The following is a 111,550-nucleotide window of genomic DNA, read 5'->3' on the forward strand; positions in this document are numbered from 1 at the left end:
GCCCGCGCCGCCGTCGCCCACCTCGCCGCCTCCGAGGAACGGCTGCGCCTCGCCCGCGACCTGCACGACCTGCTCGGGCACTCGCTCTCCCTGATCACGCTGAAGAGCGAACTGGCCGGGCGGTTCATGGACGCGGGCAAGGACGAGGCGGCGCGGGCACAGGTCGCCGACATCGAACAGGTCGCCCGGCAGTCCCTGATCGACGTCCGCGAAGCCGTCACCGGCTTCCGCCGCCCCACCCTGCCCGTCGAGCTCGCCGCCGCCCGTACGGCCCTGGCCGCCGCCCAGATCCGCCTCGACGCCGCACCCGAACTGGTCGACGCCTGGCCCACCCTCGCCACCGAGGAGGCCGGCGCCCTCGCCTGGGCCCTGCGCGAATCCGTCACCAACATCGTCCGCCACGGCGAGGGCGCCACCGTCTGCACCGTCCGCGCCGACGAGACCTGGGAAGCCGACGGCCGCCGCTACGCCGTCCTCGAGATCACCGACAACGGCCCCGGCCCCGGCAAGTCCCACCCCGGCAACGGCCTCTCCGGCCTCCAGGAACGCCTCACCCTCGTCAACGGCCACCTCACCACCGGCCCCGGCGACCAGGGTCGCGGCTTCCGCCTCCGCGCCGCAGTACCGCTGCGCCCCTCGGCTACCCCGGCGTCGGATGCCCGTCAAGGCGACTCGTTCGGGTGATAGTCGTTGCGTTTGCTTCGAATGCTGCGAATAATTCACTCAACGAGGGAGGTTGCCATGTCGTCTGTCACTGAGGGCCGGAAGATTGCTCCCGGCACTGTCGATGCGGAATCCGCGGCGAGAGCACTGCGCAGAGTCAAGGACTACCTGGCCCACACCGCGCGGCCTGACGAGGACGTGCGGATCCATACCGAGACCAGCGATGAGGTGCTGGTTCTCCCGCGGCAGACGGTCGAGATGTTCGCGGCGATCCTCGCGGCGGTGGCCGGAGGCCAGGGAGTGCAGCTGGTCCCCGTGAACGCTGAGGTGTCGACACAGGTGGCGGCCGAGACACTGAACGTCTCGCGGCCGTATCTGATCGGACTCCTGGAGCGGGGGCAGATCCCGTTCCGGCTGGTCGGCAGGCATCGACGGATCCGGTTCGACGACCTCATCGCCTACCAGCGGGAGGACGACCGACGGCGCAAGGACGCCGCCGATGAGCTCACTCGCCTCGACCAGGAGTTGGGGCTGGACTGACCCATGGCGTTCGTTGTCGTCTACGACGCGTGCGTGTTGTACCCCAACACGCTGCGCGACCTCCTCATTCGCGTGGCACGGGCCGGAATGGTGCAGGCGAAGTGGAGCGAACAGATCCTGGACGAGATGGATCGTGCGCTCGTCACCAAGGTCCCGGACCAGCTCAAACGAGCGCGGTTGCGAGAGCTGATGAATCAGGCGGTACGGGACTGCCTGGTCCGAGGCCACGAGCCGCTCGTCGAGGCGGTGAAACTTCCCGATCCTGGAGACCGGCACGTCCTGGCCGCAGCGATCAAAGCAGGCGCACAAGTGATCGTGACGTTGAACCTGAGGGACTTCCCCGAGAGCTACCTCGAGGAGTGGAACATCGAGGCGAAGTCCCCGGACGACTTCGTGCTGGACCTGATCGGGCTGGATGACCGAGTCGTCTACTCATGCGTCCAGGAGATTGCGGCAGCTCGGCGTAATCCTCCGACGAGCTTCGATGACGTGCTCACCATGCTCGAACGCTCGGGCCTGATCGAGTCGGCGTCGGCCCTGCGCTCAGGGCCGACGCCCATCGCCTGAGGCCAACTGTTCGGCGCGGCGAAGCGAGGAGAGCGGATGACGGCGAACCAGCAGTTCCAGGTGCGGGCGATCGGGTGGGTGGAGTCGCCATTGGCGGACCGGGCGAGTGCGCCCAAGCAGGGCGATGAGGGTGGCCCGGAGGCGTGGCTGGCGTTCGAGCCCTCGGTCGGGCGGGGGCTGCGCGATCTGGCCGTCGGGCAGGAGGTGCTGCTGCTGACCTGGCTCGACCGGGCCGACCGGGAGGTGCTCGCCGTCCACCCGCGGGGGGACCTCTCCCGGCCCGAGACCGGCGTCTTCGCCACCCGATCCCCGGACCGCCCCAACCCCATCGGCCTGCACCGGGTCACCATCCTGGAGGCGGACGGCCTACGGATTCGCGTCAGCGACCTGGAAGCCATCGACGGCACCCCGATCCTGGACGTGAAGCCCGTCCTGCCCCGCAGCGCCGAGCGGTAGTGGGCCGGAGTGGGAAGTCGGCCCGGCCGACTTCCTACTCCGTAGGCTCCGGGGGCGTGCTGTAGCGGGTAGCGGATGCGGCGTTCGTGGACTTGTCGAGGAGGCGGAGCTCCCAGGGGCCGGTGTTCACCTCGAACTCCTTGCCGAAGCCGACCCACTTGCCGCTCATGCGGCGGCCGGTCGGGTCGACCAGGAGTTGTAGGGCGCCCTGGTAGTAGCCGTCCGGTGCGGACTGCTCGGTCCAGGTGCCGGTGACGACGTTGCGGTCGACCGTGAGGTCGAGGGAGAGCGGCGAATCAGGGTTGGACGAGGCGCCCGGGAGTGACCACGCGATGATGCGGTTCCCGTGCTGCGTGAGCAGGACGTGGTGCAGCCCGGTGAAGGTGTACCAATCGGACCGGCGTCCTCATGGACATCATCGGCGGCAGGCTGTACCTCCGGCCGCCCGGCGGCGGCATCGAGTGGACCGTCGATTCCCGGCACATCGCCGTTGTTCTGAGTGCGGTCACGGTCGGTGTGACGTGGGCGTTCAGCCGGAAACACCCAGGTCGCGGCGATAGCGGAGGGCGGGGCGGTCGTTGAGGGTGAAGTGCTCGACCACTGCGAAGGCGTTGTGGGTGAGGACCGCTTGGGAGGCGGGGTTGTCCACCGTCGTCATGGCGGTGAGGGTGGTCAGGGTGTAGGTGGTGGCGGCGAGGTGGCAGATCTGGGTTACGGCGGCCTTCGCCACGCCTCGGCCGGTGGCGGATTCGGCGATGCGGTAGCCGAGTTCGGCGGTTCCGTCGATGGCGTCGATGAGGTTGATGCGGCCGATGAGGGTGCCGTCGGTGTCTCGGATGATGTGGAAGTGGCAGGAGTCGTCGGCGAGCAGGGCGGCGTGGCGGGCCGGGAATTCGGCGAAGTAGGCGTCGCCCCGGTCGGGGATGGAGCGGGCGAACCAGGCGCGGTTGGTGAGTTCGAAGGCGTAGAGGGCTTCGGCGTGGTCGGGGCGGAGGCGTTCGATGGTCAGCACGGGGGGATTGTGGCCCGCAGTGCGGCCGTGAACCACTGGAATACGTCGGCGAGGGACTCGGGGACGGGCCAGCCGTTGATGGTGGCGAGCAGCTGCCAGTAGCGCTCGGCGCGGGGGTCGTCGGCGGTTTCGAGGCGGCCGAGGAGCCAGGTTCGCAGCGCCGTGTCGTCGGGGCGGTGGAAGGTTTCGGCGTAGGCGGCGGTGAGGGTGTCGACGACGGTGGCGGCGGCGGGGGAGGTGGGGGAGACGCCGGCGGCCAGGGCGTCGCCGACGACCGTGCGGACGGTGGTGGTGAGCTCGTGGTGGAGGCCGCCCTGGTCGCCGTCGGCGCGTTCCGCGGCCTGGTGTTCGGCCATCCTGCGGATGGCGGCCCGGAAGTCGGCGTCCTGGACGAGTTCGCCGAGTTCGACCCAGGCCTCGACCTGTTCCGGCCGTGGCTCGTCCGGCAGTTCGGGCATGGCGCCGCGCATCATGGCGACGAACTCGGGGTTGGCGTCGAGGCCGCCGAAGGTGTCGTCGATGAAGTCCTCGATCAGGCGCCGGCGTTCGGCGTCGGAGAGCTTGGCAAGCTTGTGCATGAGTGTCATCTCCTCTGGGGTGGACGAACGTTGGGCTACGGCCAACAGGACGGCCCGGCGCAGCCGCAGGGTGCGGATCTGCACGTCGAGCGCCTCGGCGTGGGCCGCCGCGACCTCGGCGAGCGGTGTCTCGCGGTCCAGGACCCGCCGGACGGCGGGCAGGTCGAGGCCGAGGTCGCGCAGGGTGCGGACGAGGTCGAGGCGGGCGAGGGCGTGGACGTCGTACAGGCGGTACCCGGCCGGGGTGCGGTCGGTGGGCGGGACGAGCCCCGTGTCGGCGTAGAACCGGATGGTCTTGACCGTGAGCCCGGTGCGCCGGGCGAGGTCGCCGATGGAGTACAGGTGGTCGTCCATGGGCTCCACCTTGGCGTCTCCCCCTACGGGAGACGCAAGCCTCTATGGTCGTGGCCATGAGTGAGAACGAGAACGGCCCCTCGATCCGCGTGCTGCTCGCCGAGGACCAGGGGATGGTCCGGGAGGCGCTGGCGGCGCTGCTCGGGCTGGAGGGGGACCTCGATGTGGTGGCCCAGGTCGGGCGCGGGGACGAGGTGGTGGAGGCGGTGCTGGCGCACGGGGTGCAGGTGGCCGTGCTGGACATCGAGATGCCGGGGATGACGGGCATCGAGGCGGCGGCCGAGCTGCGCCGCCGGGCGCCGGGGACGAAGGTGGTGATCGCGACGACCTTCGGGCGGCCGGGGTATCTGCGCCGGGCGATGGAGTCGGGCGCGGACGCGTTCCTGGTGAAGGACGCCCCGGCCTCCGAGTTGGCGGAGGCGATCCGTCGGGTGCTGCGCGGTGAGCGGGTGATCGACCCGGCGCTGGCGGCGGCCGCGCTGGCGGAGGGGGCGAACCCGCTGACCCCGCGCGAGCGGGACGTGCTGGGCGCGGCGGCGGACGGCGCGGTGAACGCGGACATCGCCGGGCGGCTGCACCTGTCGGAGGGGACGGTCCGCAACTACCTGTCGATGGCGATCCAGAAGACCGAGGCCCGCAACCGGACCGAGGCCGTGCGGATCGCCCGCGAAAAGGGTTGGTTGTAGGGCCTTGTGAGGAGCCTCAGTTGAGCCGGTGGCGGGCGGCCCGGGCCTCCTGGCGGACCTTGGCGGCCGTATCGGGGTCGAAGGTGTCCAGGATCTGCGCGTAGTCGTCCATCTCGGCCGAGCCGCCGAGGAAGTCGCCCATCCTCACGAGGAGTTCGGCCCGTTCCAGCCGCAACTGGGCGGGGTGGCGCGGCAGGAGCAGGGCGAGTTCGGTGGCCCAGAGCTGGGTGCGGGCGTGTTCGGGGCGGTCGGCGGCCCAGGCGCGGATATTGCCGAGGACCCGGAGCACGATGTCCAACGGCTGGGCGGGGGTGAGGAGTTCGGGGCCGTACGCGTGTCCGGCGGCGGCCACCAGGTGTTCGACGTCGGCCGGGTCGAGGAGCCGGCCGCCGTGGAAGGGGTCGGCGAGGACGAACTCCCCGCCGCCGCCCGGGCCGCCGACGGCGACGATGAAGTGCCCGGGCAGCGCGATGCCGTGGACGGACAGTCCGGCGCGGCGCCCGACCTCCATCCAGACCAGGGACAGCATGATCGGCAGCCCGCGCCGCCGCCGCAGCACCTCGGGCAGCAGCGAGGACTCCAGGCGCCGGTAGTCGCTCTGCCGCCCGTGGAAGCGTTCCCGCCCGCCGAGGACGGCCGCGAGCAGGGCGGCGGTCTCCTCGGGCCCGGTCGGCAGCCGTTCGGCGACGGCCCGGCGGACGGCGCCCGCGTGCCGGTCGAGCGCGGCCTCGCAGGCGGCGAGCAATTCGTCCGTGCCGACGGACTCGCCGGGCGTCGGTCCGTGCTCGGTGGCGGCGAGCAGGCAGAGCAGCACCGGGTCGGGCTGCTCGGCACGGGCGGCGGTCCGGAAGCGGTCTCTGCTCTGCTCGGTCACGGTGACGGCGACGGCTTTCGTACGGCGGGAACGGCGGGAACGGCGGGAAGAGCTACTGCTGCGGAAGAAGCGCGTAGTGGTAAGTGTGACTGGTCGTGAACCCCAGCCCGTCGTACAGGGCGATCGCCCCCGCGTTCTCCGCCTCGACCTGGAGGTACGCCCCGGTCGCCCCCTCCTCGGCGGCCCGCCCCGCGAGCACCGCCATGACCGCCGTCGCGAGCCCCGCCCGCCGCGCGTACGGCTGGACCTCGATGGCGCCGAAGCACGCCCAGGGCCCGTCGACCACGCAGCGCCCGATGGCCAGCGGCGGCTGCCCGGCGGCGCCGGGGACGCTCGCGAACCACACCGAGGGCCCGCCGTGCAGCACCCGCCGCGCGGCCGCCTCCACGGCCTCGTCGTCGCTGACCCGGTGGTAGACGGACATCCACGCCGTCCCCGCCGTCCGCGACAGCCGTACGCGGTCGTGCCCCGCCCCGATCCGGGTGAGCCCGGCGAGCGGTGCGACCCGCACCAGCGTGGGCGCCAGCGCCGCTCCGAGCCGGTCGAGTTCCGCCCGCAGGTCCCCGGGCGAGCCGGGCTCGATCACCTCGGCGTACGCGGGCAGCCCGCGCGCCGCGTACCACCGCCGGACGGCGTCCAGCGCCTGAGGCAGCGGCAGGCCCGGGTCGCCGAGCGCCTGGACGGAGTTGGCCCGCCGGGTGAACCCGGCGGAGGCCCGCAGCGTCCACTCGCCGAGCCGCTCCTGCTCGACGGCGGGCCACCCGCGCCCGGCGACGCGCTGCAGTTCGACGGGCGTGGTGGCGGGCAGGGGGGCGCGCCGCGCGGGGAACACCGGTACGGTCTTGCCCGCGACCAGCAGCCGCTCGGGGAAGGAGACGGGCTCCCCGGCCCGGGGGGTGACGGTCAGCCCGGCGTCGTCCCACGATGTGAGCACGCCGATCGAATCACGGAACACCGGCCGGTCGCCCACGAACTCCGAGACCCGTCGGACGGACACCCGTCGTCCCACGTCAGAGCGATCTATCCGGACCTCCGGACGGCTCTCCACCGGGCCTTCGGCGATCATCTGGCCACCTCCTGTGCATTTGCGGTCCCCGACCCGCGATACTAGGGGCGGGCATCGACGACGCCGCGCTCACCGCGCACGCGAGTAGAACAGAACGGGCCGCCACACACGGCCCTTCCGAGGAGGAACGACAGCGTGACCTACGTCATCGCGCAGCCTTGTGTCGACGTCAAGGACAAGGCGTGCATCGAAGAGTGCCCGGTTGACTGCATCTACGAGGGCGAGCGATCGCTCTACATCCACCCGGATGAGTGTGTCGACTGTGGCGCGTGCGAGCCGGTCTGCCCGGTCGAGGCGATCTTCTACGAGGACGACACTCCGGAGGAGTGGAAGGACTACTACAAGGCGAACGTCGAGTTCTTCGACGACCTGGGTTCGCCCGGTGGCGCCTCCAAGCTGGGCCTGATCGAGCGGGACCACCCGTTCATCGCCGCCCTGCCGCCGCAGAACGCCGACCACTGACGATCGGTGGATTTCCAGCTGTGACTACCGACAGCACGCATGCGCCGTTCCCGGGCCACCCGGGGGCGGCGCGCCGCGTTTCCGATGCGCTCCCGGTCTTTCCCTGGGACAAGCTGGAGCCGTACAAGGCCACCGCGCTCGCCCACCCGCGCGGCCTGTGCGACTTCTCCGTCGGCACCCCGGTGGACCCGGTCCCCGAGGTGATCCAGAAGGCGCTGGCCGCCAACACCGACACCCCCGGCTACCCCACCGTCTGGGGCCCGCTGGAGCTGCGCCAGGCCATCGCCGGCTGGCTGCACCGCCGGGTCGGGGCCGAGATCGGCCCGCAGGCCGTCCTGCCGACGGTCGGCTCCAAGGAGCTGGTGGCCTGGCTGCCCGCGCAGCTGGGCCTCGGCCCCGGCGACCAGGTGGCCTACCCGCGCCTGGCGTACCCCACCTACGAGGTGGGCGCGCTGCTGTGCGGCGCCGAGCCCGTCGCGTACGACTCGGTGGACGAACTGGACGGCTCCCGGGTGCGCCTGATCTGGGTCAACTCGCCGTCCAACCCGACCGGCCGGGTGCTCGACGCGGACGAGCTGCGCCGCCTCGTGGCCTGGGCCCGGGAGCACCGCGCGCTGCTGGTCAGCGACGAGTGCTACCTGGAGCTGGGCTGGGAGGCCGAGCCGGTCTCCGTCCTGCACCCCGAGGTGTGCGGCGGCGGCCACGAGGGCCTGCTGACCGTCCACTCGCTCTCCAAGCGCTCCAACCTGGCCGGCTACCGCGCCTCCTTCGTGGCGGGCGACGAGGTGGTCGTCAAGGAGCTGCTGGAGGTGCGCAAGCACGGCGGCATGATCGTGCCGGCGCCCGTCCAGGCGGCGACGATCGCCGCCCTCGCGGACGACGCGCACGTGGCCGAGCAGCGCGAGCGCTACGCGGCCCGGCGGGCGGCGCTGCGCACCGCGCTGGAGGCGTACGGCTTCCGGGTCGAGCACTCCGAGGCGAGCCTGTACCTGTGGGCGACCCAGGACCGGCCCTGCTGGGAGACCGTGGCCGAACTGGCCGAGCTGGGCATCCTGGTGGCGCCCGGGGACTTCTACGGGCCCGCGGGGGACCGGTTCGTGCGGGTCGCGTTCACCGCGACCGACGAGCGGGTGGCCTCGGCCGTGGAACGGCTGAACGCCGCGCGCTAGCGACGGTGTGGAGGCGGACGAGTGGGGCCGGTGTCCGAGGACACCGGCCCCACCGTCGTGAGCGCCGATTTGTTTGCGAACGATAACCGGGCGCCCGGCCGCCGGCAGGACCGACGGCCGTCCTGGAGCGGCCGTCCTAGAGGGGCAGGCCGCTGATGCTGCCGCCGTTCACACCGTGCAGCAGGCCCCCGACGGGGCCGAGCGCGCCGGTGAGGCCGGACAGCGGGTTGTTCGGGCCGAGGTCGGCGCCGCCGAGGCGGTTGGCCGAGCCGTGCTGGGCCAGGCCCAGCACGTCGGTGCCGGGCAGGCCCGCGGGCAGGGCGCGCTCCACCGAGCCGAGCGGCAGCGCGTCGGTGACGGCGCTGGTGCTCGGGACGGCGCCGGAGAGCTTGTCGGCCCCGGGCAGGCCCTGGGCGACGGAGCCCGCCTGGGCGAGCCCGCCGACCGGGCTGGAGCCGGCGTTGGCGCTGCGGGTGCCCATGCCCTTGCCGGTGACGGCCTCGCCGAGCTTGCCGGCCAGTGCGGAGGCGACCTTCGGGGTCACGCCCGCGAGCTGGCCGGTGGTGGCGGCGGTCTGGTCGACCGGCGCGGTGACGGAGCCGGCCTTCTCGTTCGCCTCGGGGAGCTGGTGGGCGACGATGTTGCCGGCGGCGTCGGCCGAGGCCGGTACGCCCGCGGCGACGGTGGCCGCGCCGGTGTTGCCCGCGGCCTGGCCGAGCTGGTGGGTGGTGTGCTGCAGGGTGGAACCGGTGTCGGTGTTGGTCAGCTGGCCGAGAGGCGCCGCGAGGTCGCTCTTGGGCAGCAGGGCGTCTCCGCCCACGGCGGACGCGGAGCCGGCCGCGACCAGCGGGGTCGCTCCGGCCGCCACGATGAGCGCGGCCTGGGCGATCCGGCGCGTGAGGGGGTGAGACATGGGGCTCCTCGAAGGGGGTCTGGGTCCGTCCCGTCCGCCGGAGGCGGCCGAATGGACGACCGGGCGGACGACGTTGTTACCGCTTGAGAAGCCAGAAGGTTTCGGCCGGAGCAAGGAAAGTGTCTGACCGATCGTCGGATCGTACGACCGCGCCCCGACCCTCCCGAGGGGCCGCGGGGGCGCCACGGAACGGGCCTGGGTCAGGGAAGTGACGGTTCTCCACCCGGGTCCGCCGGAACGGGTGCCGGGTCCACCGGGGTTGACCGGAATCACCCGACCGGCCGCAACCCGAACGGGAGTGCGTCAACTCTTCCCGTACGGGGCCAGGGTGACCTGAACGAGCTTGGTGGACGTCCCCGAGGACTGGGTGCGCCAGCCGTCCTCCGACTCGTCCTTGCTCCAGATCTTCCCGTCGTAGGCCACCGTCGCGATGCCCAGCTGCTGCGCCTGGGCCACCGCCCAGTGCGCCACCGCCCAGCCGCTCGCCCGCTCCGCGTCCACCCCGGCGCCGGCCGTGCCGTCCGAGGAGGAGGTCAGCGCGGCGTTGGCCGGGTCGGGGGTGAGGGAGACGGCGTTCTCCGCGCCCTTGATCGTCGAGGTGTAGCCGGTGGCCGGGGTGACCGAGCGGCCGAACTCCCGGCGCACCCGGTCGGAGAGCGCCTGCGCGCGGTCCGGCTGCGCGGCCGCGGCCGGGCTCGCGGTGGCGCCGGTGGCGCCCGCCGTGGGGGAGGGGGTGTCCGCCGCGTCCGGCTTGGCGTAGTCGTGCACCACGCAGGAGAACGAGCCGGGCGCCCGGCCGGCCAGCGCCGAGGTCAGCAGCGTCGCCTTGGTCTCGTGCTTGGCGTACGCCTGCGGGTAGCCGCTCTTCTGCACGGCCTGCGCCGCGTCGGTCAGCGGCAGCAGGGTGTAGCCGTTCACCTTCACCAGGCCGTCGAGGAACTTGTTGGTCGCGTACACCGGGTCGGCGATCTGCGCCGGGGTGCCCCAGCCCATCGACGGGCGCTGCTGGAACAGGCCGATCGAGTCCCGGTCGCCGCCCGCGAGGTTGCGCAGCTTGGACTCCTGCATCGCCGTCGCCAGCGAGATCGTCGTCGCCCGGTCCGGCAGGCCCCGCGAGCGCGCCACGGCGGCGATCGTCGCCGCGTTGGCCGCCTGCGGCAGCTCCAGCGTCCCGTTGCCGTTGGCCGTCTTCACCGAGCAGCCCTCGGACTCGCCCTGGCGGAACCCGAACCACCACACCGTGGCCACCGCCAGCCCCGCGACCAGGGCCAGACCCAGCAGCCCGATCAGCACCGACAACAGCGCGCGCAGCGGACCGCGACGGGCGGGCGCCGACTCCTCGTCGCCCAGATCCTCGTCGCGCCTTTTCCTGGCCACCGTCGCCCCTCTCGCGCCTGCTTCCTTGATCCGACACCGTACCCACTCGGACGGATGTGCGGCGCCGCCGGTTGCCGTTCCGTTCCCGACCCGTGTCCCTGCGGCCCGTTCCCGGAGCCCGCTAGGGCGCCGCAGCACGAGAGCTAGGCTGGCGCGCATGAGCAGCCCGAACCCGACGCCCCTGGACCTGACTCTCGACGGCGGCACGCTGACCGCCCGCCTCGTCGACTTCCCCTCGGTGAGCGGTGACGAGCAGGCCCTCGCCGACGCCGTCGAAGCCGCCCTGCGCGCCTACCCGCACCTCACCGTGGACCGCCACGGCAACAACGTGGTCGCCCGCACGAACCTGGGCCGCAAGGAGCGCGTCGTGCTCGCCGGCCACCTGGACACCGTCCCGATCGCCGACAACCTGCCCTCCTACGTCGACGGCGACCTCCTCTACGGCTGCGGCACCTCCGACATGAAGTCCGGCGTCGCCGTCCAGCTGCGCCTGGCCGCCACCCTGACCGAGCCCAACCGCGACCTGACCTACGTCTTCTACGACTGCGAGGAGGTGGAGGCCCACCGCAACGGCCTCGGCCACCTCGTCAAGGACCACCCCGACTGGCTGGCCGCCGACTTCGCGGTCCTGATGGAGCCCAGCGGCGCCATGGTCGAGGGCGGCTGCCAGGGCACCCTGCGGGCGCAGATCCGCCTCACCGGCGTGCGCGCCCACGCCGCCCGCAGCTGGCTCGGCGACAACGCCATCCACCACGCCGCCGAGGTGCTCACCCGGCTCGCGCGCTACGAGGCGCGCAAGGTGGAGATCGACGGCCTCGAGTACCACGAGGGCCTCAACGCCGTACGGATCGACGGCGGCGTGGCCGGCAACGTGATCCCCGACGAGTGCGTCGTCACGGTCAACTTCCGCTACGCGCCCGACCGCAGCGAGGGCGAGGCCGAGAAGCACGTGCGCGAGGTCTTCGACGGCTTCGAGCTCACCGTCACCGACTACGCCCCCGGCGCCCTGCCGGGCCTCGCCCAGCCCGCCGCCCGGGCCTTCCTGGAGGCCACCGGCGGCCGCGCCCGCGCCAAGTTCGGCTGGACGGACGTCGCCCGGTTCAGCGCCCTCGGAGTCCCGGCCGTCAACTACGGCCCCGGCGACCCGGACCTCGCCCACAAGCGCAACGAGCACTGCTCGCTGAGCTCCATCGCCGAGACCGAGGACCGGCTGCGCGCCTGGCTGACCAGCTGATTCGAACGGGCCGTACACGGGCGGGACACAAGCGAGACGAAACCCTCCGGACGCCCAACCGACCTTCCCCCGTTGGCTGAAAACGGGGGAGGGCGGGCGTAGGGTTTCGTCATGACAGGCACAGGAGACGAAAAGCACTACGGACACGGCCCCGAGCAGGTCGGCGTGCCCCGAACCACGAAAGCCTGGCCCGAGAAGCAGAAGGGCCCGGTGCTCGTGCGCCGGGACCAGGTCGGCACCAGCACGACGGACCAGCGCCTGCTGGACACCACCGGCCCCACCGACTGGCTGCACACTGATCCGTGGCGGGTGCTGCGGATCACCTCCGAGTTCGTCGAGGGCTTCGGCGCCCTCGCCGAACTCCCGCCCGCGATCAGCGTGTTCGGCTCCGCCCGGACGCCGGTCGACTCGCCCGAGTACGAGGCCGGCGTGGCCATCGGCCGGGCCCTCGCCGAGGCCGGCTACGCGGTGATCACCGGCGGCGGCCCCGGCGCCATGGAGGCCGCCAACCGCGGCGCCTCCGAGGCCGGGGGCCTGAGCGTGGGCCTCGGCATCGAGCTGCCCTTCGAGCAGGGCCTCAACGAGTTCGTCGACCTCGGGCTGAACTTCCGCTACTTCTTCGTCCGCAAGACGATGTTCGTCAAGTACGCGCAGGGTTTCGTCGTCCTGCCCGGCGGCCTCGGCACCCTGGACGAGCTGTTCGAGGCGCTCACCCTGGTGCAGACGAAGAAGGTCACCCGCTTCCCGGTGATCCTCTACGGCAGCGCCTACTGGGGCGGCCTCTACGAGTGGCTGAAGGACACCCTGGTCGCGCAGGGCAAGGCGGCCCCGCACGACCTGGAGCTGTTCCACATCACCGACGAGATCGACGAGGTCATGAAGATCCTCGCCGAGACCCGTCGGCCGTCGGCGGGCGGGATCTAGCGCGAGCGAGCCGAAGGGGCGCGCCGGTGCCGAAAGGGAGAAGCGAGGGGGCCCCGAGGAACGAGGGGCATTGGAGCGCCGACCGTCGGCACCGGGTCCGAGCGCCCCGGAGGCGAGCCGAGCGCCTAAAGAGGGGCCCTCAGGCCAGCCCCCGGCGGGCGACCGCCGGGGGGCGGGTTCCGCGGATCGAGGCGACCATGTCCAGCACCTGCCGGGTCTCGGCGACCTGGTGCACCCGGTACACCTGCGCGCCCAGCCAGGCGGAGACCGCGGTGGTCGCCAGGGTGCCCAGCAGGCGCTCGTCCACCGGCTTGTCCAGGGTCTCGCCGACGAAGTCCTTGTTGGAGAGCGAGACCAGCACGGGGAAGCCGGTCGCCGTCATCTCCGGCAGCCGCCGGGTGGCCTCCAGGGAGTGCCGGGTGTTCTTGCCGAAGTCGTGCCCGGGGTCGATGATCACCGACTCCCTCGGCACGCCCAGCTCCACGGCCCGCTCGGCCAGGCCCACCGTGACCCGCAGGATGTCCGCCATCACGTCCTCGTACCCGGCCCGGTGCGGCCGGGTGCGCGGCTCGGCGCCGCCCGCGTGGGTGCACACCAGCCCGGCGCCGTACCGGGCGGCCACCTCGGCCAGCCGCGGGTCCACGCCGCCCCAGGCGTCGTTCAGCAGGTCCGCGCCCACCTCGCAGACCGCCTCGCCCACCTCGTGCCGCCAGGTGTCCACGCTGATCACGGCCTCGGGGTGGCGCTTGCGCAGCTCCGCGACGAAGGGCACGGTGCGCCGCAGCTCCTCCTCGACGGTGACCTCGTCGCCCGGTCCGGCCTTGACCCCGCCGATGTCCAGGATCGCCGCGCCCTCGGCCACGGCCCGGTCCGCGGCGGCGAACGCGGCCTCGTCGGCGAAGGTCGCGCCCCGGTCGAAGAACGAGTCGGGCGTCCGGTTGACGATCGCCATGATCACCAGGTCGTCGTCGCCGAATTCACGTGGTCCCAGGCGCAGTGCCACCGATGTCTCCTCCACAGCTGCTGCGGGTGCGATGATGGCCCCCGGCCTCACCGGGAACCATGCTGTCATGATCAGTTTGATCCCGGGCACCGCAGCGGAGGGCCGTCCGGGAGTTCGGGAGGAGAGCTCGTGTTCTGGGTGATCGTGGTCGCCATGGCCGTGGTGGTCGGCGGCGCCGCTCTGGTGGCGCTCGGCGGAGGCGGCTCGATGCCGGAGGCGGTGCCGGACCGCATCGCCGCCCGGCTGCCGCAGGACCGTCCGCTGAGCAAGGCGGACGTGGACGAGCTGCGCATTCCGATGGCCGTGCGCGGCTACCGGATGGACGAGGTGGACGACGTCCTCGACCGCCTCGGCGCCGAACTCGCCTACCGCGACTCGCGGATCGCCGAACTGGAGGCCGCCGCCCACCTGCGCGGCTCCGTCGAGGCCACCGGCCACCCGGACACCGACGCCGAGCCGCTGCCCGGCCTGGAAGCCTTCGCCAAGGTCGTCGAGCCCGCCGGGGCCCCGGCCGAGGCCGCGCCGCCGGTCGAGGACGCCAGGCCGGCGGGCGAGAAGTGACGGACGGCGCCGTCCTCGGCGAGGACGGGCTGCGCCGCTGCGGCTGGGGCGACTCGACGGACGACTACCGGGTCTACCACGACACCGAGTGGGGCCGGCCGGTGCACGGCGACGACGCCCTGTTCGAGCGGATCAGCCTGGAGGCGTTCCAGTCCGGGCTCTCCTGGCTGACGATCCTGCGCCGCCGCGAGGGCTTCCGCGCGGCGTTCGCGGGCTTCGAGATCGCGAAGGTCGCCGAGTTCGGCGACGCGGACCGGGAGCGGCTGCTCGCCGACCCGGGCATCATCCGCAACCGCGCCAAGATCGACGCGACGATCGCCAACGCGGCCGTCGCCCGCGGCCTGGACGGCGGCCTGGACGCGCTGATCTGGGGCTTCGCCGCCGACCCGGGCCGGCCGGCCCCCCGCACGCTGGGCGAGGTCCCGGCCGTCACCCCCGAGTCGACGGCGCTGTCCAAGGCGCTCAAGAAGGCCGGCTTCCGCTTCGTCGGCCCGACCACCGCCTACGCGCTGATGCAGGCGTGCGGCCTGGTCGACGACCACCTGGCGGACTGTCACGTCCGCACCGGCCGAAGGAGTTAGCGGCCCAGGTACTCCGGCTTCTCCTTGGCGATGAAGGCCCGCACCGCGATCCGGTGGTCCTCGCTCTCCCCGGCCAGGGTCTGCAACTCGTCCTCCTTGTCGAGGAGTTCGTCCAGCGAGTGCGAGGCGCCGTAGGCCAGGGACTCCTTGATGGCGCCGTAGGCGACGGTCGGGCCCGCGGCCAGCTCCCGGGCGAAGGCGCGGGCGGTGGCGGCGAGTTCCTCGGCCGGCACCACCCTGGTGGCCAGGCCCAGCTCCAGCGCCTCGGGGGCCTTGACCGTCCGGGGCAGCATCAGCAGCTCGGTCGCCCGGGCGTGCCCGACCAGCCGGGGCAGCGTCCAGGAGGCGCCCGAGTCGGCCGTCAGGGCGATCCCGGCGAAGGCGGTGTTGAAGCCGGCCTTCTCGGAGAGGACGCGGAAGTCGCAGGCGAAGGCCAGCGAGGCGCCCGCCCCGGCCGCCACCCCGCCGACCGCCGCCACGGTCGGCTTGCGCATCCCGGCCAGCGCCCGCACCAGCGGGTTGTAGTGCTCGGCGACGGTGCGCAGCGCGCCCTCGCCCGTCTCCTCGGCGATCTTGAGCTGGCCCAGGTGCTCGTTGAGGTCCTGCCCGACGCAGAAGGCGCGCTCGCCCGAACCGGTCAGCAGCACCGCCCGCACCGCGGTGTCCTCGGCGGCGCGCACCATCGCGTCGCGCAGGGCGACCTTGGTCGCGACGTCCAGGGCGTTCATCGCCTCCGGGCGGTTGATGGTGACGACGGCGAGGCCGCCGTCCAGCTCGTACAGCACGGAATCGGACATGGGCGAGGGTCTCCCTTGGCGTGTGACGGCTCGGTCACCGGTCATTCGGTAGCAGTCAGGATGCCGCAGCGTCCGGGTGGCTGGGGAGTGTGAGCTATCGCACCTTCCGGCGGTGTCCGAACCGCCGCCGCGCCGGGGCTTATGACGGCAAATGCGGCGGTTGGGGACGTTCCGGCCGTGGATGCACCGAGCGTGATGTTGGTCATCAGGCCGTGGCATGCGGGATAATGGCCTCCGATCAATGCGTTCGATACCGGCGGTGGACGGACTGCCGGTGCGTAGCTGAGCGGTTGCAGGAAGGGGAACGAGCATGGCGGCCATGAAGCCGCGGACGGGTGACGGCCCGCTCGAAGTCACCAAAGAGGGGCGGGGCATCATCATGCGCGTTCCGCTCGAGGGCGGCGGGCGCCTGGTGGTGGAGCTCACGCCTGACGAGGCCGCAGCCCTGGGCGACGCCCTGCTGTTGGTCACGGGCTGAGTCAGCGGGCGCTCCCAGCCCCCGATGTGCACCGGCGGGCCCGGGTACGACGTCATGTCGACCCGGGCCCGTCCGGTGTTCCGGGGCCCGGGTCGCTCGGCGTTCCACGGGGCGCTCAGCGCTTGACGGCGCAGAGCAGCCCGTCCGAGACGGGCAGCAGCGCCGGCAGCAGCGCGTCGCTCTCCCGCACGGCCTGCACGAGGTCGCGCACCGCGCCCGTCTGCGGGTCCTGGAGCTCGGGCTCGGCGAGCCTGCCCTCCTGGAAGACCCCCTCGAAGCAGACCATCCCGCCCGGCCGCAGCAGCCGCAGCGCCTCCAGCAGGTACTCCCGGGACTCGGCCGGATCGCCGTCGCAGAACACCAGGTCGTACTGGCCGTCCGCGAGGCGCGGCAGGACCTCCAGGGCCAGGCCCGGTATGAACCGGGAACGGTTCGCCGCGAACCCGGCCGCGTGGTACGCCTCCCGGGCCAGCTGCTGGCGCACGGGCTCGGAGTCCACGGTGGTCAGCACGCCGTCCGGCCGCATGCCGCGCAGCAGGTAGACCCCCGAGACACCCGTCCCGGTGCCGATCTCGGCGACGGCCTTGGCGTCCAGCGCGGCCGCCAGCAGCCGCAGGCAGGCCCCGCCGCTCGGCCCGATCGCCCGTATGCCGGTGCGCGCGGACTGCGCCCGGGCGTAGGTAAGCACCGCGTCCTCGCCCACGTAGGTGTCGGCGAGGGCCGCGCGTGCGGGCCCGAACTCGCTGATGGCTGCCTCTTTCGGAGCCCCGGGTGGCGGCCCGGTGCGGAGGATGTCGATATTTCCTGCCACAGGTTACTGGCCGGGCGGGAACCGCGTACCGCGGCGGGCCGTTGTCAGGGAGGACCGGGTACGCAAGAGGTCCCGGGCACTTTTATCCGGGCTTGACGGGTGAGGTGGATATGGTGGTGGCCCTGCTGGGCAGAAGAGCCGACCGAGGAGGTGTGGCCGAGGGCGACGTCCCTGTGCGGCGGCACCACCGCTGCACCACGTCGGCCCGTACGCCGAAGCCCGTGATGAACCAGCCTGCGCACACCGACATGGACCAGCCCGCCGCCGCCGAGACGCCGGCCGCCGGTACCACCGAGGCCCCCGCCCTCGCGACCTTCGCCGAGGGCCCCGACGCGCAGAGCTGGACTCCTCCCACGTGGGAGGAGATCGTCGAGGCTCACAGCGCCCGCGTCTACCGCCTCGCGTACCGCCTGACGGGCAACCAGCACGACGCCGAGGACCTCACCCAGGAGGTCTTCGTCCGGGTCTTCCGTTCGCTGTCCACCTACACCCCCGGCACGTTCGAGGGGTGGCTGCACCGGATCACCACCAACCTGTTCCTGGACATGGTCCGCCGCCGCCAGCGCATCCGCTTCGACGCGCTCGGCGAGGACGCGGCCGAGCGGCTCGCCTCCCGCGAGCCCAGCCCGGCCCAGCACTTCAGCGACACCCACTTCGACGCCGACGTGCAGCAGGCCCTGGACACCCTCGCCCCCGAGTTCCGCGCCGCCGTGGTGCTCTGCGACATCGAGGGCCTCTCCTACGAGGAGATCGCCGCGACGCTGGGCGTCAAGCTCGGCACCGTCCGCAGCCGCATCCACCGCGGCCGCTCCCACCTGCGTGCCGCCCTCAAGCACCGCGCCCCCGGCCAGGCCCCCGGCCGTGAGCGCCGCGGCGGCTCGGCCGAGCCGGAGCCGGTGGCGGTCGGTGCCGCCCCCGAACCGGCCGCCGCGCCGGGCGGGCGCGGACGGAGGCGATCGTGAGCGGTACCGGCCGGTCCGGGCCGGGCCAGCCGGAGGCGTCCGGCCGGTCCGCCGCCCGACGGGGCTGGGCCCTGTCGGGGCGCCGGGGCGACGGTGACGGCGAACCCGCCCTCCCGCTGCCCGCGGAGACCTCGCTGCGACCGGTGCCCGTCCGCCCGGTCGAGCCCGGCGCCGAGGAGCACCACCTGGGCGAGCGGCTCTCCGCCTTCCTGGACGGCGAGCTCGGCCACGACTCCCGCGAGCGCATCCAGGCCCACCTGGCGACCTGTCCCCAGTGCCTGGCCGAGGCCGACGAGGCCCGCGCCGTCAAGCACCTGCTGACCCGTACCAGCAACCCCGGCCCCTCCTCCGCGCTGATGGCCCGGCTGATGGCCGTCGGCAGCCTCCCCGAGGACGGCCCCGCGGACGGCCCCGCGGGCCGCGAGCGGCACACCGGCCGGGGCCGCCGCGACGATGACGACGACCTGCCCGGCGGCGGGGTCGCCGCCGCCGGCACCCTCGGCGGCAGCCGCCTCACCGGCGGCTCCTTCGGCCGCGGTGCGGGCGCCTCCTTCGGCGGCGGCGCGCTCGGCGCCGACACCCCGCTCCCCGGCGTCGACCCCCGCGCCTTCGGCCGCGGCGGCTCGGTCCTGGGCCCGCTGATCGGCCGGCGCTCCCCGCGCCCCGGGACCGGGCACGAGGACTCCGCCGTGCAGCCGCGCGCGGCCGCCGCCGCGGTCCGCAACCCGGCCGCCCGGGGCCGCAGGCTGGTGTTCGCCGCCGCGGGCGCCTTCTCCGTCGCCGCGGTCACCCTCGGCGGCGTCGGGGGCCTCGGCGCCCAGGGCGAGGAGGCGCCCGGCACCTCCGTCAGCCCGGCCGGCGAGAACGGCCGCAGCGGGTTCGTCCCGATGAACGCCCAGGTCCCCGTGGACTTCCCCGGCCGCCCGGTCGCCGCCACCCGCGCCGCCACCCCCGCACCGACCCCGGACCGGTACGCCGGCGGCCTCGCCGCACTGCGCCAGCAGACCCGCTGACAGGGCCACCGGCCGCCCGGCCACCGGCGGTTCTTCACCACGGCTTCATCACACCGTGGGCTCTCGACCGACCGGTGGCCATTACCCTGTAGGGACGTCTCCCTGCAGGGACGCCGTCCGATTTCGCGAGGGAGCCCAGGTGTTCACCGATGTAGGCGGGCTGAAGCTCCTGACCCTCGCCGTGTTGGCGATCATCGTCTTCGGTCCGGACAAGCTGCCCAAGCTCATCCAGGACACCATGGGCTTCATCCGGAAGATCCGTTCCTTCGCCGACACCGCGAAGGAGGACATCCGCAGCGAGCTGGGCCCGGAGTTCAAGGACTTCGAGTTCGAGGACCTCAACCCCAAGACCTTCGTCCGCAAGCAGCTCATGGGCGGCGAGGAGGACCCGCTGGGCCTCAAGGGGATGAAGGACAGCCTCGACATCCGCTCGGTGCTGGACGACAGGCCCGCGTCCGTGGTGAACGCCGGCACCGTCAGCTTCGAGAAGCCCGCCCCGGCCGCCGCCCCCTCCACCGGGGCGCCGCTGCAGTCCGGAGAGCGCCCCCCGTTCGACCCCGACGCCACCTGAGACCCCCCGGTCACCCCCTCGCCCCGCGAACCGCCCCGCACGGCTGAGCGGGGCGGCGGCGTGTGCGCCGCTATTGTGCTGATTGCGCACCGCGCAGGCACACAGGCGTTGAGGAGGCCCGGGGATGGACGCGACGAGTCAGGCGGGAGGGGCGACGGCCACGGCCGGGGGCCCGGTGGTCGGCGGGCAGGCCGGTCCGGCGGACCCGCTGGTGCCCTACCTGTCCGCCGACTTCCCCTGGTACGGCCTGGACGAGGGCTGGACCGGCCGCCGCTACCTGATGCAGGCCGGAGCCGGCGGCCCCCGCCCCGGTACGGCCCCCGGCGGCGTCGACTACGGCACGCTCGGCCACGGCGAGGAGCCGGCCCGGCAGTACGAGCCGCGCGACATGCGCCGCTTCGCGGTCGTCGTCACCGTGGCCCGCCGCGACAGCCGCCGCAGCGCCGACAACACCGGCACCCTGGAGGCCACCTCGGCCTCCTCCGCGGCCTGGCTGGCCGGCTCCGGCCTGCTCGCCGCCACCTGGCCCGGCCAGCTGGACCGCGCGCTGCGCCAGGACTGGCTGGACCAGCAGAGCGCCCTCGCCTGGGACCTCGCCGACGACCTGGACGGCCCCGGCTGGTCCACGCTGAGCCTGCCCGTCAACGGCCTGCCGCAGCCGTTCCGCTACCGCGAGTCCGAGTACGGCTGGGTGCTGGCCGGAGAGGCCCCCGGCGTGCTGCTCGGCGCGTTCGGGCGCGGCGTCAGCGCCTACGGCGCGGGCTTCGCGACGGTGCCCGACCTGGGCGCCTACACCCGGGCCTAGTACGGCCGCCAGGAACGGCCCTGGGACGGCCGACGGGCCGGGTGCAGGTGCACCCGGCCCGTCGTCACGTCTGCGTACGTCTGCGTACGTCTGCGTGGCGTCAGAACTTGTTCTTCGGGGTCAGCCCCAGCGACAGCCCCGAGAGCCCGCGCTGGCGGCCGCCGAGCTTGCCGGCCACGGCGCGCAGCGCGGCGCCGGCGGGGGAGTCGGGCGCGGCGAGCACGACCGGGCGGCCGTCGTCGCCGCCCTCGCGCAGCCGGACGTCGATCGGGATCGAGCCGAGCACCGGGACGGTCGCGCCGACGGTGCGGGTCAGCGCGTCCGCGACGGTCTGGCCGCCGCCGGTGCCGAAGACGTCGATCATCTCGTCGCAGTGCGGGCACGGCATGCCGGACATGTTCTCGATCACGCCGACGATCTTCTGGTGGGTCTGCACCGCGATGGTGCCCGCCCGCTCGGCCACCTCGGCGGCGGCCATCTGCGGGGTGGTGACGATCAGGATCTCCGCGTTGGGGACGAGCTGCGCCACCGAGATCGCGATGTCGCCGGTGCCGGGCGGCAGGTCCAGCAGCAGCACGTCCAGGTCGCCCCAGTACACGTCGGCGAGGAACTGCTGCAGCGCGCGGTGCAGCATCGGGCCGCGCCAGACCACCGGGGCGTTGCCCGGGGTGAACATGCCGATCGAGATGACCTTCACGCCGTTCGCCTGCGGCGGCATGATCATGTCCTGGACCTGGGTCGGCCGGCCCTCGACGCCCAGCATGCGGGGCACGCTGTGGCCGTAGATGTCGGCGTCCACCACGGCGACCTTCAGGCCGTCGGCGGCCATCGCGGCGGCCAGGTTGACCGTCACCGAGGACTTGCCGACGCCGCCCTTGCCGGAGGCGACCGCGTAGACGCGGGTCAGCGTGCCGGGCTTGGCGAACGGGATCTCCCGCTCCGGGGCGCCGCCGCGCAGCAGCTGGGAGAGCTCCTTGCGCTGCTCGTCGCTCATCACGTCGAGCTCGACCTCGACACCGGTCACGCCGGCGACCCTGCCGACCGCCTCGCGGACCCGGGTGACGATGGTCTCGCGCATCGGACAGCCGGAGACGGTCAGGTAGACCGCGACCCGCACCGCGCCGTCCTCGGCGATCCCGACCGATTTCACCATGCCGATCTCGGTGATCGGGCGGTTGATCTCCGGGTCGTTGACGGTCGCCAGCGCCTGGCGTACGGACTCCTCCGTGACGCCGGCCGCGACCTCTGTCTCGTTGGCCATGCCTTGATGGTACGGCGCGGACGGATCCCCTTAACCCGCCGGTAGCGTGCCGCCGGTCACAGCGTGCTCACCGCGGGGTCACAGCGCCCCGGAGGTGTCCCGGCGCTCGTCCATCTCCTTGAGCAGGGCCTGGAGTTCCGAGCGGACGAAGTCCCGGGTGGCGACCTCGCCCAGGCCCTGCCGCAGGGCGGCGACCTCGCGGGTCAGGTACTCGGTGTCGGCGATGCTGCGGTCGCCGCGGGCCCGGTCGTGCTCCATGTTGACGCGGTCGCGGTTGTCCTGGCGGTTCTGCGCCAGCAGGATCAGCGGGGCCGCGTACGAGGCCTGGAGCGAGAGCACCAGGGTCAGGAAGATGAACGGGTACTCGTCGAAGCGCGCCTCCGCCGGGAGCATCGTGTTCCAGAAGACCCAGATGATGATCACCACCGTCATCCAGACGATGAACCGGCCGGTGCCCAGGAAGCGGGCGATCCGCTCGGAGAGGGCGCCGAAGGCCTCCGGGTCGTAGGAGGGCAGGCTGAGCAGGCCCGGGCGGGCGGTGCGCGGCTGGTCGAGCCGGGTGCGGTTGGAGCCGGTGATGGGGGAGGTCTCCAGGCGGTCCCTGTCCCGGCCGCGGCCGTCACGGCCGTCGCGTCCGCGCAGGTCCCGCAGCTGGCGCAGTTCGCCCTGCAGGCGGCGGCGTACGGAGTCGTCCGGCCGTCCGTTGCGGTCAGTGTCCACCGGCCACCTCGTCCTCCCTCTCGTCGTGCCCGACCGTCTCGTCGTGGGCGTGGTGCGCGGCGTCGCGCCAGTCCTCCGGCAGCAGGTGGTCGAGCACGTCGTCGACGGTGACCGCGCCGAGCAGGTGGTCCGCCTCGTCCACGACGGGGGCGGCGACCAGGTTGTAGGTCGCCAGGTAGCGGGTGACCAGCGTCAGCGGGGTGTCCGGCGGCAGCGGGTCCAGGTCGTCGTCGACCAGCGAGCCGACCAGGACGTACGGGGGCTCGCGCAGCAGCCGCTGGAAGTGCACGGTGCCCAGGTACCGGCCGGTCGGGGTCTCGTTCGGCGGGCGGCACACGAACACCTGGGCGGCCAGCGCCGGCTTGTGGTCGCGCACCCGCACCCGGGCGAGCGCCTCGGCCACCGTCGAGTCCGGCTCCAGCACGATCGGCTCGGTGGTCATCAGACCGCCGGCGGTGTCCTCCTCGTAGCTGAGCAGGCGGCGCACCGGCGCGGCCTCGTCGGGCTCCATCAGCTGGAGCAGCCGCTCGGCCTCCTCGCCCGGCAGCTCGGAGAGCAGGTCGGCGGCGTCGTCCGGGTCCATCGCCTCCAGGACGTCGGCCGCGCGCTCCTCCTGGAGCTTGCCGATGATCTCGACCTGGTCGTCCTCGGGCAGCTCCTCCAGGACGTCCGCGAGCCGCTCGTCGTCCAGCGCGGCGGCGACCTCGCCGCGGCGCTTGGCGGAGAGGTGGTGCATCACGCTCGCGAGGTCCGCCGGGCGCAGCTGCTCGAAGGTGGCGAGCAGGTTGGCGGCGCCCTGGTCCTGCTCGGGCAGCGCGAAGCCGGTGACGTCCTGCCAGTCCAGAGTGAGCCGCTCGCCCTTGGCCTTGCGCAGCCGGCCGGCCCGGCCGACCTGGACGAAGACCTTGCTGATCTCCCACTCGCGCAGCCGGCTCTGCACCATGCCGACGTCCAGCACGGTGACTTCCTCACCGGTCTTCGACCAGGTAACGGTGCGGTCCAGCAGCTCGCCGAGGACGAGGGTCTCGGACGGGCGCTGCTCGAAGCGCCGCAGGTTGATGACGCCGGTGGTGAGCACCTGGCCGGACTCCAGGCTGGTGACCCGGGTCATCGGCAGGAAGATGCGGCGCCGGCCGACCACCTCGACCACCAGGCCCAGCACGCGCGGCGGGCGGCCGCCCAGGCGCAGCGAGACGACCACGTCCCGGACCCGGCCGACCTGGTCGCCGTTGGGGTCGAACACGGCGATCGCGGAGAGGTGGGAGATGAAGACCCTGGTGCCCGGACCCGCCATGAACTCCCTCGACTCGCTCGACGCCGTACGTGCAGGCGCAGCAGCGCACCGCCGCCCAGGCTACCCGTGTGTCAGGAGCCCGGCCCGGCGAGGGACGTTATCGGGCGCAGGAGTCCTCGGCGTGAACCTGGACCGACCGGCGAATGAGGGGCGGCGTCGCGGCCCCCGGACTCTCGCCCGGACGGCTTCTCCTCAGTCGCCGCAGCTCCGCTGCGCCTCCCTCGTCGGCACCGCCCGGACTCGGCCCGGACGCCGCTCCTTCACCCGCCCCTCATTCGCCGGTCGGTCTTAACGTCGCTTGAACAGCAGTTTGGGCAGGCCCGCGGGGATCGGGCGGCGGGTCGTGGCCGGGGTCGGCATCGGCGAGGCCGCCTGTGAGTCGTCCGGCATCGCGCCCGGGCGCTCGTCGAGCTCCCCGGCCGGCTCCAGGCGCAGCACCCGGCACTCGCGGGCCCAGCGCTGCGTGATCGCGTCGGTGTCCGGGGCGTTGAGCCGCTTGCCCTTGAGCTCCTCGACGGCCCCCGACCAGGCCTCGCCGCCCGGCGCCAGCTCCGACACCCAGGCGCGCCAGCCCGTCAGCCGTCCGCCCTTGTCCTTGCTGCGCACGGTGACCTGCGCCCCGGCGCCCGCCGTCAGGCCGTGCAGCGGCTGCTCGGCGCCGTCGCCGACGACCACCACGGCGCCGTCGTGCCAGGCGTGCCAGAGCGGGCGGGGCTGCTCCTGGCCGTCGGCCCGCACCCACAGCAGGCCGGACTTCTTCGCGGCCTCCTCCAGGAGGGCCCGGTCGAGGAAGGCGTCGGCGGTGGCGGCGGGCGTACGGTCCATGGCGCACAGCGTACTGGGGTGCTTTGGATGCCGGGGTCGGACGGGACGGAAGGTCTCAACCCCTGAGAGACAGTTCCATCGGACCGTCACGGGCCTTACGGTATGAGCGCCCGATCCACGTGACCAGCGAAGGAGCGCCGTGCCCGCCGCCCGGCCCGCCACCGCCCCCGCAACCGCCCCCGCAACCGAGAGCGCCGCGCCCGCCGCCCACCGGCCCCCGGCGCACCCGCTGCCCACCGCCGACCTGCTGCTGCTCGCCGTCTCCATCGCCGGCATCTCCATGTCCGGCCCGCTCATCAGCGCCACCGCCGCGCCCGCCCTGGCCATCGCCCTGTGGCGCAACGTCATGTCGGTCGGCGTGCTCGGCCCGTACGCGCTGCTGCGCCACCGCGCCGAACTGCGCGGCATCTCCCGGCGGGCGCTGCTGCTGGCCGTCGCCGCCGGGGCGCTGCTGGCCGTGCACTTCGCGCTGTGGATGCCCAGCCTGAGGATGACCTCGGTCGCCTCCGCCACCGCGCTGGTCACCACCACACCGCTGTGGACGATCCTGCTGATGCGGCTGATGGGCCACCGGGCGCCGCGGATGGTCTGGCTCGGTACGAGCGTGGCCTTCGCCGGGGTGCTGGTGCTCACCGGCGTCGACCTCTCGCTCTCGCCGCGCGCCCTGCTCGGCGACGCCCTCGCCCTCGCCGCGGGCCTGGCCGCCGCCGGGTACATGCTGCTGGGCGCCGAGGTCCGCAAGAGCGTCAGCACCACCGCGTACACCCTGGTCTGCTACGCCACCACGGCGGCGGGCCTGCTGGTCATCTGCCTGGTCACCGGCACCCGCCTGTCGGGCTGGCCGGCCGGCGTCTGGTGGCAGATCGTGCTGCTGATGGTCACCGCCCAGCTGCTCGGCCACTCGCTGAGCAACCGCGTGGTGCGCACCCTCGGCCCGTCGATCACCTCCACCGCGATCCTGCTGGAGACCCCGGGCGCGGCCGCGATCGCCGCCGTCTGGCTCGGCCAGTGGCCCCCGGCGGCCGCCTACCCGGCGGTGGTGCTGATCCTGCTCGGCCTGGTCCTCGTCGCCCGTGGCGGGCGGCGGTAGGACGGCGGCAGGACGGCGGCAGGACGGGGGCGGGACGCGCCGGCGGCTCAGAGCCAGCCGTTGCGGCGGAAGCCCCGGTACATCCCGATGCAGATCAGGACGATCCCGCCCAGCACCGTCGGATAGCCGTACGGGCTCTTCAGCTCGGGCATGTACTCGAAGTTCATGCCGTACACGCCGGTGATCATGGTCGGCACCGCGAAGATCGCCGCCCAGGCGGTGATCTTGCGCATGTCCTCGTTCTGCGCCACCGAGACCTGCGCCAGGTTCGCCTGGAGCAGCGAGTTCAGCAGCTCGTCGAAGCCCTGCACCTGCTCCGTCACCCGGGCCAGGTGGTCGGCGACGTCGCGGAAGTACTTCTGCACCTCCGGGTTCACCAGGCTCTGCTGCGGCTCGGACAGCTGCTGCATCGGGCGCAGCAGCGGCACCACCGCGCGCTTGAACTCCAGGACCTCGCGCTTGAGTTGGTACACCCGGCCGACGTCCGCGCTGCGGCCGCCCTTGGCCGAGAAGACGCCGTACTCGATGTCGTCCACGTCCGTCTGGAGCCGCTCGGCGACGAGCAGGTAGTTGTCCACCACGTGGTCGGCGATCGCGTGCAGCACCGCGGACGGGCCTCTGGCGAGCAGCCCCGAGTCGTCCGCCTCCAGCCGGTGGCGCAGCTCCTGGAGCGAGCCGTGACCGCCGTGCCGGACGGTGATCACGAAGTCGCGCCCGACGAAGGCCATCAGCTCGCCCGTCTCCACCACCTCGCTGGTGGGCGTGAGTTGGTCGTGCTCGACGTAGCGGACGGTCTTGAAGACGGCGAAGAGGACGTCGTCGTAGCGCTCGACCTTGGGGCGCTGGTGGGCGTGCACCGCGTCCTCCACCGCGAGCGGGTGCAGGCCGAAGCGCTGGGCGATCCCCTCGAACTCGGCCTCCGTCGGCTCGTGCAGGCCGATCCAGCTGAACGAGCCGGCCGCTTCCGGGAACTGGTGCGCCGCCTTGACCCGGCGGGCGGCCTCACGGGGGCTGCAGCTGTCGCCGGCCCGCCGGCCGTGCTGGTACACCGCGCAGTCCACGACGGCCGAGCCGGCGCCCTCGGGGAGGGCGTCGTACGAACCGGCCACCGAACGGCGGCGGTTGGGGCGGACGGCGGCGCGCAGGTTGTTGATCATCGACAAGGCAGGCTCCCTGGGCAGGAGCCGTCGCACGGCGGCACGGAACGAGGATCGGACGGCCACAGGACGACGGCGAGGAACACCGGGTGAAGGGACGAAGGTGCTCTCCCGACCGGGTCGTTCGCCGATCAGCCACCCGGGCCTACCGCAGGATCAGCCTGCGAAGCGGGGGGTGCGGGGAAGACGGGGCCGGGCAGAGCTGCCGGTACTGCATGGTCGGCCGGTATCCACCGCAACCACCTCCTTCGCGCCGCCGCCCCGGGGCAGAGACGTCCCGGTGGCCAGTCGCTCACCCTAACACCCGAAGGCACCTCCCCGCTCCGGGGTTTACCCAGGCTTGACGCGGGAAGCCCGGGCCCGCCCCCTTCCCGGAGCCGCGGGTTACGCTCACCGGCATGGCGCACGACTTCCCGCTCTTCGGCGACTTCCACGGCGACTCCCCGGACCTGACCAGGGAGGCGGTGCTGGCCGCCGTCGAAGCCCGGCTGATCGCCACCTTCGGCGAACCGAGCGGCCGGGCCGCCGTCACCTTCCTCGGCGCCGACCGCGTCGAGGTGCTGCGCTTCGGCCCGGACGCCGAGGGCCTCGTCCGGTACTCGACCCTCGGCATGGCCGCCGCGCCGATGGCCGACCCGACCTCGCCCGTCGCCGACCAGGTGCGCGGCCCGCGCGTCGAACTGCTGCTGACCGTGCGCGGCGGCCGCGACGACGTGCTGCGCCCCCTCGCCACCTTCGCCGCGACCCCGCAGGTCGAGGGCCTGGTCGTGGCCCCCGGCGGCTCGCTGGACCTCGGCGCCCCCCTCTGGGAGGGCGCCCCCTTCACCTCGGTGCTCGCCGCCGAGCCCGGCGGCCTGGTCGAGGACCTCGACCTGGCCGAACCCGCCGAGCCCGTACGGTTCCTGCCCCTGCTGCCGATGACGCCCAACGAGGCCGGCTGGAAGCGGGTGCACGGCGCCGCCGCCCTCCAGGAGCGCTGGCTGAACCACGGCACCGACCTGCGCGACCCCCGGCGCCGCGGCGTACCCCTCGACTGAGCGGGTCCTCTACCGCTCGATCGGCTTCGCGCCGCTCGCCTGCGCCAGCAGCGCCTCGTACACCGCCGGGTCGGTGGTGTGCTCGCCCAGGCGGACGGTCTTGCGCTCGCCGTGGTAGTCGCTGGAGCCCGTCACCAGCAGCCCCAGCTCCCCGGCCAGGCCGCGCAGGTGCGCCCTGGTCTCCTCGTCGTGGTCGGTGTGGTCCACCTCCAGGCCGCCGAGCCCGGCCGCCGCGAGGTCGGCGATCACGTGCTCCGGCACCGTACGGCCGCGCTTGACCGCGCCGGGGTGGGCGAAGACCGGCACCCCGCCGGCCGCCCGGACCAGCCGTACGGCCACCAGCGGATCGGTCTCGTGCTTGCGCACGTCCGCCCGGCCGCCGTTGGCCAGCCACTCGGGGGTGAAGGCGTCCGAGACGGTGGCCACCACGCCCGCCTCCATCAGGGCGCTGGCGATGTGCGGCCGCCCGACCGAGCCGGCCCCGGCGATGCGCCGCACCTGCTCCCAGGTGATCCCGGCGCCCAGTTCGCGGCAGCGCTCGACGATCGCCCGCCCGCGCCGGAACCGGTCGGTGCGCACCAGCTCCCGCTCGCGCGCGAACTCCGGCTCCTCGGGGTCGAACAGGTACGCCAGCAGGTGCATGCTGATGCCGTCCACCACGCAGGACAGCTCGGCGCCCGGCACCACGGTCAGCCGGGTGCCGGCCGGCAGCGCGTGCACCGCCTCGGCGGCCTCGGCGTGGCCGGCCACCGTGTCGTGGTCGGTCAGCGCGACGACGTCGAGTCCGGCGGCGGCCGCCGCCGCGACCAGCTCGGCCGGGCTGTCGGTGCCGTCGGAGGCGTTGCTGTGGGCGTGCAGGTCGATGCGCACGGGGCGTCTCCTGGGGCTCGTGGAATGCCGCCCAGGATAGGGGAGCCGGGCCGTCGTTCTCCGGCCTACCCGAGCAGCCGGGGGGAGAGGGCGCCGCAGGGCAGCAGGCCCAGTTCGGCCCCGGCCTCGCGCAGGTCGGTGAGCACCAGTTCGTCGTACATCACCAGCGCCGACTGCTCGGGCCAGGCGATCGCCCAGAGCCAGAGCCCGCGGGCCTCGCCGGCGAACACCGCGCGGTCGGCGGGCGCGTCCGGGACGTGGAACATCGGGGTGGGCCGCCCGGCGGCCATCAGCTTGGCGTCGGCGGGCTTGTACAGGCCGACGGAATCGCCCGGGTCCGGCCCCGGGAGCCCGGCGTAGCGGGCGCCGAGCCCGACCCCGAGCTCCTCGGCGACGAGCACCAGCTCCCCGAACCCGCCCAGCGGCGCGGGCCCGGCGCAGGCGACGGCGGTGGCCCGGGCGCCCGAGACGTCGTCGCCCACGTGCGCGATGCCGGTGTAGAGCCAGCCGACCGGGAGCGGCCAGGGCAGCCAGACGGGGACCTGGGAGCGGGCCACGGCGACGCCGAGGGCCTCCACGCTCGGAGGCAGCACGGGTTGCATCGGGTGCACGGCTCCGTGCCGGTCGCACTGCCAGGTGTCCGAAAACAGACCGGGGGCGCGGACCCGACCGGCGCACCTCGGGCAGCTTGGCTCGCCCCTCATAGCCGACAACGCTCCTCCCTCCGGACCGCCGCGTCAAGGACGATCACCCGTACGGAGGGCTCGGCCGCACCTGTCGGTGGCACAAGCCCGGTCGGCGCGGGGTGGGCGAGGGTCCGGGCGGTTCCCGTTGGGGGATGTCCCGTCGCGGAGGGCGGCAAACGTCGGGGGTGGTGGGGACGGCCGGGGTCCGATCGGGCTTCGAACGAGCCCTGAACGCACTGACGCCCCGTCATCGGCGATCGCGGTGACGGGGCGTCAGTCGGGTATCGGCACGTCCGGGTCGGACGGTCCCTGCTCGTCGGCGGCGGGTGTGACCTCCCGGTCGCAGGCGCCGCGCAGGGTCAGACGGTCGGGCACGGGCGGATGAGCAGGCGTTCGCCGGTGCGGGCGGCGGCCTGGACGACCTCGCGGACGGTCTCGGCGTCGGCGATCTGGCGGCCGGTGGCGGAGCCGTCGGCCTCGTCGAGGCGGACGATCTCGAAGCGCATGGGCTTGGTCATGGGTGTCTCCTTTCCTGTCCCCGTCGGGCGGGGAGATGCGGGCTGAGTCGGGATCAGCCCTTTCGGGGTCCTGCGGGTCCGGCGAAACGGCCGGACCGGACGGCTGGTACGTGCGGCGGTCTGCTGCGGCAAGGGCTCCCCCTGGGCTTGCCTCGTGCGTCTTCTGCCTCGTGAGCCACGATGACGTGGCGGTGCTGCCGGGCCGTTGCCCGTCCGTTACGTCCAGGTTTCGACCGACGGGCGGCCTGGTGCGGACGGCGATGATTCCCGGACAGAATCAAAGATTACCGTAACTAACGACTTTTGTCGCGCGAAAAAGAACGATCGGATCACGAAAGTGGTTCAGACCACTTGGGCGACGGTGGCGCTCAGCCCCAGAATCCGGCCAACGCCCGCGCCGTCTCCACCGGCCGCTCCGCGGCGGGGGAGTGCCCCGACTCCTCCACCACCACCCGGCGCGCGCCCAGCCGCACGGCCATCCCGCTCTGCTGCGGCACCGGCCACGCGTAGTCCCGCACCCCCGACATCACCAGCACCGGCAGCACCCGGGCCCGGACGGCCCCGGCCAGCTCCGCCACCCGGTCCGGCGCGGCCACCAGATGGCCGCCGGTGACGCTCAGCGAGGCCGGCACGTTCGCCACCCAGCGGCGGTGCATGAACTCCGCGATCTCCGGGGCGAGGACCGGCTTCGGCTGCGGGCTCTGCGCGTCCAGCTGCTGGATCACCCGCCAGATCTCCTCCAGGCTCATCACCGGCAGCACGTCCAGCAGCAGCCTGGTGCGGGCCGCCTCGGACGGCTCGATGGCGCCCGGACCGGTGGACATCAGGGTCAGCGAACGCCACGGCACCGGGCCCGGCCCGGCGGCGAGCACCGCCTCGCGCACGACCTGCCCGCCGAAGGAGTGCCCCAGCAGGTGCACCGGGCCGCCGCCCTCGGCCGCCAGCGCGTCGGCCAGCGCCCGCACGTCCTCGCCCAGCGCGGCGACGGTGTACGCGGCGGGATCGTCCGGCCCGCCCGTCTCGTACTGGCCCCGCTGGTCCACGGCCGTCACCCGGTACCCGGCGGCCGCCAGCGGCTCCAGCAGCGCGATGAAGTCCTCCTTGCTGCCCGTGAACCCCGGCACCAGCAACGCCGACCCCCGCACCGCCCCCACCGGCTCCGCCCGCAACGCCGCGAACTCCCCCCGCCCCGTCCCCACCCGCTCCACCCGCGCACACCCGGGCAACACCAGAAACGGCGGCGTACTCATCCCCCGCACCTCCCACCACCTCGACGACCCACCGCGCCCGAGCCTAGGGCCACGCGGCTGCGCCGCCCGCGAGCGGTCGTGCCGCTCGCGCGCTTGGCTCGCCTGGTCGCACACCACCCGGCGCCGCCGTCCGGAAACGCCCGCGCCGCCCGACACCTGGGGTGTCGGGCGGCGCGGGGGTGGGGCCGAGGGGGTGCTCAGCTCTCGGTGGCCGGGGTGGCCTTGCGGGTGCGGGTGCGCTTGCGGGGGGCCGGGACCTCGGTGGGGGTCTCGGTGGCCGGGGCCGCCTCGGGGGCGGTCTCGGCCGTGGCCTTGGGCTTGCGCGTACGCGTCCGGGTGGCGGGCTTCGGCTCGGCGGCCTCGGCGACGGCCTCGGTGGCCGGGGCCTCGACGGTCTCGGCCTTCGGCTTGCGGGTCCGGGTCGCCTTCTTGGCCACCGGGGCCTCGGCGGCCTCGGCGGCCTCGGCGACGGCCTCGACGACCGGGGCCTCGACGGCCTCGACGGCCTCGACCACGGCCTTGCGCGTACGCGTCCGGGTGGCCTTCTTCGCGACCGGAGCCTCGACGGCCTCGACGACCGGCTCGACGACCGCGACCGCGGCCTCCGGGGCCTCGACCGTCACGGCGGCGGCCTCGACGGCCTCCGCCGCGGCCGAACCGGCGCGCGAGCGGCGACGGCGGCGGCGCGGGGCCGCGGCCTCCTCGGTGCCGGCGCCCTCGACGGCCGGAGCCGTCTCCGCGGCGACCGCGACCTCGGCCGCGCCCTCCTCGCCGACCGTCGAACCGCGGCGGGTGCGACGGCGCTCACGGGTGCGGCGCGGCTTCTCCTCCGCCGCCGGGGTCTCGACGGCGGGGCCGCCCGAGCTGTCCCGGCCGCCGCGACCGCGGCCGCCGCCGGTGCGGGCACCGCGACCGCCGGTCTCACCGAGGTCCTCGATGACCTCGGCGCCGAGCCCGGCCCGGGTGCGCTCCGAGCGGGGCAGCACGCCCTTGATGCCCGGCGCGATCTTGAGCAGCTCGTACAGGTGCGGCGAGGTGGAGTAGGTCTCCTCCGGCTCGTTGAACGGCAGGTCCAGCGCCTTGTTGATCAGCTGCCAGCGCGGGATGTCGTCCCAGTCGACCAGGGTGACGGCCGTGCCCGAGGCGCCGGCGCGGCCGGTGCGGCCGATCCGGTGCAGGTAGGTCTTCTCGTCCTCGGGGCACTGGTAGTTGACGACGTGCGTCACGCCCTCGACGTCGATGCCGCGGGCGGCGACGTCGGTGCAGACGAGAACGTCGACCTTGCCGTTGCGGAAGGCCCGCAGGGCCTGCTCGCGGGCGCCCTGGCCGAGGTCGCCGTGAACGGCGCCGGCGGCGAAGCCGCGCTGGGTGAGCTGGTCGGAGACGTCGGCGGCGGTGCGCTTGGTGCGGCAGAAGATCATCGCCAGCCCGCGGCCGTCGGCCTGCAGGATGCGCGAGACCATCTCGACCTTGTCCAGCGAGTGCGCACGGAAGATGTGCTGCTCGATGTTGGCGACGGTCGCGCCGGTGTCGTCCGGGGCGGCGGCCCGGATGTGGGTCGGCTGGCTCATGTACCGGCGGGCGAGGTTGATGACCTGGCCCGGCATGGTGGCGGAGAACAGCAGGGTCTGCCGCTTGGCCGGCAGCATGGTGATGATCTTCTCGACGTCCGGCAGGAAGCCGAGGTCGAGCATCTCGTCGGCCTCGTCGAGGACCAGCGCGCGGACTTTGGACAGGTTCAGCTTCTTCTGCCCGGCGAGGTCGAGCAGACGCCCCGGGGTGCCGACGACGATGTCGACGCCCTTGTTGAGCGCCTCGACCTGCGGCTCGTACGCCCGGCCGCCGTAGACGGCGAGCACGCGGACGTTGCGGACCTTGCCGGCGGTCTGCAGGTCGTTGGTGACCTGGGTGCACAGCTCGCGCGTCGGGACGACGATCAGCGCCTGCGGGAAGTCGGAGAGCTGCTCCTCCGTGGCCCGGCCGGCGTCGACGTCGGCGCGCACGATGGACCGCTCGATCAGGGGGAGGCCGAAACCGAGGGTCTTGCCGGTGCCGGTCTTGGCCTGGCCGATGACGTCGTGGCCGGTCAGGGCCACGGGGAGGGTCATCTCCTGGATCGGGAAGGGGTGGACGATGCCGACGGACTCGAGGGCCTCCGCGGTCTCGGCGAGGATGCCGAGATCTCGGAACGTCGTCTTGTTGGGTTCAGTGGTGGTGGACAGGGTGCTGCCTCTTCCGTGTGGGAGGGGCCGAGAGCGAGCGGCGGGCGGGCGCGCGCGGCTGTGTACGGGCCTGGTCGGCCTGCAGTACAGCTGCGCGGACGCACAACCGCGCCGGTCCCTGCGGCCGGCCGGTGCGCGCGGCCCGGAGTGCGGGGCGCGTCGCCGGCGGCGTCGGGGAGGAATCCCGTGAGGGACCTGCGCGGGACCTCCGCGTGGGGCGGGGTCTCGGCGGCCCTCGCTCGGCCACTGATGCGGTGCCAAGGCTTGAGGTCCAAGCCCTGGTCGGAGCCGATCGGCTCTCCGACCGGGCATCCGCGTACGTGAGTACCCGTGCCTTCGGTGCGGACGCGTCCGAGGAGACGGTGCCGCCACCGGAGGGCCTGCGCGGGGGCACCGAGACGGCGGTGACTCCGTGCGAGCACGACGGGGCTCCGTACCACCATACAGTCAGGCGACGACTCGAACACGTGACGCGTCTGACATGGACCCCCGCGACCGGCCGGGAACGGTGTGATCCCGCCGGTCACCCGGGTGCGGCCGCGGTGGGGAGGGGGCCCGGGCCGGACTAAGGTTCAGGGTCATGGAGACCCATGGTGAGACGCAGGACGACGGCGCGGCCGGCTCGATCGGCGACTGGGCGACGTGCTCGGCCGACCCCGGCTACCGCGCCGCGGTGCTGGATCTGCTCGGCGCGCTCGCGTACGGCGAGCTGAGCGCCTTCGAGCGGCTCGCCGAGGACGCCAAGCTGGCCCCCGACCTCGCCGACAAGGCGGCCCTGGCCCGGATGGCCTCCTCCGAGTTCCAGCACTACCAGCGGTTGCACGACCGCCTCGCCGAGGTCGGCGCCGACCCGCAGGAGGCCATGCGCCCCTTCGTCGAGCCGCTGGAGCTGTTCCACCGGATGACGGCGCCCTCGGACTGGCTGGAGGGCCTGGTCAAGGCGTACGTGGGCGACGCCATCGCCACCGACTTCTACCGCGAGGTGGCCGTCCGCCTCGACGACGACACCCGGGACCTGGTGCTCGGCGTCATGTCCGACACCGGCCACGGCCAGTTCGCCGTCGACAAGGTCCGCCAGGCCATCGAGGCCGACCCGCGCGCCGGCGGCCGGCTCGCCCTGTGGGGCCGGCGGCTGATGGGCGAGGCGCTCAGCCAGGCCCAGCGGGTGGTCGCCGAGCGCGACGCGCTGTCGAACCTGCTGGTCGGCGGCGTGCAGGTGCAGGGCTTCGACCTCGTCGAGGTCGGCAAGATGTTCAACCGGATCACCGAGGCGCACACCAGGCGCATGGCCGCCCTGGGCCTCGCCTCCTGACCCGTGCCGCTCAGGCCGCCCGGTGCCGCCGCTGCGCGCGGTGGGCGCCCGGGCGGTGGCGGTGCGCCGGGGCGCGCCCGGCCGCGAGGTCGGGCCGGGCCAGCAGCGAGGTGAGCACCCCCGAGGTCAGGGCCGCGGCGACCACCGAGCCGACCGGGTAGCGCCCGTCCAGGCAGAAGTGCGCCACCGTCCCGCCCAGCAGGGCCGAGGCCAGGGCCGTCCCCACCGTCAGCGCCCTGGGCGCGCGGAAGTGGGCGGGCAGGCCCAGCAGCGCGAGGGCGCCGGTGGCCAGGCCGACGAGGGCGAAGGCGATCGATTCGACCAGCAAGGCGGCCTCCCCGGGGGACGGGCGTGCGGCGTGCGGCGCCGCACCACCGCCGTACCCCGCCCGAGCGGCCCGTACACGCGACGGTGCCCCGCTCCCGGGTGGGAGCGGGGCACCGTGACGCGATGCTCGTGCGGCCTCTCAGAGGGCGCCGAAACCGACCTTGCGGACGGACGGCTCGCCGATCTCCACGTACGCCAGGCGGTCGGCGGGGACGAGGACCCGACGGCCCTGCTCGTCGGTCAGCGAGAGGAGCTGAGCCTTGCCCCCCAGGGCGTCGGCGACGGCGCTCTCGACCTCATCGGCACTCTGCGAGCTCTCGATCACGATCTCGCGCGGCGCGTTCTGCACGCCGATCTTGACCTCCACGGCTTCCCTCCGGGGTTGCGGCCTCCACGCACGGGCACCGGAGCGCCTGGGACAAGCGTTCGCGGCGACCGCGCCGTACGGGCTTCACCATAGAGCACGAGATCACCGGGTAGGCGAAGGTCTGCCGGATCAGCCCTGCTGGGGGGCACCTTCGGTGGGGTGCATGGGGAAGCCCTTCAGGCCGCGCCAGGACAGGCTGGCGACCAGGCGCACCGCCTCGTCGCGCGGGATCTCCAGACCCTGCGAGAGCCAGTACCGGGCGGTGATCTGGGCCAGGCCGCAGACGCCGGCGGCCAGCAGCTTGGACTCGGCCTCGGGCAGGTCGGTGTCCTCCTGGATCACCTTGCTGACCAGCGTCGCGCTCGCCTCGGAGGCCCGCTCCACCCGCTCGCGCACGGCCGGCTCGTTCGTCAGGTCCGACTCGAAGACCAGCCGGAACGCGCCCGACTCGCTGGAGACGTAGTTGAAGTACGCCTCCATCGTGTTCGCGACCCGCTGCTTGTTGTCCGTCGTCGCCGACAGCGCCTCGCGCGTCGACTCGACCAGGGCGTCGCAGTGCTTGTCCAGCAGGGCCAGGTACAGCTCCAGCTTCCCGGGGAAGTGCTGGTACAGCACCGGCTTGCTGACCCCGGCGCGGTCGGCGATGTCGTCCATGGCGGCCGAGTGGTAACCCTGCGCGACGAACACCTCCTGGGCGGCACCGAGCAGTTGTTCACGGCGGGCGCTTCGCGGCAGGCGGGCACCGCGCGGGCGCTCCTGCGCCTCCTGGATGGCCGTCACGGCGCTCCTCACTTCGGGGTTCTTCGGGGTCGACGAGACGGCCGATTCTACTTTTCGGTAACCGCGCCCGCGTTCGGGCGAGGGCGAGAAATCCGATCGGCAGGCTTGTCAGGAGCCCACAATACGGCGCTGACCTCGGCCCCGGCAGTGCTGTGACGAGGCAGAAGCAGTGCTGTGACGAGGGGGAAGACGATCAGGGCCACCCCGGGCGCCCCCGAACCCCGCTCACTACCATCGTCCACCATGAGCAGCCCTGAGCAGCAGGTCCGTACCGTCGAGGTCCCCGGAGCGGTACTGGCGGTCCACCGGGGCACGGACGGTGACGGCCCGGACGGGCGCGAGCCCGCCCTCTTCGTGCACGGCCTCGGGGGCTCGGCCGCCAACTGGACGGCCCTCATGGACCGCCTCGGCGACCGGCTCGACGGCGAGGCCGTCGACCTGCCCGGCTTCGGCCGCTCCGGCCCGCCCAGCGACGGCGACCTCAGCCTCTCCGGCCACGTGCGCGCCGTCATCGGCCTGCTCGAGGCGGCCGGGCGCGGGCCCGTCCACCTCTTCGGCAACTCGCTCGGCGGCGCCGTCTCCGTCCGCCTCGCCGCGCTGCGCCCCGACCTGGTGCGCAGCCTCACCCTCGTCTCGCCCGCCCTGCCGGAGCTGCCCCCGCAGCGCTCCGCCTGGCCGACCGGGCTGCTCGCCCTGCCGGGGCTGCCCGCGCTGGCCGGACGGCTGGCGGCCGGGCGGCGCGACGCCGAGGCGGCCACCGAGGACCTGCTGCGCCTGGTCTACGGCGACCCGGCGGCCCTGAGCCCGGCCGCCCGGGCCCAGGCGGTGGCCGACTACCGGCGCCGGCTGGAGGTGCCGCACGCCATGGCGGCGCTGATCGGCTCGGCCCGGGGCATCGTCTCCGCGTACACCGAGCGCGGCGAGCAGGCGCTGTGGCGCCAGGCCGAGCGGGTCGAGGCGCCGGTGCTGCTGGTGTACGGGCTGCGCGACAAGCTCGTCGCCTACCGCTCGGCCCGCCGGGCCTGCGCGGCCTTCGCCGACGCCCGGCTGCTGGTGCTGCCCGAGTCCGGGCACGTCGCGATGATGGAGCACCCGGACGCGGTGGCCCGCGCCGTGCGGGAGCTGATCGCGCACACCGCGCGCTGACCCGCACGCCGCTCCCGCCCGTACCGCGCGGTAACGGCGCCGTGGGGCGGGAAGTCACGCCGGTTCACTCGTTCAGGTGGCAACCAGGCAGGTGAGCGATGGTGGGCCGCGGGCCGGTCCTACCTTTCTGCTGCCGGACCGAACAGGTGTGGGGGAGGGCCGCGGACGCCGGAGGAATCGGCAGGCGGCGGCGCGAGGAAGGCTTCCGGCGTACGGCCCCGCGGCTCCCGTGGCCCCGATCCGGGGCGGCTGACTAGGAGGTCTCCCGTGCGCGTTGCCCTGCTCACCGAGGGTGCCCGCCCGCATCCGAGGCGTGGCGCCGGCGCCTGGTGCGACCGGCTCGCCGAGGGCCTGCCGGAGCACGAGTTCGAGCTGTACCTGCTCACCGGCCCGCAGGGGATCGAGGCCGTGGAGCGGCTCTCGCCCGCCTGGCGGGGGGCGCGCGACCTGGCGCTGTGGGGCCGCCGCCCGCGCGGCCGCGCCCCGGGCGCCCTGCGCAGACGCCAGTACGCCCGGGCGTACGAGGAGCTGGTGCGCGCCCTGGTGCTGCCCCGCGAGCGGGCCGGATTCGCCGCCGGGCTCTACCGGCTGGCCGAACTCGCCCGCGAGGACGCCACCCTGCCCGTCTTCCTCGCCTCCGCCCACGCCCGCCGCGTCCTGGAACGGGTCTGGCGCCTGCCCGGGGCGGACACCTCGGCCGGCCACCCGCTGGTGTGCGACGTGCTCGTCGCCGCCGACCTCCTCGAACAGTGCCTGCGCCCGCTGTCCGCGCCCTGGTACGGCACCGGCCCCGGGGGCCTCGGCTCCGCCGACCTGTGCCACGTGGTCGGCGCGGGCCCGGCCGCCCTGCCCGCGCTCGTCGCCCGGCACCTGCACGGCGTGCCCTTCGTCGTCACCGAGCACGGCCTGCACCTGCGCGAGCAGTACCTCGGCTACCGCGAGGCCCCCTACCGCTGGCCCGTCCGCGCCCTGCTGCTCGCCTTCTTCCGGGCGCTCACCGAGGAGACCTACCGGCAGGCGGCGATACTGACCCCCGGCAGCGCCCACGACCAGCAGTGGCAGCGCCGCTGCGGCGCCGACCCGGCCCGCACCCGGGTGGTGTACGAGGGCACGGAGGCCGTCGAGCGCCCGGCCGCCGGGGCCGGGCCGCAGGCGCCGACGCTGGTGTGGGCCGGCGCCCTGGAGCCCGGCCGGGACCTGGAACTGATGCTGCACGCCTTCGCGCAGGTCCGCGACGGCCTGCCCGGGGCCCGGCTGGTGGTGCACGGCGAGGAGGCGAGCCCCGGCTACCGGGCGCACTGCGAGGCCCTCGCCGAGCGGCTCGGGGTCGCGCGGGCGGTGGAGTTCGCCGGCCGGCCCGGCTCGCTCGCCGACGCCTGGGCGGGCGGGACCGTCGCCGTGTTCTCCGCGCTCTCCCAGCGCCGCCCCGGACTCCTCGCCGACGCCATGCTGAGCGGCCGCGCCGTCGTCTCCACCGACGTCGGCGTCGCCCGGGAGGTGGTCGGCCCGACCGGTCTGCTGGTGCCCGCCCGAGACCCCCGCGCCCTGGCCGGGGCCTGCCTGGCCCTGCTGCGCGACGAGGAGCGCCGCGACCGGCTGGGCCTGGCCGGTCGGCTGCGGGCGCAGGAACGCTTCGCCGTCGAGCCCGTCATCGGCGCCTTCCGGGAGATCTACCTGGAACTCGTCTCCCAGTACCCGGCCTTCCCCGGCGGCGCGGCCGACGGGAGCGGCCGCGCCCCGCGCCCCTTCGCCCGGCCCGCCGAGTTCTGGCTCGCCGACGGGCCGCGCACCCCCGGCGCCGAGGAGACCGGGTACGCGGCGGACGCGGCGCACGCGGCGGACGGCGAGGGCTCCGACGAGGCCCCGCGCAGCCCCGCGCTCGCGGAGGCCGTCTGATGCCCGGCGGCGCGGCGGCGGGTGCCAGCGCCGACCCGGTGCGTGAACTCATGGCCGAGCACCGGGAGTTGTGCGAGCGCGCCGTCGATCCGCTGGAGATCGCCGCCGGGCTGGAGGAGGCCGGGCTCGGCCCCGACACCGCCGCCCGCTGCCGCCACGGCGACCTGTTCGCCCTCGCCGAGGAGCTGTACGCCCGCGTCCCGCGCCGCCCGCCCCCGCCCGAGGCGGCCCCGCCCCGGCCCTGCGCGGCCACGAGCCGGGCCACGCTGCTCGCCGCCGCCCTCGCCGCCCTGCCCTGCGCGGCGGTCGCCGCCCTCGGCACCGGCCCGGCGGCGCTGCTGCCCGCCGCCGTCCCCCTCGCCCTGCTGCCCGCCCTCACCGCCGACCCGCCCGCCGCCCCCGGCCCGCCCTGGTACGGGCCCGACGCGCCCGATGCCGGGATCGGCCCGTACGCACCCCCGCGCCCCGAGCCCGCCTCCCGGTGGAGCCCGGCCCTGCTCGGCTACGGGCTGGGGCTGGCCGCCCTGCTGCTGCTCCCGCTGTGCGCGCCCGGCGCCGACCGGCCGCTGAGCGCCGCGCTGGTGCTGGCCGCCGCCGTGTCGGTGGGCGCCGCCGAGCGGGCCGCCCGCTGGTACCGGCAGGTCGGGCGCGGGCACCTCGGCTCGGCCGCCACCCTGGCGGAGTTCCGGGCCAGGATGCGCCCGGTGCTGCCCGTCGCCGTGGCCCTGCACCTGGCGGTGCTCACGGTGCTGACCTTCGCCGCGCTGGCCGTGCTCACCGCCCTCGCGCCGCGCCCCGGGCCCGGCCACGGCGGGGGCCTGCTGCACCTGGCCGCCGAGCGGGCCGGCCCCGGGCCGTGGGCGGCACAGGGCGTGCTCGGCCTGCTGCTGGTGCTGACCGCCCTGCTGGCCCGCTGCGGCCGGGCCCCGGCGGCGGCGCTCGGCGCGCTGGCCGCGGCCGCCGCCACCGGGGCGCTGCTCGCCACCGGCCGGGACGCGCCGACGGCCCTGCTGCTGGGCGGCGGAGCCGTCGCGGCGGCGCTGCTCGCCTACGCCTGGGCCGTGCTCGGCCGGGCCGGGGCCCACCGGTACTGCACCGACCCCCTTCGGCGCCGACTCCCTTGACATTCACGTTCGTTCGCTTGTCAGTCCGCCTGGTCGATCCCGACCTCGCTTCGTGGAAGGACACCCCCGATGAGGGTGCTGCTGCTCGGTGCCGACGGCTTCATCGGCCGCCGGGTCACCGACCGTCTGCTGTTGGACCAGGAGTTGCAGGTGACGGTGCTCGGCCGACGCGACTCGGCCGACATCCGCTTCGACCTGACCACCGGGAGCCCGGGCGCGCTCGCCCGCTTCCTGGACGCGGTCGCGCCGCAGGTGGTGATCAACTGCGCGGGCGCCACCTACGGCAGCTCGCGCACCCTGATCCGCTCGAACACGCTGGCCGTCGCGACGGTCTGCGAGGCGATCCGCCGCAGCCGGGAGCCGGCCCGGCTGGTGCACGTCGGCTCGGCCGCCGAGTACGGGCCGGTGCCCGGCGGGGTGCCGGTCTCCGAGCAGGCGGAGCCGCGCCCGGTGGGCCCGTACGGGGTGTCCAAGCTCGCCGGGACGGAGCTGGTGCTCGCCTCCGGGCTGGACGCGGCGGTGCTGCGGGTCTTCGACGTGGTCGGGCCGGGGGCTCCGACGGCCTCGCTGTTCGGGCGGCTCGCGGAGGGGCTGCGCCGGGCGCTGGAGCGGGACGAGAGCCAGGTGCGGATGCCGGACCTGTCCGGATACCGGGATTTCGTCGACGTGCGGGACGTCGCCCGGGCCATCCAGGCGGCGGCGGTCTCGGCCGCCACCGGGGTGATCAACATCGGCAGCGGGCACGCCGTCCGGGCCCGGGACGCGGCCCAGCTGCTGGTGCGGGCCTCGGGCTTCGAGGGCGCCGTCGTCGAGGAGAACCGGCAGGTCCTGCTGCCCGCGCAGGCCGCCGGGGCGCACGGCGACCACCTCCCCGGCCACCACGCTCCAGGCCATCGGGCGGACGGCCACCGCTCGGAGGCCCACCTGCCGGGCCACCGCCCGGAGGGGCGGCCCGCCCCGGGGGAGCCGGTGCCCTGGCGCCAGGCCGACGTGCGCACCGCCAGGGACCGTCTCGGCTGGCGGACACAGGTGCCGCTGGAGGAGTCGCTCGGGGACGTCTGGCTGGAGACGGCCTGCCGGGTGTGAGCACCGCATGAAGGCGTCGCGAAGGCGCCCCGGGCCCGAAACCGCAGGCCCGGGGCGCCTTCGCGCCGTATCCGGCCGGTCTCGGATTCCGGCGCGGCCCGTCTCGCCCATCGGACGAGCTGTCTCGGAATACCGGAGGCGCGTGACACTGTTGGCCTAGACAGCCACCCGCGTGGCGGAGCAACCACCCGTACGAGGCTGGCCCCGGCCACCTGAACGAGACCCATCGGAGTCCCCGTGTCGTTGCCACCCCTGGTCGAGCCGGCCGACGAGCTCACCGTCGACGAGGTCCGCCGGTACTCCCGCCACCTGATCATCCCGGACGTCGGGATGGCCGGGCAGAAGCGGCTGAAGAACGCCAAGGTGCTGTGCGTCGGCGCCGGCGGCCTCGGCTCGCCGGCGCTGCTGTACCTGGCCGCCGCCGGTGTCGGCACGCTGGGCATCGTCGAGTTCGACGTGGTCGACGAGTCGAACCTCCAGCGCCAGATCATCCACGGCCAGTCGGACGTGGGCCGTTCCAAGGCGGAGTCGGCCCGGGACTCGGTCAAGGAGATCAACCCCTACGTCGACGTGATCCTCCACGAGGAGCGCCTCGACAACTCCAACGTGATGGAGATCTTCTCCGGCTACGACCTGATCGTGGACGGCACCGACAACTTCGCCACCCGCTACCTGGTGAACGACGCCGCGGTGCTGCTCGGCAAGCCGTACGTCTGGGGCTCGATCTACCGCTTCGACGGCCAGGCCAGCGTCTTCTGGGCCGAGCACGGCCCCTGCTACCGCTGCCTCTACCCGGAGGCCCCGCCGCCGGGCATGGTCCCCTCCTGCGCCGAGGGCGGCGTGCTGGGCGTGCTGTGCGCGTCCATCGGCTCGATCCAGGTCAACGAGGCGATCAAGCTGCTCGCCGGCATCGGCGACCCGCTGGTCGGCCGTCTGATGATCTACGACGCCCTGGAGATGAACTACCGCCAGGTGAAGGTCCGCAAGGACCCGGACTGCGCGGTCTGCGGCGAGAACCCGACCGTCACCGAGCTGATCGACTACGAGGCGTTCTGCGGCGTCGTGTCGGAGGAGGCCCAGGCGGCGGCCGCCGGGTCGACGATCACCTCCAAGCAGCTCAAGCAGTGGCAGGACGACGAGGAGGACATCTACCTCATCGACGTCCGCGAGCCGGGCGAGTACGAGATCGTCAACATCCCCGGCGCGGTGCTGATCCCCAAGAACGAGTTCCTCATGGGCGACGCCCTGGAGAAGCTGCCGCAGGACCGCAAGATCGTGCTGCACTGCAAGTCGGGCGTGCGCTCGGCCGAGGTGCTGGCCGTGGTCAAGTCCGCCGGCTTCGCCAACGCCGTCCACCTGGGCGGCGGCGTGCTCGGCTGGGTGAACCAGATCGAGCCGCACAAGCCGGTCTACTAGGACGCCGAACGCACAGCCGTACGCACGGCCGAACGCGCAGGGGCCCGCCGCGAACGCTCGCGGCGGGCCCCTGCGTGTACCGTCAGAGCGCGCTCCGGCGCTGCAGCACGTTGTAGGCGATCCAGCCCGGCAGCACCGGCAGCCAGAAGGTCAGCGCCCGGTAGAGGAAGACCGCCGGGGTGGCGACGGCGGGGGAGACGTCCGCGACGGTCAGGGCGCCGATCAGGGCGACCTCGACGGGGCCGATGCCACCCGGGGTGGGGATCGCCGAGCCGGCCGCGTTGGCCGTCAGGAACACCACCGCGACGGCGGAGAAGCTGACGCTGCCGCCGAACGCCTGCACCGAGAAGTCCAGGCAGGCGGTGAAGGAGAGCGTCAGCAGCAGGATGCCGCCGAAGCCGGTGACCAGCTTGCTGGGCGTCTGCATCAGGTCGAGCATGCGCGGCACCACGCCGAAGAACAGCGAGCGCAGCCGCCCCAGCACGAACCGGCGCAGCGGCGCCACGGCCGCCACCACCAGGGCGAGCACCGCCGCCGAGAGCACGCCGATGATCACCGCCCGGGAGGCGGAGAGGTCCCCGTTGGTCTGGCTCCCGGTGATCAGGCCGAAGCTGAACAGCAGCAGCAGGTGCCCGGCCAGGCCCGCCAGCTGGGAGGCGCCCACCGAGGCGACCGCCTGCCCGGAGCGGATGCCGGCCTTCTGCAGGTAGCGGGTGTTGAGCGCCATGCCGCCGATCGCCGCCGGGGCGACCAGCTTGACGAAGGACCCGGCCACCTGGGCGGCGACGGTGCGCCGGAACGGCAGCTTCTCCGGGACGAAACCGGTCAGGCTCATCGCGGCGGCCACGTAGCTGAACGCCGCCGCGAGCAGGGCCGCCGCCGCCCAGGCCCAGTTCATCTGGGAGAGCTTGAGCTGCGCCGGCTTGATGGTGGTCAGCGCCAGGTACGCGGCGAAGGTGAGCGCGATCACCATGATCAGGCTCTTGGGCTTGAGCCGCTCCAGCTTCGCCGGCGCCATCGGCGCCTCCGGGGCGATCTGGAGGATCTGGCCGCGCAGCCGGCTCAGCAGGTCCTCGCCGGCCACCGCGATGTCCTCCTCCGCCTGCTGCTGGGTGCGCTCGCCGGAGGCGACCTGCTCCAGGGCCCTGGCCCGGGCGGCGGTCTTGCGCTCCTTGGTCAGCCTGGCCAGGTCGACCCTGGTGGAGCGGCTCATCCCCACCGGCTGGAGCAGCGGCAGCGCCTGCGCGACCCGCTCGGCGCCGAGCACCGCGTTGGCCACGGCCACGGCCCGTTCGGGGCCGATCCGCAGCGCGAAGGTGGTCAGCAACTGGGCGACGTCGATGCGCAGCGTCAGGTCGGTGGCGGCGATGTCCCCGCCGGAGAGGTTGACCAGGCAGGCGGCCTCCTCGTCCACGACCAGGAGGGACTCGCCGGTGAGGCGGCGGTGGGCGATGCGGCGCTCGTGGAGGGCGGCCACCGACTGCCACAGCGAGGCCATCGTCCGGTCGCTGACGTCCTCGTCGGCCAGCTCGTCGAGGGTGCGGCCCTCCACGTACTCGTAGACCAGGATCGCGGCGTCCGGGCCCAGCTCGGAGGTGGCGACCAGCTGCGGCGCCCGGGCCCCGGAGGCGGCCGCCGCGTACGCGATCAGCGCCTCCTGCTCCAGCGCCTGCCGCAGCGACTGGGGGCTGCGGCGCACCGCCACCGAGCGCAGCCGCAGCCGGCGCCAGGCGCGGTAGAAGAAGCCGGAGGCCTGTTGCTCGCGGTCGATGATGTGGACGTCCAGCGGCGGGCCGTCCTGCTGGGTGACGTGGTAGCGGCGGGTGCCGCCGGGCGCGTCGGGGGCGCGCAGCGCCGAGTCCGGGGTGAAGCCGACCTTGCGCAGGCCGATCATCAGGTGCTGGCCGGTGGGGCGGATGTTCGGCGAGCCGATCGAGTACAGGGTGCCGTAGGCGACGGACCATCCGATCAGCACGGTCAGCATCAGCGACAGCGGGGTGGTGTAGCCGCCGAGCAGCTCGGTGACGCCGCTGAACAGCACCACCGCCCACAGGGCGACCCGCCAGCGCGGTCTGCTCGACATGCCGACGGCCGTCATGTAGGCGATCACCGGCGCGAGGTACCCGTGGACCGGGTCGGTCAGGGTGCCGCTGTTGTTGGTGGGCATCCGCGTCAGGGCGTCCCTGATGTGGTCGGAGGCGCCCTCCGCCACCCACCAGTCGATGCCCAGCGAGACGCCGTACGCCAGCACCGAGGCGAGCACGCCGTCGGCGACCCGCAGGCCGTCGCGTTTGATCAGCCGCTCCACCGCGAAGGACAGCGGCACGGCCAGCACGGCGACGCTGGACAGCAGGCCCGTGATGGTGGACAGCACCGCGGAGAAGTGCGGCGCGTTGGTGGCGATGTCCTGCTCGATGCCGCTGGTGGTCGAGGTGGCGATGCCCGCCAGCACGAAGACGGCGACGATGCCGAAGACACCGGCCAGGAAGCGGATCAGGTCGGAGGGGCGGTGCGCGCGGGCGGCGAGCAGCGGCTCGTCGACGTCCAGCGGCGGGGCGTCGTCCAGCGGGTCGTGCTCGGGGGCGGGCGCGCGCGGCGGGCGGGCGGTGGGCACCTCGCCCTGGGCGGGGACCTCGGGGGCCCTGCGCCCCGGCCGCTTGACCAGGGAAACCGGCGGCGCGGGCTCCTCCGCGGAGGGGCTCCCGGGCACGCCCACCGGCGTCCCCGGGGGCTCCGCGGGTACGGCGGCGGAGGACTCGTCGGAGTCCTTCTCCACGCCCACGTAAACCGTCCCGGTCATCTGGTCTTGTCCTCGTATCACCACTCACCGCCCCGGAAGATGGTGGCATGCCCCGCGCCCCCGTGCTGGACAGGGGCCGGATCGGGCGCGGCGGATCGTACGGACCGGCCCCGCCGCGCACCCCGGTGAGGAAGAATGCCGCAGGTGACGGACGTGACACGGGAAGGCCCGCCGGGCGCCCTCCCCGCCTTCGCCGAACTGGTGCTCGACCTGGCCGAGCGGATTCCACCCGGCCGGGTGATGACCTACGGGGACGTCGCCGAATACCTCGGACAGGGCGGCCCGCGGCAGGTCGGCCGCGTCATGGCACTCTACGGCGCCTCCGTGCCCTGGTGGCGGGTCATCCGCGCCGACGGCCGCCTCCTGCCAGGCCACGAGCACCGCGCCCTCGCCCACTACGGCGACGAGGGCACCCCGCTGCGCGAACTCTCCGACCCGCCCCGCGTCGACCTGCGCCGCGCCCGCTGGGACGGCCTCGAACCGTCGCTCGAACCGTCGCTCGAACCGTCGCTCGAACCGTCACCGGAAACGGCGAAAGCGCCGCGCGGACGGGATTGACGGGGCAGGATCGTAGGCTCGATGCGGGCGGGCCCCACGCGGGCCCGCCCCACCCGATGCCCGAAACGCCCCAGGACTCGTTGTGACCTCCCCCTACCGGCTCGTGCGCAGCCCGCTCGCCCAGCCCGACCCGCCCGCCCTGGACGAGTACCAGCGCGCCGTCGTCGAGCACCGCGGCGGCCCGCTGCTCGTCCTCGCCGGGCCGGGCACCGGCAAGACCACCACCCTCGTCGAGGCCGTCGCCCGCCGCATCGAGGAGGGCACCGACCCCGAGCGCATCCTGGTCCTCACCTTCAGCCGCAAGGCCGCCATGGAACTGCGCGACCGGATGTCCGGACGCCTGGGCGCCAGCGCCGCCGCCCCCCAGGCCACCACCTTCCACTCCTTCTGTTACGCCCTCCTGCGCGCCCACCAGGCCCCCGGGGACTACGCCGAGCCGCTGCGGCTGCTCTCCGGCCCCGAGCAGGACGTCATGGTCCGCGAACTGCTCGCCGGCGGCGCCGAGGACGCCAAGGCGGGCCGCGGCCGCATCGCCTGGCCGCTGGACCTGCGCGCCTGCCTCACCACCCGCGGCTTCGCCGACGAGGTCCGCGCCGTCCTCGCCCGCAGCCGGGAGCTGGGCCTGGGCGAAGGGGAACTGGAACGCTTCGCCCAGGGCGTCCAGCGCCCCGACTGGGCCGCCGCCGCGCACTTCCTCGCCGACTACCTCGACGTCCTCGACCTGCGCGGCGTCCTCGACTACGCCGAACTCGTCCACCGCGCCGTCCTGCTCGCCGAGCGCGCGGACGTCGAGGAGGACCTGCGCCGGCGCTACGAGGTCGTCTTCGTCGACGAGTACCAGGACACCGACCCCAGCCAGGTCCGGCTGCTGCGCCGCCTCGCCGGGCAGGGCCGCGACCTCGTCGCCGTCGGCGACCCCGACCAGTCGATCTACGCCTTCCGCGGCGCCGACATCAACGGCATCCTCGACTTCCCCCACACCTTCCGCCGCGCCGACGGCGCCCCCGCCGACGTCAAGGTGCTGCGCGTCTCCCGCCGCTCCGGCGCCGTGCTGCTCGCCGCCTCCCGCGAGATCGCCCGCCGCATGCCCATGGGCCGCCTGCCCGCCGACAAGCTCGCCCAGCACCGGGGCCTGCTGCCCTCCCGCGAGGGCGGGCGCGTCGAGGTGTACACCTACCCGACCCCCGGCGCCGAGCTCGACTCCGTCGCCGACCTGCTGCGCCGCGCCCACCTCGAGGACGGGGTGCCCTGGGGCGAGATGGCCGTCCTGGTACGCGCCGGCGCCCGCTCCATACCGGGCGTGCGGCGGGCCCTCGGCGCCGCCGGCGTCCCCCTGGAGATCGACGGCGACGACCTGCCGCTGCGCGAGGAGCCCGCCGTCGCCCAGCTGCTGCTCGCCCTGCGCGTGTGCGCCCAGCAGGCGTCACAGCAGGCCGCCCGCGACAAGGCCGGCGACCCGGACGCCCCCGACCCGCTGACCGAGGACCTGGCCCACGGCCTGCTCACCGGCCCCCTCGGCGGCCTCGACGGCGCCGACCTGCGCCGGCTCGGCCGCGCCCTGCGCGAGGAGGAACGCGCGGCCCTGCGTACCGAGGGCGTCGTCGGCGTGCCCCGCCCCGCCGGGGAGCTGATCCGTGAGGCCCTCGCCGAACCCGAGCGCCTCGTCGCCCTCGACCCCGCCGTCGCCCGGCGCGCCCGCGACCTCGGCACCCTGCTGCGCAAGGTCCGCGAACGCCTCGCCGGCGGCTGCACCGCCGAGGAGGCCCTGTGGGAGCTGTGGGACGGCAGCCGCCGCTGGCGCGAACGCCTGGAGCGCGCCGCTCTGCGCGGCGGCGCCGCCGGCCGCAACGCCGACCGCGACCTCGACGCCCTGTGCGCCCTGTTCGAGACCGCCGCCCGCGCCGAGGAGCAGGTCACCGGCCACCGCAGCGCCCTCGACCTGCTCGCCGAACTCGACGCCCAGGACATCGCCGCCGACACCCTCACCGTGCGCGCCGTCCGCCCCGAGGCCGTCCGCCTGATGACCGCCCACCGCTCCAAGGGCCTCGAATGGCGCCTCGTCGTCGTCGCCGGAGTCCAGGACGGCCTCTGGCCCGACCTGCGCCGCCGCGGTTCCCTCCTCGAAGCCGACCGCATCGGCCGCGACGGCCTCGCCGAACCGCTCTCCCCGGCCGCCCTCCTCGGCGAGGAGCGCCGCCTCTTCTACGTCGCCGCCACCCGGGCCAAGGAGCGGCTGATCGTCACCGCCGTCAAGGCCCCCGCCGACGACGGCGACGAACCCTCCCGCTTCCTGCGCGAGCTCTACCGCGAGGACGTCGACCCTCGAACCGGCAAGGTCGTGCGCCGCACCCCGCCCGTCACCGTCGAGGACGTCACCCACCGCCCGCGCCGCCCGCTCAACGTCGCCGCCCTCGTCGCCGAGCTGCGCGCCGTCACCGTCGACCCCTCCCGCAGCCCCGAACTGCGCCGCGCCGCCGCCGAACGCCTCGCCGTCCTCGCCGCCGCCACCGACGAGGACGGGCTGCCGCTCGTGCCCGCCGCCCGCCCCGACCGCTGGTGGGGCCTGGACGACGCCACCACCGCCCCCGAACCCCTGCGCAGCCCCGACCTGCCCGTACGGCTCTCCGGCAGCGGCCTCGAACAGCTCGAGAACTGCTCACTCCAGTGGTTCCTCGACAAGGAGGTCAAGGCCCGGGCCCCCGGCTCCGCCGCCCAGGGCTTCGGCAACGTCGTCCACGCCCTCGCCGACGAGGTCGGCTCCGGCCGCACCCCCGCCGACCTCGCCGTCCTCATGGAACGCCTCGACACCGTCTGGGACGCCCTCGCCTTCGACGCCCCCTGGAAGTCCCACCAGGAGAAGACCGCCGCCCGCGACGCCCTGGAACGCTTCCTCAACTGGCACGTCCTCGAACGCGGCCGCGACCTCGTCGCCACCGAGCACGGCTTCGACCTCACCCTCGACGTCGGCGGCGTCGCCGTGCGCATCCGCGGCTCCATGGACCGCGTCGAGAAGGACGAGGCCGGGCGCGCCTACGTCGTCGACTTCAAGACCGGCAAGCAGATCCCCAGCGACAAGTCCCTGCCCGAGCACAAGCAGCTCGCCGTCTACCAGCTCGCCGTCCGCGCCGGGGCCCTCAACGAGCTGCCCGGCTTCGACGCCCGGCCCCCGGCCGCCGGCGGCGCCGAACTCGTCCACCTGCGCGAGGCCGCCGCCAAGGCCGACCAGGACAGCCCCAAGGTCCAGCGCCAGGAACCGCCCGAGGGTGAACCCTGGATCGAGAACCTGCTCGCCGAGGCCGCCGGCAAGGTCCTCGCCGAACGCTTCGTCCCCCAGACCGGCGGAGGCTGCGAGCGCTGCTCCTTCCGCCGCAGCTGCTCCGCCCAGCGCGACGGGGCCCAGCTGGTGGAGTGACGGCCGGGCGTCGGTCGAGCGGCGCCCGCCGGGTGAAGCCTGTCCGAAGCTCCGGTTACGGTTGCGGGGTGACCGCCGTGCTCAGCCATCCCGACCAGCTCAAGGAGCTGCTCGGCATCCCGTTCAACCGGGAGCAGATGGCCGCCATCGGCGCCCCCCTCGCACCCGCCGTGATCGTCGCCGGAGCCGGCTCCGGCAAGACCACCGTCATGGCCGCCCGCGTCGTCTGGCTCGTCGGCTCCGGTGCCGTACGCCCCGACGAGGTCCTCGGCCTCACCTTCACCAACAAGGCCGCCGGCGAACTCGCCGAACGCGTGCGCACCGCCCTGCTGCGCGCCGGCGTCACCGACCGCGACGACACCGAGCCCCTCGGCGAACCCGAGATCTCCACCTACCACGCCTTCGCCGGGCGCCTCCTCAAGGAACACGGCCTGCGCATCGGCATCGAACCCGACGTACGCCTCCTCGCCGACGCCACCCGCTTCCAGCTCGCCGCCAAGGTGCTGCGCACCGCCAAGGGCCCCTTCCCCGCCCTCACCGGCACCTTCGCCAACCTCGTCGCCGACCTCACCGCCCTCGACGGCGAACTCGCCGAACACCTCGTCGAACCCGCCGCCCTGCGCGCCTTCGACGAGGAACTCCTCGACACCCTCGCCACCGTCAAGCTCACCAACGACGACCTGCGGGCCGTGCCCGCCGCCGCCCGGGCCCGGCTCGAACTGCTGCGCCTCGTCGAGGACTACCGCCGCCGCAAGCACACCGCGGGCCTCATGGACTTCGGCGACCAGATAGCCGCCGCCGCCCGCCTCGCCCAGCAGCGCCCCGAGGTCGGCGAACTGCTGCGCGGCCAGTCCAAGGTCGTCCTGCTCGACGAGTACCAGGACACCTCCGTCGCCCAACGTCTCATGCTCGCGGGCCTGTTCGGCTCGGGGGCGGGGCACCCCGTCACCGCCGTCGGCGACCCCTGCCAGGCCATCTACGGCTGGCGCGGCGCCTCCGTCGCCAACCTCGACGACTTCCCCCGGCACTTCCCCCACGCCGACGGCAGCCCCGCCGCGCGCTACGCGCTCAGCGAGAACCGCCGCAGCGGCGGTCGGCTGCTCGCCTTCGCCAACGAGCTGGCCGCCCCCCTGCGCGCGATGCACGAGGGCGTGGAGGCGCTGCGCCCCGCCCCCGGCGCCGAGCAGGACGGCTACGTGCGCGCCGCGCTGCTCGACACCCACGCCGAGGAGATCGACTGGCTCGCCGACTCCATCGCCCACCTGGTGCGCACCGGCACCGCGCCCGGGCGCATCGCCGTGCTGTGCCGGGGCGGCGCCGCCTTCCCCGACATCCACGCCGCCCTCGTCGCCCGCGAGGTGCCCGTGGAGGTCGTGGGCCTGGGCGGTCTGCTCCAACTCCCCGAGGTGGCCGACCTGGTGGCCGTCTGCGAGGTGCTCCAGGACCCGACCGCCAACGCCGCCCTCGTACGCCTGCTGATCGGCCCGCGCTGGCGCATCGGCCCGCGCGACCTCGCCCTGCTCGGGCGCCGCGCCGCCGACCTGGTGCACACCGAACGCCCCGGCGGCACGGAGGCGCTGGCCGCCGCCGTCGCCGAGGCCGACCCGACCGAGGTCGTCTCGCTGGCCGACGCCGTCGAGACCTTCCTGGAAGCCCCGTTCGATCAAGAGGGGAAGCCGGACGAGCTGCCCTTCTCCGCCGAGGCCCGGGTGCGCTTCGCCCGCCTCGCCCGCGAACTGCGGGAGCTGCGCCGCTCGCTGGCCGACCCGCTGATGGACGTGCTCCACCGGGTGCTGACCGTCACGGGCCTGGAGGTCGAACTCGCCGCCTCCCCGCAGGCCCTGGCCGCCCGCCGGCGCGAGACCCTGCACGCCTTCCTCGACGTCGCCGCCTCCTTCGCCGACCTCGACGGAGACCCCGGGCTGCCCGCCTTCCTCGGCTTCCTGCGCGCCGCCCAGGAGTACGAGCGCGGCCTCGACTCCAGCCTGCCCGGCGGCGAGGACACCGTGAAGGTGCTCACCGTCCACAAGTCCAAGGGCCTGGAGTGGGACGTGGTGGCCGTCCCCGGCCTGGTCAAGGGGGCGTTCCCCTCCACCGGCACGCGCGAACGCTGGACCAGCACCAAGCGCGTGCTCCCGCACGCCCTGCGCGGCGACGGCGCCACCCTGCCCGACGTGCACGGCGGCTGGACCTCCAAGTCCATGACGGCGTTCCGCAAACAGCTCGCCGAGCACTCCGCCACCGAGGAACTGCGCCTGGGCTACGTGGCGTTCACCCGCCCCCGCTCGCTGCTGCTCGCCTCCGGGCACTGGTGGGGGCCCAGCCAGAAGACCGTCCGGGGCCCGTCCCCCTTCCTGGAGCAACTGCGCGAGCACTGCGAGCAGCCCGGCAACGGGGAGGTCGAGCACTGGGCCGAGCAGCCGGCCAAGGGCGCCGAGAACCCGGCGCTGGCCGCCCCCGTCGAACGCCCCTGGCCGCTGCCGCTCGACCCCGCCGCCCAGCACGCCCGCCGCCGCGTCGCCGAGGTCGTGCACGCCCGCCTCGCCGGGGCGCCGGCGCCCGAACCGGAACCCCTGGCGGTGGAGGACCAGCGCCAGGTCGCCTCCTGGGACCGCGACCTGACCGCCCTGCTCGGCGAACTGGAGCGCTCCCGGCGCACCGCCCGCGACGTGCCGCTGCCCGGGGCGCTGTCCGCCACCCAGTTGCTGCGCCTGGCCGCCGACCCCGACGGCTTCGCCCACGACCTGGCCCGCCCGATGCCCCGCCCGCCGCAGCCCGCCGCCCGGCGCGGCACCCGCTTCCACGCCTGGGTGCAGTCCCGGATCGAGCCGCTGCTGCTGATCGAGCCCGGCGCACTGCCCGGCGCCGACGACGACGGCATCGAGGACGAGCAGGACCTGGAGCGCCTCAAGGAGGCCTTCCTGCGCACCCCGTACGCGCAGCGCAGGCCGTTGCGGGTGGAGGCGCCGTTCCAGCTGGTGCTGGCCGGGCGGGTGGTGCGCGGCCGGATCGACGCGGTCTACCGGGAAGGTGACGCAGTGTCGGAATCCGGTGGTGCGTCACGCTATGAAGTGGTGGACTGGAAGACCCACCGCGAGGAGAGCGCCGACCCGTTGCAGCTCGCGGTCTACCGGCTCGCCTGGGCCGAGCAGGCGGGGGTCGATCCCGAGCAGGTCACGGCCTCGTTCCTGTACGTCCGCAGCGGACGGATCGTGCGCCCGGAAGGACTTCCCGACCGAAAAGAGTTGGAACGGCTCCTGATCGGGAACAGTGAAGAATGAGTCACACAGAGCATCCAACTCATCACGCCGATGTCCGAAACCTGTGCGTCGTGCACGTTTCGCGCCTATTGTGGGGTCGGTAACCGGTCAACCCCCGTGCTCCGGCCACCAGCGAGGACCACACCTCCTAACCCTCAGTCATCACCGCAGGTGCCCACGGGCATCCGCGACTTCCGCTGGAGAGACCGAAGTTGAGCGCGACCGGATGGATCAGAGAGCGGTTCACCGGACCGACCCCGGGCACCGCCGCGGGAACGACCGGCACCTGGCCGAGGACGGCGCTCGCGCTGCCCTTCATCGGCATGGCGCTGATCGTCGCCCTCGACTACCTCAGCGGCACCGAGGTGACCGTCGAACCGGCCCTCACCGCCGTCCCCGCGCTGGCCGCCGTGGTCAGCCGCCGCACCTGGTACCCGCTCGCCATCGGCCTGTGCACCGAGGCCGTGGCCTTCCTGATGGCCTTCCGCAGCGACGCGCTCGGCCAGTCCGTGCACGCCGCCAGCGTCTTCGCGGTCCTGCTCGTCGCCGCGATCGGCTGGGTCAGCGCCACCCTGAGGCTGCGCCAGGAACGGGCGCTCGCCGACGCCCAGCTCGTCGCCTCCATCGCCCGCCGCGTCCTGCTGCGGCCCGTCCCCGAGCGGGTCGGCACCGTGCGGGCCGCCGTCCACTACGAGGCCGCCGCCGCGCACGCCCGCATCGGCGGGGACCTGTACGAGGTCGTCAACACCCGGCACGGGGTGCGGGCCGTGGTCGGTGACGTGCGCGGCAAGGGACTCGGCGCGGTGGAGACCGCCGCCGCCGTCCTCGGCGCCTTCCGCGAGGCCGCCCACCAGGAGGCGGCCCTGGACCGCGTCGCCGGCTGGCTGGCCGTCAGCCTCGACCGGGCCCTGCACGAGAACGACCACCCCGGCGTGGAGGAGGAGTTCGTCACCCTGGTCCTGATCGGCGTCGGCCCCGACGGCACCGCCGAGCTCGTCAACTGCGGCCACCCCTCGCCGCTGCTGCTGCGCGGCGGCGACGTCCAGACCCTCGAACTCGACGAGACCGTACCGCCGTTGGGCGTCCTCGACCCGGCCGACGTGCGCCCGCCGGTGCACCGGGTGGCGCTGCGCGGCGGCGACCGGGTGCTGCTGTTCACCGACGGCGTGATCGAGGCCCGCGACCGCGCCGGCACCTTCTACCCGCTCGCCGAACGCCTCCCGCGTTGCGCGGCCGGCCACCCGGCGGACGTCCTGGAGCGCCTCCACGAGGACGTGGTGCGCCACGTCGGCCGCCAGCTCGGCGACGACGCGGCGATGCTGCTCCTGCAGTACGAGCCCCCGGGCGGCACGGGCCTGCCCCACCAGGTCGGCCTGTCGGCCCACCAGAGCCAGAGCCGGAACCAGAGCCAGAGCCAGAGCCAGAGCCAGAGCCAGAGCCAGAGCCAGAGCCAGAGCCGGAACGAGAGCCGGAACGAGAGCCGGAACGAGAAGCCCGGGGCTAGAGGCTGACCTCCACCAGCAGCGGCCGGTGGTCCGAGACCGCCGCGCGCGGCGCCGCCGCCGGGCCCACCGCCGTGCGCGGCACGCCCACGGCCAGCACGTGGTCGAACTGGACCGCCGGCCGGTGCGAGGGGTAGGTCGGCGTGCGCGCCAGGTCGTACCAGCCCTGCAGCCGGGCGCGCGGCTCGCGCACCCGGCGCCGGCGCGGCCCGGCGGCCACCCGGGCCCGCCGGGCCGTGCGCAGCCGGCGCACCTGCGCCCGGGGGGCGGAGCGCTCCAGCGCCGTCGCCCCGCCCATCACCGTGCGGGGCACGGCGCCGATCAGGTTGAAGTCCCCCAGCACCAGGTACGGCTGCGGCAGGTCGGCGATCCAGCGGCGGATGCCGGCCAGCTGCGCCATGTTCCAGCCGGGGACGAAGGACAGGTGCGCCGCGACCACGGTGAACGGGCCGCGCTCGCCCTCCAGCACCGCCGCCAGGGCCGCCCGGGGCTCGTCCGGCACGGGGGTCAGTCCGCGCCGCCCGGCCACCCGCAGCGGCAGCCCGAAGGGGGCGGGGGCGAAGCGCCGGGCCCGCCAGTGGTGCACCGGGAGCCTGGTCAGCAGCGCGGTGCCGTACGAGGGCGGGGCGCCGTCGCCGGTCTCGCCCGGCCCGTAGACCCGCAGGCCACCGGGCGCGGAGGGCTCGGGCAGCCAGCCGGCCACCGGGGCGGGGCGCCCGTGCAGGGCGGCGGCGAACCGCCAGTCGGCGGCGCCCATCGCCGCGGCGGCCACGGCCGCCTGGTCGGCGCCGCCCGAGCGCGCCTGGTGGCGGTCCACCTCCTGCAGGGCCAGCACGTCGGCGTCCAGCGCGGCGACCGCCTCGGCCAGCGGGGCGCCCGGATCGGCCGGGTAGGGCCGCGGGGCACCGTCCGGGGCGAGGGGCTGACCGTGCAGCAGGTTGAAGGTGGCGATGCGCAGCTGGCTCATCCGGACGACGGTACCCGCTCGCCGGGGGAGGGGGGCGCGGCTTGAGGCGGCAGGGCATACCGGGTATACATACTGAGTATGTCCATCCGCCACGGTCTGCTCGCCCTGCTCGACCAGGGCCCCCGCTACGGCTACCAGCTGCGCGTCGAATTCGAGGCGCGCACCGGCGCCACCTGGCCACTCAACGTCGGGCAGGTCTACACCACCCTCGCCCGGCTGGAGCGCGACGGCCTCGTCGAACCCGCGGGGGAGGACGAGGAGGGGCACCAGTTCTACGCCGTCACCGACGCCGGCCGCGCCGAACTGCGGGCCTGGTTCGACACCCCGGTGCCCCGCACCAGCCCGCCGCGCGACGAACTGGCGATCAAGCTCGCCATGGCCGTCACCGTCCCCGGCGTCGACGTCTCCGCCGTCGTCCAGGGCCAGCGCCGCCACAGCATCAAGGCCCTGCAGGACTACACCCGGCTCAAGGGCCGGGCCCTGGCCACCGAACCCGCGGACGGGCCCACCGCCGGCAACGACCTCGCCTGGCTGCTCGTCCTCGACCAGCTGATCTTCCAGACCGAGGCCGAGATCCGCTGGCTCGACCACTGCGAGACCCGGCTCGCCAAGCAGGCGGAACTGCGCCAGGCCCGCGCCGCCCAGGCCGCCCGCGACGGAGTCGCCGCCGCCCCGCCCGCCAAGGGCCTGCGCCGCACCCGCCGCTAGGGCCTCTCCATCGGCTCTTGCCGAAAGAGAGGGCCCAGGGCCCTTGAGGCCCGCCCCGGAACCACCGGGCTCGGCCCGACCCGAGCCCACACCCAGCAACGAGGGGGGAATCGTGTCCCACGATCCACACGGCCGGCCCGAGCCGGTGCTGCACCTGGAGAACGTCACCCGCGTCCACGGTCAGGGCGCCGCCCAGGTCCACGCCCTGCGCGGAGTCGACCTCAAGGTCCACCCCGGCGAGTTCGTCGCCGTCATGGGCCCGTCCGGCTCCGGCAAGTCCACCCTGCTCACCCTCGCCGGAGGACTCGACAGCCCCAGCGAGGGGCAGGTCCTCGTCGAGGGCGTCGCCCTCGGCGGCCTCAACCGCAAGCGGCTCGCCCAGGTCCGCCGCCGCTCCATCGGCTACGTCTTCCAGGACTACAACCTCATCCCGGCGCTGACCGCCGCCGAGAACATCTCCCTGCCCCTCGAACTCGACGGCGTCTCCAGCCGCGCCGCCCGCCGCGAGGCCCTCGCCGCGCTCACCGAACTCGGCATCCACGAGCTGGCCGACCGCTTCCCCGACGACATGTCCGGCGGCCAGCAGCAGCGCGTCGCCATCGCCCGCGCCCTCATCGGCGACCGCCGCCTCGTCCTGGCCGACGAGCCCACCGGCGCCCTGGACTCCACCACCGGCGAGTCCGTCCTCGCCGTGCTGCGCGCCCGCTGCGACGCCGGCGCCGCCGCCATGATGGTCACCCACGAGGCCCGGCACGCCGCCTGGGCCGACCGCGTCGTCTTCCTGCGCGACGGCAGGATGGTCGACGAGTCCGTCAGCCAGGACGCCGCCAGCCTCCTCGTCACGGCCGCCGCCAACAGCAAGCAGGTGGACGAGTGAAGCTCGGAGCCTGGCGGGTCGCGCTGCGCATCGCCCGACGGGACGCCCTGCGCTCCAAGGGCCGCAGCGCCCTCGTCATCGCCATGATCGCCCTGCCCGTCCTCGGCGTCACCGGCGCCGACGTCTTCTACCGCAGCGGCGAACTCACGCCCACCGAACACGTCGCGCGCGTCATCGGGCAGGCCGACGCCGAGTTGCGCGTGGCCGGGCGCGGACAGCTCGTCCTCCAGGCCCCCGACCCGGACAACGGCATGACGATGCCCGCCGCCGGCCGCGACACCCAGGGCGGGAACGCCGAGCGGACCCCCGCCCAGAAGCGCAGCCAGGAGACCGAACCCGCCGACCTGGTACGCCAGTTGCTCCCGGCCGGAACCGTTTTCGTCCCCGAGCCGGCCGGAAGCTACGGCGCCGCCCGGAGCGCCGAGGGGCTGCTCACCACCCGCACCTCCGAGAAGGACCTCACCGACCCCGTCTGGACGGGCGTCGTCTCCCTCCTCGACGGCCGGGCCCCCGCCGCCCCCGACCAGGTCGCCGTCACCAGCGCCTTCCTCAAGCGCTCGGGCCTCAAGCTCGGCGGCACCACCGGCATGCAGGGCCTGGACTCCAGGACCTTCACCATCACCGCCGTCGTCGAGTACCCCGGCGAACTCGGCGCCACCGAGATCATCGCCCGCCCCGGCGCCCTGCTCACCCCCCTCGCCCAGGCGTCCTCCGGCACGGGCCGCAAGGCGGACGGGGTCACCGCCCCGGGCACCGTCGACAAGTGGCTCGTCAAACTCCCCGGCGGCGCCTCCCTCGACTGGAACAAGGTCCTCGAGCTCAACTCGTACGGGTTCGCGGCCACCTCCCGGGCCGTCCTGCTCGACCCGCCCGCCCGCGCCGACGTGCCCTTCTACGTCGAGGCCGACCGGCGCGGCGGCGACGACCGGCCCTCCTTCTTCAACCGCACCTCCGTCGTCATCCTCGGCACCGTCGTCGGCATGGCCCTGCTGGAGATCGTCCTCCTCGCGGGCCCCGCCTTCGCCGTCGGCGCCAGGAGGTCCCGGCGGCAGCTCGGCCTGCTCGCCGCCGCCGGCGGTGAACGGGCCAACGTGCGGGCCGTCGTCCTCGGCGGCGGCATCGTCCTCGGCCTCACCGGCGCCGCCGTCGGCATCGCCGTCGCCCTCGGCCTGACCGCCGCGTTCCGGACCGCCGCCGAGGAACGCGCCGGATCCCGCTTCGGCCACTTCAACGTCCAGCCGATCGACCTGGTCGGCATCCTGGCGGTCGGCCTCGTCACCGGGCTGCTCGCCGCCGTCGTCCCCGCCGTCCAGGCGTCCCGCCAGGAGGTCGTCTCCGCGCTCACCAGCCGGGACTCCGTCAAGCCGCCGAGCCGCCGCCTCGCCGTCCTCGGCCTGCTCATGCTCGGCGGCGGCGCGGCCGCGGCCCTGCTCGGCGCGACCAGCAAGTCCGCCAACCGCAGCCTCACCGTCATCGGCGGCTCGGCCCTCGCCGAACTCGGCATGGTCGTCCTCACGCCGTTCCTCGTCGGCCTCTTCGGCCGGCTCGGCCGCTGGCTGCCGCTGGGCCCCCGCCTCGCCCTGCGCGACTCCGTACGCCACCGCGGCCGCACCGCGCCCGCCGTCGCCGCCGTCATGGCCGCCGTCGCGGGCTCCGTCGCCGTCGGCATCTACATCGCCAGCTTCGAGGAGCAGTACCGCCTCGACTACACGGCCGCCGGCCCGTCCAACGCCGTCATGCTCGGCGCCGCCTGGACCCCCGACACCAACCGCCAGATGCTCCCGCAGCTGCGCGAGGCCGTCGAGCGGAACATCCCCGACCTGGGCCCGCGCGCCGACGTCCAGCGGGTCAACTACAAGGGCGACTGCTCCGGCAACGGTTCCTGCGGCTACATCATGGTCGTCAAGCCCAAGGACAAGCGCTGCCCCGCCCAGGACCTGGCGGACTCCGCCCAGCCCGGCGAGTACATCCGCGTCCTGGAGAGCGACCCGCGCTGCCGGGAGGACGAACGCCGAGGCAGCCGCTTCGGCGACCTCACCGCCGGCGACGCCACCCTCCTGCACAACCTCTACGGCGTCACCGACCCGGCCGCCGGGCAGGCCCTCGCCGCCGGCAAGGCCGTCGTCTTCGACCCCGGCTACCTCGACAAGGAGGGCAAGGTCACCCTGCGCCTCGGCGAACCCGTGGAGCCGACCGCCGGCCTCAGCGGCGCCAAGCGGCCCGCCCCCACCGACGTGCTCGTCGACGCCGTCCTCGCCCCGGCCGTGGTCCCCGCCCACCGCCAGGCCGTCATCACCCCCGAGACCGCCACCAGGCTCGGCCTCACCACCAGCCAGGCCGGCTCCGTCTGGCTGCCCGGCGCCGCCCCCAGCGACGGCGCCGAACAGAAGGCCGCCGGCGCGCTCGGCCGGTACACCGACTACAACCAGCTGGACATCGAACGCGGCTACCGCAGCAAGGGCGACCTCATCAGCATCGGCCTCAGCGCCTTCGCCGCCCTCGTCGCCCTCGGCGCCGCCGGCATCGCCACCGGACTGGCCGCCGCCGACTCCCAGCGCGACCTCACCACCCTCGCCGCCATCGGCGCCGAACCGCGCATCCGGCGCTCCCTGTCCGGCTTCCAGTGCGGGGTCATCGCCGCCATGGGCACCGCGCTCGGCGTCGTCTGCGGCGTCGTACCCGCCGTCGCCCTGCGCAAGCTCAACTCGAGCGGCTACCCCGGCATGAGCACGCAGGAGCTCGCCAACCAGACCCTGATCGCCGTCCCCTGGACCAACATCCTGGTCACCGTCCTCGCGCTGCCGCTGCTCGCGGCCGGCCTCGCGGCGCTGCTCACCCGCTCGCGGATCACCCTGCTGCGCCGCTCCGGCTGAGGCCCGCGCGCCGCCGCGTCACCCCCGTCACGGCCTCCCGCCGTGGCGGGGGTGACGGACGTTACAGGCGGGAGCGGGCCCGCCGGGCGCAGGGCCGGGGCGGGCACCCGCACGGGCGAACTACAGTCGTCGTCATGACGAGAACCCCGGACAGCGCCGTCCGCGCCCACATCGCCGAGCACCGGGCCGCCTTCCTCGCCGACCTGTGCGAGTGGCTGGCCATCCCCTCCGTCTCCGCCGACCCCGAGCGCGCTGGCGACGTGCGCCGCTCCGCCGAGTGGCTCGCCGCCAAGCTGCGCGACACCGGCTTCCCGGTCGCCGAGGTGTGGGAGACGGACGGCCTGCCGGCCGTGTTCGCCGAGTGGCCCTCCGGGGACCCGTCCGCGCCGACCGTCCTGGTCTACGGCCACCACGACGTGCAGCCCGCCGCCGAGGAGGACGGCTGGGCCACCGAGCCGTTCACCCCGACCTTCGTGGAGGAGCGCCTCCACGCCCGCGGCGCCGCCGACGACAAGGGCCAGGTGTTCTTCCACACCCTCGGCGTGCGCGCCCACCTCGCCGCCACCGGCCGCACCGCGCCCGCCGTCAACCTCAAGCTGCTCGTCGAGGGCGAGGAGGAGTCCGGCTCCCCGCACTTCGCCGACCTGGTGCGCCGCGAGGCCGGGCGGCTCGCCGCCGACGTCGTGATCATCTCCGACACCGGCATGTGGGCCGAGGACACCCCCACCGTCTGCACCGGCATGCGCGGCCTCGCCGACGCCCAGATCGACCTGTACGGGCCGGACACCGACATCCACTCCGGCTCCTTCGGCGGCGCCGTCCCCAACCCTGCGGCCGTCGCGGCCGAACTCGCCGCGGGCCTGCACGACGCCGACCGCAAGGTCGCCGTCCCCGGCTTCTACGACGGCGTCGTCGAACTCACCGACCGCGAGCGCGAACTCTTCGCCGAACTGCCCTTCGACGAGGAGCGGTGGCTGCGCGTCGCCAAGTCGTACGGCCTGCGCGGCGAGGCGGGCTACTCCACTCTGGAGCGGATCTGGGCCCGGCCCACCGCCGAGGTCAACGGCATCTGGGGCGGCTACACCGGGCCCGGCGGCAAGACCATCGTCCCGTCCTCCGCCCACCTCAAGCTCTCCTTCCGGCTCGTCGCCGGACAGGAGGTCGAGAAGGTCCGCGAGGCCGTGCGCACCTGGGTCGCCGAGCGGGTGCCCGAGGGCATCCGCCACGAGATCACCTTCCCCGGCGCCACCCGGCCCTGCCTGACCCCGCTCGACCACCCGGCGCTGCGCTCCACCGTCCGCTCGATGGAGCGGGCCTTCCAGCAGCGGGTGCTGTTCACCCGCGAGGGCGGCTCCGGCCCCGCCGCCGACCTGCAGGACGTGCTCGGCGCCCCCGTGCTCTTCCTCGGCATCTCGGTGCCCTCGGACGGCTGGCACTCGGTGGACGAGAAGATCGACCTGGGCCTGCTCGCCAAGGGCGTGGAGACCGCCGCGTACCTGTGGGGCGACCTCGCCGAGAACTTCCGGCCGGGCGCGTGACGCGCCCCGCCAGCCAGATCACTCATCCGGATGACTCATCACATGGGGATGGAACGACGTGAGCACCGTGCCTGAGACCGATCGCACCCCACACCTGGCCCTGGCCCGGGCCGGGGTGGACCGGGCGGCCGAGCACCGCTTCGACGAGCCCTGGCTGGCCGCCGCCTGGAGCCACCCGACGACCCGGGTGCTGCCGATCGCCGGCGGCGAGGCGTTCGTCGTCGACACCGCGCAGGGCACCGAACTCGTCCTGATGCCCTCCTTCGAGGCGCCGCAGGGCGGGGACCGGTACTTCCTGGGCACCGACGAGGACGGCGTCTCCTACTTCGCGCTCGCCGGGGAGACCCTGCCCGGGCGCCTGGACGGCGACGCCCGCCCCGCCGGGCTGCGCGAGGTCGGCGCGATGCTGTCCGACCGCGACGCCGGGCTGCTGGTCCACGCCGTCGCCCTGGAGCACTGGCACCGGCTGCACAGCTTCTGCTCGCGCTGCGGCCACCCCACCGAGAAGGCCGGCGCCGGGCACGTGCGGCGCTGCACCTCCTGCGCGGCCGAGCACTACCCGCGCACCGACCCGGCGGTGATCATGGTGATCACCGACGAGGAGGACCGCTGCCTGCTCGGCCGCCAGGCCCTGTGGCCGGAGGGCCGCTGGTCCACCCTCGCCGGCTTCGTCGAGCCGGGGGAGTCCATCGAGCAGGCCGTGCGCCGTGAGGTGCACGAGGAGGCGGGCGTGGCCGTGGGCGAGGTGCGCTACGTGGCCAGCCAGCCCTGGCCGTTCCCGTCCAGCCTGATGCTCGGCTTCAGCGGGCGCGCCCTGCCGGACGGCACGGGGATCACCGTGGACGGCGAGGAGCTGGCCGAGGCGCGCTGGTTCTCCCGGGAGGAGCTGCGCGCGGGGATGGAGGCGGGGGAGATCCTGCCGCCCTCCGGCATCTCGATCGCCCGCCACCTCGTCGAGCTCTGGTACGGGGAACCTCTTCCTGCGGCGGCCCGCTGGTAATCCTGTACGAATTCCGCGGGCGGTTTCCGCCGATCCCGTGGAGAGGGGGCGTGCGATTCATATCGCGCGCCCCCTTTTTTCATTCCCACCCCTGCGCGAAACCATCACCCCCTGAGGTTCGTGGCCGGACGGGCCAGTTGTGCTACCCCAGGACACCCTTGGGCCCCGCCCGTCAACCCGCCCGGACGACATTGCCGGAAACGGCTGAAAACGCCTCACCGCGATCGCTACATTCACTCGGGTGACGATTCCGAGGGGCACCGCCCAATCCCCCAAATACCAGCGCCTCGCCGCAGACCTGCGCCGCCGGATCGCCGAAGGCGAATTCACCACCGACGCAGCCCTGCCCGTCGAGAGCGAACTCGAGCGCCAGTACGGCGTCGCCCGCAACACCGTCCGCCTCGCCGTCGACGTCCTCGTCAACGAAGGCCGCCTCGTGCGCCTCCAGGGCAAGGGCACCTACCTGCGCGAACACCCCGTCCTCGACCACCGCGCCTACGGCCCCACCCTCACCCCGGCCCCGCGCGACACCCTCGCCGCGCCCTCCGCCGTCTACCTCGGCGAAGCCGCAGACGCCGGACGCGACCTCGGCACCGACTTCGAGATGACCATCGTCCGCGCCCGCGTCGACATCGCCGAACGCCTCGGGCTGCGCCCCGGCGAGGCCATCGTCGTGCGGCGCCAGCTGCGCCTGCTCGACCGCGAGCCGTACTCCATCGAGGAGAGCCACTACCGCGCCGGGCTCGCCGCCGGCACCCCGCTCATGGAACCCGACCCCGTCGACGGCGGCGACGAGGCCGTCCTCGCCGCCCTCGGCCGCACCGAGATCGGCGCCGTCGACCACCTCGTCGCCCGGATGCCCGGCCCCGAGGAGGCCCAGTGGTTCCAGGGCGGCCCCGGCGTCCCCCTCGTCGTCCAGACCCGCGTCACCTACGACCGGCGCGGGCCCGTGCGCGTCATCGAGACCCGCTACTCCGCCGACCGCTGCCGGCTCGTCTACGGCGTCGGCGACCTCGGCGCCCGCACCAGCCTGCCCGCCCCCGCCGCGCCCGTCGACCCCGCGCGGGCCGACGCGCCCTGACCACGCGCCGGCCCGCGGCGTCCGGCCGCTCAGGCGGCCAGGGCCTTCTTCACCTGGATCAGGCTCGGGTTCGTCATCACGACCCGCTCGCCACCGCTCTGCGGCGTCACCAGCACCGTCGGGACCGTCTGGTTGCCGTCGTTCACCGACTCCACGAAATTCGCGGACTCGGGGTCCTGCTCGATGTTGATCTCGGTGTAGGCGATGCCTTCACGGTCCAGCTGGCTCTTGAGACGGTTGCAGTACCCACACCAGGTCGTGCTGTACATCGTCACGGCGGCGGACATCGAGGGACTCCTTGTCGTTCGAATCGGGTCGTACGGTCTCACAGCCGCAACACCCACCGGAGGGCGGGCATTCCGGCCGCACCGACCGACGAGCGGAAGCGATCATCCTCCGATCACACCGGGCCTGTGGACAACCCCGCCCGCGTTGTCCCACCGGACTGAGAGGATGGAACGCATGCAGGAAGACCTCTTGAGCGGCAGCCCGTACGACGCCCCCCACGGCTGGGCCGACCCCGGCGCCGCCACCGGCCCCGACGCCGTCCTCGCCGGGCTCGACCCCGAACAGCGCGCCGTCGCCACCTCCCTGCACGGCCCCGTCTGCGTCCTCGCGGGCGCCGGCACCGGCAAGACCCGCGCCATCACCCACCGCATCGCGTATGGCGTGCGCAGCGGCGTCTACCAGCCCGCCCAGGTCCTCGCCGTCACCTTCACCGCCCGCGCCGCCGGCGAGATGCGCGGCCGGCTGCGCCAGCTCGGCGCCGAAGGCGTCCAGGCCCGCACCTTCCACGCCGCCGCCCTGCGCCAGCTCCAGTACTTCTGGCCCCGTGCCGTCGGCGGCCCCGTCCCCCAGCTCCTCGAACGCAAGGTCCAGCTCGTCGCCGAATCCGCCGGCCGCTGCGGCCTGCGCGTCCAGCGCACCGAACTGCGCGACCTCACCGCCGAGATCGAATGGGCCAAGGTCACCCAGATCGGCCCCGACGACTACCCGAGCGCCGTCGCGAAGATCGGCCGCGACACCCCCCGCGACCCCGCCGAGACCGCCCAGGTCTACCGCGTCTACGAGGAGACCAAGAGCCGCCGCGGCGCCATCGACTTCGAGGACGTCCTGCTGCTCACCGCCGCCATCCTCGAGGACCGCCCCGACATCGCCGACCAGGTCCGCTCCCAGTACCGGCACTTCACCGTCGACGAGTACCAGGACGTCTCCCCGCTCCAGCAGCGCCTCCTCGACCAGTGGACCGGCCCCGGAGGCGGCGCCAGCCTCTGCGTCGTCGGCGACGCCAGCCAGACCATCTACTCCTTCACCGGCGCCACCCCCGACTACCTCCTCAACTTCCGCACCCGCCACCCCGAGGCCACCGTCGTCAAACTGGTGCGCGACTACCGCTCCACCCCCCAGGTCGTCCACCTCGCCAACGCACTCCTCTCCCAGGCCCGCGGCGAGGCCGCCCGCCACCGCCTCGAACTCGTCTCCCAGCGCGAAGCCGGCCCCGAACCCGTCTACACCGAGTACGAGGACGAACCCACCGAGGCCGAGAGCACCGCCCGCCGCATCAAGGACCTCCTCGCCACCGGCGTGCGCGCCAGCGAGATCGCCGTCCTCTTCCGCACCAACGGCCAGTCCGAGGTCTACGAACAGGCCCTCGCCGACCTCGGCGTCCCCTACCAGCTCAAGGGCGCCGAACGGTTCTTCGAACGCCCCGAGGTCCGCGACGCCGGCATCCTGCTGCGCGGCGCCGCCCGCGCCGCCGAGGACCCGCTCACCGAGGGCGCCCCCGACCTCGCCGGACAGGTCCGCGCCGTCCTCGCCACCCGCGGCTTCACCCCCGAACCCCCCGCCGGCTCCGGAGCCGTCCGCGACCGCTGGGAATCCCTCGCCGCCCTCGTCCGCCTCGCCGAGGAGTTCCAGCGCACCCGCGCCGCCTCCGGACAGGGCGCCGACCTCGCCGCCTACGTCGCCGAACTCGACGCCCGCGCCGCCGCCCAGCACGCCCCCGCCGTCGAAGGCGTCACCCTCGCCTCCCTGCACGCCGCCAAGGGCCTCGAATGGGACGCCGTCTACCTCGTCGGCCTCACCGAGGGCACCCTGCCGATCATCTACGCCAAGACCGACGAACAGATCGAGGAGGAACGCCGCCTCCTCTACGTCGGCGTCACCCGCGCCCGCAAGCACCTCTCGCTGTCCTGGGCCCTGTCCCGCTCCCCGGGCGGGCGCGCCTCCCGCAAGCCCAGCCGCTTCATGGACGGTCTGCGCCCCGGCTCCTCCGCACCCGGCGCGCGCACCGGCGGGCGCGCGGGCAGGGGGAGCGCCGAGACCGGCGAGCGCTCCGCCGCCCGACGGGCCCGCGGGCCGGTCAAGTGCCGGGTCTGCGACCGCGTCCTGACCGAGGCGGTCGAACGCAAGCTGCGCCGCTGTGAGGACTGCCCGTCCACCATGGACGAGGGGCTGTACGAGCGGCTGCGCGAATGGCGGGCCGGGCAGGCGAAGGGCCAGGGCGTCCCCGCCTACGTGGTGTTCACCGACGCGACGCTCATGGCGATCGCCGAGGACGTGCCCTCCAGCACCCGCGAACTGGCCCAGATCTCGGGGGTGGGCGCCATGAAGCTGGACAAGTACGGGGCCTCCGTGCTCTCGTTGTGTGCGGGGGAGGAGCCCGAGGAGGCACCGGACGACGTCGAGGACGGCGAGCCGGGCGATCCGGCGTGAGCCGGTCCGGGCGCGGTCGAGAGGCCGCTCGGGGGACTTTCCTACACACGGCGAAACACGGCCGTGAAAAATAGTTTGCGCGGCGTACCGGGAGCGCAATAGCCTGCCGGAGCGGTCAAGGGGACGAGATCGCACAGGTCACACCTGTGCCGAATCCCCGAGACCACAGCGCCGCGGGGCCTCACGGCCCGGTCGGCCACACAGCTTCACCGAGACAGACATCCGAAGATTCGGAGCCAGGGAGACCAGGCTCCGCGAGACGCCGAGAGGAGGCGAAGGCAATGGGAAACATCATGATCACCAAACTGACTGGCCAGACCGTTGTTGCTGCCTCCCTGCGTGCCGCCCGCCTGCGGGCGCTCGCCGAGCTCGGTGGAACCGGTCTGGGTCTCGACACCACCGGTGTCTCCGTCGTCCCCGCTGTCAGTGCGCTTGGACACACTGATCTCTGCGCCCCGGGCGGCAGGAACGTCGAAGGCACCTCCGTCGAGGCCGGTCTGTCCGGTACCTGGGCGTCGTTCGGCACGTCGCGGCCCATGCGCGATGAGCGACCGACGCAGGCACCGAAGGCGGCCGTAGCCGCCGCCAAGCATGGCGGCTATGCGCAGGTCATCGGTGCCGGAAACACCCAGGTGAAGCAGAACGAGCAGCAGATCGCACAGGCCAAGGCCGCCTTCATCGGCGCCGAGGCCATCCGGATGCGGGCCTTCCGCGGCCCCGAACCCTGGAGAGAACGAACCTGAGCCAGCCTCAGGTCGGCACCCTCCAGGGCCGCGGAACCCGTCACCACCGGGATTCGCGGCCCTTCTGTTTTGTCCGGTACGCAAGACCACCCAGGCCCTCCGGGGCCTCCGGCCCGGCACCACCAGTCCACCGAGCCGGAACCACTGAGAAGACGAGGAAGACGCCCACAGTGTCCACGGTCATCACACCGCCCACCCCGTCCGTACCGACGACAAGCCAGAACACCAAGGCCGACCAGGCCGACCCTCCGGAGGTTCCGTTCATGCAGCTCAACTCGATCGAGCAGGCCGAGGCCCTCGGCCTTCCCATCCCCTGCCGCGCCTTCGACCCCGAGGTCTTCTTCGCCGAGACGCCCGCCGACGTCGAGTACGCGAAGTCCCTCTGCGGCACGTGCCCGGTGAAGGAAGCCTGCCTCGCCGGCGCTCTGGAGCGTCGCGAGCCGTGGGGCGTCTGGGGTGGCGAGCTGTTCGTTCAGGGTGTCGTCGTGGCCCGCAAGCGGCCCCGTGGGCGTCCGCGCAAGACCGAGGTCATGGCGTGAATCCCGCCGACTCCGCCAGGGCCGTCCACCGGGGAGAGCAGCCCCCACCGGACAGTGCCCTCCGCCGATCCGTACGGATCGCCGCAGCGAAGGCCGACGCAGCAGCGGCCCGCACCGTTCCGTTCCCGACCACGCACCACGAGCAGGACCACCACATGACCCCCGCCGCCATCGATCCGACCGTCCGCGCAGAGCAGACCACCGAACTTCAGATCCAGAACAGGACCCTCGAGATGCAACTCCTCCACGAATCCCTGGCGCGTGCGCATATGCAAGACAGGCTGCACGAGGCCGAGAACCAACGGCTCGTCGCCCGGGTCGTCCGGGCGCGCAAGCTCCGGCAGCGGGCCGAGCGGGCCTCCCTGCGGGCGCGCAAGGCGCTCGCCGTCGCCCTGATGTAGGCGCCGCCGTTCGGTTCCTCCCCTGTCATGCCGCAGGCCGCTCCCCGATCCTCGTCTCCGAGGGCCGGGAAGCGGCCTGCGGCCGTTGGGTCAGCTCTTGCGCCTGGCCTTCGTGGGCTTGGCCGGTGGGGTCGGCGGGTTCGGTTTGGCCGGCTTGGCCGGTGGGCTCGTCGGCTCGTCGGAGAAGCTGGGCAGCCACTCCAGCATCTCCGCGCGGAACGGGGCCTTGGCGCCCAGCTGGCACAGCACCCCGATGGTGCTCAGGGTCACCCGGTGGATCAGCAGGTAGGCCGGGGGCAGGTTCAGCTGCTTGCCCAGGTTGTGCGCGGGGGAGCGCGGATCGGCGATCCGGGCCGCCTGGGCGCGCATCCACGTCCGGGTGAAGTGGAAGCTGTCCACCGCGGCCGGCTCGATGATCGGTACCAGGTAGTCCAGCACCGCGTCCGGGTCCAGGCGGATCGAGGGCTTCACGAAGCCCTCCTCGCGCAGCATCTTCAGCACGCCCGCCGCGTCCCCGTCCAGGGCCATCCGCAGGGACGCCCCGATCGGCTCGGGCAGGCCCCCCGGAAGGCGGTCCACCGTGCCGAAGTCCAGCACGCCCAGGCGCCAGCCCGACACCGGGCCGTCGTCCTTCAGCAGCCGGAAGTTGCCCGGGTGCGGGTCCGCGTGCAGCAGGCCCGTGCGGGCCGGCCCGGCGAACAGGAACCGGGCCAGCAGCTGCCCGGCGCGGTCGCGCTCCTCCTGGGTGCCGGAGGCGATCACCTCGGCCAGCGGGGTGCCGTCCATCCACTCCGTGACCAGCACCTGGTCGCCCTGCGCCACCACGCCCGGCACCGCGATGTCCACGTCGTCCGCGAACTCCTCGGCGTGGAGGCGCTGGGCCTGGGCCTCCAGCTCGTAGTCCAGCTCCTCGGAGACCCGCTCGCGCAGTTCGACGATCAGCGGCTTGATGTCCAGGCCGGGGATCAGCGGGCCCAGCAGCCAGGCCACACGGCCCAGTTGGGCGAGGTCCGCCAGCAGCGCGTCCCCGGCGCCCGGGTACTGCACCTTGACGGCGACGCGGCGCCCGTCGTGCCAGACGGCCCGGTGCACCTGGCCGATCGAGGCGGCCGCCGCCGGGCGGTCGTCGAACTCCAGGAACAGCTCGCGCCAGTCGTCCCCGAGCCGTTGGGCGAGCGCGGTGTGCACCGTGGCGGCGGGCATCGGGGGAGCGGCGTCCTGCAGCTTGGTCAGCGCGGCCCGGTACGGCCCGGCGACCTCCTCGGGCAGCGCGGCCTCGAAGACGGACAGCACCTGCCCGAACTTCATCGCCCCGCCCTTGAGCTCACCGAGGACCTTGAACAGCTGGTCCGCGGTGGCCTGCTGGAGCTCGGCCGTGACCACCTCGGGGGAGCGGCCGCCGATCCGCTTGCCCAAGCCGAGAGTGGCGCGGCCGGCTATCCCCAGGGGCAGGGCGGCGAGCCGTGCCGTGCGGGTCACTGCCTTGCGCGGAAGATCGCTCACCCGGGCCTCCAAATCCCTGGCCCCCCGACGCCGGACGGCCCACCATCACTAGGCCATTGTGCCCGCTCCCCGGCCCGGGCCCGGCGGTATTTCGCCGGGCGGGGCAGGCAGTTCGCGCCGCGGTCGGTGGGATGGAGGGTGGTGGTGTGCGCAGGAAGTCGGCGGGGTCGACTTCCTGCGTGTGGGGTGTCAGGCGGTGGCGCGGCGGTAGGTGGTGACGTGGGTGCCCGTCTTGGCGGTCGTGGTGGAGACCAGCTCGAAGGCGCGCCGCACACCGTCCGTCGGGAAGATCGTCTTGCCGCCGCCGAGCACGACCGGCATGACGATGAGGCGCAGCTCGTCCACCAGGTCCTCGGTGAGGAGGGAGCGGACGAGGGTCGGGCTGCCCATGATCAGCAGGTCACCGCCGTCCGCCTCGCGTCGGCGGCGAGCCCAGGCGGCGGCCTCGGGGCCGGGGACGAGGGTGGTGTTCGTCCAGGTCAGGTCGGCCTCGGTGAGGGTGTCGGAGACGACGTACTTCTTGATCGAGTTCATCTGGTCGGCGAACGGGTCGCCGGCGCGCTCGGGCCAGGCCGCGGCCATCGTCTGCCAGGTGCGGCGGCCGAAGAGCAGGGCATCGGTGGTGCTCATCGTCTCGGCGAGGAAGGGGCCGATGGTGTCGGCGTCGAAGAAGGGGTGGGACCAGCCGCCGTGGGCGAAGCCGCCGTCGGTGTCCTCCTGCGGGCCGCCGGGGGCCTGGACGACGCCGTCGAGGCTGATGAACTGGTTGGTGACGATGCGCATGGGGTGATCCTTCGGGGCTCTGGGGTTCGGGGCTTCGTGAGGGGAGACCGGCAACCTGCGCGAGAATCATCACCCCACCCCGGTGATTCAGATCACATTTCACCCTTCCCGGGGCCCCTCCCCCTCCCCCCCGCCCACCCACCACCCGCCGCCTGCCCACCCACCCACCCAGCGCCCACCCACCTCGTACCTCGAATGGCGGCGGTTCCCCGGTTGTGTGCCCGGCCCGCGCCCCTGCCGTGTCGGCAGGGGCGCGGGCCGTTGAGAGGCGTTGCGCACCCTGGCCGAAAGGGGGGCGTTGATCGTGCCCGGCCTTGAGGGTGTTCGGGACCGCGGGCTTCACCTGGCCATCGGCTCGTGAGGCCGGTGGGTCGCCCGTGGTTCCGTGGGGAGGCCGGGTGGCTGCCGAGCCGTGCAGCCGCGGGGCCTGCCCCTGGTCAGAGGTTCTCTTCGGTCTCGCTCTCCTCTCGGATGGATCGGTTCTCAGCCCGGGGGCAGCGGCCGCCACAGGCAGCCGCAGTCCGGGTGCCCGCGGAGGCGCAGGCGTCGTGGCATTCCGTCTGTGGCGGACACCTCGCACCAGCCGTCGACGCTCGGCGGGCGGCCGCCGTCCAGGTAGACCTGGACGTGCAGGGCCGCCAGGCCGGCGACGGTGGTGGCCAGAGCCGTGTCGCAGGCCGGGGTGCGGGCCCGGCCGGGGCCGTTGCCGGCGAGTTGGGCCAGGACCCGCGGCCAGGCGGCGTCCTCGTCCTCGCGGCGCAGTACCAGGCAGTGCCCGCAGGCCGACATCGCGGGGATCACGAGGGGTCCGATGATGCCGAACTCCTCGACCACGCCCACGTACAGGTGTGGCACGCCGGCGCGCAGCAGTAGCCGGGCCTCGTACGTCCCTCCGGCGAAGGCCGCGCTGCCGTCCCGTGGTGCGAGCACCACGAAGTCGGGTGGCGGCGCGCCGGATGGTCGGCGTGGGGCGGGGCGCGGTGGCCGGGCCGAGGCCCGTTGCACCGCTTCCTTGGCGGCGGTGGAGCGCAGCCGGCCGACGTCCTGGGGCGGTACGCCCGCAGGTGAGCAGTCACCGGGCAGGACGCGGCCGCCGTCCACGACGGTCACCTCGCCGGCGCCGCCGGCGGCGAGGACCGCCGCGACGGCCGCGCCGACCCGGCCCGCGCCGCGGACCTCGATCCGCAGGTCCGCCCTGCGGGAGAGGATCGCCGGTGCGGCGCCGGGGCCGGAGTGGACGAGGGTGAGTGAGGCGAGGTCGGGCCCGAGCTGTTTGCGGTGCGGTTCGGGGAAACGCGCCAGGGCCGTGGCGGCCGCGGCGGTGTCGTCGAGCAGCCCGGTCTCCTCCAGTTCGGTGAGCAGCGCCTCGGCCGGCTCGCGGCCGAGCCCGAGGCGTTCGCCCTCGTCGAGGAGTGCCGGTCGCTCGCGCGTTCCGTCGAGCAGGGCGAGGAAGGCGCAGAGGGTCTTGTCGGCGTTGCCGAGCACCCCGGCGAAGCGGGTGACGGTTCCGAACTGCAGGGTCTCGGAGTCCCGCCAGCTGCGGGACAGCGCGGGTTTCAGGGCAAGGCGCACGGCGATCTCCCTTCCGATCGTTTCCGGACGGCTGACCGCAGCTTGCACCATCTCGCCGACTTCGTGCGGAAAGTTATCCACAGGCCCGGGATGGTGATCACATGATCGGTTCGCGAACCCTGTGGATAACGAGGGGCCTCCCCGGAGGGTCGAGTTCCGGACACTTCATGTCGGCCTTTCGTTCCCGATCACTCCACGAAAGATTTCGGCCATGGCAGCGGACTTCTGTCAGGGGTAGCGGGTAACGTCGTGTGCCATGGCAGCCGAGCGGGACTCCCATCCACCGGCGTCGCGTCGGCGTGCCCGTGCAGCGTCCGGGTCGCAAGTGGCGGCGCCGAGCACGCGTGGACGGGCGGATCAGGAACAGCAGGCGGTGCCGGCCGCGCCCCAGGAGCCGCACGACCGTGGCCGGGTCGAGGTGCGCCGCAGTGCCCGCCGCAGCCGTACGGTGTCCGCCTACCGCGAGGGTGACCGGACGGTGGTGCTGATCCCGGCCCGGATGTCGCCCGCGGAGGAGCAGCGCTGGGTGGCGCAGATGCTGGAGAAGCTCGCCGCGCAGGAGAAGCGGCGCGTTCCCGGGGACGAGGCGCTGATGGCGCGGGCCCGTGAGCTGTCGGACGCGTATCTGGACGGCCGGGCGCTGCCGGTCCACGTGCGCTGGGTGACCAATCAGAATTCGCGCTGGGGCTCCTGCACGCCCAGCGAGGGGACGATCCGCCTGTCCCACCGGCTGCAGGGCATGCCGGACTACGTCCTCGACTACGTGCTGCTGCACGAGCTGGCCCATCTGCTGGTGCCGGACCACGGCCCGGCGTTCTGGGCGCTGCTGGAGGCGTACCCGCGGACCGAGCGGGCGCGGGGCTATCTGGAGGGTGTGGTGTCGGCGGCGCGGCTGCCGCACATTCCCGGGGCCCGGCACGGTGCGGCGCAGGGGGCCGAGCCGGCGGGTTCCTGCGGTTGAGGTGACGGGGAGCGACAAGAAAGGGGGCGTGAGCCGGATCGGCTCACGCCCCCTTCGGGTGCCGCACCTCAGCTGGTGAGGAGGCGGGCCCGGGCGACGAGGTCGCGTACGGACCGGTCGGCCAGGTCCGGGAGGCGGTCGTAGTCGAACCAGCGCAGGTCCAGCGACTCCTCGCTGATCAGTTCCTGCGCGCCGGCCGGGGCCAGGGCGACGTACTGGACGTCCAGGTGGACGTTCTCGGGCCGGTCCTTGCCGGTGCAGCGCACCAGGTGCCGGTCGAGCTTGACGGGCACCGGGGCGCCGTCCGCCTCCAGCAGGGTCAGGTCGGGGATGCCGGACTCCTCGACGGCCTCGCGCAGCGCGGCCGCGGCCAGGGTGGCGTCGCCGGGCTCGCAGTGCCCGCCCATCTGCAGCCATCGGCCGACCTTGGGGTGCAGGGTCAGCAGCACCCGACCGGCGGCCGGGTCCACGACGGCGGCGCTGGCGGTGATGTGGGCGGGCAGGCAGGAGCGGTAGAGGCCCTCGGGCTGCTCGGCCAGGTGCGCCAGGTAGTCCTCGCGCAGCCGGGCCTGATCCTCCTCGGCGGGCCGCCAGGAGGTGAGGGCGCGGACGGCGTCCTCGTGGAGGGTGGGCGTGTCGGTCCGGGTGGCCGTCATGCGGTGGGCTCGCCCTTTCCGCCGGAGGAGTCGGAGCCGGGCTCGGAGTCGGGGCCGGGGTCGGAGCCGGGCTCGGCGTCGGGGCCGGAGCCCGCACCCGGGCCGGGGTCGGTGCCCTTGGTGAGGTCGGTCCTGCCGCCCGCGGCGGCCTCGCCGAGCAGCTTGTCGAGGGCGTCGAAGTCGATGCCGCCCTCCAGGTCGCCGCTGCCCCGGTGCACGAAGGCGTCGGGGTCGTCGAGGTCGGCGGCGGTGGGCAGCATGTCGGGGTGCTCCCAGAGGGCGTCGCGGCCCTCGATGCCGCGGGCGTCGGCGAGCAGCGCCCACAGCCGGGCGGCGTCGCGCAGCCGGCGCGGGCGCAGTTCGAGGCCGACGAGGGTGGCGAAGGTCTGCTCGGCGGGCCCGCCGGCGGCGCGGCGGCGGCGGACGGTCTCGCGCAGCGCGCCGGCCTGCGGCAGGTGGGGTTCGGCGGCGGCGTGGACGACGGCGTCGACCCAGCCCTCGACCAGGGCGAGCGCGGTTTCGAGGCGGGCGAGCGCGGCCTTCTGCTCGGGGGTGTCCTCGGGCTGGAGGAGGCCCCCGGCGAGCGCGTCCTGGAGGGCTTCGGGGTTGCTCGGGTCGAGCTGGCCGACGAGTTCCTCCATGCGGGAGGTGTCGACCTTGATGCCGCGCGCGTACGCCTCGACGGCGCCGAGCAGGTGGGCCCGCAGCCACGGCACGTGGGCGAAGAGCCGCTGGTGGGCGGCCTCGCGCAGGGCGAGGTAGAGGCGGACCTCGTCGACGGGGACGTTGAGGCCCTCGCCGAACTCGGCGACGTTCTGGGGCAGCAGCGCGGCCTTTCCGGCCGGGGCGAGGGGCAGGCCCACGTCGCTGGAGCCGACGACCTCGGCGGCCAGCGCCCCGAGGGCCTGGCCGATCTGGGTGCCGAACATGGCGCCGCCCATGGAGCGCATCATGCCCATCAGGGGGCCGGCCATGGCCTGCATCTCCTCGGGCAGGACGCCGCCCATGGCGGTGCCGACGCGCTCGGCGACGGGGTCGACGAGGTCCTTCCAGACGGGGAGGGTGGCCTCGATCCACTCGGCGCGGCTCCAGGCGACGGCGGTGCCGGCGCCGGAGGGGAACTCGGTGGAGCCGTCGAGCCACAGGTCGGCGAGGCGGACGGCCTCGGCGACGGCGGAGCGTTCGGCGGCGCTGACGGAGCGGTCCTTGCTCTTGCCCTCGGCGGGCTCGGCGACGACGGTCTGCCGGGCGATGTTGGTGGCGAGGTCCCAGTTCACGGGGCCGCCCTCGAAGGAGAGCATCTGGCCGAGCTGCTGGAAGGCGGCGCCGAGGTCGCCGGGGCCCAGGCCGCCGAACATCGCGGCGAAGGGGTTGTCCCCGCCCGCGCCTCCGGCCCCCGGGGCGCCGGGCAGGCCGAAGAGCGCGCCGAAGGGGTTGGCGCCGCCGAACCCGAACGGCTGCTGGCCGCCCTCGCCGGACGCGGAGGCGCCGGCCGGGGAGGCGCCGGAGGCGGCGTCGGAGCCGCCCGCGTCCTTCTTCTGCTGGGCGTCGTCGGGCTTGGCCTTGCCGTCCTCGGGCTCCTCGGGCGGAACGCCGAATCCGAAGGGAAGGTCGCTCACGGGGTCCTCGATCCGGTCGGCCGTCATACGGGTGTGGCGGGAAGTGCTGCCGCCCGGGGCACCGGCTCAGTGGGGGACTCGTGCGCGGCTCCCGCACGGCAGGCCCGCGCCGGGTGCACCGCGGGGCCTTCGCCTCGGGCAGGATGGACGTACGTGACACACGTCCGTACGCACATAAGCTAACCGTGGAGGATGGCCGGTGAGTTCCCCGCCTTCGGACGTTCGCTCTGGGCTGACCGCTGGAGAGGACGACCCGGACGCCACGGCGTCGCCGCCTCCAGCCTACGGCGGACGGCCGCTGACCGTGGCGGTGACCGGTGCCGCGGGCGTGCTGGGCGAGCGGGTGGCGGCCCGGATGGTGGCCTCGCCGCACGTGCGCCGGGTGCTCGCGGTGGACGACCGGCGCGGCGACGTGCCGGGGGTGCAGTGGCGGGTGCTGGACGTGCGGGACCCCGCGGTCGCGGAGCGGCTGGCCGGGGTGGACGTGGTGGTGCACCTGGCGATGGACTTCGGGATGGAGTCCGACCCGAGGGCCCGCAGCGCCTACAACGTGCGCGGCGCGCAGACGGTGCTGACCGCGGCCGCCGCGGCGGGCGTGCACCGGGTGGTGCTGTGCACCTCGGCAATGGTCTACGGGGCGCTGCCCGACAACGAGGTGCCGCTGGCGGAGGACTCCGAGCTGCGGGCCACGGAGGAGGCGTCCCTCGTCGGGGACCTGCTGGAGATCGAGCGCCTGGCCCGGCGGGCGCCGCGCGCCCACCCGGGGCTGCAGGTGACGGTGCTGCGCCCGGCCGTGGTGGTGGGCCCGGGGGTGGACACCGTGCTGACCCGGCACTTCGAGGCGCCCCGGCTGCTGGTGGTGGCCGGATCCCGCCCGTGCTGGCAGTTCTGCCACGTGGACGACCTGGCGGCGGCGCTGGAGTACGCGGCGCTGGGCCTGGTGGACGGCGAGGTGACGGTCGGCTGCGACGGCTGGCTGGAGCAGGAGGACGTGGAGCGCCTGTCGGGCATCCGGCGCATGGAGCTGCCGGCGGCGCTGGCGCTGGGGACGGCGGCCCGGCTGCACCGGCTGGGCCTGACGCCGGCCCCGGCGGGGGACCTGGCGTACACCATGTACCCGTGGGTGGTCTCCGGCAGCCGGCTGCACGAGGCGGGCTGGCGCCCGGCGCACACCAACGAGCAGGTGCTGGCGGAGCTGCTGGCGCAGGTGGCGGGCAAGCACGCGGTGGCGGGGCGGCGTCTGGGCGGCAAGGAGGCCGCGACGAGCCTGGGCGCGGCCGGGGCGACGGTGGCGCTGGTCGGTACGGCGGCGCTGGTGCGCCGGGCCCGCAAGCGGCGCAGGTTCTGACGCCGGGGGCATCGACGGATCGGCGCGCGTTCTCACGATGCGAAATCACGGCATCGTGATGCGGAAGACCCTGCCCGGGTGTGCCCCCGATGGGGGATCATGGGGCCATGTCCGAGAACCACGACCCGATCCGCCTGCTCGCCATCCGGGACACCCCGCTGTCCCTGGACGAGGTCTACGAGGCGGTCGGCGACGACGCGGCGGGCGGGACGACGGTCTTCGTCGGGACGGTCCGTGACCACGACGGCGGCAAGTCGGTGACGGCGCTGGAGTACAGCTGCCACCCGAGCGCCGGGGAGGAGCTGCGCCGGGTCGCCGAGAAGGTCGTGGCGGACTTCCCGGTGCTGGCGCTCGCCGCGGTGCACCGGATCGGCCGGCTGGAGATCACCGACAAGGCCGTGATCGTCGCCGTCTCCTGCGCCCACCGCGGCGAGGCGTTCGCGGCGGCCCGCCGGCTGATCGACGACCTCAAGCACGAGGTGCCGATCTGGAAGCACCAGGTCTTCGCCGACGGCGAGGAGGAGTGGGTCGGCGCCGGGGGCTGCTGACCCCGCGGGGCACACGCGAAGCGCCGCTCGTGTCAGGCGCGCCGGTCCCTCACTCGAACGGGTCCGGCGGGGTGGTCCGGATACTCCCTGGAAGTGAGCCGATCGGCGGCCCCGTAACCCGGACGGCGCCGTCGGCGTTGTCCGCCGGGGTGGTTAATCTGCTCATAGACACGACGAGCTGGGAGTACCGACATGAGCGCGCTCGCCTGGTTGATCATTCCGGTAGTCGCCGTCCTGCTCGCCGCCGTGTGGGCGGGCTGGGCGCAGCGGGCCCCCAGGGCCACGGGGGACCCGGCCTCCCTCGCCGAGCACCGGCGCTTCATGGCCGCGATGGAACGCACCACCGCGGGCGCGGGGGCGTCCGGGGAGCGGTCCGGGCACTGACCCGGCGGGCGCGGCGTCGGCGGCGTCCCGTACTGTCGAGGCATGCCACGCCGCTCCGCGACGATGCTCGCTGCCACCCTGCTGCTCATAGCGCTGCTCTGCGTCTCGGTGCTGATGAAGGTGCCGTACACGGAGATGAGCCCGGGGCCGACGTACAACACGCTCGGCGACCAGGGGGGCAAGCCGGTGATCACCGTCACCGGGCACGACTCGTACCCGACGAGCGGGCACCTCAACATGACGACCGTCCAGGTGACGGGGGCGAAGTACGAGCCCAGCCTGGTGAACGCGGTGATCGGCTGGCTGCGCGACGACGTGATGGTCGTGCCGCACGACAACGTCTACCCGAAGGGGCAGTCGGACGCGGACGCGAAGAAGCTGAACGCCGAGGAGTTCGCCTCCTCCGAGGACAGCGCGCGCACCGCGGCGCTCAAGCAGCTGGGCATCCCGGTCGGCAACGACCTGATCGTCAAGTCGGTCACGGCCGGCGCCCCGGCGGAGGGCAAGCTGCACGCCGGTGACCAGATCGTGGCGGTGGACGGCACGGCGGTCGCCTCGGCGGAGCAGGTCGTGGGTGTGGTGACCAAGCACAAGCCGGGCGAGTCGGTGGTGTTCACGGTGGTGCCCCGCTCGCAGGGCGGTGCGGCCGGCACCCGGACCGACGTGACGGTGCCGACGACCAGGGCCCGGGACCTCGACCCGAAGGCCCCGGCGGAGCGGGCGGACCTCGCGGTGGTGGGCATCGGCACCGGGGTGCGGCACACCTACCCGTTCCAGATCGACATCGGCCTGCAGGACGTGGGCGGCCCGAGCGCGGGGCTGATGTTCTCGCTGGGCATCATCGACAAGCTGACCCCGGGCGGGGACCTGACCGGCGGGAAGTTCGTCGCGGGCACCGGCACGATCGACGACGACGGCAAGGTCGGCCCGATCGGCGGGATATCGATGAAGATCATCGCCGCCCGGGACGCCGGCGCCGAGTACTTCCTCACCCCGTCCTCGAACTGCTCCGAGGCGGCCAAGAACGTCCCGTCGGGGCTGACGCTGGTCAGGACGGACACGCTGGACGGCGCGCTGAAGTCGCTGGAGCAGATCCGCTCCGGGCAGACCGCGGCGCTGCCGTCCTGCGTGAAGTAACCCGTCGTGAGCCGGCCCGTCGTGAGCCGCCCGTCATGAGGTAGCCCGGCGGGCAGTCGGCGGAGCAGGCGTCAGGAGAAGGTCGCCAGCAGCGCGTCGGTCAGGCCGGGCACCAGGTCGGGGCCGGTCAGCACCTCGCGGGCGACGTCCTTGGAGCGCAGCCGCAGGGCGATCTCCTTCTTGCCGTCGCGCAGCACGGCGGCGGTGATCCGCACCTCCTCGCGCTTGGGGTGGTTGGCCACCCAATCGGCGAGCTGGGCGTCGCTGGCGCCGCGGGGGCGGGACTGCTCGGCGCCCGGCGGGAGCATCAGCCGCTCGACGACGAGGGCGCAGCCGACCACCGCGTCGGGCCAGGCGATGGTGCCGAGGAACTTGTCGAGTTCCGTGCCGGCCGGGATCTCGTCCTGTTCGACGGGGGTGAGGCCGGGCTGGTCGCCCTCGGCGAGGCCGAGCTGCTTGGCGACGCGGGGGTCGGCCTTGCGCAGGGCGGCGGTGTCGACCAGGGCGAAGAGGCGGGCGGGCAGGTCCCAGCCGAGGGTGGCGACGTATTCGTCGATCTCCAGCGCGGCCCGGGTGAGCGGGGTGGCGGCGGGGAGCTTGGAGACGTCGTCGGGGGAGTTTTTCGGATCAGGCGCGTCGGACATGCCCCAATCCTCACACGCCGGGCGGGTGGCGGGCGCGGGGGCGGTGGCGCAGTGGCGGCGGGACTGTGGCGGGGGAGAGCGGCGTAACCGTCTGCTAACGGTGGGAACTCGGCCGAAGACTGGTTAAGTTGCCCTGAAGACAGACCGACTCCCAGACGACACAGCTGAGGTGCCACCGTGGTATTCCAGATGCCGGAACGCTCAGGGCCGGGTTTCCGGCGCAGGGTAGGCCCGCCCTCCCGGCGGGCGCGGGTGGCCCTGCTGACCCTGGGCGTGCTCGCGGTGCTGTTCCTGCTGTTCGTCATGTTCGCCGGGTTCTGGACGGACTGGCTGTGGTTCAGGTCGGTCCACTACTCCTCGGTGTTCACCACGCAGCTGTGGACGAAGACCGGCCTGTTCGCGGTGTTCGGCCTGCTGATGACGGCGATCGTCGGCTTCAACATCTGGCTGGCGCACCGGCTGCGGCCGCCGCTGTCGGCGATGTCGGTGGAGCAGCAGAGCCTGGACCGCTACCGGGCGGGCCTGGCGCCGTTCAAGCGCTGGGCGCTGATCGGGATCTCGCTGGTGATCGGCCTGGTGGCGGGCGCCGCGGCCTCGGGCCAGTGGCGGACCTGGCTGATGTGGACGAACGCGACCTCCTTCGGTGAGAAGGACGCGCAGTTCGGCATGGACGTCTCCTTCTACGCCTTCGACCTGCCGTTCTACGAGTTCGTGCTGGGCTTCGCGTTCAGCGCGGTGATCGTCTCGCTGCTGACCTCGGCCCTGGTGCACTACCTGTACGGGGGGCTGCGCCTGCAGGGCCCCGGCCGCCGGGCGAGCGCGGGCGCGCAGGGGCACCTGGCGGTGCTGCTGGGCGTGTTCGTGCTGCTGAAGGCGGTGGCGTACTGGCTGGACCGGTACGCGCTGGCGGTCAAGACCGGCACGTACAAGGGCGTCACGGGCTGGACGGGCCTGCGGTACGTGGACGCGAACGCGTTCCTGCCGGCGAAGACGATCCTGTTCTTCGTGGCGATCATCTGCGCGGTGCTGTTCTTCCTGACGCCGGTGCGCCGCACCTGGGCGCCGGCGCTGATCGGCCTGGGGCTGATGGTGCTGTCGGCGGTGCTGATCGGCGGGCTGTACCCGGCGATCGTGCAGCAGTTCCAGGTCAAGCCGAACGAGCAGGCCAAGGAGACGCCGTACATCCAGAAGAACATCGACGCGACGCGGCAGGCGTACGGGATCGCGGACTCGCAGACGACCCCGTACACCCCGCAGGGGGCGACCAACGGTGAGGCGCTGAAGCCGGACGCGCAGACGATCGCGGACGTGCGGCTGGTGGACCCGAACGTGGTGTCGCCGGTGCTCCAGACGCTGGAGCAGCAGCGCAACTACTACGCCTTCCCGAACACGCTGGACGTGGACCGCTACGGCTCGGGCTCGGGCAAGCAGGACACCGTGATCGGTCTGCGCGAGCTGGACCTGAACGGGGTGCAGCGCAACTGGATCAACGACCACTTCAAGTACACCCACGGCTACGGCGCGGTGGTCGCCAAGGGCAACCAGGTCGACACCACGGGCCAGCCGGTGCTGACCGAGTCGGGCCTGCCGACCTCGGGGACCCTGGGCCCGTACGAGCAGCGGATCTACTACGGCGAGAAGACGACGACGTACTCGATCGTCGGCGGCTCGAACAAGGAGATCGACTACCCGGACGTCAAGAAGGGCGTGAACGTCGAGACGACGTACGAGGGCGGCAGCGGGGTGTCGCTGGACAACCCGCTGACCCGGGCCGCGTACGCGGTGCGCTTCACCGAGCCGCAGATCCTCTACTCGGGGGCGATCACGGACGGCGCGAAGGTGATCTACAACCGCACCCCCAAGGAGCGGGTGGAGAAGGTCGCGCCGTGGCTGTCGATCGACGCCGACCCGTACCCGGTGGTGATGGACAAGCACGTGGTGTGGGTCGTGGACGGCTACACCACCTCGGACGGCTTCCCGTTCTCCTCGAAGACGACGCTGGGCACCGCGACCAAGGACTCGCTGACCAACCAGCGCGGTGAGCCGCTGGCCGTCGCCGGGCAGGTCAACTACATCCGCAACTCGGTCAAGGCCACGGTGGACGCGTACACCGGCGAGGTGACGCTCTACCAGTGGGACGAGAAGGACCCGGTCCTGAAGACCTGGATGAAGGCGTTCCCGGGGACGGTCGAGCCGAAGGCCGCGATCCCGGCCTCGCTGGTGCCGCACCTGCGCTACCCGCAGGACATGTTCAAGGTGCAGCGCGACCTGCTGGGCCAGTACCACGTGACGGACTCCAACACGTTCTTCAACGGCACCGACGTCTGGCAGGTCCCGGTGGACCCGACCAGCAACACCAAGCAGGTGCAGCCGCCGTACTACGTGACGGTGCGGATGCCGGACGCGGCGAAGGCGGGCTTCTCGCTGACGAGCACGCTGGTGCCCACCGACCGCCCGAACCTGGCGGCCTTCATGGCCGTGAACTCGGATCCGGGGGACGACTACGGCAGGATCCGCCTCCTGAAGATGACGGGTGAGAGCGGCGCCCCCGGCCCGGGCCTGGTGCAGTCGAAGTTCAACTCCCGCAAGGAGGTCGCCCAGCAGATCACGCTGCTGCAGAGCGGCGACTCGGTGCTGGAGTACGGCAACCTGCTGACCCTGCCGGTCGGCGGGGGCCTGCTGAACGTGGAGCCGGTGTACGTGCGCGGGCGCGGCGCCAAGTACCCGACGATGCAGAAGGTGCTGGCCGTGTACGGGGACGACAACGTCGCCTTCGAGAACACGCTGGAGGACGCGCTGAAGAAGCTGTTCGGCGACGGGACGCCGCCGGTGACGCCGGTCGCCCCGGCCGCCTCCTCGCAGGGCGCGCCGACCTCGCCGACGGCTCCGGGCACCACCCCGACCTCGCCGGCGACGCCCGGGCCCACCTCCCCGGCGACGCCCACCCCGGGCGGGACGATCTCGCCGGAGCTGGCGAAGGCGCTCTCGGACGCGGAGAAGGCGTACAACGACAGCCAGACGGCGTTCAAGAACGGCGACTGGGTGGCGTACGGCACCGCGCAGAAGGCGCTCGGGGACGCCCTGAAGGCGGCCGAGGCGGCCCGCGGCGGCGGCTCGGCGCAGACGCCGGGCGGCCCGCCGCCCGCGACGCCGGCCCCGGGGGGATCGCCCAGTCCTCACGCGTAGGCCCGCTGAGCTGCGGGGACGGTTTTCCGTTCCGCCTCCGACCCGTGCTATGGTTCTCTTACCGACGCGGGGTGGAGCAGCTCGGTAGCTCGCTGGGCTCATAACCCAGAGGTCGCAGGTTCAAATCCTGTCCCCGCTACTCAGTAGCAGGAAGGCCCGGAGGATTCGTCCTCCGGGCCTTCCGCGTTTCCCGGAGGGAGGGAACCGCTCCGGTAGCATCAACCGTCGCCAGAGCCGTCGACTGCGGGGTTTGTGGGATCCGGGTGTCGGGAAATCGACAAAGCGCCGAAGCAATTTCGTCGGCTTCGGGTCCGCCCCGCCCGAATTCGGCCGGGGCAGGTGTACGCGGGTTGCGGGTGGTGCGACGATGGGACACATGGGGGATGCGGCGCGGCTGCTGACAGGCCGTCCGGTCCGGCGTCTCCCCTGGGAGTCCCCCCGGCGAGGGGCCGGGGCGCGGTGCCGCGTCACTCTGGGGGAGCGGGAGTCGGCATGAGGCTGATCGGCAAGAACGGCGCGGGCGCCAGGCCGGCGGCCGTCGAGGCGGACACCGACGCCTGGGCGGAGAGCGCCGAGAGCCCGGACGCCCGCCCCGGAGCCCTGCCCGCCCAGCGCACCAGCGGCCTGTCCGAACGGCCCCAGGCCGCCGGGTCGGGGCCCGACAGCCTCGTCCACGTGCCCACGCGCCAGTTCTCCGCCGAGGTCGGCCCGTACGGCTCGCAGGGCGGGGACGGCGTCGCGCTGGAGGCCGCCGCCCTGGACCCGACGAGCTTCGAGACGGCGCTCGCCGCCCGCGAGTCCGCCGCCCTGGAGGCCCGGCACCGGCAGGCCGCCGAGGACGGGGACGCGGACGCCGCGAGCCGTCTGGGCACCCTGCTGCTGCGCCGCGGGGACCTGGAGGACGCCGAAGCGTACCTGCGCGCCGCCGCGGCCGCCGGGGTGCGCGCCGCGGCCAACAACCTCGGCGTGCTGCTGCACCAGCAGGGCCACCGGGCCGAGGCCGGCCAGTGGTGGCGCCAGGCGGCGGTGGCGGGCAGCGCCCCGGCCGCGCACGCGCTCGGGCTGCAGCTGCGCGACCAGGGCGAGGAGGAGGCCGCCGAGTACTGGCTGCACTTCGCCGCCGACCACGGCCACCCGCTGGGCGCCTACGCGCTGGGCGACCTGATGGAGCACCGGCGCGACGTGCGCGCCGAGCGCTGGTTCAAGGTGTCCGCCGACGCCGGGCACCGCGAGGCCGCCTACCGGCTGGCCCGGATGCGCGAGGCCGCCGGCGACAAGGACACCGCCGAGACCTGGTACCGCACGGCCGCCGCCCGCAGCCACGCCCGGGCCGCGCTGCGCCTGGGCGTGCTGATCGAGGAGCGCGCCGGCGGCGAGCAGGCGCTGCTGGACGAGGCCGCCCGCTGGTACCGGCAGTCCGCGCAGAACGGGGAGGCGCGCGCGGCCTGCGCGCTCGGCTTCCTGCTGCGCGACCGCGGGGAGCTCACCGCCGCCGCCGAGTGGTGGCAGGAGGCCGCCGAGGCGGGCGACGGCAACGCCGCCAACGCCCTGGGCGCCCTGTACGCCGGGCGGGGCTCGGCCAAGGAGGCAGAGCGCTGGTACCGCACCGCGCTGGAGGCCGGCGACCACAACGGCGCCTTCAACCTGGGCCTGCTGTGCGCCGGTACGGGCCGCGAGCAGCAGGCCGAGCAGTGGTACCGCCGCGCCGCGTACGCCGGGCACCGGGAGGCGTGCAACGCGCTGGCCGTGGTGCTGCTGCAGCGCGGCGACGAGTCCGGCGCCGAGCCGTGGTTCTCCAGGGCCGCCGAGGCCGGCAGCGTGGACGGCGCCTTCAACCTGGGCGTGCTGCACGCCGGGCGCGGCGAGCAGCGCCAGGCCCAGGAGTGGTACGCCCGGGCCGCGGCCGAGGGGCACGGGGAGGCGGCGCTGCAGCTGGCCGTCGCCCAGGAGCAGCGCGGCAACCTGGCGGGCGCCCTGGAGCGCTACCGGCAGGCGGCGGCGGGCGGCAGTGCGGAGGGCTGCTTCCGGCTGGCCTCGCTGCTGGACCGGCGCGGGGACGCGGACGCCGAGGCGGAGCACTGGTACGCGGTGGCGGCCGACGCCGGGCACCGGCGGGCGCAGGTGCGCATGGGCGTGCGGGCGGCCGAGCGGGGGGCGCTGGAGATCGCCGAGAGCTGGTACCGGCGGGCGGCGGAGGCGGGCAGCCGCAGCGCGGCGTTCAACCTGGGGCTGCTGCTGGCCCGGCAGGACAGCGAGGCGGAGGCGATGCTCTGGTACACCCGGGCCGCCGACGCCGGGCACGGGCGGGCGGCGCTGCGCCTGGCGCTGCTGGCGCTGCGCCGGGGGGAGCCGGTGCAGGCGGAGAACTGGTGCCGCCGGGCGGCGGACTACGGGCCGGCCGAGGTGGCGGAGCGGGCCGGGCGGCTGCTGGGCGCGCTCAACGCGGAGCTGAGCGCGTAAGTCGCCTGTCAGGGACGGCAGTCGGGGCACAGGCCCCGGTAGGTGACCTCGGCCGCGGCGAGGGTGAAGCCGTGGCGTTCGGCGGCGGGCAGGGCGGCGAGCGCGTCGCCGAGCGGGTGCACGTCGCGGACGGTCCCGCAGCCGGAGCAGACCAGGTGCTGGTGGGCGCGGTGGGCGTTGGGGTCGTAGCGCTTGGCGCGGCCGACGGCGTCGAGTTCCAGCACCTCTCCGAGGGCGACGAGTTCGCCGAGGGTGTTGTAGACGGTGGCGCGGCTGATCTCGGGCAGGCGGACGGCGGCGCGGGCGTGCACCTCGTCGGCGGTGAGGTGCACGTGGTCGCCGTCGAGGACCTCGGCGACGACCCGGCGCTGTGAGGTCAGCCGCCAGCCGCGGGTGCGAAGTCGTTCCAGCAGGTCGCTCATGGGTCCAGAGTAGGTCAGGCTCCGGGATTGGTTCCAGTATTGACTTGGATAAAGTCCAAAGTTAGGTTCGATGTCGTCACGACCGGAAACCGTGGAGGCACCCCCATGACCACCCAGGACGAGCTGCGCCCGACCCTCACCACGGAGGCGGGTGCCCCCGTCGCCGACAACCAGAACACCGAGACCGCGGGCCCCGGCGGCCCCGCCCTCATCCAGGACCAGCTGCTCTTCGAGAAGCTCGCGCACTTCAACCGCGAGCGCATCCCGGAGCGCGTCGTCCACGCCCGGGGCGCCGGGGCGTACGGGACGTTCACGGTGACCGCCGACGTGTCGGCCTGGACCCGGGCCGCGTTCCTGTCGCAGGTCGGCAAGGAGACCGAGGTGTTCCTGCGCTTCTCCACCGTGGCCGGCAACCTCGGCTCGGCCGACGCCGTGCGCGACCCGCGCGGCTTCGCGCTGAAGTTCTACACCGAGGAGGGCAACTACGACCTCGTCGGCAACAACACCCCGGTGTTCTTCATCAAGGACGCCGTCAAGTTCCCCGACTTCATCCACACCCAGAAGCGGGACCCGTACACCGGCTCCCAGGAGGCGGACAACGTCTGGGACTTCTGGGGCCTGTCGCCCGAGGCCACCCACCAGGTGACCTGGCTCTTCGGCGACCGCGGCATCCCCGCCTCGTACCGGCACATGAACGGCTACGGCTCGCACACCTTCCAGTGGCAGAACGAGGCCGGCGAGCACTTCTGGGTCAAGTACCACTTCAAGACCGACCAGGGCATCCGCAACCTCGCCCAGGCCGAGGCCGACCTCCTCGCGGGCGCGGACCCGGACAGCCACCAGCGGGACCTGCGCGAGTCGATCGAGCGCGGCGAGTACCCGAGCTGGACGGTGCAGGTGCAGGTCATGCCCGCCGCCGACGCGGCCGCCTACCGCTTCAACCCCTTCGACCTGACCAAGGTCTGGCCGCACGCCGACTACCCGCCGGTCGAGATCGGCCGCCTGGAGCTCAACCGCAACCCCGACAACGTGTTCGCCGAGGTCGAGCAGTCGGCCTTCTCCCCGGGGAACTTCGTGCCCGGCATCGGCCCCTCCCCGGACAAGATGCTCCAGGGCCGGCTCTTCGCCTACGCCGACGCCCACCGCTACCGGGTCGGCATCAACGCCGACCACCTGCCCGTCAACCGCCCCCACGCCACCGAGGCCCGCACCAACGGCCGCGACGGGTACCTGTACGACGGGCGGCACGGGCGGAGCAAGAACTACGAGCCCAACAGCTTCGGCGGCCCCGTCCAGACCGGCCGCCCGCTCTGGGCCGCGACCGCGGTGAACGGCCACACCGGCACCCACGAGGCGCCCTCGCACGCCGAGGACGACGACTTCGGGCAGGCCGGCGCGCTGTACCGGCTCTACTCCGAGGACGAGAAGCAGCGGCTGGTCGCCAACCTGGCCGGCTTCATCGCCAAGGTCTCCGCCGACCGCGAGGACATCGTGGAGCGGGCGATCGACAACTTCCGCAAGGCCGACGCCGACTACGGGCAGCGGCTGGAGGCGGCCGTCCGCGAGCTGCGCAAGCAGTAGGCCGGACGGGAACGAGCGGCGGGCCCTTTCACCAGCTCCCACTGGTGAAAGGGCCCGCAACCATGTTCAGGGGGGCTCAGACCGACAGGCGGCGCAGCGTCTCCTCGTGGAGCAGCCCGTTGGAGGCCACCGCGTCGGCGCCGCCGGGGCCCGGGATGCCGTCCAGGCCCGTGAAGCGGCCGCCGGCCTCCTCGACGATGACGCAGTTGGCGGCCATGTCCCACAGGGACAGCTCGGGCTCGGCGGCGATGTCCACGGCGCCCTCGGCGACCATCATGTAGGACCAGAAGTCCCCGTAGGCGCGGGTGCGCCAGCAGGCGCGGGTGAGGTCCAGGAACGGGTCGAGGCGGCCGTGGTCCTCCCAGCCGCCGAGGGAGGAGTACGAGAAGGAGGCGTCCTCGATCCGGGAGACCCCGGAGACGTGGATGCGGGAGGCCTTGGTGAGGCTGCGGCCGGCGAAGGCGCCCAGGCCCTTGGCGGCCCACCAGCGGCGCTGGATCGCGGGCGCGGAGACGATGCCGACCACCGGGCGCTCGACGCCGTCGGGGCCGTCCTCCAGCAGGGCGATCAGGGTGGCCCAGACCGGGACGCCGCGGATGTAGTTCTTGGTGCCGTCGATCGGGTCGATCACCCAGCGGCGCGGGCCGGAGCCCTGCAGGCCGAACTCCTCGCCGAGGACGGCGTCGCGGGGGCGGGCGCGCTGGAGGATGCTGCGCACCAGTTCCTCGGCGGCCTTGTCGGCGTCGCTGACGGGGGTGAGGTCGGGCTTGGTCTCGACCTTCAGGTCGAGGGCGCGGAAGCGCTCCAGGGTGAGCGAGTCGGCCGAGTCGGCGAGGACGTGGGCGAGTCGGAGATCGTCGTGGTAGTCGGCCATGTCCGAAACCCTAGCCGAGGCCTCCCCGCGGGCGGGTGAGCGAGTCCGGCCATTCCCGGGACCGGTCGTCAGGGCCCGGGCGGGGCCCGGCCGTGTCTCAGTGGGCGGAGCCGCTGAGCTGGAGGCCGATGACGCCGGCGATGACCAGGGAGACGGAGACGAGCTTGAGCACCGAGGTGGTCTCGTCGAGGAAGGCCATGCCGTAGATCGCGGTGCCGGCCGCGCCGATGCCCGTCCACACGGCGTAGGCGGGGCCGACCGGCAGGCTCTTGAGGGAGAGGGTCAGCAGGCCGAAGCTGCTGAGGGCGAACACGCAGAAGCTGATGGTGGGCCAGAGCTTGGTGAAGCCCTCGCTGAGCTTGAGGTTGATCGCGAAGCCGGTCTCCAGCAGGCCGGCGAGGATCACCAGGGCCCATGCCATCCGTGCCCTCCCAGTCGTTCGACGGATCGGGCACCGCACCGGCCCGACTTTCCTATGATCGCCAGGCCGGCGCGGTCCGACACCTCGAACGGGGGAGGAGTGCGGGGGCTCAGTCGCCCTCGCGGGCCTCCTTGCTGGCCAGCAGGCGGCGCAGCGAGTAGAGCCGGGCGCCCTCCGCGTGGCCGTCCGCGACCCAGGCGTCCAGGGCGCAGTCCGGCTCGTCGTGGCTGCAGGCGCGCGGGCAGTCGACGGTGCCGGGCTCCAGGTCGGGGAAGGCGTGGATGACCCGGGACGGGTCGATGTGGGAGAGGCCGAAGGAGCGGAAACCGGGGGTGTCGATCACCCAGCCGGTGTTCAGGGCCTTCTTGGAGCCGGCCTTGGCGCCGGGCGGCGGGGGCAGGCGCAGCGCGAGGGCCGAGGTGGTGGTGTGCCGGCCGCGGCCGGTGACGGCGTTGACGTGGCCGGTCTGGCGCCGGCGGTCCGGGACGAGGGCGTTGACCAGGGTGGTCTTGCCGACGCCGGAGTGGCCGATGAAGACGGTGGACAGGCCCCGAAGGTGCTCGCGCACGGCCTCGGCGCCGGTGGTCTCCAGCTCGTCCCGCCGGGTGACCACGTAGGTGATGCCGAGCGGGGCGTAGGACTCCAGCAGGGGATCGGCCGGGGCGAGGTCGGACTTGGTGAGCACCAGCAGGGGTTCCATGCCGGCGTCGTAGGCGGCGACCAGGCAGCGGTCGATCAGCCGAGGGCGGGGCTCGGGATCGGCGAGGGCGATGACGATGGCGAGCTGGTCGGCGTTGGCGACGACGATCCGCTCGTACGGGTCGTCGTCGTCCGCGGTGCGCCGCAGGACGGAGGCGCGCTCCTCGACCCTGACGATGCGGGCGAGGGTGTCGGCGTCGCCGGAGAGGTCCCCGACGAGGCCGACGTGGTCGCCGACGACGACGCCCTTGCGGCCCAGCTCGCGGGCCTTCATGGCGACGATCTCGCGCTCCTGCTTGGTGCCCTGGTCGACCAGGCAGGTCAGCCGGCCGCGGTCGATGGTGAGCACCATCGCCTCGGCGGCGTCCTCGTGCTTGGGCCGGATGCGGGTACGCGGTCGCGAGCCCCGGCGGGCGGGGCGGTTGCGGATGTCGTCCTCGTCGGCGTCCTTGCCGTAGCGGCGCATGCTCTCAGTCTCCGCTCAGGCGCCCGCCGCCGCTTCGCCGAGCAGTTCCGCCCACATCTGCGGGAAGTCGGGCAGGGTCTTGGCGGTGGTGGCGATGTTCTCCACCCGGACACCGGGCACGGACAGGCCGATGACGGCGCCGGCGGTGGCGAGGCGGTGGTCCTCGTAGGTGTGGAAGACGCCGCCGTGGAGGGGGCGGGGGCGGATGCGCAGCCCGTCCTCGGTCTCGGTGACGTCGCCGCCCAGGTCGTTGATCTCCTTGGCGAGGGCGGCGAGGCGGTCGGTCTCGTGCAGGCGCAGGTGGGAGATGCCGTACAGGTGGGACTCGGAGTCGGCGAGGGCGGCGACGGCGGCGATCACGGGGGTGAGCTCGCCGACGTCGTGCAGGTCGGCCTCGATGCCGTGGATGCGGCCGGTGCCGGTGAACTGCAGGCCCTCGTCGGTGAACTCGCAGGCGCCGCCCATGCGGGTGTACAGCTCGCGCAGCTGGTCGCCGGGCTGGGTGGTGTGGGCGGGCCAGTCGCGCACGGTGACGCGGCCGCCGGTGGCGAGGGCGGCGGCGAAGAAGGGGGCGGCGTTGGACAGGTCGGGCTCGACGACGAGGTCGCGGCCGATCAGGGCGCCGGGGGTGACCCGCCAGACGTCCTTCTCGCCGCCGTCCTCGGGGGCGTCGACCTGGACGCCGGCCTTGCGGAGCATCTCGACCGTCATGCGGATGTGCGGCAGGGAGGGGACGGGGCCGCCGACGTGGCGGACCTCGACGCCGTGGCGGTAGCGGGCGCCGGAGAGCAGCAGGGCCGAGACGAACTGGGAGGAGGCGGAGGCGTCGAGCTCGACGGGGCCGCCGTCGAGGCCGCCGGTGCCGTGCACGGTGAAGGGGAAGGTGCCGCGGCCGTCGTCGTCGATGCGGGCGCCGAGGGCGCGCAGGGCGTTGATGACGCCGTGCTGGGGGCGCTCGTGGCTGCGCGGGTCCCCGTCGAAGTGGACGGGCCCGTCGGCGAGGACGGCGAGCGGGGGCAGGAAGCGCATGACGGTGCCGGCGTTGCCGACGTCGACGGTGGCGGGGCCGAGCAGGGCGGGGGCGGGGATGACACGCCAGGCTTCGCCGCCGCCGGTGCCGCCGGAGTCGTTGTTGACCTTCTCCTCGATGCCGACGCCCAGGGCGCGCAGGCCGTCCGCCATCAGCTGGGAGTCGCGGCTGCGCAGCGGGCGGCGCACCCAGCCGGGCTCGTCGGCGAGTGCCGCCAGCACCAGGGCCCGGTTGGTGACCGACTTCGAGCCGGGGATGGTGACGGTGGCGTCAACGGGGGTGGTCGCGACGGGGGCGGGCCACAGGGTCTCGGTCATGGGGGCCAGTCTAGGGGCCGTGGGTGGCCTGACCGGGCGGCGGCCGGATGGCGGGACCGGGACGGTTCAGAGTTGCAGGGGCTGCAGGAGCCAGGCGGCGCCGAGGGCGAGGCAGGCGAGGGCGGTGAGCAGGAAGACGGTGATCCAGGCGAGGCCGGGGATGTGGGTGAGGCGGGCGAGCTGGTCGGCGTCGGAGTCGCGGGCCCAGCCGATGCGGCGCTGGTGCTGGAGCTCCAGGACGGGCCGTACGGCGCCGAAGAGCAGGAACCAGCAGCCGAGGTAGGCGAAGCCGGCCTGGACCTGGGCGGTGCCGAACCAGGACACCAGGAAGAAGGCGCCGCCGGCGATCAGCACGGTGAACAGGCCGAAGGCGTTGCGGATGCGCACCAGCAGGGCGAGCAGCAGGGCGATGGCGAGCCAGAGCAGCAGGGTGATGCGGTCGGCGGCGAGCAGGGCGGCGCAGCCGAGGCCGAGCAGGGCGGGGGCGGTGTAGCCGGCGAGGGCGGTGAGGACCATGCCGGGGCCGGTGGGGCGGCCGTAGGAAAGGGTCAGGCCCGAGGTGTCGGAGTGCAGGCGGATGCCGGCGAGCTTGCGGCCGGTGAGCAGGGCGGCGAGGCCGTGGCCGCCCTCGTGGGCGATGGTGACGGCGTTGCGGGCCAGGTGCCAGAGCGGGCGGGCGAGGACGGCGAGCAGGGCGGCCGCACCGGTGGCGAGGACCAGCCAGCCCGGCGGGGCGGCCTGGGTGCCGGTGACGCGGCTCCACAGGTCGGCGAGGTCGTGTCCGCTCTGGTGCGTGCTCATGGTCCCTGGCTCCGTCCGCTGCGTTGGGCCGTTCGGGGCAGCCTCCCATGCGGGGACGGCGCGGTGGCAGCCGGTGGTTCTACGTTCCGGATGAGAACGGGCCGGATGAGAACGGGCCGGATGAGGACGGCGGCGTGGGAGGCTGGCCCGTATGTGCGGTCGCTTCGCAGCCGGCGGCAGGCCGGAGGACATCGTCGATCTGTTCGGCGTGGAGCAGTGGGATCCCGAGGAGACGCTGGAGCCGAACTGGAACGTCGCGCCGACGAACAGCGCCTTCGTGGTCCTGGAGCGCATGGCGAGGAACGAGCCGAGGGCGGTGCGGCAGCTGCGGGTGCTGCGCTGGGGGCTGGTGCCGCAGTGGTCGAACACGGCCGAGACGGCGGTGAAGATGATCAACGCCCGGGCGGACACCGTGCACGAGAAGCCCTCCTACCGGCAGGCGTTCGCCGCGCGGCGGTGCATCCTGCCGGTGGACGGCTACTACGAGTGGCAGACGGTGCCGGGCGAGCGGGGCAAGGCACGCAAGAAGCCGTACTTCGTCTCCCGGGCTGACGGGGCGCCGCTGGCCCTGGCCGGGCTGTACGAGTTCTGGCGGGACCGGACGGTGCCGCCGGACCACCCGCGGGCCTGGCTGGTGACCTTCGCGGTGGTGACCACGGAGGCGGAGGAGCTGCTGGCGCCGATCCACGAGCGGATGCCGCTGTTCCTGGACCCGTCCACCTGGGACGAGTGGCTGGACCCGGCGGCGGACGACCCGGACGAGCTGCGCAGGCTGCTGATACCCCCGCCGCCGGGGGCGCTGCTGGCCACGCCGGTGGCGCCCGCGGTGGGGAACATCCGCAACAACGGCCCGGAGCTCATGGAGCCGTACACCGAGGTCGAGTACGAGACCACGCTGTTCTGAACCGCCGAAGGGGATCTGTCATGACCGTCGAGCTCGTGGACACCGAGGCGGGCGAGGCCAGGATCACGTACCACCGGGCGGCGAAGCCCCGGGCGGTGCTGGCGCTGGGGCACGGCGCGGGCGGCGGGATCGAGGCGCGGGACCTGGTGGCGCTGGCCGCCGCGCTGCCGCCGCGCGGGATCACCGTGGCGCTGGTGGAGCAGCCCTGGCGGGTGGCGGGGCGCAAGGTGGCGCCCGCGCCGAGGACGCTGGACGTGGGCTGGCGGCCGGTGGCCGAGCGGCTGGCCGCGAAGGGCCCGGCGCTGGTGGTCGGCGGGCGCAGCGCGGGCGCCCGGGTGGCCTGCCGTACGGGCACGGCGACCGGGGCGGTGGGGGTGGTGGCGCTGGCGTTCCCGCTGCACCCGCCGGGGAAGCCGGAGAAGAGCCGGGCGCAGGAGCTGCTGGAGTCGGGGCTGCCGACGCTGGTGGTGCAGGGGCCGGCGGACCCGTTCGGCGGGCCGGGGGAGTTCCCCGAACTGCCCGCCGGGCACGAGCTGGTGGCGCTGCCGTACGGCAACCACGGGTTCGAGGTGCCCAAGCGGGCGGAGACCGGGCAGGAGGAGGTGCTGGAGCTGATCTGCCGGGCGGTGGGGGACTTCGTGCTGCGGCTGGTGTGAGCAGGGCTGTTCCGCGGGTGCGAGGGTGTGGTCGCCGGTGCGGGTGAGCGGTGGCGGTGGGCGGGAATGCGGGCGGGGTCCGCGTGGTTGTCGCCTTCGTCAGCGTGAGTGTCAGCACGAGTCACCGGTGAGAGGCAGGGCAGATGGGTTCGATCGCGTGCCCGGAACGGCCTGAGGAGCGCGAGGCCGCCGCGGCGTTCGCACCCTCCTGGTCGGAGTGGCTCGACGCGGGCGAGAAGCCCGTGAGCCCGATATCCTCGCTCTCGGGGCGGCCCGCCGTGGGTCGTGCCCGTCATGCCGAGGAGGTGGGTCCGGTCGTCGGGACCGAGCATGAGGCCGGGTCGGGCCGCGGCCCGGACGACGCCCTGCCTGCGGGCGAGGCGCTGACCGGTGAGGAGCTGGCCGAGGCGATCGGCGAGGACACCTTCCGGGTGTCCGCGGCGGAGACCGAGGAGGCCCGGCGGGAGCGCTTCGAGCGCGACGCCCTGGGGTACCTCGACCCGATGTACTCGGCGGCGCTGCGCATGACGCGCAACCCGGCCGATGCGGAGGACCTCCTCCAGGAGGCGTTCGCGAAGGCGTACGCGTCCTTCCACCAGTTCCGCGAGGGCACGAACCTCAAGGCCTGGCTGTACCGCATCCTCACCAACACGTTCATCAACTCGTACCGCAAGAAGCAGCGTGAGCCCCAGCGCACGGCGGCGGAGGAGATCGAGGACTGGCAGCTGGCGCGCGCCGAGTCGCACATGTCGACCGGTCTGCGTTCGGCCGAGACCCAGGCCCTGGACCACCTGCCCGACAGCGATGTGAAGGACGCGCTGCAGGCGATCCCGGAGGAATTCAGGATCGCCGTCTACCTCGCGGACGTAGAAGGTTTTGCGTACAAGGAGATCGCGGACATCATGGGTACTCCCATCGGTACGGTGATGTCCCGGCTGCACCGCGGCCGTCGTCAGCTGCGCGGCATGCTGGAGGACTACGCCCGTGAGCGCGGGCTCGTCCCGGCCGGCAGCGGGGCAGGGCAGGAAGCGAAGGGCTCGGGCTCATGAGCTGCGGCGATCCGCACGAAACCGAGTGTGGCGAGGTCCTCGACCACCTCTATGAATTCCTCGACAACGAGATGGCCGAGGGCGACTGCGCCAAGCTGCGCGTGCACTTCGAGGAGTGCTCGCCGTGCCTGAAGCAGTACGGGCTCGAGCAGGCGATCAAGGCGCTGATCAAGCGCTCCTGCGGGTGCGACGACACCCCGTCGGACCTGCGCGGGAAGGTGCTGGCGAGGATCGACTCGATCCGGGCCGGGCAGCGCTCGGGCGAGCCGGTGGTGGTCGTGGAGACGACCTCGGTCGAGGTGCACGTCGAGGCGGCGCGTCCGGCTCCGGTCCTGGCCTCCGAGGACGCGAAGGCGTCCGGGGAGCCGCAGGACGCCTCCGCCGTCACGGTGCGTGACTGACCGGCGGAGCCGGTCCTGTCGTCCGGGAGGCGTGCCGGGCACGCCCGACGGATGGTTCGAACAGGGACTCACAGCGGCCCCGGGAGCATGTGCTCCCGGGGCCGCTCCCGTTCTGCTCATGTGCGCCCTCACTCGTTCGAGTGAGTTGGCGGTGCGCCAACTGCGCCATTGCGCGATCATGCGTCCCCACGGCCGATGAGCGCCCTATCCTCCTGACGGACGCTCACCGCCGGTCCCCCCGGCGGGTCGAGACAGCGCGGGCCAGGACGGCGGGGAGGTCGATATCGCTACCGACAGTGGAGGCGCGATCCTGCCGCCCGGGGCGGCGCGCTACCTGGTGGCCGTCCCCGCGGCGGCCGTGTGCTGCCTGGTTCCGCTGCTGCCCGCGGGGATCCTGCCCGGGGTGCCGGGCTGGATCGGCGGGCCCGTCGACTGGCCCGAGGTCGCGCTGCTGGCCTTCCTGCACGGCTGCTGGGAGTCGCTCGCCCAGGGCATGCCGACCCCCTGCCTGCGCCTGGTGCGCCGGGTCCTGCGCCGCCCCGCGCCCGCCGAACGGGTGAGCGTCCGATCCGGGGTCAACGCCTTCTTCCCGGTGCTGTTCGCCGGGGTGCTGATGCTGGCGCCCGCCGCCGCCGCGCTGGTCGCCGTGCCCGCCGCGCTGCTCGGCGGCCCCGTCGGGCCGCGGTGGCGAGCCCGGCAGCTGTTCAACGGCTCACAGCTGGCGCTGTGCGCCTTCGCCTCCTCCCTCGCCTGGCACCTGCTGCACGGCCCGCAGCTGCTGCTCGGCTCCCGCTTCCCCGCCGCGCTGCTGCCGGGCTTCGCCGCCGTGGCCGCGTTCTGCCTGGTCAACGGTGCCGTGGTGGGCGGGATGCTGATGCTCACCGAGGGGCGGCGCCCCGGGGTGCTGCTGCGCGGGGCCTGCTCGGTGTGCGGGCTGCCGGTGCTGGTGCACGCGGCCGGCGGGCTGATGGTCGCGGTGCTGTGGCAGGGCCCGTACGGGGCGTTCGCCGCCCTGCTGGCGCTGCTGCCGCTGTCCATCTCGGCGTGGGTCTTCGCCCAGGGGCAGCGCGAGCAGGACGCCCACCAGGCCACCGTGCAGTCGCTGGTGCAGGCCGTGGAGATCAAGGACGCGTACACCCGCGGCCACAGCGAACGCGTGGGCCGGGCCTCGGTGCTGATCGCCGGTCAGCTCGGCATGGAGCCCGGGCGGCTGCGCACCCTGCGCTTCGCGGGCGTCCTGCACGACGTCGGCAAGCTGGGGGTGGCCACCGAGCTGCTGCGCAGAAACGGTCCCCTCAGCGAGGAGGAGCGCCGGGCGGTGGAGGTCCACCCGGTGTACGGGTACGAGCTGGTGCGCGGCATCGACTTCCTCGGCGAGGCGCACGCCGGGATCCTCCACCACCACGAGCGGATGGACGGGCGCGGCTACCCCAGCGGGCTCGCCGGGGAGCAGATCCCCGAGTTCGCCCGGATCATCTCCGTCGCCGACGCCTTCGACTCGATGACCTCCACCCGCTCCTACCGGCGCGGGCGGCCCGTCGCCGAGGCCGTCGCGGAGCTGGAGCGCTGCTCGGGCGGCCAGTTCGACCCGGTGATGGTGCGGGCGCTCATCGACGCGCTGGCCGTGCACGACTGGCAGCCGGTGCTGCCGCCCTCCGGGGACTGCATCCGGGCCGTGCCCGACATCCCGCTCGGGGTGCCCGAGCCCGCCCGGGCCGCGCCGGGCCGGGTGCCCGCGCAGGGCGGGGCCGCGCCGATGGCCGGGCAGCCGTGAGCGCGCCGGGGCGAGGTGCGGGGCGTGGGCCGGGGCGAGGTGCGGGGCGCGGGGCCGGGACGGTGCGGGCCGTGCACGCGGGAGCGGTGGGGCTGCTGGTGCTCGCGGCGGCGGCCGTCGCGGTGCGCGGGGTCGCCGAACCGGGGGTCGCGCTGGCGTTCACCGCGCTGATCGCACTCGGCGAGTGCGTGCGGATCACCCTTCCGGGTGACCGCGAGCAGGCGCCGATCGGCGCGGCCGGCGCCCTGGCGTACGCGCTGCTCGGCCCGCTGCGCGGGGTGCCCACCGCCCACGGGACGCTGCAGGTCGTGGCCGTCACCGGCGCCGGGCTGCTGCTCGCCTGGCTGCCGGGCCTGGTCGCCCCGCACCGGCGGCCCCCCTGGGCGGACGCGGCGCGGCGGGACAGCGCCGCCCGGCGGCTGCTCGGGGTCGGCTTCGCCGCCGCCGTCTTCCAGCCGCTCTACAACGGGGGCCTGGTCGACCGGTTCTCGCCCGAGGGGCCCGCGTACGGGGCGTTCCTGACCGCCGTCGCGGCGCTGGCCGCCCTGTGCGACGCGACGCTGGCCGCGCTGATCCGCCGCTCCTCCACCGGGCTGCGCTTCCCGGCGGCGCTGGAGGACGAGCTGCGCTCGCTGTTCGGGATCGGCTCGGCGATCGTCGCCACCGGGATGCTGGTGAGCCTGGCGGCCGGGGAGGTGGGCCTGTGGGCGCTGCCGCTGTTCTGCACCCCGCTGCTGCTGGCCCAGGTGTCCTTCCGGCGGGCCGCCGCCGTGCGGGCCACCACCGGGCAGACCATCGCCTCGCTGGCCCGGGCCACCGAGGTGGCCGGCTACACCCCGCACGGGCACGCCCGCCGCGTCGCCGACACGGCGTGCGCGCTGGGGCGCGAGCTGGGCCTCGGGACCCGGGAACTGGCCCTGCTGGAGTACGCGGCGCTGATGCACGACGTGGGGCAGCTGTCGCTGGTCGAGCCGGTGCCCGACGGCGCCACCGCGCTGCTGCCCTGCGCCGAGCAGCAGCGCATCGCCCGCCTGGGCAGCGAGGTGATCAGCCGCACCGGGGTGCCCCGGCAGGTCGCCGAGCAGGTCGCCCGGCTGGCCGATCCGTGCGTGGGGCCGGGCGGGGGCGAGCGGCCCGTACCGCTGGCCGCCCGGATCATCCGCGTCGCCAACGCCCACGACGACCTGCTCACCGCCGCCCGGGGCCGGGGCGTGGGGGAGGCGGTGGGGCGGCTGGAGGCGCTGGAGGTGCTGCGGCTGGGCCGGGGGCGGGTCTACGACGCCAGGGTGGTGGACGCCCTGGCCCGGGTGGGCGGGCAGTCCCGGGGCTGAGCGTCGCCGCTGATCCCCGTACGGGTTGAGACGGCGGGCCGGGGCGGGCAGGCTGGGTGGGGACGGGCGTAGGCCGAAAGGCAGGGCCTGAGCGAGGGCCGGGCGGTGCGGGCCCCAACCTCGGCGGTGGGGAGCGCGGGCGGGGGCGGGCGTGGTTGGATGCGGTCGTAGCGTGGAACACCGGCCCGGGCTCCGGGCCCCGGCGCCGTCCGAGACCTTCGGCGGGCGTCACGGGCACGGTGGGCACGGGGACTTGAGCGGACGACGACGGCAGGGACGAACGTGAGGATCTTCCACCGGGCACGGCACCGGCCGTCCGCCACCTGGCGGCAGACGACCGACCGGGCCTTCACGCTGATCGGCGACGGCCGCTACGAGGACGCCGGCGCGCTGCTGGTCATGGCGGCCGACCTGGAGCCCTGGCTCTCCGACTCCTGGTTCAACCTCGCCCTGCTGCACAAGTTCCGCCGCGACTGGGAGCAGGCCCGCTCGGCGGGCCTGCGGGCCGTCGCCCTGCTGGACCGCGAGCACGGCGCCCCCGACTGGTGGAACCTCGGCATCACCGCCACCGCCCTGCAGGACTGGCCGCTGGCCCGCCGCGCCTGGCAGGCGTACGGGCTGAAGCTGCCCGGGGGCCCCGGCATCGACGGGCCCGTCAGCCTGGACCTGGGCACCACCCCGGTGCGGCTGTCCCCGGACGGCGAGTCCGAGGTGGTCTGGGGCCGCCGGCTGGACCCGGCCCGCATCGAGGTGCTGTCCATCCCGCTGCCCTCCTCCGGCCGCCGCTGGGGCGAGGTGGTGCTGCACGACGGCGCCCCGCACGGCGAGCGCGTCACAGACGGCGTCGCCTACCCCGTGTTCGACGAGATCGAGCTGTGGGCGCCCTCGCCGGTGCCCACCTACGTGGTGCTGCTGCAGGCGTCCACCGCCGCCGACCGGGACGCGCTGGAGCGCCTGGTCGCCGACGCCGGGTACGCGGCCGAGGACTGGACGAGTTCGGTGCGGCTGCTGTGCCGGGCCTGCTCGGAGAGCCGGATGGCCGCCGACGACGGCCTCGCCGCCCACCACGACCCGCACGACGACGGGGACGCCGCCCACCCCGGGCACCTGAGCCACCTCAGCCAGGGCGGCGCCGCCGGGATGTCCTGGCTGGTCGAGCGCGAGTGCGGGCTCGCCGCCCCCGCCCACCTGGTGCGCGCCCTGCTCGACCGCTGGGTCGCCTCGGCCCCGGACAGCCGGGCGTACCGGGATCTCGAAGAGGTCTGCTGACCTGCCCTGAGTACCCTGGTGAGGTACGCGTAGACCGACGGAAGCGGAAGACATGGCGGAGCAGGCCGAGCAGCACGGGCACGACCACGAGCACGACGTGGAGGGGGCGGCGCCCGAGGCCCCCGCGAAGGTGATGGGGGAGCTGCCCGACCTCACCAAGGGCACCGCCCGTCCGATCACCGTGGTCGGCAACCCCGTCCTGCACCGCGAGGTGAAGACCGTCGACGCCTTCGACGGCGAGCTCGCCGCGCTGATCGACGACATGTTCCAGTCGATGTACGCGGCCGAGGGCGTGGGCCTGGCCGCCAACCAGATCGGCGTCGACCTCAAGGTCTTCGTCTACGACTGCCCGGACGACGAGGGCGTGCGCCACATCGGCCACGTCGTCAACCCGGTGCTGGAGGAGTACCCGGCCGACCGCCGCCGGGTGCTCGACGACGGCAACGAGGGCTGCCTGTCCGTGCCGACCGCGTACGCGGAGCTGCCGCGCCCCGACTTCGCGGCGGTGACCGGCGTGGACAAGGACGGCAAGCCGATCCGCGTCGAGGGCACCGGCTTCTTCGCGCGCTGCCTGCAGCACGAGACGGACCACCTGTACGGGACGCTGTACATCGACAAGCTCTCCAAGCGGGACCGCAAGGACGCACTGCGGCAGATGGCCGAGGGCACGGCGCGCTACGCGACGGTTCCCAACGAGTAGGTCGTTCCAGGCCGTTGGGCCTGGCCTCGGGCCGGTGCGGGATTCCCCGTGCCGGCCCTCGCCGTTTCGGCCGCCGTTTCAGCGGGCGGGGAGGCCGAGCGTCGCGCGCAGGCCGCCGGCCGGTTCGGGGGCCAGGTGCAGCCGACCGTGGTGGGCCTCGGTGACGGCGGCGACGATGGCCAGCCCTAGGCCGTGGCCCCGGCGGGCCGGGTCGGCCTCGGCGGTGCGGCCCCGGCCGCGCAGGAACGGTTCGGTGAAGGTGGCGACGGCCTCCGGGGCCAGCGGCGCACCGGAGTTGACGACCGTCAGCCGTACGAGGGCCGGGTCGTCCGGGTCGGGGCCGGTGGCGACGGTGACGCGGCCGTCGGCGGGCAGGTTGTGGCGCAGCGCGTTGTGCAGCAGGTTGAGGGCCGCCTGGCGCAGCAGCACCGGGTTGCCGGTCGCGGGGGCGGGCCGCAGGTCGGCGGTGACGGTGACGCCGAGGGCGGCGGCTTCGTCCCGGACGGCGGCGAGGGCGCGGCCGGTGGTGTCGGCGAGGTCGACGGGGCCGGTCTCGGGCGGGGCGTGGCCGAGGTCGGCGAGCTGGAGGAGGGCCTCGCTGATCTCGATGCCGCGCTGGTTGGTGTCCTGGAGGCGGCCGACGAGCTTGGGCCAGTCCTGGCCGCCGGGGTCGGCGGCGGCGACCTGGAGCATGGTGCGGGAGATGGCCAGCGGGGTGCGCAGCTCGTGGGAGGCGTTGGCGGCGAAGCGCTGCTGGGCCTCGAAGGAGCGCTGGAGGCGTTCGAGCATCTCGTCGAAGGCGTCGGACAGGTCGGTGAACTCGTCCTTGGGACCGGTCAGGGCGATGCGGTGCTCCAGCGCGCCGTCGGCGGCGGCGTGGGCGGCGCGGGTGATGTCCTGAAGGGGGCGCAGCACCCGCCCGGCGATCAGCCAGCCGCCGATCATGCCGACGGCGGTGAGCAGGGCGAGGGCGTAGCCGCAGGCGTTGAGGAGGGTGTCGAGGATCTCCTGGCGGGAGGGGGCGTCGGAGCGGTAGCGGGGGTTGGAGGAGGTGAGGGGGTAGTTGGGGACGTACTTCATGCCGACGTAGACGACGGCGAGGGAGAGGGTGCCGGCGGTGACGGCGAAGAGGGTGTAGCTGAGGGTCAGGCGCATCCGGGCGGTGAGGCGGCGGGGGCGCTTGCGGGCGGCGCTCACGGGGTGGGCTCGCCGTCGGCTGCGGGGGCTGCCGGGGTTTCGGGGGCTGCGGGGGTTGCCGGGGTTTCGGAGGAGAGGCGGTAGCCGACGCCCGGGACGGTGTGGATCAGCCAGGGGTCGCCGAGGCGTTTGCGCAGGGTGGAGATGGTGATGCGCACGGCGTTGGTGAAGGGGTCGGCGTTCTCGTCCCAGGCGCGTTCGAGGAGCTGTTCGGCGCTGATGACGCCGCCGCGGGCGGTGATCAGGACCTCCAGGACGGCGAACTGCTTGCGGGAGAGGGCGACGTAGCGGCCGTCGCGGTAGACCTCGCGGCGGAACGGGTCCACCCGCAGGCCCGCGTACTCCAGGACGGGCGGGGCGGATTCGGCGGGGCGGCGGGCCAACGAGCGCAGCCGGACGACGAGTTCGGGCAGGTCGAAGGGCTTGGTGAGGTAGTCGTCGGCGCCGAGTTCGAAGCCGGCGACCTTCTCGCCGAGGCGGGCGGCGGCGGTGAGCATCAGCACCCGGCAGCCGAGCCGGCGGCGGACGATCTCGCGGCAGACGTCGTCGCCGTGGACACCGGGGATGTCGCGGTCGAGGACGATGACGTCGTAGGAGTGGACGGCGAGGCGCTCCAGGGCCGCGTCGCCGTCGGTGACGATGTCGCAGGCGATCGCCTCCAGCCGCAGGCCCGCCTGGACCGCCTCGGCGAGGTAGATCTCGTCCTCCACCACCAGGACCCGCACGTGCCGTTCTCCCTGTTCGAGCTGCGTGTGTACGCGTCCATTGGACACGAGCCGGGATATCGGGAACGTATCCGCCGGCGCAGACATCCTGACAACACCCGCTCTCCTTCCATGGTCACCACCGCCGCGACAGCGCGTCGCGGCGCCGGGACGAGTGCTTCGGGAGGCGGGAATGGGTGTGACCGGACGGGCGGCCGGGGGCCGGCGGCGGGTGGCCGCGGGGGTCGCGGCGACGGTGGTGCTGGGGCTGGCCGCGGCCTGTGCGAGCGATCCGCCGGCGGCGCGGAAGGCGCTGAGTACGGTGGAGGCGACGGTCGGGGCCGCGGTCGGGGTGTCGCCCTCGCCTTCGTCGACCGAGGACGGGCAGGTGCCCGAGGGGGTGAACCTCAGCCCGTTCGACACCGGGGCGGCGGCCGTGCGCAACCTCGACCCGGCGCTGCTCGCGGCGCTGCGCAAGGCGGCCGGGGACGCGAAGGCGCAGGGCGTCGAGATGTCCGTCACCTCCGGCTGGCGCAGCAAGGCGTACCAGCAGCGGCTGCTGGACAAGGCGGTGGCGAAGTACGGGAGCCTGGAGCAGGCGCGGCGGTTCGTGAACACCCCGGAGAAGTCGGCGCACGTGTCGGGCAAGGCGGTGGACGTGGGGGCGACCGCCGCCGACTACTGGATGATCCAGCACGGCGCCCGGTACGGGCTGTGCCAGGTGTACGCCAACGAGATCTGGCACTTCGAGCTGCTGACGACGGCGGGCGGGACGTGCCCGGCGCCGCTGCCGGACGCGGCGGGGTGAGGCGGATGGCTTCGGCGGTCGGGACGGTACGGCTCTCGCGGCGGCGGGCGCGGCGGTCCGCGCGGCGGCGGGTGGTGCCGCTGTGGCGGCGTGGGTGGGTGGCGGGTGGGTGCGCGCTCGCGACGGCGGGGGCGCTGGCGGGGCACCGGTGGGTGCCGGACCTGGGGCTGCGGCTGGGGAGCCTGTGGGAGAGCGCGCTGCCGTGGAGCGCGCTGGTGGCGGTGGCGGCGCTGGTGTGGGCGGCCGTGCGGCGGGCACCGGCGGCGGGCTGCGCGGCGGGGGTGCTGGTGGCGGTGTGGGCGGGGATGTTCGGGCCGGTGCTGCTGGCGGGCGGTGGCGCGGGCGGTTCGGGTGGGACGGGCGGGTCGGGCGGGTCGGGCGGCCTGGTGGTGGTGACGCACAACGTGAGCGCCGACAACCGCGATCCGGCGGGGACGGCCCGGGCGCTGCTGGCGGCCCGTCCGGACCTGGTGGCGCTGGAGGAGGTGACGGACGCCGCGCTGGGGGCCTACGAGGGCGTGCTGGACCGGGAGTTGGTGCACCATGTGCGGATCGGGACGGTCGCGCTGTGGAGCCGCCACCCGATCACCGAGTCGCGGCGGCTGACCATCGACCCCGGGTGGAGCCGCTCGCTGCGGGCCGAGGTCCGGGCCCCGGGCGGGCCGGTGGCCGTGTACGTCGCCCACCTGGCCTCGGTGCGGCTGACGGCCTCCGGCTTCGCGGCCGGGCACCGGGACCGCAACATCGGGGCGCTGGCGGCGGCGCTGGACGAGGAGCGGCTGGGGCGGGTGCTGCTGCTCGGGGACCTCAACACCGCCGCCTCCGACCGGGCCCTGGCGCCGCTCACCGACCGCCTCACCCCGGCGGTTTCGGGGTTCGGCTTCAGCTGGCCGGCGGCCTTCCCGCTGGCGCGGATCGACCACATCCTGAGCAGGGGGCTGCCCGCTGCGGGCTCCTGGACGCTGCCGGCCACCGGCAGTGACCATCTGCCGGTGGCGGCTCGGCTGCGGGCTGGTTAGGGCGTGAGCCGAAAGACACGCCTAGAGCGTGGCCGCCAGGTCGAGGAAGCGCAGGCCGGCCTCGGTCACGTCCTGCGCCGTCCACTCCAGGGCCGGTGCGGTGAGGCTGACCTCGGCCATGGCCAGGCCCGGGGCGGAGTCCTGCCAGTGCGATATGAACCAGGTGCGCTCCTGCTCGGCGAGGTGCAGGTGGGCGGCGTTGAGGGCCTCGGCCGGGTGCGGGAGCCAGAGCTGGAACTCGTGGGTGGGCGGGACCGCCGGGTGGAGGCGGGCGCCGGGCAGGGCGGCCAGGGCCGGGGCGAGCTCGGCGCTGTGGCGGGCGTACCCGGGCAGCTTCGGCAGGATGGTGTCCAGGCCGTCGAGCGCGGCCAGGGCGGCGGGCCACTGCTGGTAGAGCGCGCCGCCGTAGCGGTGGCGCCAGGTGCGGGCGTAGGCGGTGAGCGCGGCGTCTCCGGCGAGGGCGGCTCCGCTGATGCCCCCGAGGTCCTTGTAGAAGGAGACGTAGACGCTGTCGGCGAGGGCCGCGATCTCGTGGAGGGGCCGGCCGAAGTGGGTGGTGGTGTTCCACAGGCGGGCGCCGTCGAAGTGCACCCGGGCGCCGGTGGCACGGGCGGCCGCCGTGAGCTCGGACAGCTCCTCCCAGGTGGGCAGGAGGTAGCCAAGGTCGCGCAGCGGGAGTTCGACGGTCAGGGTGCCGAACGGCTCGCCCAGTTCGGCGAGTTCGGCGGCGGTGGGCTGGCGTTCCTCGGTGGTGGGCCAGAGGCCGCGCAGGCCCGTGAGCTGGGTGTAGGCGTGGCGTTCGTGCCGCTCCAGATGGCTGGCCGGGTGCAGGGCGACGGCGCGGCGGCCGGTCGTCTCGGCGCCGTAGCGCAGGGCGACCTGCTGGGCCATGGTGCCGGTGGGGAAGAAGACGGCGTCCTCGGTGCCGAGCAGGGCGGCCGTGCGCTCCTCCAGCTGTCGGACCGGGCCGTCGCCGCCGTAGTGGTCGGGGTCGGTGTCGAGGCCGTCGAGGGCGGCGAGCTTCGCCAGGCGGTCGCGGATGGTCAGGGGGCGGGGGCCGGAGAGCAGGCGCTCGCAGGCGTGGCGGGCGGCGCGTCGGCGGTGCTGGAGGTCGTCGGTCACCCGGTGATTGTCTTTTCGCCGGGGCGGTGCGCCAACTGCTTTTCGGCTGCGGCCCTCAGCGGGCGTCCAGGGCGGGGGCGATGGCGGCGAAGGCGCGGGCGGTGAGCTCGGCCGGGTCCTCGGTGCCGGTGCTCCACTGCTGGAGGATCACGTCGAAGGCGGCCAGGGCCGTGCCGGCGGCGAGGCGGGGGTGGAGGCTGCCGGCGGGCTGTCCGGTGCGGGCGGCCAGTTCGGCGGCGAGTTCCTCGCGCCACTGGGCCTGGCGTTCCAGGAAGCGGGCGTGCAGGGCCGGGGTGCCGAGGATCAGCCGCACCACCTGGAGGGCCTGGTCGGCGTGGCCGGTGCAGGCGGTGACGGAGACCGAGACGGCGTGGCGCAGCGCGACGGACGGGGGCTCCTCGGGCGGGCGGGCGGCGAGTTCGGTGCGCATGTCGGCGCCCATCTCGGCCAGGAGGCGGACGATCACGTCCTCTTTGGAGGCGAAGTAGCGGAAGAACGTCCGCTTGGAGACGCCGGCGGCGGCCGCGATCTCGTCGACGGTGACCGCGTCGAAGCCTTTCCGGGCGAGCAACTCCAGGGCGGCTTGCGCGAGTTCGCCGGCGACGAGCTGTCGCTTGCGTTCGGCCAGGGTGGGGGTGGTGGTCACCTTGGCATGCTACACGTGGCGTCGCCTCTGGCGCTTGGAGTCATGCTTGACACTTGGTGACATGAGCGGCAGTGTGTGTCGCATGACGAAGCATCAGTCCTGGAGTGTTGACCGCATTCCCGACCAGGCGGGGCGGGTGTTCGTGGTCACCGGCGCCAACAGCGGCCTCGGGCTGGAGACCACGCGGGCGATCGTCCGCAGCGGCGGACACGTGATCCTCGCCGTACGGGACGAGGCCAAGGGGCGGGCCGCCGCCGAGCGGGTGGGCGGCTCCACGGAGGTGCGGCGGGTCGACCTCGCCGATCTGGCGTCGGTGCGGGCCTTCGCGGAGGGGGTGCGGGCGGAGCACGGCAGGGTGGACGTCCTGGTCAACAACGCCGGGGTGTTCGCGCCGCCGCGCACGCTCAGCCCCCAGGGGCACGAACTGCAGTTCGCGGCCAACCACCTCGGGCACTTCGCCCTCACCGGGCTGCTGCTCGACCTGCTGGCGGCGGGGGAGGATCCCCGGGTGGTCACCGTCAGCTCGATCAACCACCGGCAGGGGCGGCTGGACTTCGAGGACCTCGGCGGGGAGCGGCGGTACTCGCCGATGGGGCACTACAACCAGTCGAAGCTGGCGAACGCGGTGTTCGGCGTGCAGCTGCACCGGCGGCTGGTCGCTGCCGGCAGCCCGGTGCGGAGCCTGCTGGCGCACCCGGGGTATGCGGCGACCAACATTCAGACGAGTGCGACGGGGGGACTGCTGAAGTTCCTCTTCGGGCGGCTGCTGATCCCGCTGGCCCAGGGGGCCGAGCGGGGTGCGCTGCCGCAGCTGTTCGCGGCGACGGCGCCGGAGGCGCGGGGCGGGGAGTTCATCGGGCCGGGCGGGCCGGGGGAGCTGCGGGGCGCTCCGGCGGTGGTGAAGCTCGCGCCGAGGGCGGCGGAGGAGGAGGTCGGGCGGCGGCTGTGGGAGGTGTCCGAGCGGCTGACGGAGGTGCGGTACGGGCTGCCGGTGGGGTAGGGGCTGCGGTTCCGAGGGCGTCGCCCCGCCTCTCGGGCGGGGCGACGCCCCGGCTCTATGTCCTCAGCAGGGTGCCGAGGTCGGCGGTGGCGATGATCTCGGCCCTTGCGGGCAGGATCCGGCGGAGCAGGAGGTCGTGGGCCTCGGGGTCCGGGTCGGCGACGGCGTCCGCCAGGACGTACAGGCGGTAGTCGCGGTCGGCCGCGTCGAGGACGGTGGCGAGGACGGCGCCGCCGGTGCTCAGGCCGCAGACGATCAGGGTGGTGACGCCGCGTTCGCGTAGCCGGCGGTCGAGGTCGGTGGTGGAGAGGGCGCCGGTGCGGATCTTGCGGAGGAGGAGGTCGCCGTCGCGCGGTGCCAGCCGGGGGTGGACGGCGGTGGACGGGTCCTCGTGGTGCAGGGCGCGGTGGCGGCCGATCGGGGCGAAGGCGCGGTCGGCGGCCGGGATCGCCGCCCAGTCGGCCTCGGTGAAGCCGAGGCGTACGTAGGCGACGAGCCCGCCGGTGGCTCGGACCTCGGTGACGGCCTCCTCGGCCCGGTCGAGCAGGGTGTCGGCGTCGGCGGAGGACAGTGCGGCGAGGACGGCGGGCTGGACGTCCAGGACGAGCAGGGCGGTGTGGGCGGGGACGAGGGTGCTCATGCGGGTGGCTCTCCTGGATCAGGCGTGGGCGGGTGCCGGGTTCTGCGCGGGGCGGGGGAGCAGCAGCGGGGTGAGGAGGATGAGCAGTCCGGCGGCCGCGAGGGCGGTGCGCGGGCCGGCGGCCTCGGCGAGCAGTCCGCCGAGCGCGGTGCAGGCGGCGATGGCGGCCTGCTGGCCGATGGACCAGGCGGTGAGGGTGCGGGCGACGAGGTGCGCGGGGGTCTGTTGGAGCCGGTAGGTGGCGAGCACCGGCATGAACAGGCTCATGTGGACGATGATCGCCAGCTCGACGGCGATCACGGTGAGCAGTCCGAGGAGGCCGGGGCCGACGAACACCAGTCCGATCAGCCAGACGGCGCGCAGGGTGCCGACCGTCCGCAGGACGCGGGCCTGCCCGTAGCGGGCCACGACCCGGCCGGCCAGCCGGGAGCCGATCAGCCCGCCGAAGCAGGGGGCGGCGAAGGCGAGGGCGTACTGCCAGGCGGGGAAGTGGAGTTGGCGCAGGAGGAGGACGGCGAGCAGCGGTTCGGTGGCCATGATGAGGCCGGAGACGAGCAGGTTGTTGAGGTGGAGCGCGCGCAGGCCGGGGTGGCCGAACAGGTGACGCCAGCCGTCCAGCACTCCGGTGCCGGTGCCGGTGCCGGTGCGGGTGCGGGGTTCGGGTTTGCGGGGCGCGGCCTCCTCCCGGCCGCCGATCGACGCGATGCCGAGGGCGGAGAGCAGGTAGCTGAGCCCGTCCGCGACCACGGTGACCACGGGCCCGAACAGTCCGACGGCCGCACCGCCGAGCGGCGGGCCGATCGCGATGGAGCTCCAGTTCGTGGACTCGAAGCGGGAGTTGGCCGTGAGCAGGTCCTCCGGCGGGACGAGGGCCTTGAGGAAGGCGCCGCTCGCCGCGTTGAACGCGATCTTCGCGGCGGCGACCACGGCCGAGACCACCAGCAGCTGGGCGAGGCCGAGCCGGCCGAAGGCGTACGCGAGCGGGATCGTCGCCAGCGCCGCGAAGCGGACGAGGTCCATCGCGATCATCACCGGCCGCTTGCGCCGGTACTCCACCCACGGCGCGAGCGGCACCGCGATCAGCGCCCCCACGGCCGGCCCCACCGCCGAGAGGGCGGACACCTCGGCGGGGCTCGCGTGCAGCGCCAGGACGGCGATCAGGGGGAACGCCCCGAACCCCAGCCCCGACCCGTACGCGCTCACCGCGTACGCCGCCCACAGCCGGCCGAACGGCCGGCCGAGCCGCTTCCTGGCCATCGCGTTCCCCCCTGACTCGAACAAACGGAAGTTGACCGGGGAGAGCTAACCGAGCGGTGGCCAGGCCGGTCAAACAACCGGCAAGCGTCTTCTCCACAACCACTGGTTGTTCAGTAGGGTGGCTCCTCGTGGATCTCGAAGCAGTGCGGACCTTCGCCGCCGTCGCCGAGGCGGGCCAGTTCCAGAAGGCCGCCGTCGACCTGTCGCTCACCCAGCAGGCCGTCTCCAAGCGCATCGCCACGCTGGAGCGCGCCCTCGGCGTCCGGCTGTTCGCCCGCACGCCGCGCGGCGCCGAACCGACCATCGACGGGCAGGCGTTCCTGCCGCACGCGCGCGAGCTGCTGCGCGTGGCCGAGCGGGCCGCCGCGTCCGTGCGGGTCGGCCGGCGGCCGCTGCGCGTGGACGTGCTGAGCTCGCGCGGTGCGACGGCCGGCCTGATGCGCGGCTTCCACGGCGCGCACCCCGAGGTCGACCTCGACGTGCTGATGCTGTTCGACATCGACCGGGCCATCGAGGCCCTGCGCACCGGCTCGATCGACGCCACCTTCCGCGCCGTCGGCGCGCCCGGCCGGCCCCTGCCGGAGGACCTCGCCTGCGCGCGGGTGCTCGACGAGCCGCTCCAGCTGATGACCGGCCCGGGGCACGCGCTGGCGGGGGAGAAGTCGGTGACCGTCGCCGACCTCGTCGGGCACCGGATCTGGATGCCCGGCGTCACCCCCGGCACCGAGTGGGCCGCGTACTACGAGGACCTCGTCGCCGCGTTCGGCCTCACCATCGAGGCCACCGGCCCCAACTTCGGCGCCGACGCGCTGCTGGACACCGTCGCCGACACCCCGGCCCTGGCCACCCTCATGGGCGCGTACGCCCGGATCGTCTGGCCCGCCGGGCACGGGCTGCGCCTCATCCCTGTGGTCGACCCGGTGCCCGTCTACCCGCACTCGCTGCTGTGGCACCGCGACAACCCGCACCCCGCCCTGGCCACCCTGCGCGAGCACCTCGCCACCGCGGCTCCGGCGCCCGGAGCTGCGGGGACGTGGGTGCCGCCGTGGACGCCCGTAGTCGACTGAGGTGACCGGCCGCAAGGGCGGTCCCGACAAAGCGGGGGGCGCATCCTCGGCGGTGCCGCGGCAGGGGCCGCGGGCGGCGAGGTGGTTACGATCCGAACAAAGGACACCTGGAGAAGAGGGCAAGCAGCGCGTGAGCACGCAGCAGATCAACCCCAAGCAGCGGGGCTACCTGATCGTCAACTCCCACCCCGCCGGCAGCGCGGCCACCGTCGAGCGGCTCTGGGAGCGCCTCGAGCCCGCCTCCGGTGACCGGCGCCCGGTCGCCCTGGTGCTCGGCTCCAGCGCGGGCTACGGCCTGTCCATCCTCCTGGCGGGCCTGCGCCGCCACGGCATCCGGGGCGTCGGCGTCGCCTACGAGACCCCCGCCAGCGAGCGCCGCACCGCCACCGCCGGCTGGTACCGCACGGCCGCCGGCGCCGAGCTGATCGAGCGGGCGGGCGGCGACTTCACGTTCGTCAACGCCGACGCCTACGCGGACGCCACCCGTACGGACGTCCTCAAGCTCGTCGCCGACCGCTACGGCAAGGTCGACTACCTGATCTACTCGCTCGCCTCCCCGCGGCGCACCGACCCGGCCACCGGCGAGGTCCACCACTCCGTCATCAAGCCGATCGGCGGCGCCTACACCTCGGCGTCCCTGCTCTTCGAGGACGGCGCGCCGCAGATCGGCAGCGTCGACCTCACCCCCGCCGACGAGGCCGAGCGCGCCGCGACCGTCAAGGTCATGGGCGGCGAGGACTGGCAGCTGTGGGTGAAGGCCCTCGCCGAGGCCGACCTCCTCGCCGACGGCTTCACCACCGCCGCGCTCTCCTACGTGGGCTCCGAGATCACCGCCCCCGTCTACCGCCAGGGCACCATCGGCGCGGCCAAGGAGCACCTGGAGGCCACCGCGCACCGGCTTCAGACGGAGCTGGGCGAGCGCGGCCGGGCGTACACCGTGGTGGCCGGCGCGGCTGTCACCCAGGCGTCGACGGCGATCCCGTCCATCGCCCTCTACACCTCGCTGCTGCGCAACGTCCTCGGCGAGGAGGGCTGGCGCACCACCGCCGACCAGGCCGTGGACCTGTGGGAGCAGCTGACGGGCGCGCGGGAGCTGAACCTGGACGGGCAGGGGCGCATCCGCCTCGACGGCTGGGAGCTGGACGACACCGTGCAGGAGCGCGTGCGCGCGCTGTGGGCGGACCCGGCGGCGGCGCTGGCGGCGGAGCCGGCCGGGGCGGCCTGGTTCTACCAGCAGTTCCGGGAGCTGTACGGCTGGGACGTGCCCGGCGTCGACTACGAGGCCGGGGTCGAGACGGCGGTGGCCTGGCCTTCGCGGTAGCCGCGTTCTGACGGCCCCGACTCGCCTTGTGCGGGTCGGGGCTTCTACGTGTCCGGGCAGAGGGTGGCGAGGGAGGTGCGCAGCAGGAACGCCTCGGCGCGGTCCCAGGTCCAGCCGTTCTCGACGATCAGGGTGCGCCAGCTGCCCGGGCCGAACCAGTACCAGAGGAGGTCTGAGGTTTCCTCCGGCTGACCGTCGTCGTGTCCCAGGGCGCGCAGGTGCTGGGCGGTGGCGTCGAGGGCGGTGCGGTAGGAGGCGGTGGCGCGCTCCCAGAGGGCCTCGCCGTCCTCGTGGGAGGGCAGCGCCTTGTGGATCGCCTCGTGCACGGTGAACATGCTCTCGTTCCCGGCCCGGGTGCCCCGGGCCAGCGCGGTGAGGGCGGCCTCCGGGCTCCGCGCGGCGAGCACCTCGCCCATCGCCCGCTCCTCGCCGGAGGACCGTACGGCGGTGTCGACGATCTCGTTGAGGATGTCGCCCTTGCTCCCGGCGCTGGCGAACACGGCCTTGGCGGAGACGCCCGCGTCGGCGGCGATGTCGGCGACGGTGACCCGGCCGTAGCCGCGCTCGGCGAACAGCCGGGTCGCCGACCCGAGGATCTGGGCGCGGGTCTGGGCGGCGGCCTGCTCCCGCAAGGGGGAGACGTACCTGCGTTTGGTCGGCATGGGATCAGCCTAGCTTCGAAAAGTGCTGGACCTATTCAATAGGTGATGAGTAACCTGAATATCGGTCAGGGCGGGGAACACGCCCCGCCCTCCTGTGAGAGAGGACCCGAATGATGGGAATGACACCTGAGGACCTGGCCCGCGGCCTCTTCGACGTCCTGGCCACCGGCGACCCGGCCCTGGCCGCGGAGGTCGTCCACCCGGACTTCGTCAACCGCGAAGCCGTGGTCTCCCCCGCCGCCTGCTCCCTCCCCGGCCCCGCCGGAGCCCTCGCCTCCGGCGCATGGCTGCGCGCGGCCTTCGGCGACCTGGGCTTCCCCGTCACGGCCGTGGTGCACCAGGGCGACCAGGTGTGGATACGGCTGCGCATGGTCGGCCGGCACACCGGCCCGTTCGTGCGCTACCGGGAGGGCGAACTCGACCAGGCGATCCCGCCCACGGGCGTGGAGATCGACACCGACCAGGTGCACGTGCTGCACCTGCGGGACGGGAAGGTCGTGCGCCACGAGGCCGTCCGCGACGACCTCACCCTCCTCGGCCAGTTCGGCATCTTCCCGCCCAACCCCGCCGCCCTGCAGCTCATCGAGGACTGGCAGAGCGACGGCCGCGCGGCGGAAGCCGCCGCCCGTATCTCCGAGGCCGCCGAGCAGGCGGCGGGCACTACGCTGCACGCGTGATCGAGCATCAGAACACACGTCTCGCCGAACTCCTCGACCATCGCGAGGAGCGGGAACCCGCGCCGGAGGAGGTGCTGGGCGCGCTGTTCGAGGGCGGGGTCTACGTTCCCGTCACCGAG

105 protein-coding genes, 1 tRNA gene and 1 pseudogene (2 of these 107 only partly in view) are annotated in these 111,550 nt (G+C 74.1%); 62 read left to right on the plus strand and 45 right to left on the minus strand.

Annotated features, from left to right (window positions below; all coding sequences use genetic code 11):
* The 4 genes in view from ACIBCA_RS05905 to tsaA are tightly spaced (at most 57 nt apart) and all read left to right on the plus strand, a layout consistent with a single transcriptional unit that may run on beyond the window.
* Positions 1-684: the 3' portion of a sensor histidine kinase gene (locus ACIBCA_RS05905; protein WP_396281581.1), read on the plus strand. The gene continues 585 nt to the left of window position 1, outside the view; 684 of the gene's 1,269 nt are visible here — the last part of the coding sequence; the start codon falls outside the window, past its left edge; its stop codon occupies positions 682-684.
* A 57-nt stretch (positions 685-741) separates the two neighbouring features.
* On the plus strand, positions 742-1,203 hold the full coding sequence (locus tag ACIBCA_RS05910) for an excisionase family DNA-binding protein (protein ID WP_396281582.1): 462 nt from the start codon (positions 742-744) through the stop codon (positions 1,201-1,203).
* A gap of 3 nt (positions 1,204-1,206) precedes the next feature.
* Positions 1,207-1,770 carry a PIN domain-containing protein gene (locus tag ACIBCA_RS05915; RefSeq protein ID WP_396281584.1) on the plus strand — a complete coding sequence of 188 codons (564 nt, stop codon included), beginning with the start codon at positions 1,207-1,209 and terminating at the stop codon, positions 1,768-1,770.
* A gap of 36 nt (positions 1,771-1,806) precedes the next feature.
* Positions 1,807-2,226, plus strand: a complete 420-nt coding sequence (gene tsaA / locus ACIBCA_RS05920) for a tRNA (N6-threonylcarbamoyladenosine(37)-N6)-methyltransferase TrmO (protein WP_396281585.1) — start codon at positions 1,807-1,809, stop codon at positions 2,224-2,226.
* A 34-nt stretch (positions 2,227-2,260) separates the two neighbouring features.
* Here tsaA and ACIBCA_RS05925 read toward each other — a convergent pair.
* The 3 genes and pseudogenes from ACIBCA_RS05925 to ACIBCA_RS05935 form a co-directional block, all read right to left on the minus strand.
* Positions 2,261-2,611, minus strand: a pseudogene (locus ACIBCA_RS05925) (hypothetical protein); the annotation flags it as partial.
* Positions 2,612-2,755: 144 nt separating this feature from the next.
* Complete coding sequence (locus ACIBCA_RS05930) at positions 2,756-3,238, minus strand: GNAT family N-acetyltransferase (protein ID WP_396281586.1); 483 nt, start codon at positions 3,236-3,238, stop codon at positions 2,756-2,758.
* Positions 3,232-4,170 carry a MerR family transcriptional regulator gene (locus ACIBCA_RS05935; RefSeq protein ID WP_396281587.1) on the minus strand — a complete coding sequence of 313 codons (939 nt, stop codon included), beginning with the start codon at positions 4,168-4,170 and terminating at the stop codon, positions 3,232-3,234. Before ACIBCA_RS05935 ends, ACIBCA_RS05930 begins: the two co-directional genes overlap by 7 nt.
* Positions 4,171-4,226: 56 nt before the next feature.
* Here ACIBCA_RS05935 and ACIBCA_RS05940 point away from each other — a divergent pair, with 56 nt between their 5' ends.
* Positions 4,227-4,856, plus strand: coding sequence for a response regulator (locus ACIBCA_RS05940; RefSeq protein WP_396281588.1), 630 nt, complete (start codon positions 4,227-4,229; stop codon positions 4,854-4,856).
* 16 nt (positions 4,857-4,872) lie between these two features.
* Here ACIBCA_RS05940 and ACIBCA_RS05945 read toward each other — a convergent pair whose 3' ends face one another.
* Together ACIBCA_RS05945 and ACIBCA_RS05950 are read right to left on the minus strand one after the other, a co-directional pair.
* Complete coding sequence (locus ACIBCA_RS05945; protein WP_396281589.1) at positions 4,873-5,730, minus strand: transglutaminase family protein; 858 nt, start codon at positions 5,728-5,730, stop codon at positions 4,873-4,875.
* A gap of 52 nt (positions 5,731-5,782) precedes the next feature.
* Positions 5,783-6,727: a GNAT family N-acetyltransferase gene (locus ACIBCA_RS05950; RefSeq protein WP_396281590.1), complete on the minus strand. Its 945-nt coding sequence runs from the start codon at positions 6,725-6,727 to the stop codon at positions 5,783-5,785.
* Positions 6,728-6,931: 204 nt separating this feature from the next.
* On the opposite strand from ACIBCA_RS05950, the gene fdxA reads away from it, so the two are divergent.
* Together fdxA and dapC are read left to right on the plus strand one after the other, a co-directional pair.
* A complete protein-coding gene (fdxA, locus tag ACIBCA_RS05955) occupies positions 6,932-7,258 on the plus strand; it encodes a ferredoxin (RefSeq protein ID WP_030061559.1) in 327 nt (108 codons plus the stop codon).
* Positions 7,259-7,278: 20 nt separating this feature from the next.
* Positions 7,279-8,427 carry a succinyldiaminopimelate transaminase gene (dapC, locus tag ACIBCA_RS05960; RefSeq protein ID WP_396281591.1) on the plus strand — a complete coding sequence of 383 codons (1,149 nt, stop codon included), beginning with the start codon at positions 7,279-7,281 and terminating at the stop codon, positions 8,425-8,427.
* 136 nt (positions 8,428-8,563) lie between these two features.
* Here dapC and ACIBCA_RS05965 read toward each other — a convergent pair whose 3' ends face one another.
* Both ACIBCA_RS05965 and ACIBCA_RS05970 read right to left on the minus strand, forming a co-directional pair.
* Entirely contained in the window at positions 8,564-9,340 is a 777-nt protein-coding gene (locus tag ACIBCA_RS05965; RefSeq protein WP_396281592.1) for a hypothetical protein, read from the minus strand.
* 303 nt (positions 9,341-9,643) lie between these two features.
* Positions 9,644-10,717, minus strand: a complete 1,074-nt coding sequence (locus ACIBCA_RS05970; protein WP_396281593.1) for a hypothetical protein — start codon at positions 10,715-10,717, stop codon at positions 9,644-9,646.
* A 157-nt stretch (positions 10,718-10,874) separates the two neighbouring features.
* On the opposite strand from ACIBCA_RS05970, the gene dapE reads away from it, so the two are divergent.
* Complete coding sequence (dapE, locus tag ACIBCA_RS05975; protein ID WP_396281594.1) at positions 10,875-11,951, plus strand: succinyl-diaminopimelate desuccinylase; 1,077 nt, start codon at positions 10,875-10,877, stop codon at positions 11,949-11,951.
* Positions 11,952-12,062: 111 nt separating this feature from the next.
* Positions 12,063-12,875: a TIGR00730 family Rossman fold protein gene (locus ACIBCA_RS05980; protein WP_078911196.1), complete on the plus strand. Its 813-nt coding sequence runs from the start codon at positions 12,063-12,065 to the stop codon at positions 12,873-12,875.
* Positions 12,876-13,014: 139 nt separating this feature from the next.
* Here ACIBCA_RS05980 and folP read toward each other — a convergent pair whose 3' ends face one another.
* Positions 13,015-13,827 (minus strand): dihydropteroate synthase, encoded by an 813-nt coding sequence (gene folP, locus ACIBCA_RS05985; protein WP_051837338.1) that lies wholly within the window; start codon positions 13,825-13,827, stop codon positions 13,015-13,017.
* 180 nt (positions 13,828-14,007) lie between these two features.
* On the opposite strand from folP, the gene ACIBCA_RS05990 reads away from it, so the two are divergent.
* Together ACIBCA_RS05990 and ACIBCA_RS05995 are read left to right on the plus strand one after the other, a co-directional pair.
* The gene (locus ACIBCA_RS05990; RefSeq protein ID WP_396281596.1) at positions 14,008-14,439 is read left to right on the plus strand and encodes a DivIVA domain-containing protein; all 432 of its coding nucleotides are present in this window, start codon (positions 14,008-14,010) and stop codon (positions 14,437-14,439) included.
* Complete coding sequence (locus ACIBCA_RS05995) at positions 14,436-15,020, plus strand: DNA-3-methyladenine glycosylase I (protein ID WP_396281597.1); 585 nt, start codon at positions 14,436-14,438, stop codon at positions 15,018-15,020. The genes ACIBCA_RS05990 and ACIBCA_RS05995 overlap by 4 nt, the downstream gene beginning before the upstream one ends.
* On the opposite strand, the gene ACIBCA_RS06000 is transcribed toward ACIBCA_RS05995, so the two are convergent.
* Positions 15,017-15,817 (minus strand): enoyl-CoA hydratase-related protein, encoded by an 801-nt coding sequence (locus ACIBCA_RS06000; RefSeq protein WP_396281598.1) that lies wholly within the window; start codon positions 15,815-15,817, stop codon positions 15,017-15,019. The two genes, ACIBCA_RS05995 and ACIBCA_RS06000, sit on opposite strands and share 4 nt — an antisense overlap.
* Before the next feature lie 310 nt (positions 15,818-16,127).
* Between ACIBCA_RS06000 and ACIBCA_RS06005 the strand changes: the two genes are divergently transcribed.
* On the plus strand, positions 16,128-16,295 hold the full coding sequence (locus ACIBCA_RS06005) for a DUF3117 domain-containing protein (protein WP_078911195.1): 168 nt from the start codon (positions 16,128-16,130) through the stop codon (positions 16,293-16,295).
* A gap of 115 nt (positions 16,296-16,410) precedes the next feature.
* Here ACIBCA_RS06005 and ACIBCA_RS06010 read toward each other — a convergent pair whose 3' ends face one another.
* The gene (locus ACIBCA_RS06010) at positions 16,411-17,043 is read right to left on the minus strand and encodes an O-methyltransferase (protein ID WP_396281810.1); all 633 of its coding nucleotides are present in this window, start codon (positions 17,041-17,043) and stop codon (positions 16,411-16,413) included.
* Positions 17,044-17,330: 287 nt separating this feature from the next.
* On the opposite strand from ACIBCA_RS06010, the gene sigE reads away from it, so the two are divergent.
* From sigE to ACIBCA_RS06030, 4 genes are all read left to right on the plus strand, one after another.
* Positions 17,331-18,068 (plus strand): RNA polymerase sigma factor SigE, encoded by a 738-nt coding sequence (gene sigE / locus ACIBCA_RS06015; RefSeq protein WP_396281811.1) that lies wholly within the window; start codon positions 17,331-17,333, stop codon positions 18,066-18,068.
* Positions 18,065-19,081 (plus strand): zf-HC2 domain-containing protein, encoded by a 1,017-nt coding sequence (locus ACIBCA_RS06020; protein WP_396281599.1) that lies wholly within the window; start codon positions 18,065-18,067, stop codon positions 19,079-19,081. The genes sigE and ACIBCA_RS06020 overlap by 4 nt, the downstream gene beginning before the upstream one ends.
* A gap of 139 nt (positions 19,082-19,220) precedes the next feature.
* Complete coding sequence (locus ACIBCA_RS06025; protein WP_396281600.1) at positions 19,221-19,652, plus strand: sec-independent translocase; 432 nt, start codon at positions 19,221-19,223, stop codon at positions 19,650-19,652.
* 124 nt (positions 19,653-19,776) lie between these two features.
* Positions 19,777-20,457: a hypothetical protein gene (locus tag ACIBCA_RS06030; RefSeq protein WP_396281601.1), complete on the plus strand. Its 681-nt coding sequence runs from the start codon at positions 19,777-19,779 to the stop codon at positions 20,455-20,457.
* Positions 20,458-20,557: 100 nt separating this feature from the next.
* Here the strand turns inward: ACIBCA_RS06030 and ACIBCA_RS06035 are convergent, their stop codons facing one another.
* From ACIBCA_RS06035 to ACIBCA_RS06050, 4 genes are all read right to left on the minus strand, one after another.
* Complete coding sequence (locus ACIBCA_RS06035) at positions 20,558-21,718, minus strand: Mrp/NBP35 family ATP-binding protein (RefSeq protein ID WP_031070874.1); 1,161 nt, start codon at positions 21,716-21,718, stop codon at positions 20,558-20,560.
* Positions 21,719-21,796: 78 nt separating this feature from the next.
* The gene (locus tag ACIBCA_RS06040; RefSeq protein WP_396281812.1) at positions 21,797-22,312 is read right to left on the minus strand and encodes a DUF1003 domain-containing protein; all 516 of its coding nucleotides are present in this window, start codon (positions 22,310-22,312) and stop codon (positions 21,797-21,799) included.
* A 115-nt stretch (positions 22,313-22,427) separates the two neighbouring features.
* Positions 22,428-23,732 (minus strand): magnesium transporter MgtE N-terminal domain-containing protein, encoded by a 1,305-nt coding sequence (locus tag ACIBCA_RS06045; RefSeq protein ID WP_396281602.1) that lies wholly within the window; start codon positions 23,730-23,732, stop codon positions 22,428-22,430.
* 288 nt (positions 23,733-24,020) lie between these two features.
* Positions 24,021-24,557 (minus strand): hypothetical protein, encoded by a 537-nt coding sequence (locus ACIBCA_RS06050; protein ID WP_396281603.1) that lies wholly within the window; start codon positions 24,555-24,557, stop codon positions 24,021-24,023.
* A gap of 139 nt (positions 24,558-24,696) precedes the next feature.
* Between ACIBCA_RS06050 and ACIBCA_RS06055 the strand changes: the two genes are divergently transcribed.
* Entirely contained in the window at positions 24,697-25,647 is a 951-nt protein-coding gene (locus ACIBCA_RS06055; RefSeq protein WP_396281604.1) for a DMT family transporter, read from the plus strand.
* A gap of 47 nt (positions 25,648-25,694) precedes the next feature.
* On the opposite strand, the gene corA is transcribed toward ACIBCA_RS06055, so the two are convergent.
* The gene (gene corA, locus ACIBCA_RS06060; RefSeq protein WP_396281605.1) at positions 25,695-26,810 is read right to left on the minus strand and encodes a magnesium/cobalt transporter CorA; all 1,116 of its coding nucleotides are present in this window, start codon (positions 26,808-26,810) and stop codon (positions 25,695-25,697) included.
* Between the two features lie 392 nt (positions 26,811-27,202).
* On the opposite strand from corA, the gene ACIBCA_RS06065 reads away from it, so the two are divergent.
* Complete coding sequence (locus tag ACIBCA_RS06065) at positions 27,203-27,841, plus strand: suppressor of fused domain protein (protein ID WP_396281606.1); 639 nt, start codon at positions 27,203-27,205, stop codon at positions 27,839-27,841.
* Between the two features lie 9 nt (positions 27,842-27,850).
* Here ACIBCA_RS06065 and ACIBCA_RS06070 read toward each other — a convergent pair whose 3' ends face one another.
* The 5 genes from ACIBCA_RS06070 to ACIBCA_RS06090 all read right to left on the minus strand — a co-directional run bounded on the left by ACIBCA_RS06070 (position 27,851) and on the right by ACIBCA_RS06090 (position 33,273).
* Positions 27,851-28,711, minus strand: coding sequence for a PHP domain-containing protein (locus tag ACIBCA_RS06070; RefSeq protein WP_396281607.1), 861 nt, complete (start codon positions 28,709-28,711; stop codon positions 27,851-27,853).
* 65 nt (positions 28,712-28,776) lie between these two features.
* On the minus strand, positions 28,777-29,415 hold the full coding sequence (locus ACIBCA_RS06075; RefSeq protein ID WP_396281608.1) for a DUF6758 family protein: 639 nt from the start codon (positions 29,413-29,415) through the stop codon (positions 28,777-28,779).
* 341 nt (positions 29,416-29,756) lie between these two features.
* Positions 29,757-29,915 (minus strand): hypothetical protein, encoded by a 159-nt coding sequence (locus ACIBCA_RS06080; protein WP_396281609.1) that lies wholly within the window; start codon positions 29,913-29,915, stop codon positions 29,757-29,759.
* Between the two features lie 368 nt (positions 29,916-30,283).
* Positions 30,284-31,165: an alpha/beta fold hydrolase gene (locus ACIBCA_RS06085; RefSeq protein WP_396281610.1), complete on the minus strand. Its 882-nt coding sequence runs from the start codon at positions 31,163-31,165 to the stop codon at positions 30,284-30,286.
* A gap of 197 nt (positions 31,166-31,362) precedes the next feature.
* Positions 31,363-33,273 carry a DEAD/DEAH box helicase gene (locus ACIBCA_RS06090; RefSeq protein ID WP_396281611.1) on the minus strand — a complete coding sequence of 637 codons (1,911 nt, stop codon included), beginning with the start codon at positions 33,271-33,273 and terminating at the stop codon, positions 31,363-31,365.
* A 694-nt stretch (positions 33,274-33,967) separates the two neighbouring features.
* Between ACIBCA_RS06090 and ACIBCA_RS06095 the strand changes: the two genes are divergently transcribed.
* Entirely contained in the window at positions 33,968-34,699 is a 732-nt protein-coding gene (locus tag ACIBCA_RS06095) for a ferritin-like fold-containing protein (RefSeq protein ID WP_396281612.1), read from the plus strand.
* A gap of 10 nt (positions 34,700-34,709) precedes the next feature.
* Here ACIBCA_RS06095 and ACIBCA_RS06100 read toward each other — a convergent pair whose 3' ends face one another.
* The 3 genes from ACIBCA_RS06100 to ACIBCA_RS06110 all read right to left on the minus strand — a co-directional run bounded on the left by ACIBCA_RS06100 (position 34,710) and on the right by ACIBCA_RS06110 (position 36,173).
* Positions 34,710-35,027, minus strand: coding sequence for a hypothetical protein (locus tag ACIBCA_RS06100; RefSeq protein ID WP_396281613.1), 318 nt, complete (start codon positions 35,025-35,027; stop codon positions 34,710-34,712).
* 138 nt (positions 35,028-35,165) lie between these two features.
* Positions 35,166-35,393: a DUF3107 domain-containing protein gene (locus tag ACIBCA_RS06105; RefSeq protein WP_396281614.1), complete on the minus strand. Its 228-nt coding sequence runs from the start codon at positions 35,391-35,393 to the stop codon at positions 35,166-35,168.
* Positions 35,394-35,522: 129 nt separating this feature from the next.
* Positions 35,523-36,173 carry a TetR/AcrR family transcriptional regulator gene (locus ACIBCA_RS06110; protein WP_396281615.1) on the minus strand — a complete coding sequence of 217 codons (651 nt, stop codon included), beginning with the start codon at positions 36,171-36,173 and terminating at the stop codon, positions 35,523-35,525.
* A 243-nt stretch (positions 36,174-36,416) separates the two neighbouring features.
* On the opposite strand from ACIBCA_RS06110, the gene ACIBCA_RS06115 reads away from it, so the two are divergent.
* From ACIBCA_RS06115 to moeZ, 5 genes are all read left to right on the plus strand, one after another.
* Positions 36,417-37,319: an alpha/beta fold hydrolase gene (locus ACIBCA_RS06115; protein WP_396281616.1), complete on the plus strand. Its 903-nt coding sequence runs from the start codon at positions 36,417-36,419 to the stop codon at positions 37,317-37,319.
* Between the two features lie 267 nt (positions 37,320-37,586).
* Positions 37,587-39,215 carry a DUF3492 domain-containing protein gene (locus ACIBCA_RS06120; protein ID WP_396281617.1) on the plus strand — a complete coding sequence of 543 codons (1,629 nt, stop codon included), beginning with the start codon at positions 37,587-37,589 and terminating at the stop codon, positions 39,213-39,215.
* Positions 39,215-40,339: a hypothetical protein gene (locus ACIBCA_RS06125; protein ID WP_396281618.1), complete on the plus strand. Its 1,125-nt coding sequence runs from the start codon at positions 39,215-39,217 to the stop codon at positions 40,337-40,339. Before ACIBCA_RS06120 ends, ACIBCA_RS06125 begins: the two co-directional genes overlap by 1 nt.
* 69 nt (positions 40,340-40,408) lie before the next feature.
* Positions 40,409-41,425, plus strand: coding sequence for an NAD-dependent epimerase/dehydratase family protein (locus ACIBCA_RS06130; protein ID WP_396281619.1), 1,017 nt, complete (start codon positions 40,409-40,411; stop codon positions 41,423-41,425).
* Between the two features lie 237 nt (positions 41,426-41,662).
* Entirely contained in the window at positions 41,663-42,841 is a 1,179-nt protein-coding gene (moeZ, locus tag ACIBCA_RS06135; RefSeq protein ID WP_396281620.1) for an adenylyltransferase/sulfurtransferase MoeZ, read from the plus strand.
* An 82-nt stretch (positions 42,842-42,923) separates the two neighbouring features.
* Here moeZ and ACIBCA_RS06140 read toward each other — a convergent pair whose 3' ends face one another.
* Positions 42,924-45,641: a flippase-like domain-containing protein gene (locus ACIBCA_RS06140; RefSeq protein ID WP_396281621.1), complete on the minus strand. Its 2,718-nt coding sequence runs from the start codon at positions 45,639-45,641 to the stop codon at positions 42,924-42,926.
* A 135-nt stretch (positions 45,642-45,776) separates the two neighbouring features.
* On the opposite strand from ACIBCA_RS06140, the gene ACIBCA_RS06145 reads away from it, so the two are divergent.
* The 4 genes from ACIBCA_RS06145 to ACIBCA_RS06160 all read left to right on the plus strand — a co-directional run bounded on the left by ACIBCA_RS06145 (position 45,777) and on the right by ACIBCA_RS06160 (position 54,382).
* Positions 45,777-46,199 carry an MGMT family protein gene (locus ACIBCA_RS06145; protein WP_396281622.1) on the plus strand — a complete coding sequence of 141 codons (423 nt, stop codon included), beginning with the start codon at positions 45,777-45,779 and terminating at the stop codon, positions 46,197-46,199.
* Positions 46,200-46,281: 82 nt separating this feature from the next.
* Positions 46,282-49,611 (plus strand): ATP-dependent helicase, encoded by a 3,330-nt coding sequence (locus ACIBCA_RS06150; RefSeq protein WP_396281623.1) that lies wholly within the window; start codon positions 46,282-46,284, stop codon positions 49,609-49,611.
* Positions 49,612-49,679: 68 nt separating this feature from the next.
* The gene (locus ACIBCA_RS06155) at positions 49,680-52,892 is read left to right on the plus strand and encodes a UvrD-helicase domain-containing protein (protein WP_396281624.1); all 3,213 of its coding nucleotides are present in this window, start codon (positions 49,680-49,682) and stop codon (positions 52,890-52,892) included.
* Positions 52,893-53,083: 191 nt separating this feature from the next.
* Positions 53,084-54,382 carry a PP2C family protein-serine/threonine phosphatase gene (locus tag ACIBCA_RS06160; protein WP_396281625.1) on the plus strand — a complete coding sequence of 433 codons (1,299 nt, stop codon included), beginning with the start codon at positions 53,084-53,086 and terminating at the stop codon, positions 54,380-54,382.
* Here the strand turns inward: ACIBCA_RS06160 and ACIBCA_RS06165 are convergent.
* Positions 54,372-55,340 (minus strand): endonuclease/exonuclease/phosphatase family protein, encoded by a 969-nt coding sequence (locus ACIBCA_RS06165; protein WP_396281626.1) that lies wholly within the window; start codon positions 55,338-55,340, stop codon positions 54,372-54,374. The genes ACIBCA_RS06160 and ACIBCA_RS06165 overlap by 11 nt on opposite strands.
* A 78-nt stretch (positions 55,341-55,418) precedes the next feature.
* Between ACIBCA_RS06165 and ACIBCA_RS06170 the strand changes: the two genes are divergently transcribed.
* The 6 genes from ACIBCA_RS06170 (at position 55,419) to ACIBCA_RS06195 (ending at position 63,417) form a co-directional block, all read left to right on the plus strand.
* Entirely contained in the window at positions 55,419-56,048 is a 630-nt protein-coding gene (locus ACIBCA_RS06170) for a PadR family transcriptional regulator (RefSeq protein ID WP_396281627.1), read from the plus strand.
* A gap of 112 nt (positions 56,049-56,160) precedes the next feature.
* Entirely contained in the window at positions 56,161-56,925 is a 765-nt protein-coding gene (locus ACIBCA_RS06175; protein ID WP_396281628.1) for an ABC transporter ATP-binding protein, read from the plus strand.
* On the plus strand, positions 56,922-59,798 hold the full coding sequence (locus ACIBCA_RS06180) for an ABC transporter permease (RefSeq protein WP_396281629.1): 2,877 nt from the start codon (positions 56,922-56,924) through the stop codon (positions 59,796-59,798). Before ACIBCA_RS06175 ends, ACIBCA_RS06180 begins: the two co-directional genes overlap by 4 nt.
* Before the next feature lie 134 nt (positions 59,799-59,932).
* A complete protein-coding gene (locus ACIBCA_RS06185; protein WP_396281630.1) occupies positions 59,933-61,336 on the plus strand; it encodes a dipeptidase in 1,404 nt (467 codons plus the stop codon).
* A 58-nt stretch (positions 61,337-61,394) separates the two neighbouring features.
* The gene (gene nudC / locus ACIBCA_RS06190) at positions 61,395-62,336 is read left to right on the plus strand and encodes an NAD(+) diphosphatase (RefSeq protein ID WP_396281631.1); all 942 of its coding nucleotides are present in this window, start codon (positions 61,395-61,397) and stop codon (positions 62,334-62,336) included.
* 241 nt (positions 62,337-62,577) lie between these two features.
* Positions 62,578-63,417 (plus strand): GntR family transcriptional regulator, encoded by an 840-nt coding sequence (locus ACIBCA_RS06195; RefSeq protein WP_396281632.1) that lies wholly within the window; start codon positions 62,578-62,580, stop codon positions 63,415-63,417.
* Between the two features lie 29 nt (positions 63,418-63,446).
* On the opposite strand, the gene ACIBCA_RS06200 is transcribed toward ACIBCA_RS06195, so the two are convergent.
* Positions 63,447-63,704 carry a mycoredoxin gene (locus ACIBCA_RS06200; protein ID WP_396281633.1) on the minus strand — a complete coding sequence of 86 codons (258 nt, stop codon included), beginning with the start codon at positions 63,702-63,704 and terminating at the stop codon, positions 63,447-63,449.
* Positions 63,705-63,870: 166 nt separating this feature from the next.
* Here ACIBCA_RS06200 and ACIBCA_RS06205 point away from each other — a divergent pair, with 166 nt between their 5' ends.
* The 4 genes from ACIBCA_RS06205 to ACIBCA_RS06220 all read left to right on the plus strand — a co-directional run bounded on the left by ACIBCA_RS06205 (position 63,871) and on the right by ACIBCA_RS06220 (position 67,815).
* Positions 63,871-66,132 carry an ATP-dependent DNA helicase UvrD2 gene (locus ACIBCA_RS06205; RefSeq protein WP_396281634.1) on the plus strand — a complete coding sequence of 754 codons (2,262 nt, stop codon included), beginning with the start codon at positions 63,871-63,873 and terminating at the stop codon, positions 66,130-66,132.
* Between the two features lie 281 nt (positions 66,133-66,413).
* Complete coding sequence (locus ACIBCA_RS06210; protein ID WP_396281635.1) at positions 66,414-66,875, plus strand: hypothetical protein; 462 nt, start codon at positions 66,414-66,416, stop codon at positions 66,873-66,875.
* 170 nt (positions 66,876-67,045) lie between these two features.
* Positions 67,046-67,414 (plus strand): WhiB family transcriptional regulator, encoded by a 369-nt coding sequence (locus ACIBCA_RS06215; RefSeq protein WP_396281636.1) that lies wholly within the window; start codon positions 67,046-67,048, stop codon positions 67,412-67,414.
* Positions 67,411-67,815 (plus strand): hypothetical protein, encoded by a 405-nt coding sequence (locus ACIBCA_RS06220; protein ID WP_396281637.1) that lies wholly within the window; start codon positions 67,411-67,413, stop codon positions 67,813-67,815. Before ACIBCA_RS06215 ends, ACIBCA_RS06220 begins: the two co-directional genes overlap by 4 nt.
* A 90-nt stretch (positions 67,816-67,905) precedes the next feature.
* Here the strand turns inward: ACIBCA_RS06220 and ACIBCA_RS06225 are convergent, their stop codons facing one another.
* From ACIBCA_RS06225 to ACIBCA_RS06235, 3 genes are all read right to left on the minus strand, one after another.
* Positions 67,906-69,318, minus strand: a complete 1,413-nt coding sequence (locus ACIBCA_RS06225; protein ID WP_396281638.1) for an ABC1 kinase family protein — start codon at positions 69,316-69,318, stop codon at positions 67,906-67,908.
* 189 nt (positions 69,319-69,507) lie between these two features.
* Positions 69,508-70,101: a dihydrofolate reductase family protein gene (locus tag ACIBCA_RS06230; RefSeq protein WP_396281639.1), complete on the minus strand. Its 594-nt coding sequence runs from the start codon at positions 70,099-70,101 to the stop codon at positions 69,508-69,510.
* 483 nt (positions 70,102-70,584) lie between these two features.
* Positions 70,585-71,673: a ThiF family adenylyltransferase gene (locus ACIBCA_RS06235; RefSeq protein ID WP_396281640.1), complete on the minus strand. Its 1,089-nt coding sequence runs from the start codon at positions 71,671-71,673 to the stop codon at positions 70,585-70,587.
* Between the two features lie 373 nt (positions 71,674-72,046).
* Here ACIBCA_RS06235 and ACIBCA_RS06240 point away from each other — a divergent pair, with 373 nt between their 5' ends.
* Entirely contained in the window at positions 72,047-72,634 is a 588-nt protein-coding gene (locus tag ACIBCA_RS06240) for a SprT-like domain-containing protein (RefSeq protein WP_396281641.1), read from the plus strand.
* 68 nt (positions 72,635-72,702) lie between these two features.
* Here ACIBCA_RS06240 and ACIBCA_RS06245 read toward each other — a convergent pair whose 3' ends face one another.
* Both ACIBCA_RS06245 and ACIBCA_RS06250 read right to left on the minus strand, forming a co-directional pair.
* Entirely contained in the window at positions 72,703-73,290 is a 588-nt protein-coding gene (locus ACIBCA_RS06245; RefSeq protein ID WP_396281642.1) for an NUDIX hydrolase, read from the minus strand.
* Positions 73,287-74,909: a zinc-dependent metalloprotease gene (locus ACIBCA_RS06250; protein ID WP_396281643.1), complete on the minus strand. Its 1,623-nt coding sequence runs from the start codon at positions 74,907-74,909 to the stop codon at positions 73,287-73,289. The genes ACIBCA_RS06245 and ACIBCA_RS06250 overlap by 4 nt, the downstream gene beginning before the upstream one ends.
* A gap of 199 nt (positions 74,910-75,108) precedes the next feature.
* Between ACIBCA_RS06250 and ACIBCA_RS06255 the strand changes: the two genes are divergently transcribed.
* The 4 genes from ACIBCA_RS06255 (at position 75,109) to ACIBCA_RS06270 (ending at position 78,326) form a co-directional block, all read left to right on the plus strand.
* The gene (locus ACIBCA_RS06255; protein ID WP_396281644.1) at positions 75,109-76,257 is read left to right on the plus strand and encodes an NAD-dependent epimerase/dehydratase family protein; all 1,149 of its coding nucleotides are present in this window, start codon (positions 75,109-75,111) and stop codon (positions 76,255-76,257) included.
* A 107-nt stretch (positions 76,258-76,364) separates the two neighbouring features.
* On the plus strand, positions 76,365-76,805 hold the full coding sequence (locus ACIBCA_RS06260; protein ID WP_396281645.1) for a molybdenum cofactor biosynthesis protein MoaE: 441 nt from the start codon (positions 76,365-76,367) through the stop codon (positions 76,803-76,805).
* A 192-nt stretch (positions 76,806-76,997) separates the two neighbouring features.
* Complete coding sequence (locus ACIBCA_RS06265) at positions 76,998-77,189, plus strand: hypothetical protein (RefSeq protein WP_396281646.1); 192 nt, start codon at positions 76,998-77,000, stop codon at positions 77,187-77,189.
* A 42-nt stretch (positions 77,190-77,231) separates the two neighbouring features.
* Positions 77,232-78,326, plus strand: coding sequence for a PDZ domain-containing protein (locus ACIBCA_RS06270; RefSeq protein ID WP_396281647.1), 1,095 nt, complete (start codon positions 77,232-77,234; stop codon positions 78,324-78,326).
* 71 nt (positions 78,327-78,397) lie between these two features.
* On the opposite strand, the gene ACIBCA_RS06275 is transcribed toward ACIBCA_RS06270, so the two are convergent.
* Positions 78,398-78,970: a PPA1309 family protein gene (locus ACIBCA_RS06275; RefSeq protein ID WP_396281648.1), complete on the minus strand. Its 573-nt coding sequence runs from the start codon at positions 78,968-78,970 to the stop codon at positions 78,398-78,400.
* Positions 78,971-79,159: 189 nt separating this feature from the next.
* On the opposite strand from ACIBCA_RS06275, the gene ACIBCA_RS06280 reads away from it, so the two are divergent.
* From ACIBCA_RS06280 to ACIBCA_RS06290, 3 genes are all read left to right on the plus strand, one after another.
* The gene (locus tag ACIBCA_RS06280) at positions 79,160-82,156 is read left to right on the plus strand and encodes a UPF0182 family protein (RefSeq protein WP_396281649.1); all 2,997 of its coding nucleotides are present in this window, start codon (positions 79,160-79,162) and stop codon (positions 82,154-82,156) included.
* Positions 82,157-82,221: 65 nt separating this feature from the next.
* A tRNA-Met gene (locus ACIBCA_RS06285) sits at positions 82,222-82,295 on the plus strand.
* Positions 82,296-82,648: 353 nt separating this feature from the next.
* Positions 82,649-84,616: a tetratricopeptide repeat protein gene (locus ACIBCA_RS06290; protein WP_396281650.1), complete on the plus strand. Its 1,968-nt coding sequence runs from the start codon at positions 82,649-82,651 to the stop codon at positions 84,614-84,616.
* Between the two features lie 8 nt (positions 84,617-84,624).
* Here ACIBCA_RS06290 and ACIBCA_RS06295 read toward each other — a convergent pair whose 3' ends face one another.
* Positions 84,625-85,038, minus strand: a complete 414-nt coding sequence (locus ACIBCA_RS06295) for a Fur family transcriptional regulator (RefSeq protein ID WP_396281651.1) — start codon at positions 85,036-85,038, stop codon at positions 84,625-84,627.
* A 105-nt stretch (positions 85,039-85,143) separates the two neighbouring features.
* On the opposite strand from ACIBCA_RS06295, the gene ACIBCA_RS06300 reads away from it, so the two are divergent.
* Complete coding sequence (locus ACIBCA_RS06300) at positions 85,144-86,619, plus strand: catalase (protein ID WP_396281652.1); 1,476 nt, start codon at positions 85,144-85,146, stop codon at positions 86,617-86,619.
* A gap of 76 nt (positions 86,620-86,695) precedes the next feature.
* Here ACIBCA_RS06300 and hisN read toward each other — a convergent pair whose 3' ends face one another.
* The 5 genes from hisN to ACIBCA_RS06325 all read right to left on the minus strand — a co-directional run bounded on the left by hisN (position 86,696) and on the right by ACIBCA_RS06325 (position 91,227).
* Entirely contained in the window at positions 86,696-87,493 is a 798-nt protein-coding gene (gene hisN / locus ACIBCA_RS06305; RefSeq protein ID WP_396281653.1) for a histidinol-phosphatase, read from the minus strand.
* 97 nt (positions 87,494-87,590) lie between these two features.
* The gene (locus ACIBCA_RS06310; protein WP_031068733.1) at positions 87,591-87,914 is read right to left on the minus strand and encodes a multidrug efflux SMR transporter; all 324 of its coding nucleotides are present in this window, start codon (positions 87,912-87,914) and stop codon (positions 87,591-87,593) included.
* Between the two features lie 109 nt (positions 87,915-88,023).
* Positions 88,024-89,079: a ribosome small subunit-dependent GTPase A gene (rsgA, locus tag ACIBCA_RS06315; RefSeq protein ID WP_396281654.1), complete on the minus strand. Its 1,056-nt coding sequence runs from the start codon at positions 89,077-89,079 to the stop codon at positions 88,024-88,026.
* A gap of 15 nt (positions 89,080-89,094) precedes the next feature.
* On the minus strand, positions 89,095-90,426 hold the full coding sequence (aroA, locus tag ACIBCA_RS06320) for a 3-phosphoshikimate 1-carboxyvinyltransferase (RefSeq protein ID WP_396281655.1): 1,332 nt from the start codon (positions 90,424-90,426) through the stop codon (positions 89,095-89,097).
* Between the two features lie 66 nt (positions 90,427-90,492).
* Complete coding sequence (locus ACIBCA_RS06325; RefSeq protein WP_396281656.1) at positions 90,493-91,227, minus strand: M50 family metallopeptidase; 735 nt, start codon at positions 91,225-91,227, stop codon at positions 90,493-90,495.
* A 151-nt stretch (positions 91,228-91,378) separates the two neighbouring features.
* On the opposite strand from ACIBCA_RS06325, the gene ACIBCA_RS06330 reads away from it, so the two are divergent.
* The 8 genes from ACIBCA_RS06330 to def all read left to right on the plus strand — a co-directional run bounded on the left by ACIBCA_RS06330 (position 91,379) and on the right by def (position 99,311).
* Complete coding sequence (locus ACIBCA_RS06330) at positions 91,379-92,131, plus strand: SOS response-associated peptidase (protein WP_396281657.1); 753 nt, start codon at positions 91,379-91,381, stop codon at positions 92,129-92,131.
* Between the two features lie 20 nt (positions 92,132-92,151).
* Positions 92,152-92,787, plus strand: a complete 636-nt coding sequence (locus tag ACIBCA_RS06335) for an alpha/beta family hydrolase (protein ID WP_396281658.1) — start codon at positions 92,152-92,154, stop codon at positions 92,785-92,787.
* Positions 92,788-93,092: 305 nt separating this feature from the next.
* Positions 93,093-93,836 carry a sigma-70 family RNA polymerase sigma factor gene (locus tag ACIBCA_RS06340; RefSeq protein ID WP_396281813.1) on the plus strand — a complete coding sequence of 248 codons (744 nt, stop codon included), beginning with the start codon at positions 93,093-93,095 and terminating at the stop codon, positions 93,834-93,836.
* The gene (gene rsrA / locus ACIBCA_RS06345; protein ID WP_396281659.1) at positions 93,833-94,237 is read left to right on the plus strand and encodes a mycothiol system anti-sigma-R factor; all 405 of its coding nucleotides are present in this window, start codon (positions 93,833-93,835) and stop codon (positions 94,235-94,237) included. The genes ACIBCA_RS06340 and rsrA overlap by 4 nt, the downstream gene beginning before the upstream one ends.
* Before the next feature lie 337 nt (positions 94,238-94,574).
* Positions 94,575-96,011: an HD-GYP domain-containing protein gene (locus tag ACIBCA_RS06350; protein WP_396281660.1), complete on the plus strand. Its 1,437-nt coding sequence runs from the start codon at positions 94,575-94,577 to the stop codon at positions 96,009-96,011.
* 71 nt (positions 96,012-96,082) lie between these two features.
* Entirely contained in the window at positions 96,083-97,342 is a 1,260-nt protein-coding gene (locus ACIBCA_RS06355; protein ID WP_396281661.1) for an HD-GYP domain-containing protein, read from the plus strand.
* A 282-nt stretch (positions 97,343-97,624) separates the two neighbouring features.
* On the plus strand, positions 97,625-98,611 hold the full coding sequence (locus ACIBCA_RS06360) for a tetratricopeptide repeat protein (RefSeq protein WP_396281662.1): 987 nt from the start codon (positions 97,625-97,627) through the stop codon (positions 98,609-98,611).
* 133 nt (positions 98,612-98,744) lie between these two features.
* The gene (gene def / locus ACIBCA_RS06365; protein WP_396281814.1) at positions 98,745-99,311 is read left to right on the plus strand and encodes a peptide deformylase; all 567 of its coding nucleotides are present in this window, start codon (positions 98,745-98,747) and stop codon (positions 99,309-99,311) included.
* A gap of 78 nt (positions 99,312-99,389) precedes the next feature.
* Here the strand turns inward: def and ACIBCA_RS06370 are convergent, their stop codons facing one another.
* Positions 99,390-100,508 carry a sensor histidine kinase gene (locus ACIBCA_RS06370; RefSeq protein WP_396281663.1) on the minus strand — a complete coding sequence of 373 codons (1,119 nt, stop codon included), beginning with the start codon at positions 100,506-100,508 and terminating at the stop codon, positions 99,390-99,392.
* Positions 100,505-101,233 carry a response regulator transcription factor gene (locus tag ACIBCA_RS06375; RefSeq protein WP_396281664.1) on the minus strand — a complete coding sequence of 243 codons (729 nt, stop codon included), beginning with the start codon at positions 101,231-101,233 and terminating at the stop codon, positions 100,505-100,507. Before ACIBCA_RS06375 ends, ACIBCA_RS06370 begins: the two co-directional genes overlap by 4 nt.
* Before the next feature lie 172 nt (positions 101,234-101,405).
* Here ACIBCA_RS06375 and ACIBCA_RS06380 point away from each other — a divergent pair, with 172 nt between their 5' ends.
* Both ACIBCA_RS06380 and ACIBCA_RS06385 read left to right on the plus strand, forming a co-directional pair.
* Positions 101,406-102,020, plus strand: a complete 615-nt coding sequence (locus tag ACIBCA_RS06380; RefSeq protein WP_396281665.1) for a M15 family metallopeptidase — start codon at positions 101,406-101,408, stop codon at positions 102,018-102,020.
* A 5-nt stretch (positions 102,021-102,025) separates the two neighbouring features.
* Positions 102,026-103,039 (plus strand): endonuclease/exonuclease/phosphatase family protein, encoded by a 1,014-nt coding sequence (locus ACIBCA_RS06385; protein WP_396281666.1) that lies wholly within the window; start codon positions 102,026-102,028, stop codon positions 103,037-103,039.
* A 21-nt stretch (positions 103,040-103,060) separates the two neighbouring features.
* On the opposite strand, the gene ACIBCA_RS06390 is transcribed toward ACIBCA_RS06385, so the two are convergent.
* Together ACIBCA_RS06390 and ACIBCA_RS06395 are read right to left on the minus strand one after the other, a co-directional pair.
* Entirely contained in the window at positions 103,061-104,161 is a 1,101-nt protein-coding gene (locus ACIBCA_RS06390) for a threonine aldolase family protein (RefSeq protein ID WP_396281667.1), read from the minus strand.
* A 55-nt stretch (positions 104,162-104,216) separates the two neighbouring features.
* Positions 104,217-104,807, minus strand: a complete 591-nt coding sequence (locus ACIBCA_RS06395) for a TetR family transcriptional regulator (RefSeq protein WP_396281668.1) — start codon at positions 104,805-104,807, stop codon at positions 104,217-104,219.
* A gap of 82 nt (positions 104,808-104,889) precedes the next feature.
* Here ACIBCA_RS06395 and ACIBCA_RS06400 point away from each other — a divergent pair, with 82 nt between their 5' ends.
* On the plus strand, positions 104,890-105,807 hold the full coding sequence (locus ACIBCA_RS06400) for an oxidoreductase (RefSeq protein WP_396281669.1): 918 nt from the start codon (positions 104,890-104,892) through the stop codon (positions 105,805-105,807).
* Between the two features lie 55 nt (positions 105,808-105,862).
* Here ACIBCA_RS06400 and ACIBCA_RS06405 read toward each other — a convergent pair whose 3' ends face one another.
* Together ACIBCA_RS06405 and ACIBCA_RS06410 are read right to left on the minus strand one after the other, a co-directional pair.
* Positions 105,863-106,447 (minus strand): cysteine hydrolase family protein, encoded by a 585-nt coding sequence (locus tag ACIBCA_RS06405; RefSeq protein WP_396281670.1) that lies wholly within the window; start codon positions 106,445-106,447, stop codon positions 105,863-105,865.
* A gap of 18 nt (positions 106,448-106,465) precedes the next feature.
* Positions 106,466-107,704, minus strand: coding sequence for an MFS transporter (locus ACIBCA_RS06410; RefSeq protein WP_396281671.1), 1,239 nt, complete (start codon positions 107,702-107,704; stop codon positions 106,466-106,468).
* Between the two features lie 128 nt (positions 107,705-107,832).
* On the opposite strand from ACIBCA_RS06410, the gene ACIBCA_RS06415 reads away from it, so the two are divergent.
* Positions 107,833-108,771 carry a LysR family transcriptional regulator gene (locus ACIBCA_RS06415; protein ID WP_396281672.1) on the plus strand — a complete coding sequence of 313 codons (939 nt, stop codon included), beginning with the start codon at positions 107,833-107,835 and terminating at the stop codon, positions 108,769-108,771.
* Positions 108,772-108,901: 130 nt separating this feature from the next.
* Positions 108,902-110,092: an enoyl-[acyl-carrier-protein] reductase FabV gene (locus ACIBCA_RS06420; RefSeq protein ID WP_396281673.1), complete on the plus strand. Its 1,191-nt coding sequence runs from the start codon at positions 108,902-108,904 to the stop codon at positions 110,090-110,092.
* A gap of 44 nt (positions 110,093-110,136) precedes the next feature.
* On the opposite strand, the gene ACIBCA_RS06425 is transcribed toward ACIBCA_RS06420, so the two are convergent.
* Positions 110,137-110,754, minus strand: coding sequence for a TetR/AcrR family transcriptional regulator (locus ACIBCA_RS06425; RefSeq protein WP_396281674.1), 618 nt, complete (start codon positions 110,752-110,754; stop codon positions 110,137-110,139).
* A 119-nt stretch (positions 110,755-110,873) separates the two neighbouring features.
* Between ACIBCA_RS06425 and ACIBCA_RS06430 the strand changes: the two genes are divergently transcribed.
* Positions 110,874-111,431, plus strand: a complete 558-nt coding sequence (locus tag ACIBCA_RS06430; RefSeq protein WP_396281675.1) for an ester cyclase — start codon at positions 110,874-110,876, stop codon at positions 111,429-111,431.
* Positions 111,428-111,550: the start of a hypothetical protein gene (locus ACIBCA_RS06435; protein ID WP_396281676.1), read on the plus strand. It continues 669 nt past the right edge of the window; the window shows 123 of its 792 coding nt (coding positions 1-123); its start codon is at positions 111,428-111,430; its stop codon lies off the right edge, out of view. Before ACIBCA_RS06430 ends, ACIBCA_RS06435 begins: the two co-directional genes overlap by 4 nt.

The organism is Kitasatospora sp. NPDC051170 (genome assembly GCF_044455705.1).
Taxonomy (GTDB): Bacteria; Actinomycetota; Actinomycetes; order Streptomycetales; family Streptomycetaceae; genus Kitasatospora.

Coding starts and splice junctions, on each gene's coding strand:
- ACIBCA_RS05910 (WP_396281582.1), top strand. CDS start 742: ATGTCGTCTGTCACTGAGGGCCGGAAGATTGCTCCCGGCACTGTCGAT.
- ACIBCA_RS05915 (WP_396281584.1), top strand. CDS start 1,207: ATGGCGTTCGTTGTCGTCTACGACGCGTGCGTGTTGTACCCCAACACG.
- tsaA (WP_396281585.1), top strand. CDS start 1,807: ATGACGGCGAACCAGCAGTTCCAGGTGCGGGCGATCGGGTGGGTGGAG.
- ACIBCA_RS05935 (WP_396281587.1), bottom strand. CDS start 4,170: ATGGACGACCACCTGTACTCCATCGGCGACCTCGCCCGGCGCACCGGG.
- ACIBCA_RS05940 (WP_396281588.1), top strand. CDS start 4,227: ATGAGTGAGAACGAGAACGGCCCCTCGATCCGCGTGCTGCTCGCCGAG.
- ACIBCA_RS05965 (WP_396281592.1), bottom strand. CDS start 9,340: ATGTCTCACCCCCTCACGCGCCGGATCGCCCAGGCCGCGCTCATCGTG.
- dapE (WP_396281594.1), top strand. CDS start 10,875: ATGAGCAGCCCGAACCCGACGCCCCTGGACCTGACTCTCGACGGCGGC.
- ACIBCA_RS05980 (WP_078911196.1), top strand. CDS start 12,063: ATGACAGGCACAGGAGACGAAAAGCACTACGGACACGGCCCCGAGCAG.
- folP (WP_051837338.1), bottom strand. CDS start 13,827: ATGGCGATCGTCAACCGGACGCCCGACTCGTTCTTCGACCGGGGCGCG.
- ACIBCA_RS06000 (WP_396281598.1), bottom strand. CDS start 15,817: ATGTCCGATTCCGTGCTGTACGAGCTGGACGGCGGCCTCGCCGTCGTC.
- ACIBCA_RS06005 (WP_078911195.1), top strand. CDS start 16,128: ATGGCGGCCATGAAGCCGCGGACGGGTGACGGCCCGCTCGAAGTCACC.
- sigE (WP_396281811.1), top strand. CDS start 17,331: ATGAACCAGCCTGCGCACACCGACATGGACCAGCCCGCCGCCGCCGAG.
- ACIBCA_RS06030 (WP_396281601.1), top strand. CDS start 19,777: ATGGACGCGACGAGTCAGGCGGGAGGGGCGACGGCCACGGCCGGGGGC.
- ACIBCA_RS06035 (WP_031070874.1), bottom strand. CDS start 21,718: ATGGCCAACGAGACAGAGGTCGCGGCCGGCGTCACGGAGGAGTCCGTA.
- ACIBCA_RS06045 (WP_396281602.1), bottom strand. CDS start 23,732: ATGGCGGGTCCGGGCACCAGGGTCTTCATCTCCCACCTCTCCGCGATC.
- ACIBCA_RS06050 (WP_396281603.1), bottom strand. CDS start 24,557: ATGGACCGTACGCCCGCCGCCACCGCCGACGCCTTCCTCGACCGGGCC.
- ACIBCA_RS06065 (WP_396281606.1), top strand. CDS start 27,203: ATGGCGCACGACTTCCCGCTCTTCGGCGACTTCCACGGCGACTCCCCG.
- ACIBCA_RS06075 (WP_396281608.1), bottom strand. CDS start 29,415: ATGAGGGGCGAGCCAAGCTGCCCGAGGTGCGCCGGTCGGGTCCGCGCC.
- ACIBCA_RS06080 (WP_396281609.1), bottom strand. CDS start 29,915: ATGACCAAGCCCATGCGCTTCGAGATCGTCCGCCTCGACGAGGCCGAC.
- ACIBCA_RS06085 (WP_396281610.1), bottom strand. CDS start 31,165: ATGAGTACGCCGCCGTTTCTGGTGTTGCCCGGGTGTGCGCGGGTGGAG.
- ACIBCA_RS06090 (WP_396281611.1), bottom strand. CDS start 33,273: ATGACCCTCCCCGTGGCCCTGACCGGCCACGACGTCATCGGCCAGGCC.
- ACIBCA_RS06095 (WP_396281612.1), top strand. CDS start 33,968: ATGGAGACCCATGGTGAGACGCAGGACGACGGCGCGGCCGGCTCGATC.
- ACIBCA_RS06115 (WP_396281616.1), top strand. CDS start 36,417: ATGAGCAGCCCTGAGCAGCAGGTCCGTACCGTCGAGGTCCCCGGAGCG.
- ACIBCA_RS06125 (WP_396281618.1), top strand. CDS start 39,215: ATGCCCGGCGGCGCGGCGGCGGGTGCCAGCGCCGACCCGGTGCGTGAA.
- ACIBCA_RS06130 (WP_396281619.1), top strand. CDS start 40,409: ATGAGGGTGCTGCTGCTCGGTGCCGACGGCTTCATCGGCCGCCGGGTC.
- ACIBCA_RS06140 (WP_396281621.1), bottom strand. CDS start 45,641: ATGACCGGGACGGTTTACGTGGGCGTGGAGAAGGACTCCGACGAGTCC.
- ACIBCA_RS06145 (WP_396281622.1), top strand. CDS start 45,777: ATGCCGCAGGTGACGGACGTGACACGGGAAGGCCCGCCGGGCGCCCTC.
- ACIBCA_RS06165 (WP_396281626.1), bottom strand. CDS start 55,340: ATGAGCCAGCTGCGCATCGCCACCTTCAACCTGCTGCACGGTCAGCCC.
- ACIBCA_RS06170 (WP_396281627.1), top strand. CDS start 55,419: ATGTCCATCCGCCACGGTCTGCTCGCCCTGCTCGACCAGGGCCCCCGC.
- ACIBCA_RS06185 (WP_396281630.1), top strand. CDS start 59,933: ATGACGAGAACCCCGGACAGCGCCGTCCGCGCCCACATCGCCGAGCAC.
- ACIBCA_RS06200 (WP_396281633.1), bottom strand. CDS start 63,704: ATGTCCGCCGCCGTGACGATGTACAGCACGACCTGGTGTGGGTACTGC.
- ACIBCA_RS06205 (WP_396281634.1), top strand. CDS start 63,871: ATGGAACGCATGCAGGAAGACCTCTTGAGCGGCAGCCCGTACGACGCC.
- ACIBCA_RS06210 (WP_396281635.1), top strand. CDS start 66,414: ATGGGAAACATCATGATCACCAAACTGACTGGCCAGACCGTTGTTGCT.
- ACIBCA_RS06230 (WP_396281639.1), bottom strand. CDS start 70,101: ATGCGCATCGTCACCAACCAGTTCATCAGCCTCGACGGCGTCGTCCAG.
- ACIBCA_RS06245 (WP_396281642.1), bottom strand. CDS start 73,290: ATGACGGCCACCCGGACCGACACGCCCACCCTCCACGAGGACGCCGTC.
- ACIBCA_RS06260 (WP_396281645.1), top strand. CDS start 76,365: ATGTCCGAGAACCACGACCCGATCCGCCTGCTCGCCATCCGGGACACC.
- ACIBCA_RS06265 (WP_396281646.1), top strand. CDS start 76,998: ATGAGCGCGCTCGCCTGGTTGATCATTCCGGTAGTCGCCGTCCTGCTC.
- ACIBCA_RS06270 (WP_396281647.1), top strand. CDS start 77,232: ATGCCACGCCGCTCCGCGACGATGCTCGCTGCCACCCTGCTGCTCATA.
- ACIBCA_RS06275 (WP_396281648.1), bottom strand. CDS start 78,970: ATGTCCGACGCGCCTGATCCGAAAAACTCCCCCGACGACGTCTCCAAG.
- ACIBCA_RS06280 (WP_396281649.1), top strand. CDS start 79,160: ATGCCGGAACGCTCAGGGCCGGGTTTCCGGCGCAGGGTAGGCCCGCCC.
- ACIBCA_RS06290 (WP_396281650.1), top strand. CDS start 82,649: ATGAGGCTGATCGGCAAGAACGGCGCGGGCGCCAGGCCGGCGGCCGTC.
- ACIBCA_RS06295 (WP_396281651.1), bottom strand. CDS start 85,038: ATGAGCGACCTGCTGGAACGACTTCGCACCCGCGGCTGGCGGCTGACC.
- ACIBCA_RS06300 (WP_396281652.1), top strand. CDS start 85,144: ATGACCACCCAGGACGAGCTGCGCCCGACCCTCACCACGGAGGCGGGT.
- hisN (WP_396281653.1), bottom strand. CDS start 87,493: ATGGCCGACTACCACGACGATCTCCGACTCGCCCACGTCCTCGCCGAC.
- ACIBCA_RS06310 (WP_031068733.1), bottom strand. CDS start 87,914: ATGGCATGGGCCCTGGTGATCCTCGCCGGCCTGCTGGAGACCGGCTTC.
- rsgA (WP_396281654.1), bottom strand. CDS start 89,079: ATGCGCCGCTACGGCAAGGACGCCGACGAGGACGACATCCGCAACCGC.
- aroA (WP_396281655.1), bottom strand. CDS start 90,426: ATGACCGAGACCCTGTGGCCCGCCCCCGTCGCGACCACCCCCGTTGAC.
- ACIBCA_RS06325 (WP_396281656.1), bottom strand. CDS start 91,227: ATGAGCACGCACCAGAGCGGACACGACCTCGCCGACCTGTGGAGCCGC.
- ACIBCA_RS06330 (WP_396281657.1), top strand. CDS start 91,379: ATGTGCGGTCGCTTCGCAGCCGGCGGCAGGCCGGAGGACATCGTCGAT.
- ACIBCA_RS06335 (WP_396281658.1), top strand. CDS start 92,152: ATGACCGTCGAGCTCGTGGACACCGAGGCGGGCGAGGCCAGGATCACG.
- rsrA (WP_396281659.1), top strand. CDS start 93,833: ATGAGCTGCGGCGATCCGCACGAAACCGAGTGTGGCGAGGTCCTCGAC.
- def (WP_396281814.1), top strand. CDS start 98,745: ATGGGGGAGCTGCCCGACCTCACCAAGGGCACCGCCCGTCCGATCACC.
- ACIBCA_RS06380 (WP_396281665.1), top strand. CDS start 101,406: ATGGGTGTGACCGGACGGGCGGCCGGGGGCCGGCGGCGGGTGGCCGCG.
- ACIBCA_RS06385 (WP_396281666.1), top strand. CDS start 102,026: ATGGCTTCGGCGGTCGGGACGGTACGGCTCTCGCGGCGGCGGGCGCGG.
- ACIBCA_RS06400 (WP_396281669.1), top strand. CDS start 104,890: ATGACGAAGCATCAGTCCTGGAGTGTTGACCGCATTCCCGACCAGGCG.
- ACIBCA_RS06405 (WP_396281670.1), bottom strand. CDS start 106,447: ATGAGCACCCTCGTCCCCGCCCACACCGCCCTGCTCGTCCTGGACGTC.
- ACIBCA_RS06410 (WP_396281671.1), bottom strand. CDS start 107,704: ATGGCCAGGAAGCGGCTCGGCCGGCCGTTCGGCCGGCTGTGGGCGGCG.
- ACIBCA_RS06425 (WP_396281674.1), bottom strand. CDS start 110,754: ATGCCGACCAAACGCAGGTACGTCTCCCCCTTGCGGGAGCAGGCCGCC.
- ACIBCA_RS06430 (WP_396281675.1), top strand. CDS start 110,874: ATGACACCTGAGGACCTGGCCCGCGGCCTCTTCGACGTCCTGGCCACC.